This window comes from Xanthomonas campestris pv. campestris str. ATCC 33913 (assembly GCF_000007145.1).
Lineage (GTDB): Bacteria > Pseudomonadota > Gammaproteobacteria > Xanthomonadales > Xanthomonadaceae > Xanthomonas > Xanthomonas campestris.
In genome coordinates this window covers 3,854,471-3,969,813 of record NC_003902.1, presented here as the reverse complement: position 1 = coordinate 3,969,813, position 115,343 = coordinate 3,854,471, and the positions used below count along the sequence as shown (strand labels likewise).

90 protein-coding genes, 2 other RNA genes, 5 pseudogenes and 1 riboswitch (2 of these 98 running past the window's edge) are annotated in these 115,343 nt (G+C 64.1%); of the genes and pseudogenes, 41 read left to right on the top strand and 56 right to left on the bottom strand.

Features of this window, described 5'->3' with window-relative positions; genetic code table 11:
- Window positions 1-1,218, top strand: the 3' portion of a protein-coding gene (waaA, locus tag XCC_RS17300) for a lipid IV(A) 3-deoxy-D-manno-octulosonic acid transferase (RefSeq protein ID WP_011038436.1). 102 nt of this gene lie to the left of the window's left edge; the window shows 1,218 of its 1,320 coding nt (coding positions 103-1,320); its start codon lies beyond the left edge, outside the window; the stop codon is at window positions 1,216-1,218.
- A 411-nt stretch (window positions 1,219-1,629) separates the two neighbouring features.
- Here the strand turns inward: waaA and XCC_RS17295 are convergent, their stop codons facing one another.
- The 3 genes from XCC_RS17295 to XCC_RS17285 all read right to left on the bottom strand — a co-directional run bounded on the left by XCC_RS17295 (window position 1,630) and on the right by XCC_RS17285 (window position 4,462).
- Window positions 1,630-3,003, bottom strand: a complete 1,374-nt coding sequence (locus tag XCC_RS17295) for a TolC family outer membrane protein (protein ID WP_011038435.1) — start codon at window positions 3,001-3,003, stop codon at window positions 1,630-1,632.
- A 20-nt stretch (window positions 3,004-3,023) separates the two neighbouring features.
- Window positions 3,024-3,680: a protein-L-isoaspartate O-methyltransferase family protein gene (locus XCC_RS17290; protein WP_011038434.1), complete on the bottom strand. Its 657-nt coding sequence runs from the start codon at window positions 3,678-3,680 to the stop codon at window positions 3,024-3,026.
- A 128-nt stretch (window positions 3,681-3,808) separates the two neighbouring features.
- Window positions 3,809-4,462 carry a TetR/AcrR family transcriptional regulator gene (locus XCC_RS17285; RefSeq protein WP_011038433.1) on the bottom strand — a complete coding sequence of 218 codons (654 nt, stop codon included), beginning with the start codon at window positions 4,460-4,462 and terminating at the stop codon, window positions 3,809-3,811.
- A 206-nt stretch (window positions 4,463-4,668) separates the two neighbouring features.
- Here XCC_RS17285 and XCC_RS17280 point away from each other — a divergent pair, with 206 nt between their 5' ends.
- A complete protein-coding gene (locus XCC_RS17280; protein WP_011038432.1) occupies window positions 4,669-7,668 on the top strand; it encodes a ligand-binding sensor domain-containing diguanylate cyclase in 3,000 nt (999 codons plus the stop codon).
- A 19-nt stretch (window positions 7,669-7,687) separates the two neighbouring features.
- Here the strand turns inward: XCC_RS17280 and XCC_RS17275 are convergent, their stop codons facing one another.
- A complete protein-coding gene (locus XCC_RS17275) occupies window positions 7,688-8,590 on the bottom strand; it encodes a LysR family transcriptional regulator (protein ID WP_011038431.1) in 903 nt (300 codons plus the stop codon).
- Window positions 8,591-8,714: 124 nt separating this feature from the next.
- Here XCC_RS17275 and leuC point away from each other — a divergent pair, with 124 nt between their 5' ends.
- The 4 genes from leuC to leuB all read left to right on the top strand — a co-directional run bounded on the left by leuC (window position 8,715) and on the right by leuB (window position 12,759).
- Window positions 8,715-10,154 carry a 3-isopropylmalate dehydratase large subunit gene (gene leuC / locus XCC_RS17270; protein WP_011038430.1) on the top strand — a complete coding sequence of 480 codons (1,440 nt, stop codon included), beginning with the start codon at window positions 8,715-8,717 and terminating at the stop codon, window positions 10,152-10,154.
- Between the two features lie 64 nt (window positions 10,155-10,218).
- Window positions 10,219-10,866 carry a 3-isopropylmalate dehydratase small subunit gene (gene leuD / locus XCC_RS17265; RefSeq protein ID WP_011038429.1) on the top strand — a complete coding sequence of 216 codons (648 nt, stop codon included), beginning with the start codon at window positions 10,219-10,221 and terminating at the stop codon, window positions 10,864-10,866.
- 32 nt (window positions 10,867-10,898) lie between these two features.
- Window positions 10,899-11,648: a class I SAM-dependent methyltransferase gene (locus tag XCC_RS17260; protein WP_011038428.1), complete on the top strand. Its 750-nt coding sequence runs from the start codon at window positions 10,899-10,901 to the stop codon at window positions 11,646-11,648.
- Window positions 11,649-11,685: 37 nt separating this feature from the next.
- Window positions 11,686-12,759 (top strand): 3-isopropylmalate dehydrogenase, encoded by a 1,074-nt coding sequence (gene leuB, locus XCC_RS17255; RefSeq protein ID WP_011038427.1) that lies wholly within the window; start codon window positions 11,686-11,688, stop codon window positions 12,757-12,759.
- Window positions 12,760-13,838: 1,079 nt separating this feature from the next.
- On the opposite strand, the gene XCC_RS17250 is transcribed toward leuB, so the two are convergent.
- The 5 genes from XCC_RS17250 to ilvC form a co-directional block, all read right to left on the bottom strand.
- The gene (locus XCC_RS17250; RefSeq protein ID WP_011038426.1) at window positions 13,839-15,401 is read right to left on the bottom strand and encodes a 2-isopropylmalate synthase; all 1,563 of its coding nucleotides are present in this window, start codon (window positions 15,399-15,401) and stop codon (window positions 13,839-13,841) included.
- Entirely contained in the window at window positions 15,398-16,516 is a 1,119-nt protein-coding gene (locus XCC_RS17245; RefSeq protein WP_011038425.1) for a threonine dehydratase, read from the bottom strand. Before XCC_RS17245 ends, XCC_RS17250 begins: the two co-directional genes overlap by 4 nt.
- Before the next feature lie 75 nt (window positions 16,517-16,591).
- Window positions 16,592-16,849 (bottom strand): ACT domain-containing protein, encoded by a 258-nt coding sequence (locus tag XCC_RS17240; protein WP_011038424.1) that lies wholly within the window; start codon window positions 16,847-16,849, stop codon window positions 16,592-16,594.
- Window positions 16,833-18,554, bottom strand: a complete 1,722-nt coding sequence (gene ilvG, locus XCC_RS17235; protein ID WP_011038423.1) for an acetolactate synthase 2 catalytic subunit — start codon at window positions 18,552-18,554, stop codon at window positions 16,833-16,835. The genes XCC_RS17240 and ilvG overlap by 17 nt, the downstream gene beginning before the upstream one ends.
- 45 nt (window positions 18,555-18,599) lie before the next feature.
- The gene (gene ilvC / locus XCC_RS17230; protein ID WP_011038422.1) at window positions 18,600-19,601 is read right to left on the bottom strand and encodes a ketol-acid reductoisomerase; all 1,002 of its coding nucleotides are present in this window, start codon (window positions 19,599-19,601) and stop codon (window positions 18,600-18,602) included.
- Between the two features lie 639 nt (window positions 19,602-20,240).
- On the opposite strand from ilvC, the gene ggt reads away from it, so the two are divergent.
- Together ggt and XCC_RS17220 are read left to right on the top strand one after the other, a co-directional pair.
- Window positions 20,241-21,950, top strand: a complete 1,710-nt coding sequence (ggt, locus tag XCC_RS17225) for a gamma-glutamyltransferase (protein ID WP_011038421.1) — start codon at window positions 20,241-20,243, stop codon at window positions 21,948-21,950.
- A 78-nt stretch (window positions 21,951-22,028) separates the two neighbouring features.
- Window positions 22,029-23,867: a methyl-accepting chemotaxis protein gene (locus tag XCC_RS17220; RefSeq protein ID WP_012437447.1), complete on the top strand. Its 1,839-nt coding sequence runs from the start codon at window positions 22,029-22,031 to the stop codon at window positions 23,865-23,867.
- A 12-nt stretch (window positions 23,868-23,879) separates the two neighbouring features.
- On the opposite strand, the gene XCC_RS17215 is transcribed toward XCC_RS17220, so the two are convergent.
- Window positions 23,880-25,814 carry a S9 family peptidase gene (locus XCC_RS17215; protein WP_019237282.1) on the bottom strand — a complete coding sequence of 645 codons (1,935 nt, stop codon included), beginning with the start codon at window positions 25,812-25,814 and terminating at the stop codon, window positions 23,880-23,882.
- Window positions 25,815-26,411: 597 nt separating this feature from the next.
- Window positions 26,412-26,510: riboswitch (TPP riboswitch) on the top strand.
- A gap of 114 nt (window positions 26,511-26,624) precedes the next feature.
- Between XCC_RS17215 and thiC the strand changes: the two genes are divergently transcribed.
- The 4 genes from thiC (at window position 26,625) to XCC_RS17190 (ending at window position 35,201) form a co-directional block, all read left to right on the top strand.
- A complete protein-coding gene (gene thiC / locus XCC_RS17205) occupies window positions 26,625-28,502 on the top strand; it encodes a phosphomethylpyrimidine synthase ThiC (protein WP_011038418.1) in 1,878 nt (625 codons plus the stop codon).
- 394 nt (window positions 28,503-28,896) lie between these two features.
- Complete coding sequence (locus tag XCC_RS17200; protein ID WP_011038417.1) at window positions 28,897-31,251, top strand: winged helix-turn-helix domain-containing protein; 2,355 nt, start codon at window positions 28,897-28,899, stop codon at window positions 31,249-31,251.
- 119 nt (window positions 31,252-31,370) lie between these two features.
- Window positions 31,371-32,264 (top strand): helix-turn-helix domain-containing protein, encoded by an 894-nt coding sequence (locus XCC_RS17195; RefSeq protein ID WP_011038416.1) that lies wholly within the window; start codon window positions 31,371-31,373, stop codon window positions 32,262-32,264.
- A gap of 48 nt (window positions 32,265-32,312) precedes the next feature.
- Entirely contained in the window at window positions 32,313-35,201 is a 2,889-nt protein-coding gene (locus XCC_RS17190) for a TonB-dependent receptor plug domain-containing protein (protein WP_019237280.1), read from the top strand.
- Between the two features lie 629 nt (window positions 35,202-35,830).
- On the opposite strand, the gene XCC_RS17185 is transcribed toward XCC_RS17190, so the two are convergent.
- Both XCC_RS17185 and ppa read right to left on the bottom strand, forming a co-directional pair.
- Window positions 35,831-36,943, bottom strand: a complete 1,113-nt coding sequence (locus XCC_RS17185; RefSeq protein ID WP_011038414.1) for an HDOD domain-containing protein — start codon at window positions 36,941-36,943, stop codon at window positions 35,831-35,833.
- A gap of 146 nt (window positions 36,944-37,089) precedes the next feature.
- Entirely contained in the window at window positions 37,090-37,626 is a 537-nt protein-coding gene (gene ppa / locus XCC_RS17180) for an inorganic diphosphatase (RefSeq protein ID WP_002804918.1), read from the bottom strand.
- Between the two features lie 199 nt (window positions 37,627-37,825).
- Between ppa and XCC_RS17175 the strand changes: the two genes are divergently transcribed.
- Window positions 37,826-38,308, top strand: a complete 483-nt coding sequence (locus XCC_RS17175; RefSeq protein ID WP_011038413.1) for a hypothetical protein — start codon at window positions 37,826-37,828, stop codon at window positions 38,306-38,308.
- Between the two features lie 397 nt (window positions 38,309-38,705).
- Here XCC_RS17175 and XCC_RS17170 read toward each other — a convergent pair whose 3' ends face one another.
- Window positions 38,706-40,733 (bottom strand): sodium-translocating pyrophosphatase, encoded by a 2,028-nt coding sequence (locus tag XCC_RS17170; protein WP_011038412.1) that lies wholly within the window; start codon window positions 40,731-40,733, stop codon window positions 38,706-38,708.
- Between the two features lie 267 nt (window positions 40,734-41,000).
- Between XCC_RS17170 and XCC_RS17165 the strand changes: the two genes are divergently transcribed.
- Window positions 41,001-41,489, top strand: a complete 489-nt coding sequence (locus tag XCC_RS17165) for a hypothetical protein (protein WP_029216953.1) — start codon at window positions 41,001-41,003, stop codon at window positions 41,487-41,489.
- A 316-nt stretch (window positions 41,490-41,805) separates the two neighbouring features.
- Window positions 41,806-42,591 (top strand): hypothetical protein, encoded by a 786-nt coding sequence (locus tag XCC_RS17160; protein WP_011038410.1) that lies wholly within the window; start codon window positions 41,806-41,808, stop codon window positions 42,589-42,591.
- A 23-nt stretch (window positions 42,592-42,614) separates the two neighbouring features.
- Here XCC_RS17160 and XCC_RS17155 read toward each other — a convergent pair.
- The 20 genes and pseudogenes from XCC_RS17155 to XCC_RS17065 all read right to left on the bottom strand — a co-directional run.
- Window positions 42,615-42,932, bottom strand: a pseudogene (locus XCC_RS17155) (hypothetical protein); the annotation flags it as partial.
- Between the two features lie 25 nt (window positions 42,933-42,957).
- On the bottom strand, window positions 42,958-44,334 hold the full coding sequence (locus tag XCC_RS17150; protein ID WP_011038408.1) for a DUF6792 domain-containing protein: 1,377 nt from the start codon (window positions 44,332-44,334) through the stop codon (window positions 42,958-42,960).
- Window positions 44,331-44,555 (bottom strand): annotated as a pseudogene (locus XCC_RS22820) (hypothetical protein); the annotation flags it as partial. The pseudogene XCC_RS22820 and the gene XCC_RS17150, both read right to left, overlap by 4 nt.
- A 23-nt stretch (window positions 44,556-44,578) precedes the next feature.
- Window positions 44,579-45,711 (bottom strand): IS3-like element ISXca1 family transposase gene (locus XCC_RS17145; protein WP_087942911.1). Its coding sequence is split into 2 segments (ribosomal slippage): window positions 44,579-45,456 and window positions 45,456-45,711, totalling 1,134 coding nucleotides; the frame shifts between segments, so codons are not numbered across the junction.
- Window positions 45,712-45,775: 64 nt separating this feature from the next.
- Window positions 45,776-46,219, bottom strand: a pseudogene (locus tag XCC_RS17140) (hypothetical protein); the annotation flags it as partial.
- On the bottom strand, window positions 46,216-46,746 hold the full coding sequence (locus XCC_RS17135) for a hypothetical protein (RefSeq protein WP_011038405.1): 531 nt from the start codon (window positions 46,744-46,746) through the stop codon (window positions 46,216-46,218). The gene XCC_RS17135 and the pseudogene XCC_RS17140, both read right to left, overlap by 4 nt.
- A gap of 371 nt (window positions 46,747-47,117) precedes the next feature.
- The gene (locus XCC_RS17130; protein WP_011035385.1) at window positions 47,118-48,098 is read right to left on the bottom strand and encodes an IS5-like element IS1646 family transposase; all 981 of its coding nucleotides are present in this window, start codon (window positions 48,096-48,098) and stop codon (window positions 47,118-47,120) included.
- The gene (locus XCC_RS17125) at window positions 48,089-48,661 is read right to left on the bottom strand and encodes a DUF4189 domain-containing protein (protein ID WP_011038404.1); all 573 of its coding nucleotides are present in this window, start codon (window positions 48,659-48,661) and stop codon (window positions 48,089-48,091) included. Before XCC_RS17125 ends, XCC_RS17130 begins: the two co-directional genes overlap by 10 nt.
- A 33-nt stretch (window positions 48,662-48,694) precedes the next feature.
- On the bottom strand, window positions 48,695-49,801 hold the full coding sequence (locus XCC_RS17120) for a type IV secretion system protein (protein ID WP_011038403.1): 1,107 nt from the start codon (window positions 49,799-49,801) through the stop codon (window positions 48,695-48,697).
- Between the two features lie 85 nt (window positions 49,802-49,886).
- On the bottom strand, window positions 49,887-51,263 hold the full coding sequence (locus XCC_RS17115; protein ID WP_011038402.1) for a DUF6792 domain-containing protein: 1,377 nt from the start codon (window positions 51,261-51,263) through the stop codon (window positions 49,887-49,889).
- Window positions 51,263-51,919 carry a hypothetical protein gene (locus XCC_RS17110; protein WP_068574845.1) on the bottom strand — a complete coding sequence of 219 codons (657 nt, stop codon included), beginning with the start codon at window positions 51,917-51,919 and terminating at the stop codon, window positions 51,263-51,265. The genes XCC_RS17115 and XCC_RS17110 overlap by 1 nt, the downstream gene beginning before the upstream one ends.
- Window positions 51,916-52,446: a hypothetical protein gene (locus XCC_RS17105; protein WP_068574843.1), complete on the bottom strand. Its 531-nt coding sequence runs from the start codon at window positions 52,444-52,446 to the stop codon at window positions 51,916-51,918. The genes XCC_RS17110 and XCC_RS17105 overlap by 4 nt, the downstream gene beginning before the upstream one ends.
- A 237-nt stretch (window positions 52,447-52,683) precedes the next feature.
- A complete protein-coding gene (locus tag XCC_RS17100; RefSeq protein ID WP_011038400.1) occupies window positions 52,684-53,199 on the bottom strand; it encodes a DUF4189 domain-containing protein in 516 nt (171 codons plus the stop codon).
- A gap of 50 nt (window positions 53,200-53,249) precedes the next feature.
- Window positions 53,250-54,350 carry a type IV secretion system protein gene (locus XCC_RS17095; RefSeq protein WP_011038399.1) on the bottom strand — a complete coding sequence of 367 codons (1,101 nt, stop codon included), beginning with the start codon at window positions 54,348-54,350 and terminating at the stop codon, window positions 53,250-53,252.
- Window positions 54,351-54,438: 88 nt separating this feature from the next.
- Window positions 54,439-55,785 carry a DUF6792 domain-containing protein gene (locus XCC_RS17090; RefSeq protein ID WP_011038398.1) on the bottom strand — a complete coding sequence of 449 codons (1,347 nt, stop codon included), beginning with the start codon at window positions 55,783-55,785 and terminating at the stop codon, window positions 54,439-54,441.
- Entirely contained in the window at window positions 55,782-56,366 is a 585-nt protein-coding gene (locus XCC_RS17085; RefSeq protein ID WP_011038397.1) for a hypothetical protein, read from the bottom strand. The genes XCC_RS17090 and XCC_RS17085 overlap by 4 nt, the downstream gene beginning before the upstream one ends.
- A gap of 614 nt (window positions 56,367-56,980) precedes the next feature.
- Window positions 56,981-57,529 carry a DUF4189 domain-containing protein gene (locus XCC_RS17080; RefSeq protein ID WP_011269533.1) on the bottom strand — a complete coding sequence of 183 codons (549 nt, stop codon included), beginning with the start codon at window positions 57,527-57,529 and terminating at the stop codon, window positions 56,981-56,983.
- 69 nt (window positions 57,530-57,598) lie between these two features.
- Complete coding sequence (locus XCC_RS17075) at window positions 57,599-58,720, bottom strand: type IV secretion system protein (protein ID WP_011038396.1); 1,122 nt, start codon at window positions 58,718-58,720, stop codon at window positions 57,599-57,601.
- A gap of 47 nt (window positions 58,721-58,767) precedes the next feature.
- On the bottom strand, window positions 58,768-59,529 hold the full coding sequence (locus XCC_RS17070) for a hypothetical protein (RefSeq protein WP_019237313.1): 762 nt from the start codon (window positions 59,527-59,529) through the stop codon (window positions 58,768-58,770).
- Window positions 59,530-60,109: 580 nt separating this feature from the next.
- Window positions 60,110-61,366 (bottom strand): 6-phosphofructokinase, encoded by a 1,257-nt coding sequence (locus tag XCC_RS17065; protein WP_011038394.1) that lies wholly within the window; start codon window positions 61,364-61,366, stop codon window positions 60,110-60,112.
- A 159-nt stretch (window positions 61,367-61,525) separates the two neighbouring features.
- Here XCC_RS17065 and XCC_RS17060 point away from each other — a divergent pair, with 159 nt between their 5' ends.
- The 4 genes from XCC_RS17060 (at window position 61,526) to XCC_RS17045 (ending at window position 65,425) form a co-directional block, all read left to right on the top strand.
- The gene (locus XCC_RS17060; RefSeq protein ID WP_011038393.1) at window positions 61,526-62,089 is read left to right on the top strand and encodes an adenylate kinase; all 564 of its coding nucleotides are present in this window, start codon (window positions 61,526-61,528) and stop codon (window positions 62,087-62,089) included.
- Window positions 62,090-62,444: 355 nt separating this feature from the next.
- Entirely contained in the window at window positions 62,445-63,803 is a 1,359-nt protein-coding gene (gene mpl, locus XCC_RS17055) for a UDP-N-acetylmuramate:L-alanyl-gamma-D-glutamyl-meso-diaminopimelate ligase (RefSeq protein ID WP_011038392.1), read from the top strand.
- Complete coding sequence (locus XCC_RS17050; protein ID WP_016944428.1) at window positions 63,800-64,399, top strand: LON peptidase substrate-binding domain-containing protein; 600 nt, start codon at window positions 63,800-63,802, stop codon at window positions 64,397-64,399. The genes mpl and XCC_RS17050 overlap by 4 nt, the downstream gene beginning before the upstream one ends.
- A 141-nt stretch (window positions 64,400-64,540) precedes the next feature.
- Window positions 64,541-65,425 carry a bestrophin family protein gene (locus XCC_RS17045; RefSeq protein WP_011038390.1) on the top strand — a complete coding sequence of 295 codons (885 nt, stop codon included), beginning with the start codon at window positions 64,541-64,543 and terminating at the stop codon, window positions 65,423-65,425.
- Window positions 65,426-65,809: 384 nt separating this feature from the next.
- Here XCC_RS17045 and XCC_RS17040 read toward each other — a convergent pair whose 3' ends face one another.
- Window positions 65,810-67,891: a bifunctional DedA family/phosphatase PAP2 family protein gene (locus XCC_RS17040; RefSeq protein WP_011038389.1), complete on the bottom strand. Its 2,082-nt coding sequence runs from the start codon at window positions 67,889-67,891 to the stop codon at window positions 65,810-65,812.
- A 160-nt stretch (window positions 67,892-68,051) separates the two neighbouring features.
- Between XCC_RS17040 and XCC_RS17035 the strand changes: the two genes are divergently transcribed.
- The 3 genes from XCC_RS17035 (at window position 68,052) to XCC_RS17025 (ending at window position 71,232) form a co-directional block, all read left to right on the top strand.
- Window positions 68,052-68,711 carry a serine/threonine-protein kinase gene (locus XCC_RS17035; RefSeq protein ID WP_043877713.1) on the top strand — a complete coding sequence of 220 codons (660 nt, stop codon included), beginning with the start codon at window positions 68,052-68,054 and terminating at the stop codon, window positions 68,709-68,711.
- A 125-nt stretch (window positions 68,712-68,836) separates the two neighbouring features.
- The gene (locus tag XCC_RS17030; RefSeq protein WP_011038387.1) at window positions 68,837-69,652 is read left to right on the top strand and encodes an SDR family oxidoreductase; all 816 of its coding nucleotides are present in this window, start codon (window positions 68,837-68,839) and stop codon (window positions 69,650-69,652) included.
- A 632-nt stretch (window positions 69,653-70,284) separates the two neighbouring features.
- Window positions 70,285-71,232, top strand: coding sequence for a YiiG family protein (locus XCC_RS17025; protein WP_043877714.1), 948 nt, complete (start codon window positions 70,285-70,287; stop codon window positions 71,230-71,232).
- A gap of 226 nt (window positions 71,233-71,458) precedes the next feature.
- On the opposite strand, the gene XCC_RS17020 is transcribed toward XCC_RS17025, so the two are convergent.
- Window positions 71,459-72,331 carry an ion transporter gene (locus XCC_RS17020; protein WP_011038385.1) on the bottom strand — a complete coding sequence of 291 codons (873 nt, stop codon included), beginning with the start codon at window positions 72,329-72,331 and terminating at the stop codon, window positions 71,459-71,461.
- A 72-nt stretch (window positions 72,332-72,403) separates the two neighbouring features.
- On the opposite strand from XCC_RS17020, the gene XCC_RS17015 reads away from it, so the two are divergent.
- Window positions 72,404-73,630, top strand: a complete 1,227-nt coding sequence (locus XCC_RS17015) for an acetylornithine transaminase (RefSeq protein WP_011038384.1) — start codon at window positions 72,404-72,406, stop codon at window positions 73,628-73,630.
- 385 nt (window positions 73,631-74,015) lie between these two features.
- Here the strand turns inward: XCC_RS17015 and XCC_RS17010 are convergent.
- A pseudogene (locus tag XCC_RS17010) lies at window positions 74,016-74,634 on the bottom strand (HAD-IA family hydrolase).
- Between the two features lie 293 nt (window positions 74,635-74,927).
- Here XCC_RS17010 and XCC_RS17005 point away from each other — a divergent pair.
- The 6 genes from XCC_RS17005 (at window position 74,928) to azu (ending at window position 81,742) form a co-directional block, all read left to right on the top strand.
- Window positions 74,928-77,207, top strand: coding sequence for a TonB-dependent receptor (locus tag XCC_RS17005; protein WP_029216954.1), 2,280 nt, complete (start codon window positions 74,928-74,930; stop codon window positions 77,205-77,207).
- A 132-nt stretch (window positions 77,208-77,339) separates the two neighbouring features.
- The gene (locus XCC_RS17000) at window positions 77,340-78,947 is read left to right on the top strand and encodes an NAD(P)/FAD-dependent oxidoreductase (RefSeq protein WP_019237307.1); all 1,608 of its coding nucleotides are present in this window, start codon (window positions 77,340-77,342) and stop codon (window positions 78,945-78,947) included.
- Window positions 78,944-79,369, top strand: a complete 426-nt coding sequence (locus tag XCC_RS16995; RefSeq protein ID WP_011038379.1) for a c-type cytochrome — start codon at window positions 78,944-78,946, stop codon at window positions 79,367-79,369. Before XCC_RS17000 ends, XCC_RS16995 begins: the two co-directional genes overlap by 4 nt.
- 25 nt (window positions 79,370-79,394) lie before the next feature.
- Complete coding sequence (locus XCC_RS16990; RefSeq protein ID WP_011038378.1) at window positions 79,395-79,898, top strand: RidA family protein; 504 nt, start codon at window positions 79,395-79,397, stop codon at window positions 79,896-79,898.
- Window positions 79,899-79,930: 32 nt separating this feature from the next.
- Window positions 79,931-81,130 carry a pyridoxal phosphate-dependent aminotransferase gene (locus XCC_RS16985; protein WP_011038377.1) on the top strand — a complete coding sequence of 400 codons (1,200 nt, stop codon included), beginning with the start codon at window positions 79,931-79,933 and terminating at the stop codon, window positions 81,128-81,130.
- 162 nt (window positions 81,131-81,292) lie between these two features.
- Window positions 81,293-81,742, top strand: a complete 450-nt coding sequence (azu, locus tag XCC_RS16980; protein WP_011038376.1) for an azurin — start codon at window positions 81,293-81,295, stop codon at window positions 81,740-81,742.
- Between the two features lie 69 nt (window positions 81,743-81,811).
- Here azu and XCC_RS16975 read toward each other — a convergent pair whose 3' ends face one another.
- Entirely contained in the window at window positions 81,812-84,577 is a 2,766-nt protein-coding gene (locus tag XCC_RS16975) for a LuxR C-terminal-related transcriptional regulator (protein WP_011038375.1), read from the bottom strand.
- Between the two features lie 228 nt (window positions 84,578-84,805).
- The gene (gene hemL / locus XCC_RS16970) at window positions 84,806-86,095 is read right to left on the bottom strand and encodes a glutamate-1-semialdehyde 2,1-aminomutase (protein WP_011038374.1); all 1,290 of its coding nucleotides are present in this window, start codon (window positions 86,093-86,095) and stop codon (window positions 84,806-84,808) included.
- A 308-nt stretch (window positions 86,096-86,403) separates the two neighbouring features.
- On the opposite strand from hemL, the pseudogene XCC_RS16965 reads away from it, so the two are divergent.
- A pseudogene (locus XCC_RS16965) lies at window positions 86,404-89,576 on the top strand (TonB-dependent receptor plug domain-containing protein).
- A 776-nt stretch (window positions 89,577-90,352) separates the two neighbouring features.
- On the opposite strand, the gene thiE reads toward XCC_RS16965, so the two are convergent.
- A complete protein-coding gene (thiE, locus tag XCC_RS16960) occupies window positions 90,353-90,976 on the bottom strand; it encodes a thiamine phosphate synthase (RefSeq protein WP_011038371.1) in 624 nt (207 codons plus the stop codon).
- 23 nt (window positions 90,977-90,999) lie between these two features.
- Here thiE and XCC_RS16955 point away from each other — a divergent pair, with 23 nt between their 5' ends.
- On the top strand, window positions 91,000-91,239 hold the full coding sequence (locus XCC_RS16955; RefSeq protein WP_029216955.1) for a rubredoxin: 240 nt from the start codon (window positions 91,000-91,002) through the stop codon (window positions 91,237-91,239).
- Window positions 91,240-91,336: 97 nt separating this feature from the next.
- Here XCC_RS16955 and XCC_RS16950 read toward each other — a convergent pair whose 3' ends face one another.
- From XCC_RS16950 to XCC_RS16915, 8 genes are all read right to left on the bottom strand, one after another.
- Window positions 91,337-92,218, bottom strand: a complete 882-nt coding sequence (locus XCC_RS16950; protein WP_011038369.1) for a SirB1 family protein — start codon at window positions 92,216-92,218, stop codon at window positions 91,337-91,339.
- Between the two features lie 40 nt (window positions 92,219-92,258).
- Window positions 92,259-92,708, bottom strand: a complete 450-nt coding sequence (locus tag XCC_RS16945) for a DUF192 domain-containing protein (RefSeq protein ID WP_011038368.1) — start codon at window positions 92,706-92,708, stop codon at window positions 92,259-92,261.
- Window positions 92,709-92,840: 132 nt separating this feature from the next.
- On the bottom strand, window positions 92,841-93,488 hold the full coding sequence (gene rpiA, locus XCC_RS16940; protein WP_011038367.1) for a ribose-5-phosphate isomerase RpiA: 648 nt from the start codon (window positions 93,486-93,488) through the stop codon (window positions 92,841-92,843).
- A gap of 101 nt (window positions 93,489-93,589) precedes the next feature.
- Window positions 93,590-94,060 (bottom strand): EVE domain-containing protein, encoded by a 471-nt coding sequence (locus XCC_RS16935; RefSeq protein WP_012437476.1) that lies wholly within the window; start codon window positions 94,058-94,060, stop codon window positions 93,590-93,592.
- Window positions 94,057-94,647 carry a 5-formyltetrahydrofolate cyclo-ligase gene (locus tag XCC_RS16930; RefSeq protein WP_011038365.1) on the bottom strand — a complete coding sequence of 197 codons (591 nt, stop codon included), beginning with the start codon at window positions 94,645-94,647 and terminating at the stop codon, window positions 94,057-94,059. The genes XCC_RS16935 and XCC_RS16930 overlap by 4 nt, the downstream gene beginning before the upstream one ends.
- A gap of 282 nt (window positions 94,648-94,929) precedes the next feature.
- A non-coding RNA gene (gene ssrS, locus XCC_RS16925) (6S RNA) lies at window positions 94,930-95,113 on the bottom strand.
- Between the two features lie 97 nt (window positions 95,114-95,210).
- Window positions 95,211-95,507, bottom strand: a complete 297-nt coding sequence (locus tag XCC_RS16920; RefSeq protein WP_011038364.1) for a cell division protein ZapA — start codon at window positions 95,505-95,507, stop codon at window positions 95,211-95,213.
- The gene (locus tag XCC_RS16915) at window positions 95,504-95,725 is read right to left on the bottom strand and encodes a TIGR02449 family protein (RefSeq protein ID WP_011038363.1); all 222 of its coding nucleotides are present in this window, start codon (window positions 95,723-95,725) and stop codon (window positions 95,504-95,506) included. The genes XCC_RS16920 and XCC_RS16915 overlap by 4 nt, the downstream gene beginning before the upstream one ends.
- A gap of 235 nt (window positions 95,726-95,960) precedes the next feature.
- Between XCC_RS16915 and XCC_RS16910 the strand changes: the two genes are divergently transcribed.
- From XCC_RS16910 to xopG, 3 genes are all read left to right on the top strand, one after another.
- A complete protein-coding gene (locus tag XCC_RS16910) occupies window positions 95,961-96,503 on the top strand; it encodes a YecA family protein (protein WP_011038362.1) in 543 nt (180 codons plus the stop codon).
- Window positions 96,504-96,515: 12 nt separating this feature from the next.
- Window positions 96,516-97,850, top strand: coding sequence for an aminopeptidase P N-terminal domain-containing protein (locus tag XCC_RS16905; protein ID WP_011038361.1), 1,335 nt, complete (start codon window positions 96,516-96,518; stop codon window positions 97,848-97,850).
- 261 nt (window positions 97,851-98,111) lie between these two features.
- Entirely contained in the window at window positions 98,112-98,762 is a 651-nt protein-coding gene (gene xopG / locus XCC_RS16900; protein WP_164923347.1) for a XopG/HopH/AvrPtoH family type III secretion system effector, read from the top strand.
- A gap of 237 nt (window positions 98,763-98,999) precedes the next feature.
- Here xopG and pepQ read toward each other — a convergent pair whose 3' ends face one another.
- The 7 genes from pepQ to rph all read right to left on the bottom strand — a co-directional run bounded on the left by pepQ (window position 99,000) and on the right by rph (window position 106,254).
- Window positions 99,000-100,325 carry a Xaa-Pro dipeptidase gene (pepQ, locus tag XCC_RS16895; protein ID WP_011038359.1) on the bottom strand — a complete coding sequence of 442 codons (1,326 nt, stop codon included), beginning with the start codon at window positions 100,323-100,325 and terminating at the stop codon, window positions 99,000-99,002.
- 197 nt (window positions 100,326-100,522) lie between these two features.
- Window positions 100,523-100,867: a PilZ domain-containing protein gene (locus XCC_RS16890; protein ID WP_011038358.1), complete on the bottom strand. Its 345-nt coding sequence runs from the start codon at window positions 100,865-100,867 to the stop codon at window positions 100,523-100,525.
- Window positions 100,864-103,302, bottom strand: coding sequence for a DUF1631 domain-containing protein (locus tag XCC_RS16885; RefSeq protein WP_011038357.1), 2,439 nt, complete (start codon window positions 103,300-103,302; stop codon window positions 100,864-100,866). The genes XCC_RS16890 and XCC_RS16885 overlap by 4 nt, the downstream gene beginning before the upstream one ends.
- A 67-nt stretch (window positions 103,303-103,369) precedes the next feature.
- Window positions 103,370-104,527, bottom strand: coding sequence for a radical SAM family heme chaperone HemW (hemW, locus tag XCC_RS16880; protein WP_011038356.1), 1,158 nt, complete (start codon window positions 104,525-104,527; stop codon window positions 103,370-103,372).
- A 16-nt stretch (window positions 104,528-104,543) separates the two neighbouring features.
- Window positions 104,544-105,143: an RdgB/HAM1 family non-canonical purine NTP pyrophosphatase gene (gene rdgB / locus XCC_RS16875; RefSeq protein ID WP_043877719.1), complete on the bottom strand. Its 600-nt coding sequence runs from the start codon at window positions 105,141-105,143 to the stop codon at window positions 104,544-104,546.
- The gene (locus tag XCC_RS16870; RefSeq protein WP_011038354.1) at window positions 105,140-105,532 is read right to left on the bottom strand and encodes a VOC family protein; all 393 of its coding nucleotides are present in this window, start codon (window positions 105,530-105,532) and stop codon (window positions 105,140-105,142) included. Before XCC_RS16870 ends, rdgB begins: the two co-directional genes overlap by 4 nt.
- A complete protein-coding gene (rph, locus tag XCC_RS16865; RefSeq protein ID WP_011038353.1) occupies window positions 105,529-106,254 on the bottom strand; it encodes a ribonuclease PH in 726 nt (241 codons plus the stop codon). Before rph ends, XCC_RS16870 begins: the two co-directional genes overlap by 4 nt.
- A gap of 112 nt (window positions 106,255-106,366) precedes the next feature.
- On the opposite strand from rph, the gene XCC_RS16860 reads away from it, so the two are divergent.
- The 4 genes from XCC_RS16860 (at window position 106,367) to XCC_RS16845 (ending at window position 110,807) form a co-directional block, all read left to right on the top strand.
- Entirely contained in the window at window positions 106,367-107,227 is an 861-nt protein-coding gene (locus XCC_RS16860; RefSeq protein WP_011038352.1) for a YicC/YloC family endoribonuclease, read from the top strand.
- 111 nt (window positions 107,228-107,338) lie between these two features.
- A complete protein-coding gene (gene gmk / locus XCC_RS16855; RefSeq protein ID WP_011038351.1) occupies window positions 107,339-107,950 on the top strand; it encodes a guanylate kinase in 612 nt (203 codons plus the stop codon).
- Window positions 107,951-108,194: 244 nt separating this feature from the next.
- The gene (rpoZ, locus tag XCC_RS16850) at window positions 108,195-108,494 is read left to right on the top strand and encodes a DNA-directed RNA polymerase subunit omega (RefSeq protein WP_002812428.1); all 300 of its coding nucleotides are present in this window, start codon (window positions 108,195-108,197) and stop codon (window positions 108,492-108,494) included.
- A 141-nt stretch (window positions 108,495-108,635) separates the two neighbouring features.
- Entirely contained in the window at window positions 108,636-110,807 is a 2,172-nt protein-coding gene (locus XCC_RS16845) for a RelA/SpoT family protein (protein WP_011038350.1), read from the top strand.
- Between the two features lie 57 nt (window positions 110,808-110,864).
- Here XCC_RS16845 and XCC_RS16840 read toward each other — a convergent pair.
- Together XCC_RS16840 and XCC_RS16835 are read right to left on the bottom strand one after the other, a co-directional pair.
- Window positions 110,865-110,938, bottom strand: a non-coding RNA gene (locus tag XCC_RS16840) — sX9 sRNA.
- A 60-nt stretch (window positions 110,939-110,998) separates the two neighbouring features.
- Window positions 110,999-111,868: a LysR family transcriptional regulator gene (locus XCC_RS16835; protein ID WP_011038349.1), complete on the bottom strand. Its 870-nt coding sequence runs from the start codon at window positions 111,866-111,868 to the stop codon at window positions 110,999-111,001.
- Between the two features lie 297 nt (window positions 111,869-112,165).
- On the opposite strand from XCC_RS16835, the gene kdgD reads away from it, so the two are divergent.
- The 3 genes from kdgD to XCC_RS16820 all read left to right on the top strand — a co-directional run.
- Window positions 112,166-113,083 carry a 5-dehydro-4-deoxyglucarate dehydratase gene (gene kdgD / locus XCC_RS16830; protein ID WP_011038348.1) on the top strand — a complete coding sequence of 306 codons (918 nt, stop codon included), beginning with the start codon at window positions 112,166-112,168 and terminating at the stop codon, window positions 113,081-113,083.
- Window positions 113,083-114,663, top strand: a complete 1,581-nt coding sequence (locus XCC_RS16825; RefSeq protein ID WP_011038347.1) for an aldehyde dehydrogenase (NADP(+)) — start codon at window positions 113,083-113,085, stop codon at window positions 114,661-114,663. The genes kdgD and XCC_RS16825 overlap by 1 nt, the downstream gene beginning before the upstream one ends.
- Window positions 114,664-114,777: 114 nt before the next feature.
- Window positions 114,778-115,343, top strand: the start of a protein-coding gene (locus tag XCC_RS16820; protein WP_011038346.1) for an MFS transporter. It continues 799 nt past the right edge of the window; only the first 566 of its 1,365 coding nucleotides appear in the window; its start codon is at window positions 114,778-114,780; the stop codon falls past the right edge of the window.

Below are 115,343 nucleotides of genomic sequence, written 5' to 3'. Positions count from 1 at the left end.
CGCGTGCGCGAATATTTCAACCGATGGAACGAGCGCTACGCCTCCTACACGCATGCCTGCGGGCGCCCGCGCGTGTGGGTGCACGCGGTGTCGGTCGGCGAGGTCAATGCGGCGGCGCCACTGGTGAACGCCTTGCGTGCGCAACGGCCGGATATCCGCTGGGTCATCACCACCATCACCCCGACCGGCTCCGAGCGCGTGCGCGCGCTGTGGGGCGATGCGGTGGATCACGTCTATCTGCCCTACGACGTGCCCGGCAGCGTCGGGCGCTTCCTCGAACATTTCCGCCCGCGGCTGGCGCTGATCCTGGAAACCGAGTTGTGGCCGAACATGCTGTTCGGCTGCCGCGACCGTCAGATTCCGGTGTACATCCTCAATGCGCGGCTGTCGGCGCGCTCGCTGCGTGGCTACCGCGTGCTCGCACCGCTGATCAGCCGCGCCTTGCGCACCGTGACCTGCGTGGCAGCACAGTCGCAGGACGATGCCGGGCGCTTCATCACCCTGGGCGCGCGACCGGATCAAGTGGTTGCTTTGGGCAATCTCAAGTTCGATATCGCCGCACCGGCGCAGCTACAGGATTTGGTGGCGCAGTTCCGCAGGCAGGTGCCGGCAACCCGGCCGGTGTGGATTGCAGCCAGCACGCACGAAGGCGAAGAAGCGGCGGTGGCCGACATCCATGCGCAGCTGCTGAAACAGTTCCCGGACCTGTTGCTGCTGTGGGCGCCCCGGCATCCGGAGCGCTTTCCGAAGGTGGAGGCGCTGGCGCGTGACCGCGGCTGGACGGTGACTACCCGCAAAGCGCAGCAGTGGCCGCAGGCGCGCGACCAGGTATTCGTGGTCGATACCCTGGGCGAGTTGATGAGTTTCTACGCCTGCGCGCAGGTCGCCTTTGTCGGCGGCAGCCTCCAGCCGATCGGTGGCCACAATCTGCTCGAGCCGGCGGCGGTGGGTACACCGGCCGTCACCGGCCCGCACCTGCACAATTTCTCGGAAATTTCGCGGCGCATGCGCGAGGCCGATGCAGTGACCATTTGCGAGGACGCCGCGTGTGTGCAACGCGATCTGGCCCGCCTGCTCGGCGACCCCGCACAGCGCGAGGCCATGGCCGCGGCCGGGCTGGCGCTGGTGGCTAACGGCAAGGGCGCGGTGGCACGCACCCTGGTACAGATTGCGCCGCACCTGCCACCACTGGCGAGCGAGATCGCTTCGTCGCAGTGAGTTGCGGCGGCAGCGCGCCGCCCAGGTCGGCTTGCGCCCAGGTTGCGTGGGGTTCGGCTGTCGGTGTGCCAAGGCGCGCCCATGCGAGGCACGCGCTCCGCACGTGTGCCTCTCCGTTTCCTGCAGTTGAGCAGGCACTACGTAGCGTGCTCAGCAGGGTGGAGAGGTCGGCGCGACCTGCGTGCAAGCGCATCGTCAGTGAGGCGAAATCCGGACTGCTACTGATGATTGCAGACATCGCGGCATTGCCGCTGCGTCAGCCCTCACTCGGCAGCGCAGCGCACTGCCCAAGCGCACATCTGCACAAGCTCGTTGCCGTGATTCGAGACCGAAACATGACAACACCGGTTTTCACAGTGCAGACATGGAAAAGGCGGGCCATGCCCGCCTCTTCATTCACTGCGCACGTGCTTACTGCAACGAACCGCTGCCCTGCAGCTTGGCTTCTGCCTCTACTGACAGCAGGCGATTCACGTCCTGCAGTTCGGCGATATCGATCTTGCCGATGGCCTGAGCCAGGAGCAGGCGGTTCTGCAGGAAGGTGTAACGCGCCTGTGCATATAACTGCTGTGCCTGGAACAACGTGCGCTGGTTCTGCACCACGTCCAGCACGGTGCGCGTACCCACTTCCAGGCCGACCTGAGACGCGTCATAAGCCGCTTGAGCGGACACCACCGACAGGCGACGTGCTTCCACCTCGCTGATACCGGCTACTACGGTCTGATAGGCATTGCGCGTATTGCGATCCAGCGCGCGTTTCTGCTGTTCGTAGGTGTCCTGCTGAATATCACGCTGCGAAATTGCCTGACGTACTGCCGACTGCGTCGCGCCACCAGCAAAAATTGGAATCGACACACTGATGCCGATCGAGTCGGTGTCGATGTCACGTCCCTGAGTAGTGAAGACACCGCTTTCTGCGGCTCCGGTACCCCAGCTATTGCTGCGGCCCACACTGCCAGTCAAATTGACGGTGGGAAGGTGACCTGCCCTTGCCGCATTGATACTCGCTTCAGCTGCGCTGACCTGCAATTGTTGGGCCTTCAGCGCCGGATTGTCGGCGATAGCCGAGGCCACCAATTGGTCGACATTGCTGTAAGCGGCAGGAACTTCCGGTCGAAAGTTTTCTGGCAACGCGCGCAGGCCCACCACCGGCTGACCGGTGAGTTCGGTCAAGGCCTGGTAGTAATCCTTCAAGGTGTTGCGTGCATTGATGGTATCGGCGCGCGCCTGGTCGTACTGGGCACGGGCTTCGTGCACGTCGGTGATCGGCGCCAGACCCACTTCTAAACGCTTGTCGGCGTAGTCGAATTGCTTCTTGGCCGCTGCCTCGTTGGTCTCGGCCGCTGCCAGTGACTCGATGCCGACCAATACCTGAAAATATGCTGCCGAGGTACGGGTGATCAGGTCGTTGTTGGCAGACTCGAGCGTGAAGTCTGCTGCCTTGGCGACTTCACGCTGTGCACGTAGTGTGGAAAATTGCGACCAGTTAAAGATGGTTTGTGAGCCCTGGATCTGGCTGGAGCGTGACGAAGTTGTAATGCGCCCATCCTGACCCTCAATCTCGCGATGAGCTTTGCTGTAATCGAAAGCGCCGTTGAGCTGTGGCAACAACGCCGCACGCGCCTGCACTTGTCCTTCCCGATTCACCAACCGCGTGGACTCGGCAACAGCCAGCTGCGGATCGCCGTTGCGGGCCATTTCATAGACCTGCAGCAGGTCGGTGGCGTGCGCGGCCATCGGAAACAGGGCGGCGGCCAGCGCCAGGACGAGGGATCGGCGGATCATCGGGGAAGCTTCCTTGGGAATCAGAATTGGAATCGGGGCGTCGGTGCGGCGCCCTGGAGATAGGCGAGGTCGGTTTCGAACAACGATTCGATGCGCGGCGCGTTGACGTCACCACGGACCAGGACGGCCTCCATCACCGGATCGTGACCGCGCACCACAAACAGCCGGCCGTTCGGGCGCAGCCACTGCAGCCACTGGGTCGGCAGCGTATCGACCGCGCCGGTCACGCAGATGGCGTCGAAGCGACGCTCGCTCTGCCAGGCGAACACGTCGGCGGTTTCGATACGCACGTTGCTGCCCAGGCCGGTGGCGTCCAGGTTGGCACGCGCGGCGGCGGCCAGCGCGGGGTCGATCTCCAGGCTCACCACTTCGCGGGCCAGTGCGGCCAGGCAGGCGGTGGAGAAGCCGCTGCCGGTGCCCACTTCAAGCACGTCTTCGCCGGGCTGCAGATCCAGGGCCTGCAACATGCGGCCTTCGACCACCGGCTTCATCATCTTGTGGCCGGCCGACAGCGGAATTTCCACATCGACGTAGGCCAGGGTCTTGTAGGCCTCCGGCACGAAGGCTTCGCGCGGCATGCGCGCCAGCACGTCGAGCACGCGCAGGTCCAGCACATCCCACGGCCGGATCTGCTGTTCGACCATCTTTTCGCGGGCCTGGGTGAAATCGATCGTCATGGTGCGGTTATCCAACGCGGCGGGGCAGGCATTTTAGCGGGGCTTGGGGCAACTGGCGCATCTAGCATCGCCGGGCGCCGCCAAACCACGCAGTGCCGGAAGTCACCGCGACCAAAGGGCAGGCCCGATCAGCGCGGCACATAGGCTCTCAGGAAGAAATCCACGCTGGCGTGGATGTGCTCGTCCACCTGCGCGCGATCGGGCTGGCCGTGCAGGCCGCACATCATCAGCGCGTACAGCTCGCCCTTGAGCAGGCAGAAGAATTGCGCGGCGGCGCGGGCCACGTCGGGAATCTCCAGCTGCCCGTCGGCCACGCGCGCGCTGAGGAAATCCGCCAGCGCCTGTTGGGTCCGCTTGGGGCCAGCGTCCCAGAACATCTCCCGCACGTGCACGTCGCCGGTACCTGGCGCCATCATCATGCGGTGGGTGGCAATGGCCGAGTCGGAGCTGACCATGGCGAAGAAGGCGTCGGCGATCTCGATGAGCTGCTCGCGCAACGCGCCTTCGGGCGCATGGTCGAACAGGTCGTCGGGCATCATGTGCTGGCATTGTGCGCGGATCGCCTCGCCAAACAGGCTTTCCTTGTCGCCAAAGTGGCTGTAGACGGTCAGCTTGGAGACGCCCGCCAGGGCGGCGATGCCGTCCATGCTGACGCCCGCAAAACCTTGCTCCATGAACAGCGAGCGGGCGGCGCCCAGGATGGCGGCGCGTTTCCCAAGATCCTTGGGACGCCCAGGGCCGTTGCTCTTGGCCTTGGACTTGAGGGGGGGCGAGCTGGACATGCGCCAATACTAGACCATCGGGTTCTATATTTATATGGCGGCACCGCGCGGTCCATTAACCGTTGCGGTGAGTCGCTTGCGCTGTCGTGGTCTGCCCCGGCGCTGTGGGGAATCCACCTAGCGCGTCGCTGCTACCCCCGGTGATAAATTGCCGAACGGCCTGCAACACCCTGTTGACGGGCAGCCGAAGGGGCGAAGCAGGACGCGTGGACGGGGTCGGGGCGCATGCGCACACAGGCGAGCTCCGCAGTGCGCAGGCGCTGCGGAGTGCATCGCTGTGGCTGTGGCCGCTACTGTGCTGGGCGCTGCTGGCTGGCTGGCCGCTTGGCGCGCATCCGCTCAAGCACACCGCCTATCACACGGTCACCCGCTGGGACATGGATGACGGCCTGCCGCACAACCTGGTGCATGCGGTCGCCCAGGGCAGCGATGGGGTGATCTGGCTCGGCACCTGGGAAGGCGTGGCGCGCTTCAATGGGCGCGATTTCACCGTGTTCGACCGTCAGAACACCCCTGGCGTAGAGCTGGGCGGAGTGTTCGTGGTGGTACGCGATGGCGACGGCATGCTGTTCGGCACCGCCTTCGACGGTGTGTACCGTCATCAGGACGGCCGCTGGCAACAGCTGGGCGATGCCTCCGCTAGGCATCTGGCTGTCAGCGCGCTGCTACGGCGCGCCGATGGTGCGTTGTGGGTGGGCACGCCGCAGACGCTGTACCGGATCGAGCTGGATGGGCGGGTGGTGGATGTCGGGCGTCAGGCCGGCCTGCCACGCGCACGCATCACCGCCTTGTCGACGGACGCGCGTGGCGACCTGTGGATCGGGACCGACGTCGGCCTGTATCAGCTGCCGCTAGGCGCCAGCGCCGCAACTGCCTGGGGGCAGGCGCATGGCATGGCCGACACCCCCGTGCGTCGGCTGGCCAGCGATCGCCAGGGCGGCTTATTGGTGGCTGGCGACGACGGGGTGTGGTGGTGGAGCCGGGGCGGGGGCCTGCAGCGCTTCCGCCAGGGCCAGCGGGTCGACTCGCTGGTGATGGACCGCAGCGGTCACCTGTGGATGAGCCTTTCCGCCGGCACCTTGGTGGTGCACAGCGGGCCGGATGATCCAGACGAACAGATCGCCATTTCCGGCGTGGCCAGCCCGGCATTGCTGGAGGATGCCGAGGGCCTGATCTGGGTGGGCAGCACGCATGGGCTGTTCCGGGTCGCCGAAGGCGCTGCGCATGGCGTCACCATTGACGACGGCCTGGCCTCGGACTACGTGCGAAGCGTGTTGCAGACCGCCGATGGCACCGTGTGGGTGGGCAGCGCGGTGGGCCTGGACCGCTGGCGCGACGGGCAGATCGCACGCGTGCCGTTCTCGCGGGGCAGTGCCGGGCGGGTGCTGGAGCAATCGGTGCTGGCGCTGGCCGATGCGGGCGATGGCGGGGTCTGGGCCGGCACCTATAGCCAGGGTGTGCTGCGTCTGGATGCGCAGGGGGCGGTGGTCCAGCGCATCGGTGCGGCCGAGGGCCTGTCCTCGTTATCGGTGCGTGCGGTGTTGCCGGACGGCGATGCGTTGTGGATCGGCACCACTGCCGGGTTGGTGCGCTGGCACGACGGCCGCGCGCGTCGTTACACCGCCGCCGACGGGGTGCCGGATGGCTCGGTGCAGGTGCTCTATCGCGATGCCCAGGGCACCATCTGGAGCGGAACCGACCGTGGCATGACCGCACTGTCGCCCGATGGCGGCACCCGCGCCTGGCTGGGCGAGCAGGATTTTCCGGGCCAGAACGCCTTCGATTTCCTGCGCGATCCCAGTGGCGATCTGTGGATTGCCAGCGACCGCGGGCTGCTGCGGCTGCGCGGCGAGCGCTTCCAGGTGTATGACCATCGTGTGGGCCTGCCGCGCGACAAGGTGTTCCGCGTCATCGATGACGGCCGCGGCTACCTGTGGCTGTCGAGCAATCACGGCGTGTTCCGGATTGCGCGGCGCGACTTCGACCAGATCGACGCCGGCACCCGCGAGCAGCTCAGTGTGGAAGTGGTGGACCGCAGCGACGGCATGCCCGGCAACCAGGGCAACGGCAGCAGCGCGCCGGCCGGCTGGCTGACGCAAACCGGCCAGTTGCTGTTTCCCACCGCGGCCGGCCTGGGCGTGATCGACCCCGCCCGGGTCGGCACCCTGCAAGGCCACCGCGTGCCGATTGTGATCGAGCGCCTGGTGGTGGACGGCATGGTGCAGCCGCTGGACGGCCCGCATCGTCTGAGTGCAGATACCCGACGCATCGCCATTGGCTATGCCGGGCTCAATTTCCGCGGGCCGGACAAGGTGCGTTACCGCTACCGGCTCGACGGCTTCGACCCGGATTGGGTGGACGCCGACAGCGCGACCGAAGCGGTCTATACCAATCTGCCGCCGGGGCGGTTCCGTTTCCGCGTGCAGGCGATGTCGCTGCCGGTGGATTGGCGCCAGGCGGCGTTGCTCGGTGAAACCAGCGTGGTGCTGGAACTGGCGCCGCCGTGGTGGCGGCGTGGCGAAGTCATCGGCCTGGGCGTGTTGTGCCTGGCCAGTGTGATCTACGGGTTCTATCTGTGGCGCACCGCCAGTTATCGACGCCGCCAGCGCGAGCTCAACGTGGTGATCGACAAGCGCACCCGTGAATTGAGCGACAAGAACCTGGCCTTGCAGCAGGCCAGCCAGGAGCGTGAAGCCCTGATGCGCCAGCTCGAATACCGCGCCAGCCACGATGTGCTCACCGCTTTGCCAAACCGCCGCGAAGCCGAGCGCGTGCTGCAGCAATGGTTGGACGAGGCGCAGGCGGGCGGCGCGCCGCTGGCATTGGCGCTGGCCGACATCGACCACTTCAAGCGCATCAACGATGCGCACGGCCACGAAGTCGGCGATGCGGTGTTGCGTGCAGTGGGTGAGGTATTGGCCGACCAGGAACACGCGCACTGCTTTGCCGCGCGCCACGGCGGCGAAGAATTCCTGCTGGCCGTGACCGGCCTGGAGGCTGCGCACGCGCGTGCCTTGTTCGAACAACAGCGCCAACGCCTGGGCACCATCGCGATTGCCGCAGACGAGGCCACCGTGCAGTGCACTGCCAGCATGGGCATGGCGATGAGCAACGAGGCGCACAGCCGGCGCGAGTTGCTGGCGCTGGCCGACCGCAGGCTGTATCACGCCAAACGGCAGGGACGCGATCGGTTGATCGATCAGTAGCGTGAGGTCTTGCGCAGCGTCAGCGGGGCAGCCCCCGCAGCCCTGCCGCCTGATCCGCCTGCGTATGCAACAGCGCCACGAACGCCTGCGCCGCGCGCGACAAGGTGCGCCCGCCGTGGGTGACGCATCCCAACGCACGCGATAGCGCCACATCGGCCAACGGCAGCGCCATGATCTGGTGATCGATCATGCGCTCGGGCAGCACGCTCCAGGCCAGGCCAACCAACACCAGCATCTTGATCGTCTCCAGATAATTGGTGGTCATGCGCAGGCTCGGCGCCAGGCCGCGTTCGGCGAACAACCCGGCCACGATGCGATGGGTGAAGGTGCCCGGATCCGGCAGCACCGCTGGGTGGGCGACCACGTCATCGAGCGTGACCGTCTCCAACGCGGCCAACGGGTGATCCGGCGCCACCACGAACTGCAGGCGGTCTTGCCAGATCGGCTGCGCGCGCAACGGGGCGCGGGTGTCCGGTGCCAGTGTGGTCACCGCCAGTTCCACCTCGCCGCGCAACACCGCCGCGTAAGCCAGTTCCGAATCCAGGAACTGGATGTCCAGGGCCGCCTGCGGATGCTCTGCGGCGAAGCGTCGCAACAATGCCGGCAACCGGTGCAGCCCCACGTGGTGACTGGTGGCCAGGCTCAGCCGCCCGCCGACCGCCGCGCCCAGGTGCTCCAGCACGCGGCGCGTGTCGTCCAGTTCGGCCAGGATGCGCTGCGCGCGCGGCAGCAGCGCCAGCCCGGCCTCGGTCAACACCACCTGGCGGCCCAGGCGGTCGAACAGCCGTGCCGACAATTGCGCTTCCAGTAGGGCGATGCGCTTGCTCACCGCAGGTTGGGTCAGATGCAACGCTTCGGCCGCTGACGAGAAGCTGCCGTGGCCGGCAATCGCCACGAATGCGCTCAGATTGGCGAGGTCCATGCCATTCCTAAATTTCATTTGTTGAATAAACAATATGAATTTGCGTTATCGGACGCAAGCTCCTAGCATCGGACTCAGCCAGGCGGTGCATCCGCCGTCCGCCACCGCATCGGAATCTCAAGCGATGACTGCAAAGACCCTGTACGACAAGTTGTGGGAGATGCACGAGGTCACGCGCCGTGACGATGGCTCGTCGCTGATCTACATCGACCGCCACATCCTGCACGAAGTGACCTCGCCGCAAGCCTTCGAAGGCCTGCGTCTTGCCGGGCGCAAGCCGTGGCGCATCGATGCCAACATCGCCACGCCCGACCACAACGTGCCCACCACCCGTGCCGAGCGCCAGGGCGGGCTGGAGTCCATCTCCGATGAAGTCTCGCGTCTGCAGGTGCAGACACTGGACGAGAACTGCGACGACTTCGGCATCCTTGAGTTCAAGATGAACGACACGCGCCAGGGCATCGTGCACGTGGTCGGCCCCGAGCAGGGCGCCACGCTGCCGGGCATGACGGTGGTCTGCGGCGATTCGCACACTTCTACGCATGGCGCCTTCGGTGCGTTGGCGCATGGCATCGGTACTTCCGAGGTCGAGCATGTGCTGGCCACCCAATGCCTGATCGCCAAGAAGATGAAGAACCTGCAGGTGCGCGTGGAAGGCACGCTGCCGTTCGGAGTCACCGCCAAGGACATCGTGCTGGCAGTGATCGGCAAGATCGGCACGGCCGGTGGTAACGGGCATGCGCTGGAATTTGCCGGCAGTGCGATCCGCGCGCTGTCGATGGAAGGCCGCATGACCATCTGCAACATGTCCATCGAAGCCGGTGCGCGCGTGGGCATGGTGGCGGTGGACGAAAAGACCATCGCCTACGTCAAGGGTCGCCCGTTCGCGCCGAAGGGCGCGGATTGGGACGCGGCCGTGGCGCTGTGGCGCACGCTGGTGTCCGACGCCGATGCGTCCTTCGACACCGTGGTGGAACTGCGTGCCGAAGACATCAAGCCGCAGGTCAGCTGGGGTACCTCACCGGAGATGGTGGTGGCAATCGACCAGCAGGTGCCCGACCCGGCGGCCGAGCAGGACCCGACCAAACGCGATTCGATCCAGCGCGCACTCAAATACATGGGCTTGCGGGCAAACCAGCCGATCACCGAGATCCATCTGGACCGCGTGTTCATCGGCTCATGCACCAACTCGCGCATCGAAGACCTGCGCGCTGCCGCGGCGGTTGCCAAAGGCCGCAAGGTGGCCTCCACCATCAAGCAGGCCCTGGTGGTGCCGGGCTCGGGACTGGTCAAGGCACAGGCCGAGGCCGAAGGGCTGGACAAGATTTTTCTGGATGCCGGTTTCGAGTGGCGCGAGCCCGGGTGCTCGATGTGTCTGGCGATGAACCCGGACAAGTTGGGCAGCGGTGAACATTGCGCGTCCACGTCCAATCGCAACTTTGAAGGGCGCCAGGGCGCCGGTGGGCGCACGCATCTGGTCAGCCCGGCGATGGCTGCGGCTGCGGCGGTGAGCGGGCACTTTGTCGATGTGCGTGAGTTGCAGGGAATCGAGACTCGGGAATAGGGAATCGCCACCTCCCGCCTCCACCCTGCCACACCATTCTCTACTCCCAATTCCCGGTATTCCGATGACCCCTTTTACCCAACACACCGGACTGGTCGCGCCGCTGGATCGTGCCAACGTCGATACCGACCAGATCATTCCCAAGCAATTCCTCAAGTCGATCAAGCGCACCGGTTTCGGCCCAAATCTGTTCGATGAGTGGCGCTATTTGGACATCGGCGAGCCGGGCCGCGACAACAGCACGCGCCCGCTCAACCAGGAGTTCGTGCTCAATTTTCCGCGTTACCAGGGCGCCAGCGTGCTGCTGGCACGCGAGAACTTCGGCTGCGGCTCTTCGCGCGAACATGCGCCGTGGGCACTGGACGAATACGGCTTCCGCGCAGTGATTGCGCCGAGTTTTGCAGACATCTTCTACAACAACAGTTTCAAGAACGGCCTGCTGCCGATCGTGCTGGCAGAGGCGGAAATGGATGCCTTGTTCGAGCAGTGCCTGGGGAACGAAGGCTACCAACTCACCGTCGATCTGGCCGCGCAGCGCGTGCGCCGGCCCGATGGTGTGGAGTACGCGTTCGAGATCGATGCATTCCGCAAGCACTGCCTGCTCAATGGGCTCGACGATATCGGCCTGACCTTGCAGGACGCCGACGCGATTGGCCGCTTCGAGCAAGGGCATCGCGCGCAACAGCCGTGGTTGTTCGGCGCGCTGCAGTGAGTTCTACGTCGCCATCCAGCGGGATTGACGCGTTGAGCACGCACGTTGCGGCGCAGTTCGGGCCGCAGGCGCAGGCGTATCTGCAGAGCGAGGTGCATGCACAGGGCGCCGAATTCGCTGAACTTCGCGCGGGCCTGGCAGGTCATCGCAACGGGCGTTTGCTCGACCTGGGCTGTGGCGCCGGGCATGTGAGTTTTCAGCTGGCGCCGTTGATGGATGAGGTGGTCGCCTACGATCTATCCGCCGATATGCTTGAAGTCGTGGCGGCCACCGCCGCCGACCGCGGCCTGACCCAAATGCGTACCTTGCAGGGCGTCGCCGAGCGGCTGCCGTTCGAGTCCGGCAGTATGGACGTGGTGGTCAGCCGGTATTCGGCGCACCACTGGAGTGACCTGGGCCAGGCACTGCGTGAGGTGCGGCGGGTGCTGCGCCCCGGCGGAATCGCCGCACTGATCGACGTGGTGGCACCAGGGCTGCCGCTGCTCGATACGCATCTGCAGGCGATCGAGTTACTGCGCGACACCAGCCATGTGCGCGACTACAGCGTGGCGCAGTGGCTGCAGGTGGTGGGCGATGCTGGCCTGCACGTACAGCGTCATCATTGCCAACGCCTGCAGCTGGATTACCTGACCTGGGTCGATCGCATGCGTACGCCGGAGGTGCTGCGCGCAGCCATTCGCGCGCTGCAGGACACGGCGGTGGATGACGTGCGCGATTACTTCCAGATTGGCGCCGATGGTTCTTTCAGCACCGATGTGCTGGTGCTGTGGGCGACACGTTGATTTTCATGGCGCTGCGGCGCCAACTCACGAGGATTGCATGAGCAAGCAGATTCTGATTCTTCCCGGCGACGGCATCGGCCCGGAAATCATGGCCGAAGCGGTCAAGGTGCTGACGCGTATCGATACCCAGCACACTCTTGGCGTCACCCTGGTGTACGACGAACTGGGCGGCGCCGCATACGACAAATACGGCAGCCCGCTGGCCGACGAAACGCTGGAGCGTGCGCGCGCTGCCGATGCCGTGCTGTTGGGCGCGGTCGGTGGCCCGCAGTGGGACACCATCGATCCGGCACTGCGTCCGGAACGCGGCTTGCTGAAGATCCGTTCGCAACTCGGCCTGTTTGCCAACCTGCGCCCCGCGTTGCTGTATCCGCAGCTGGCCGATGCCTCCACGCTCAAGCCCGAGGTGGTGTCCGGATTGGATCTGCTGATCCTGCGCGAGCTTACCGGCGGCATTTACTTCGGCCAGCCACGCGGCACGCGCACGCTGGACAATGGCGAGCGCCAGGCCTACGACACGTTGCCTTACAGCGAAAGCGAAATCCGCCGCATCGCCAAGGCCGGTTTCGAGATGGCCCGCCTGCGCGGCAAGAAGTTGTGCTCGGTCGACAAGGCCAATGTGCTGGCGTCCAGCCAGCTGTGGCGCGCCGTCGTCGAAGAAGTGGCCAAGGACTATCCAGATATCGCGTTGTCGCATATGTACGTGGACAACGCGGCGATGCAGCTGGTGCGCGCGCCCAAGCAGTTCGATGTGATCGTCACCGACAACATGTTCGGCGACATCCTCTCCGACCAGGCCTCGATGCTTACCGGGTCCATCGGCATGCTGCCCTCGGCTTCGCTCGATGCCAACAGCAAGGGCATGTATGAGCCCTGCCACGGGTCAGCACCGGACATTGCCGGGCAGGGCATTGCCAACCCGTTGGCCACGATTCTGTCGGTCGCCATGATGTTGCGTTACACCTTTGCACAGGCGGCAGCGGCGGATGCGATTGAGGCAGCTGTTGGTAAGGTGCTCGATCAGGGACTGCGCACGGCCGACATCTGGTCGGAAGGCACCACCAAGGTGGGCACGGCTGCGATGGGTGATGCAGTGGTGGCTGCGCTGTAACGGCTTGCGGGCCAATTCGGCTTGGTCTTCAGTGTCCACGGCGAGCCGCCCTTGTTGGCTTTGCTGAGGGCTTTTGATTAGAGAGGCGGCCATCGTTCGTTGGGGCGGTGGCCGCTTTCTTGTCTGCGTCTCACGATACGAGTGCAAGTGCAAGTGCAAGTGCAAGTGCAAGTGCAAGTGCTTGCGTGTGTAGTTGTGTACGTATGGTGCACTTGCACTGCACGTTGGCCGTGTGCGCGGCGGTGGGTCCGGCCCCGGGACACGCCGTGAATCCGTCCATGGAGGCTCAGTGGCGGCATCCATGCCGCCACATGGTCCCGCCGCCAGACCCACCGCCGCTCTGTCGTTATCGCGCTGTCCGAGCGAAGAGCGAAGAGCGAGGAACGAAGAGCGAAGGGCTGCTTGTGTAGCTTCTGCTCAAGCTATTTCGAGGCAAAAATGCAGTGCGCCGCGTGCAGAGATGCACCTGTGCCGCTCGGCTGCGCAAATAATGACGAAGCCATGTCTACGTAGGAGCGCACTTGTGCGCGATGAAGCCTTCCCATCAATCCCATCGTGCACAAGTGCACTCCTGCAAAACGCTAGGTCCAGGTGCCCCATGCCGCATACGTGGATGGCCGATAGTGGCCTGTTCGCCTCTCCAGCAATCGTGGCAGGTCAGCACGTCGCGCTGCAGGCACGCCTTAATGATCAGCAACATTTCTCCGCCACGCTGACCGCGAAATGCACCACGGGGCTGCGAGCGCCTTTGCTGATCGGTTATGCACAGCCATGCAGAAACCATGACCTCGTAGGAGCGCACTTGTGCGCGATGAAGCCTTCCCATCAATCCCATCGCGCACAAGTGCGCTCCTACGAAACGCAAGGGAATGGCCCGTGATGGCCTTCTCCCACCGCAAGCAGGCGCGAACATGCTGGTTGCTGTGGCAAAGAATCCACTCGCCGCTGCGAGCTAGCGTCATCACCCTCCTTGAGCACCCAAAAACTAGCGGAAGCACAAACGCAAAACGGCCAGCGTATGACTCGCTGGCCGTTTTACTAACGTCATCGTGTCGCCGACGCTGTACCCAAACCGCGCGTTACGCCACCGCCGCCGTCTTCCCCGCCACCACGCCACGCTCGCGCTGACGCAGCAGGCGGTTGGCAACATCGAGCCAGGCCAGGGCACTGGCCTCGATGATGTCCTTGCTGGTGCCGGTGCCTTCGTATTCCACGCCGTCGTGGCGCACGCTCAGGCTGGCTTCGCCGCGGGCATCGGCGCCGATGCCTACGCTGTGTACCTGGTAGCTGTCCAATTCCAGCTTCACACCGGTGGCCGACGCCAGCGCGCCGAATAGCGCGTCTACCGGGCCATTGCCTTGCGCCGTTTCTGCAACGCGATTGCCGTCCGGGTCGGACAGCTCAACCAGTGCATTGGCGCGGCTGCCGACATCGCTGATGGTCATCGAGGCCAGGCGGTAGCCTTCCTGCACGGTGGCGTCCTGCATCAAGGCTTGCAGGTCGGCGTCGGTGACGACGCGCTGCTTTTCGCACAATGCCTTGAACTGTTCGAACACCAGCTTGGCCTCATCTTCCTCCAGCAGGTAACCCAGCGCGCGCAGGCGCTGTTCCACTGCCGCGCGGCCGCTGTGGCGGCCCAGCACCATCTGCGACGACTCCCAGCCCACATCTTCCGGGCGCATGATTTCGTAAGTGCCGCGGTGACGCAGCATGCCGTGCTGGTGGATGCCCGATTCATGCGCGAACGCGTTGCCGCCCACCACCGCCTTGTTGCGCTGCACCGGCATGCCAACCAAACGCTGCAGCAGCTGCGAAGTGGAGACGATGCGCGGCGTATTGATTGCGGTGTCCAGGTTGTAGAACGCACCACGCACCTTCAGGGCCATGGTGATTTCTTCCAGCGCGCAATTGCCGGCGCGTTCGCCGATGCCGTTGATGGTGCATTCCACCTGGCGCGCGCCGCCTTCGATTGCGGCCAGCGAGTTGGCAGCCGCCAGGCCCAGGTCGTTGTGGCAGTGCGTGCTGAAGATCACCTTCTCGGCACCTTCGACGCTGGCGATCAGCCGCGAGAACATGCCGCGGATTTCTTCCGGCGTGGTGAAACCCACCGTGTCCGGCAGGTTGATCGTGGTCGCACCTGCGGCGATGGCCACGCGTGTCACTTCGGCCAGGAAATCTTCTTCGGTGCGCGTGGCATCTTCGGCCGAGAACTCGATGTCGTCGATGTAGCCGCGCGCCAGCGTCACGTGCTTGTGCACCGATTCCAGCACCTGCTCGCGGCTCATGCGCAGCTTGTGCTCGCGGTGCAGCGGGCTGGTGGACAGGAACACATGCAGGCGCGGGTTGGCGGCCGCTTCCAGTGCACGGGCAGAGATCTCGATATCGGCCTGCAGGCAGCGCGACAGCACCGCCAGGGTGGGGCGGCGCAATTCGCGGCCCATCATCGCCACCGCTTCGCGGTCGGAATACGAGCTGGCCGGGAAACCGGTTTCGATGATGTCCACGCCAAGCGCGTCCAGCGCGCGCGCCATGACCAGCTTTTGTTGGGGCGTCATGCTGCAGCCGGGGGATTGCTCGCCGTCGCGCAGGGTGGTGTCGAAAATTCGGATATGCGGGGTCTGGTTGGATACGGTCGTGTTCACCAGGAAGACTCCTCTACTGCGATGGCGGTGACAGGCGTTGATGCGACTGCGGATGGGCGGGGAATAGCAATGGATGGCGGTGATGCTTTGGTGCTGCGTTCGTTGCGGAGCCGCTCGGTATTGCGACGGCGCGGCTTGCGTGGCGGACGCGGCCGCACCTCGGATAACAGGGTGGCCAGGACAGTCGCGTCGATATTACCGCCAGAGACCACCGCACATTTACGTTTGCCGGAAACACGGCGACCGGCGGCCAGCGCGAGTGCGCCGGCGCCTTCGGCAATGACGTGCTCTTCCAGTGCCAGACGCACCAGCGTCTCGCGCAATTCGGCCTCGCGCACGATCACCACGTCGTCGAGCAGGCTCGAGCACAGACGACGGGTCAGGAAGCCGGGAATCTTGACCTTCACGCCATCGGCCAGGGTGGCGACCGGGGTGATTTCGCGCAGGTCGCCGCGCACGGCGCGGGCCATGGAGTCCACGCCTTCCACCTGCGCGCCGACGATGCGTACGCCCTGCGACTTCAGCGCCAACGCCACGCCGGAGGCCAGGCCACCGCCGCCGATCGGCACGATCACCACATCCGGTGCATGCGCGGCCAACTCGATACCCACCGTGCCTTGTCCGGCGATCACATCCGGGTCGTCGAACGCAGACAGAAAGCGATAGCCGTTCTGGTCGGCCAGCTCGCGCGCAAAGGCGAAGGCTTCGTCGTAACTGTTGCCGTGCTGGCGCACCGTGGCGCCCCAGTGGGCCACGCCGGCGATCTTGGTCTGCGGCGCACCGTGCGGCATCACCGTGATGGCCTGCACGCCCAACCGATACGCCGACCACGCCACGCCCTGAGCATGGTTGCCGGCCGAGGCGCAGATGACCGGGCGCTCATCGCCGCGCTCCAGTCCGGCCAGCAGCGCATTCAATGCGCCACGTACCTTGTAGGAGCCGGTGCGCTGCAGATTTTCCAGCTTCAGCCACACGCCGAAGCGTTCGGCGTAATGCAGTGGTGTGGGCGATAGGTACTTGCGCAGGCGTGCCTGCGCGGCCAGCACGTCGGCCACGCTGACGGCGACCTCGCCTACGTCTGGCTCCTGCGTGGTCGGGCGGCCGGAATCAGGCATTGCGGCACGCGCGCGGCCGATCCGGAAGAAGACACCTCCGAACAGCCATCTGGTCATCCCGCGAGGTCTGCAGGCTCATGCGGCGGCCTCCACCGAGTCCAAGGCCGTGATCGCCACCGACTCGCAGTCGTACACTTTTTCCAACTGCAGGCGCAGCGTTTCCGGCGGGCGCGTGCTGTCCACGTCCAGTTGCAGATGCCAGCGGCCGGCATCGTCCGGCGCGGCGGCGCCCTGGATGGCGCACGGGCGGAAGCCACGCCGTTCGGTCATGCCGATCACGCGCACCAGCGCGCCTTCGGCCGGCTTCAGCACCAGATCAAGCCGGTAACGCATGAGGGGTCTCCTTGGCCGCATGTGCGGGATTGCTGTCCAGCATGGTGCTGTTGGCGTTGTTGGGCGGCACCAGCGGCCACACGTTGGCGCGTGCGTCGATGGCCACATGCAGCAGGCCCGGGCCGGGCTGCGCCAGCAACTCGGCCAGCGCGGCGTCCACATCGCCGCGCGCAATGATGCGCTTGGCCGGGATGCCGAATACCTGCGCCAATGCGGCGAAATCCGGGTTGTCGGAGAGGTCGATCTCGCTGTAGCGCTCGGCGAAGAACAGTTCCTGCCACTGCCGCACCATGCCCAGCGAGCTGTTATCCAGCAGCACGATCTTCACCGGCAACTTGCAACGCGCAATCGTCACCAGTTCCTGCACATTCATCATGAAGCTGCCATCGCCGGAGACCAGCACCACGGTGCGGTCCGGGCAGGCGAACTGCGCGCCCATCGCCGCCGGCAGGCCGAAGCCCATGGTGCCGAGCGCGCCGCTGGTGAGATGGTTGCGTGGGTGGTTGAAGCGGCAATGCTGGGCAACCCACATCTGATGCTGGCCGACATCGCAGGCAATGATGGTGTCGGCCGGGGCCACTTCGCTCAGGCGCTTCAGCAGTGCCGGTGCGTAGATATCGGTGCCCGGTGCGTCATAGCGCGCGCCGAACTTTTCACGGTTGGCAAAACACCGCGTGCGCCAGGCCTGGCAATTGGCACGTGCCGCGCTCAACGCCTTCAGGCTGGTGGCTACATCGCCGGGCACCGCCACATCGGCGGTGCGCAGCTTGGAAATTTCATACGCGTCGGCATCCAGGTGGATGACGCGCGCAAATGGTGCAAATTCGCTCAGTTTGCCGGTGGCGCGGTCGTCGAACCGGGCGCCGACCACCACCAGCAGATCGCATTCCTGGATGGCCATGTTCGCCGCGCGCGTGCCATGCATGCCCAACATGCCCAGGTAGTCCGGATGGGCGTGCGGCAAGGCGCCCAGGCCGCGCAAGGTCAGCGCGGTCGGCATGCCGGTGGCTTCCACGAAGCGGCGGAAAGCCTCCACCGCACCCGCCAGCGCAATGCCGCCACCGCCGTAGACCACCGGGCGTTCGGCGCTGGCGATCGCCGCCAACGCTTCGGCCAATTTGGCGTCCTGCGGCGCCGGCGGAGGCAGCACCTGCGCCGGCACGTGGTCGGGCAGATGCGAGGCATCGGCAATCTGCACGTCCTTTGGCAGGTCGATCAGCACCGGCCCGGGACGCCCTTCGCGTGCAATCCGAAACGCCTCGCGCACCATCTCCGGCAACTCATCCACGCTGCGCACCAGAAAGCTGTGCTTGACGATCGGCATGGTCATGCCGAACACGTCCAGTTCCTGGAACGCATCGGTGCCCAGCAACGGCGTGGCGACCTGGCCGGTCAGGCACACCATCGGCACCGAGTCGAGCATGGCGTCGGCAATGCCGGTGACCAGGTTGGACGCGCCCGGGCCGGAGGTGGCCACGCACACGCCGACACGGCCACTGGCACGGGCGAACCCGTTGGCCGCCAATGCGGCACCTTGTTCGTGACGCACCAGGATGTGCTTGAGCTTGGAATCCACCAGGGCGTCGTAGAACGGCATGATGGTGCCGCCCGGATAGCCGAACAGCGTTTCCACGCCCTCGGCTTCCAGGGCCTGCGTCAGCCAGCGCGCGCCATTGCGGGGCTTGCTGTGTGCGGAGGTGTTCATGCGTTGTGCGGACCTTTCGGTTAAACGGTGGGGGAGGCGGCGGCGTTACGCCGCCTGTTGCTTGGCAGGTGTAGCGGCGGCCTGCTGCTCACCATTGAGCCATACCATCTTGGCGCGCAATTTCTTGCCCACTTCTTCGATCGGGTGCTCCAGATCGGCCTGCTTGAACTTGGTGTAGTTCGGCAGGCCGGCTTCGTATTCGGCCACCCAGTTCTTGGTGAAGGTGCCGTTCTGGATGTCGGTCAGCACATCTTTCATGCGTGCCTTGGTGCTGGCATCGATGACGCGCGGGCCGCTGACGTAGTCGCCGTACTGCGCGGTTTCGGAGACGAACTCCAGCATGCGGGTGATGCCGCCTTCGTAGAACAGGTCCACGATCAGCTTCAGTTCGTGCAGCACTTCGTAATAGGCGATTTCCGGCTGATAACCAGCTTCCACCAGCACTTCGAAACCGGCCTGCACCAGCGAGGACGCACCACCGCACAGCACCGCCTGCTCGCCGAACAGATCGGTTTCGGTCTCTTCCTTGAAGGTGGTCTTGATGATGTTGGCGCGCGCGCCGCCCAGGCCGCCGGCGTATGTGAGCGCGAACTGCTCGGCCTTGCCACTGGTGTCCTGGTAGACCGCATAGATGCACGGCACGCCGCGGCCGATTTCATATTCGCGACGCACCAGTGCGCCCGGGCCCTTCGGCGCGACCAACACCACGTCCAGATCCGCGCGCGGCTTGATCATGTCGAAATGCACGTTCAACCCGTGCGCGAACAGCAGGCAGGCGCCCTGCTTCATGTTCGGCGCAATGACCTCTTCGTAGAGCTTCTTCTGCACCATGTCCGGGGTCAGCACCGCGACCAGATCAGCGGTCTTTACCGCTTCGGCCGGCGCAACGACGGTGAAGCCATCGGCCTGGGCCTTGGCTTCGGTCGGGCCACCGGGGCGCAGGCCAACGGTGACGTCGAAGCCGGAATCGCGCAGGTTCAGCGCATGCGCGCGGCCCTGGCTGCCGTAGCCGATGATCGCGATGGTCGGTTGGGTGTCGTTGCTCATTGAAAATCCTTGCGGTGTGGGCAGTGGGAAAGGAATCAGCCGGCAGTGGAGATACGTACTGGCCGAACAAAGCGGGGAATCACAACGGCGTCGTCCATGCAGGGATGCACCTCGCCGCGTGTTGCGGCGTTGCTGAAGCACTCTGCGGTGGTGGAGATGGCGTTGTTCATGTCATTCGAAACTTTTGGTGGTCCCTGAAACGCGAAACCCCGCGCCGTTGCCGGTGCGGGGTCTGATCGAAGCCTTGTGTGTCTGTTGCCTACACGAAGCCGCGTCCCGCACCGGTTGGCGAGGTAATAAGTACGAGCACGAGAAGCGACGCCGGCACGCCGATGGGCGCGGGCAGTGAAGCGTTCAAGGTGGCGGTGCGGTGCGGCATGGACCTGAGATAACCACCGCCGCTGCGGGGGTGTCAACCCTTGCGGCTGAAACTTCGGTCATCGTACGAAGTGGCGCGCGCAAAGCCCCGCCACAGCAGCATGGTTACCGCTGAAACCGCAGCGACGCGCGGTGCGTGGCTGCAACCGGCGTCACCAATTGCGCGACTTCTGCGATCGGTTGCGGCGGTTTGGACGTGGCGCGCTGGTGCACTGGTATCGTTGGCAACTCATCATTGATGTGCTCCTGGGGGCTCCTGCCATGCGTTGCGTACCTGCCTTGTTGGTGTCTGCTCTGGTGCTGCTCGCGCCACCGTCTGGTGCGGCCGACCGCATCACCGGGCAACCTTTCGCCACCCGCTCGGAAGTGATCGCCCCGCATGCCATGGCCGCGACCTCGCAGCCGCTGGCCACGCAGATCGCACTGGATGTGATGAAGGACGGCGGCTCGGCGGTGGATGCGGCGATCGCTGCCAATGCCGCACTGGGCCTGATGGAGCCGACCGGCAACGGGGTGGGCGGGGATCTGTTCGCGATCGTGTGGGACCCCAAGACCAACAAGCTCTACGGCTACAACGGGTCGGGCCGCTCGCCGAAGTCGCTCACCCTGGCCGAGTTACAGCGCCGGGGGTTGAAGGACATTCCGCCGACCGGGCCGCTGCCGGTGTCGGTGCCGGGCGCGGTGGACGGCTGGTTCGCGTTGCACGGGCGTTTTGGCCGCAAGCCGATGGCGCAGGACCTGGCGCCGGCGATCCGCTACGCGCGTGAGGGACACCCGGTTGCCGAAACGATCGCCTATTACTGGGACCGCTCCGTGCCGCGGTTGTCGCAGTACCCCGGCTTCAAGGAGCAGTTCACCCTCGACGGGCATGCCCCGCGCAAGGGCGAACTGTGGAAGAACCCGAACCTGGCCAATACCTTGCAGCAGATCGCCGATGGCGGGCGCGACGCGTTCTATAAGGGCGAGATCGCGCGCACCATCGGTGCCTACTTCAAGGCCAATGGCGGCTTTCTGAGCTACGAAGACCTCGCCAGCCACCAGGGCGAATGGGTCGAGCCGGTCAGCACCAATTACCGTGGCTATGACGTGTGGGAACTGCCGCCCAACAGCCAGGGCATCGCGGCGTTGCAGATGCTCAATATCCTGGAAGGCTACGATTTTTCCAAGATCGGCTTCGGCTCGACCGAGCATGTGCACCTGTTCACCGAGGCCAAGAAGCTGGCCTTTGCCGACCGCGCACGCTTCTATGCCGACCCGGCCTTCCAGCCGGCGCCGCTGGCCAAGCTGATTTCCAAAGACTATGCCGCGCAGCGCCGCGCGTTGATCTCGATGGACAAGGCCTTGAAGGAAGTGCAGCCGGGCACGCCCAAGCAGCTGGAGGAGGGCGACACCATCTACATGACCGTGGCCGATGCCGACGGAATGATGGTGTCGCTGATCCAGTCCAACTACCGTGGCATGGGCAGCGGCATGGCGCCGCCGGGACTGGGCTTCATCCTGCAGGATCGCGGCGAGATGTTCGTGCTGAAGAAGGACCACCCCAACGGCTACGCCCCAGGCAAGCGCCCGTTCCAGACCATCATCCCGGCGTTCGTCACCAAAGACGGCAAGCCGTGGCTGAGCTTTGGCGTGATGGGCGGGGCGATGCAGCCACAGGGGCATGTGCAGATCGTGATGAACCTGGTGGACTTCCATATGAATCTGCAGGAAGCCGGCGATGCACCGCGCATCCAGCATGAAGGCTCCACCGAGCCCACCGGCCAGGCCACGGCGATGAGCGATGGCGGCGAAGTCAATCTGGAGACTGGCTTCTCCTACGACACCATCCGCGGGCTGATGCGCAAAGGTCACCGGGTGATCTTTGCCGACGGACCTTATGGCGGCTACCAGGCGATTGCGCGTGATCCGGCCAGCGGCGTCTATTACGGCGCCTCGGAGAGCCGCAAGGACGGGCAGGCCGCCGGTTACTGAGCGGCTGCACGCGAAGATGCACGCTCAATTCCACGCCGCGCGCGCCGCTAACGTGTTCGATGGATTCGGAGGAATCCCATGAATTCGATGCAACAGTCCGATCTGCCGGCGCATGCGCAGGCAGCACTGCTTCCCGATGCACCGGTCGCCTTGTTGCGGCTTTCGGCCGAGGCATGCCTGGTGGCCTGCAATCGCGCCGGGCTCGACGTGCTGGGCATCACCGCCGCCGCGCTGCAGGGCGCGCCCGCCACGCTGCTGTGGGGCTTGAACGCAGCCGATCTGGTCGGCGAAGAAGGCGTGTGGGCCGCTCCGGGCGATGACCCGGCGCGCCGCGTGCGCTACACGCGCGACCGCGTGCATGGCGGGTGGCTGCTGTCCTTGCCGCACGTGGAAACCGCCACCTTGCTGCGCGAGGCCATACGTCTGGCCGAAGACAGCCGCCCGGTGCCGATCTCGCCACTGCTGCAACCGCTGGTGGCCCGCCTGCAGGCCGAGCACGAGGACCGCACGGTGCTCGAACGCACCGCGCAGGCGCTGGCCGGCTGCGAGCTTGAACTGCTGCTCCCTGCTGGCCTGGCCGAGACCGAGATGGGCCGCCGGCTACAGGCGGGTTTCGGCAATCTGGCCGAAGCGATCCGCCAGGCGGTGGCCTTGTCGGTACAGATCGCCGCCGAAGTGCCGCCGCTGGTGGCCGAGAACGACGAAATGGTGCGCCAGTCGCAGGCGCAGACCGAAGCGCTCGATGGTGCGCGCATCGCAGTGGAACGGCTGGCGACCAACCTGCATGACGTCAACGCCGAGCTGGCGCAGGTGATCACGCTGGCCGGTAGCGCGGATGAAAGCGCGCGCCAGGGCATGGCCGCGGCGCGTGCGCTGGGCCAGGCGATGCAGGAAGTGGAACGGCGCGCCGCACGCGCGGGCGAGGTCATCGAAGTCATCGACTCGGTCGCCTTCCAGACCAATATCCTTTCCATCAACGCGAGCATCGAAGCCGCACACGCCGGCGATGCCGGACGCGGCTTTGCGGTGGTCGCCACCGAAATCCGCCGCCTGGCCGAACGCGCTGCGGCGGCTGCGCGCGATGTGCGCGCAATCCTGGCCGAAACCAGCGCGGCCATCGGTGAAGGCGCCGCTTCCGCGCGCGGCACCGAAGCCGTGCTCGACGGCATCACCGGCCTGCTCGGGCGTGCCAGTGGCGCGATGACCGCAGTGGCCGGTCGCATCCAGGCGCAGGATGGCGAGATCCGCGGCATCGAAAGCGCCGTGGATGGCGTGGTGGCACTAGGGCGCAGCAATCTGCAGCATGCCGCGCATGTGGCCGAACGCAGCGAAGCGCTGGAGCGCGGCACCGAAACGCTGCGTGACTGCGTGGGCCTGTTCCGGCTGCCGGCCGATCCGTTGCAGGTGCCACGGCATGCGCGGGTCAAGGAACTGGCGGTGGCCACCGCCGGGCGCATCGGCACCGCGTTGGCGCAGGCCATCGCGCGCGGCCAGATCGACGAAGCGGCCTTGTTTGCGCGTACCTACACGCCTATTCCCGGCGTGGAGCCGGCCAAGTTCAGTACGGCGTTCGATGGCGTCTGTGATCAGATTCTGCCTGCCTTGCAGGAACCGTTACTGGATGCGCACGCGTGGATCGTCTTTGCGATCTGTGCCAATCCCGACGGCTATGTGCCCACCCACAACCTGCGCTTCACCCAGCCGCTGACCGGCGATGCCAAACGCGACCTGGTCGGTAACCGCACCAAGCGCAAGTTCACCGACCGTGTCGGCCGCAGTGTCGGCGCGCATACCGACCCGTACCGCCTGCAGGTCTATCGCCGCGACACCGGGCAGATCATGTTCGACCTGTCTGCGCCGATCTTCGTCGGCCGCAAGCATTGGGGCGGCCTGCGCGTGGGCTACACGCTGGAGTAACCGCAGCCGCGCTTACTGCGGCGCGCTAGAGGCCGTGCTGGCGGGCGATGCAGGCACGGCGTTGCCCAACTGCTCGGCAAGGAAACGTTCCAGCGTGCGATAGAACGCAATTTGATTGGCGTCCTTGTAGAAACCGTGCCCTTCTTTTGGGACGGCCATCCACTGCGGTGCATTGCCACTGCGCGTCAACGCTGCACGCAAGCTCTTGGCCTGCGCGAATGGCGCACGCTCGTCTTCTTCGCCGTGTACCAGCAACACCGGGACCTTGATGCGGTCGGCCAGGCTCACCGGCGAATGCGCCGCAAGATCGGCGGCGTCACGGCCGATGGCGCGCTCCAGATAATTGATGCCGTAGTCGCTGCGGTTGATGTCGCCCTTGCTGTACATCATCTGCAAATCGTAGATGCCGGCCAGGCCAACTGCGCAGCGGAACAACTCTGGCGCCTTGACCTGCACCATCATCGCTGCATACGCACCAAAGCTGGCGCCATAGCTGCAGATGCGTGACTGATCGGCCAGCCCTTGCGCAACCGCCCAGCGCACGCCGTCGACCAGATCGTCCTGGATGCGTTCGCCCCACTGCCGGTAGCCGGCGCGCTCGAAGTTGTGGCCGCGGCCGTGGCCGCCACGGTAGTTGACCTGCAACACCAGATAGCCGCGGCTGGCCAGGAACTGCGCGTCGGTATCGAACGCCCAGCCATCGCCGTCGGCATGCGGGCCGCCGTGCGGCAGCAGGATCATCGGCAACCGCGTGCCCTTGGCGGCAGTGTTCGGCACGGTCAGCACACCATCCAGGGTCAAACCATCGCGTGCCTGGAAGGTCACCATGCGCCGTTCGCTCATCTGCGCCGGCTGCAGCGCGTTGCGCGCCTTGACGACCAATTTGAGGGTATTGCTCGTGCGGTTGAAGATGTACCAGTCTCCGGCATTGCGATCGCTATAGGCGTGCAGCAAGAGGCCGTTGCCGTCTTCGGTGAAATTGATGAAATCCACGTACTGGCCGGCCAGCGTTTCACTCAGGCTGCGGTGCAGTCGCGCTTCGGCGCTGTCGTCGAGGTACTGCAGTTTCGGCTTTCCCGGCCCGAGCCTGGCCGCAAACGGCGGTTGCGGCATTGGCCCCCACTGCAAGTCGTCCACGGTGTAGAACGGGTCCGCTGCAAGCACGCTGCGTTGCTGGCCATCGAGCGTGCTGGACACCAGCGCTGCAGGCCCACCGGCGTCGTTGTACCAGCCGTACACGCGGCCCGGCTGGCTGGCAAATGCGAATGGGCGCCAGCTTGCCTGCACCTGTTGCAGGGCTGCCCAACCGTTGCCGTTACGGCGGTACAACAGTGAATTGTCGTTGTCATCGGTGCCGTAGGCGTACTGCGCGACACCGGCATTGTCGAGCACGAAGCGCAGGCCGGGCACGTCGATGTCGGCCATCAGCCGATGCGTGGTGGTCGTGGTGTCGACGTCGTAGAGCATCGAGTGGCGCGAATCCAGCGACAGGCGACGCATGTAGAAGTGGCCGTTGGGATGGGCCGGCAACCCTTCGATATAGCCGAAGCCGCGCTCCAGGCCGGCATTGCGGGTGCTCTGCAGGTAGCCGTAGACATAGCGCTGGTTGCTGCCATCCAGATCGGTGGCAATGATTTCGCCCATCGGCAGCGGTTCTTCCAGCGAGCCGAGCTTGCGGCCCTTGCCGATGACCAGCCGCCTGTCACTGACCCAGGCAATCCGCACCGGCAGCTCATAACGCGGCAGGCGCAGCATGGTGGTGGATTGCATGTCCGCAATCCGGTAGACCACCAAGGCGTAGCTGCCTTCGCCGAGATCGGCGCTCACCGCCAGATGTTTCCCGTCCGGCGACATCGATGGCGAGGAAATCGGGCCGGACTCGACGAAGGCCTCCGCCGGCGGCACGGGCTCGGCCCACGCCTGACCGCCCATCCACATCAACAGCATTGCTGCCGCCCAGGCACACCTCTGCGTTCCTTGCATTTGCGTCATCCATCCCCTGTTTGCTGAACGATAGCTAAGCGAGCCGGGTGGTGACAAGTAGGACGGCAAAAAAAAGCCACCGAAGATCGGCGGCAGGGAGAGAGAGCTGGTTTCTTGTTGTAATGCGGGCAAGCTAGTGCTATGGCGTGCCGTGCAAATGCCGGTGGATGCCGACGATTGCGTGTTGCATTGCAGGATGCGCGTCGCTTGTCGGCCGTGGCATGAACGCGGCGGCTTTGCGAGAGACACGCAGCGTTCCAGCTGCGTCATGCGGCCCGTCCGATCAGAAGCGCTGGGTGTAGTGGGGCAGCGTTAACGGCCGGGAAGGCGGACGCCGAGTCGAGCGAGTTGGCAACGGCGCTGAGCACCGCCGGCGAGTCGCGATCGAACAGGTTGTTGACGTCCACGCCCGCGGTGGTGTTCCACGGCACTGGCAGGACCTGCATGGCATTGAAGCTGATGGGGCGACGTGGTGATAGTTGCCGGTGTCATCCAGCAGCAGAGCCGCGCGTGATGATCGCCGCAGACACATGTCGCCCGCGCGGCGATGTGGTTTAATCGCCGCCGAAGTGGGGGTACCACAGCACTGCTGCGGTTGAGATAGTCCCTTCGAACCTGATCCGGCTCATACCGGCGTAGGGAAGCTTCGTTAGATGCGCTGCTCCGTGCCTGCACGGGCCTGCGCCATTGAGCGCCGCCGCTTCGTCCGCACTGCGACCCCTCGCAGCGCCAGCACCCTTGGTGCTGGCTTCTCAGCACACAGGACGAACGCCAATGAATGCCGCGCCCACCGTTTTGCTGCAACAGACCCAGACGCTCTCGGCAGCTGTGACCCAGCCGATTCCCGGTTCCCGCAAGATCTTCGTGCAAGGTTCGCGTGCAGATCTTCAGGTGCCGATGCGCGAGATCGTGCTGACCCGCACGCCGACGCTGTTCGGTGGGCAGGACAACCCGCCGCTGAGTGTCTACGACACTTCCGGCCCCTACACCGATCCGCAGGCGGCGATCGATCTTGCTGCCGGCCTTGCGCCGTTGCGTGCCGACTGGATTGCCGAACGTGGCGACACGCTGCCATTGGAGGCACTGAGTTCCAGCTTCGGTCGTGGTCGCGAGCATGATGCGCGGCTGGATGCAGTGCGCTTCCCGTCGCGACGGTTGCCACGCGTGGCGCGCAGCGGTGCCAATGTGACGCAGATGCATTACGCGCGCCGCGGCATCATCACCCCGGAGATGGAGTTCGTTGCCATTCGCGAAAACCAGCGGCTGGAAGCGGTCACCGATGCGGTGTTGCGCAAGCAGCACCCGGGCGAAGCCTTCGGTGCGGCAATCCAGCAGCGCATCACCCCGGAGTTCGTACGCGAGGAGATCGCGCGCGGCCGTGCAATTTTGCCCAATAACATCAACCATCCGGAAAGCGAGCCGATGATCATCGGCCGCAACTTCCTGACCAAGATCAACGCCAACATCGGCAACAGTGCGGTGTCGTCTGGCATTGCCGAAGAGGTGGAAAAACTGGTGTGGTCGATCCGTTGGGGCGGCGACACGGTGATGGACCTGTCGACCGGCAAGCACATCCATGAAACGCGTGATTGGATCATCCGCAATTCGCCGGTACCGATCGGCACCGTGCCGATCTACCAGGCACTGGAAAAGGTCGACGGCCGTGCGGAAGAGCTCACCTGGGAGATTTTCCGCGACACCTTGATCGAGCAGGCCGAGCAGGGCGTGGACTACTTCACCATCCACGCGGGCGTGCTGCTGCGTTATGTCCCGCTCACGGCCCGGCGTGTCACCGGCATCGTGTCGCGTGGCGGTTCGATCCTGGCGAAGTGGTGTCTGGCACATCACAAGGAAAACTTTCTCTACACGCACTTCGAAGACATCTGCGAAATCATGAAGGCCTACGACGTGGCGTTTTCGCTGGGCGATGGCTTGCGCCCCGGCTGCATTGCCGATGCCAACGACGCGGCCCAGTTCGGTGAACTGGAGACGCTTGGCGAGTTGACCAAGCTCGCCTGGAAGCACGACGTGCAGACCATGATCGAAGGGCCAGGCCATGTGCCGATGCAGCTGATCAAGGAGAACATGGACAAGCAGCTGCGCGAGTGCGGCGAGGCGCCGTTCTATACGCTGGGCCCGCTCACCACCGATATCGCACCTGGCTACGATCACATCACCAGCGCCATCGGTGCGGCGATGATCGGCTGGTTCGGCACTGCCATGCTTTGCTATGTCACCCCCAAGGAACACTTGGGCCTGCCCAACCGCCAGGATGTGCGCGACGGGATCATGGCCTACAAGATCGCCGCGCATGCGGCCGACCTTGCCAAGGGCCATCCCGGTGTGCAGGTGCGTGACAACGCACTGAGTAAGGCCCGCTTCGAGTTCCGCTGGGATGACCAGTTCCATCTCGGTCTGGATCCTGAGAAAGCCAAGGAGTTCCACGACGAAACCCTGCCCAAGGACGCGCACAAACTGGCGCACTTCTGCTCGATGTGCGGCCCGCACTTCTGTTCGATGAAAATCACCCAGGATGTGCGCGACTACGCGGCTGAGCACGGCATCAGCGAGGACCATGCGCTAGAGGCGGGCATGCAGGAGAAGTCTGGAGAATTTGTGGCACAGGGCGCACAGGTGTATCGGGCGTCGTAGCCGCGGGGCAGCATGCGGCTGCAGCGGATCGCTGTGGCCGCTTAAGAAAAGTTCAGTTTTGAATGGTGCAGATTGGCGCTTGCATCGCAAGTGCCGTCTGAAAAATTTTCGCGTCGAGGCAGCAATTCCAAGCAAATTCGGCGCGTCTAGCTGAATTGCAGATAAAAAAATCGCGCCAGAGGCGCGAAGGGTACGTCGTAATTGTTTGAATTCTTCGGCGAGAGAGAGAGCCTGACGTCGCCGCCTGTCATAGGAAGCAACGGTGCATAGCGTAAAATTTGCGCCAATTAGATGCATGACACAGTTGGTTGTCGTGCTTTGCTGAATTTGGCGTCTCGCGCAGTGTGCGTGATTGGTCTTGTTGTCCTTGCCGGCGTGTGTGTCCTTGTTGCCCATGAGTTCTTCCTCCATCCCTTCATCGTCCATGGGCCGGCTGCGCGTCGGTGTCTGCACGGTCGATGTGGCCTCGCGCGAAGTGCATGTTCCTGGTGCAAAGCGCACCCCGCGACTGGCGCCCAAGGCGTTGGCAGTGTTGCTGGCGCTTGCCCGGCAGCCGGGGCAGGTGGTGACGCGCGAGCAGCTGCTGGCCGAGGTCTGGCCGGACACGCTGCCGACCAACGATGTGGTGACACAGGCCATTACCCAGGTGCGCAAGGCGCTCGCCAGCGATGGCAGCGAACGCTCCGCGCATATCGAAACCATTGCAAAGACCGGGTACCGCTTGCTGGCGCCGGTGACGTGGGAGACGCCGGAGACCGTTGACAGTGCTGGTGCAAAGGCGGCGCCCCTGGACCCTGCGCAGTCACAGACAGATGCGAACGGCAACGCGCAGAGGGAAGACAGCGCCAGCGCACACGTGCTGATCGGTAGCGCTATTGATGCGAGCCCGGCACAGCCCGCTGCAATCGCTCAGCTGCCACGTGCCCGGCGCCGTGGCTTGGCGCTGGCATTAGCCTGCGTCGCCTTGCTGGTGGCGTTGGGGTTGGCGGCAAAAACCTTGTGGCAGCATGCATCCAGCACCGACGCAGTGTCGGTCGGCACGGTGGTGGGCAGTCCCAAGCGCCCGTACCAGGTGATCACCGCCGGTGGTGGCTTCGACCTGACGCCCAGTCTGTCGCCTGACGGGGCCATGGTGGCGTACGCGTCCCTGGTCAACGACCGCCCCGGGACCTCGATCCTGGTCAAGACCACCAATAACGCGTATCCGCGCGTGCTCGACACTCCGGGCCCCGGGGCGGCCGACCGGCTTCCGGCGTGGTCGCCGGATGGCCGTGCGATCGCATTCGAGCGCGATGGCGCAGATGGCAGCTGCCGCATCATGATTGCCGCCGCCAACGGCCAGGCCGCGGCCCACGAGGTTGTGCGGTGCGATGGCGCGGACATGCTGAGTTTCAGCTGGTCGCCGGACGGGCGCGCCTTGTTGTTCGGCACCATGACCGGTGCCCATGGCGCGCGGCGCATCCGTCGTCTGGAGCTTGAAACCGGGCAATGGCAGACGTTGGCGTACAGCGCGCACCCGGACGACTTCGATTACATGCCGCGGTATTCACCCGACGGTGCGTGGATCGTGTTCATGCGTAACCCGCAGATGGGCGACTTGTGGCGCATGCCTGCGCAGGGTGGTACCCCGGAACGGTTGACCGACGACATTGCCGAGATTCGCGGCTGGAGCTGGCTGCCGGACAGCAGTGGGGTGATCTTCGGGCGGCGCGTGGACAGCGAGGCGCGCCTGTACCGGCTGGAGTTGCACGACCGTAGCCTGCACGATCTTGGTGTGGACGACGCACAGGCACCGGATGTGGCTGGTACGCATGCCGTGTTCGTGCAGCGCAAGCCACAGTTTGGTCTGTATCAGGTGGTCCGCGACCCCATGAACGGCGGTTACCTGCGACGTCGTCTGTTTCCGTCCAATGGGCGCGACGATCAACCGATGATTGCGCCGGATGGCCAGCAACTGCTGTTCACCTCCAATCGTTCCGGCGCCTATGGCCTGTGGTGGGGCGATGTCACCAAGCCCGGCTCGGTACGCTTGCTCGAAGGATTGCGCCCGGACAGCCGGCAGGCCGCGGACTGGTCGGCCGATTCGCAGCACGCGTTGGTGACCGGCACCGATGCCACCGGCCGCCGTGGCATCTACGAAGTCACCCCTAGCAACGGCAAGGTCACGCGGCTGGCGGTGCCGCAGACGCGACCTTTGCAGGCGATCTACCTGCCAGACCCCAATCAACTGCTGGTGGTTGCGGCTTCGGACGACGGGCGAACCTCCGCCACCGTCTATGACCGCCGCACGCAACCCTGGCGCATGCTGAGCGTCTTGCCTGATGTATCGCAGCTGCGTCTGGACCGCGCCTCAGGCGAGGTGTTGTTCACGCGCTTGTCCACTGGCGGACTGTGGCGCATCGCGCCGTCGCTGGCCGCCGACACCTTGCAGCCGATCGATCGCACGCAGCCTTCGCGCTGGCGTTACCGCAGTTGGGCGCCGGGTGCGCATGCGCAGGTGCATTACCTGTCTTCCACAGACGCGTGCTCCACGCATGACAGTGAACTGCGCAGTGGGCAGCAGGGCCAGTGCATGGATGTTGCCAAGTACACCGCCATCAACGGCTTCAGCATCGATCAGCGCAGTGGCGCGATGTATGTGTCGCTGGCTGAGGAGGATGGCAGCGCCATTGCCTTCATGCCGCTACTCGCAACACCTGCCACCTCGCTCGGCATCGTCTCCAACCTGTTGTTCAAATTGAAGAAATAGGCTTCGTAAGTTCTTCGGAATCTCTTCGTGGCGATTTCGGGACACCTTCGGCAAAACATCCTGACTGCCGCCAGATTCGGCAAAACACTGTGCGCTCTTTTGTACAGCGAGCTGCCAGCATGCAACAGGTCATCACTGCCGATCGTGGCGTTGCACTCTCCATCGACGGTGCTGGCGAGCACACGCCGACCACCTGTCTGGCAGTTGCGCGGCTCGGCAGCCTGCGCACGGTGGCGGCGACCTTTACGTTGTGGGTGCAGTTGCGCGGGCGTTCCTGGGTAGAAGCCAAGGAGGGCCGTTTCCGCCTGCATGCAGGTGACTGGATCGCATTTGACAAGGATTCCCATCCCACGGTGCAGGCGGACCGCAGTGCCGTCTGCGTCGGCGTCAGCCTGGATGGCGACAGCCTGCAGTCGTTGGCCGAGCTGACCGACGCCACGTTGTATCCCGGCCGCAGCCATCTTGCGCGCAGCGACTTGCGTATCGCATTGCGGCTGTGGCGCAATGCCGCCGCGCAAAGCGGTAGCGCTTCGGCCCGGCCGCTGCTGCTGCATCTGGCCGGGATGCAGCGCGAATTCGTCGAACAGGAACAGCGCTGCCCGGGCCGCTCGCGTAGCCGTCGCCGTCAGGTGTTCGGGCGGATGCAGCGGGCACGTTTGTATCTGGAAGGCAACAGCGACCGCGTGGTGCGCATCAGCGAACTGGCGCAACTGACCAACTTCTCCAGTTGGTATGTCTCCAAGACCTTCCAGAGCCTGTATGAGGAAAGTCCGCAGGCGTTGTCGGCACGCTTGCGTCTGGAACGCGCATCGGACCTGCTGCGCGATACCTCGATGATGATCGGTGAGGTTGCGGCCGCCAGCGGCTTCGACAACTGCTGCAGTTTCGCGCGTGCATTTCGTGCGCGATTCGGCGTTTCCGCTTCGCATTACCGCGACCAAGCAGCAAATCCGCCAGATTCGGCAAAGCCACGGAACGTGACGCGCAAAGCGACGGCGTTCACGCAAACGTAATTTGCACAGGGGCGCTTAACGCGCCACTAACGAACCCTGGAGAGATTGATGAACCTTCGCACCTCCGCAGTGCGGCTGGGCCTGTTGCCCGCCGGTATTGCGATCGCGTTGACGCCGGCATTTGCCGCCAATGCACAAGAGCAGTCCGCCCCGTCGACCACGACGCTGGACCGCATCGAAATTACCGGCTCGCGCATCCGCTCGGTCGATGTGGAAACCGCACAGCCGGTTTTCACCGTGACGCAGCAAGACATTCAGAAGTCGGGCCTGGTCAGCGTTGGTGACATCCTCCAGAACCTGTCGATCGCCGGTACGCAGACCTACAGCAAGGCTGCGGTGCTGACATCCGATCCGGAGCAGGGTGGCCAGTACGTCAACCTGTACAACCTGGGTGAGAACCGTACCCTGGTGCTCGTGAACGGCAAGCGTTGGACCAGCAGCTTGTCTGGTCTGACCGACATGTCCACGATCCCGAGCTCGCTGATCGAGCGCATCGAAGTCCTGAAGGACGGCGCCTCGGCAATCTACGGCTCCGACGCCGTGGCCGGTGTGGTGAACATCATCCTGCGTCAGAACTACGACGGTGCAGAAGCCTCGGCGTACTTCGGCCAGAATGGTCGTGGCGACGGTTCCAAGGAGCAGTATTCCTTCACCGCCGGCACCACCACCGACCGCTCCTCGCTGGTGTTTGGCGCCAACTACACCAACGAAGATCCGGTGTGGGCGAAGGATCGCGCGCTGACCCGTTATTCGGCCGGCCCGAACCACATCGAAGACAGTCTGAGCGCGACCGGCCCGTGGGGCCGCTTCACTTCTAACGACCAGACCTACATCCTCAACCATACCGGTTCGTTCGACGGCCGTGGCGTGGGCGCCGATTCGCGCAACATCGCCAACTACCACAACGAAATCACCACCGACGACTACTACAACTCCGTCGATCAGATGATGTTGCAGCAGTCCAGCCGTAACAAGTCGATCTTCACCACCGGCAGCTACAACCTGACCGACAGCCTGACCTTCAAGTCGACCGCGATGTACTCCGAGCGCGACTCGAACCGTCAGATCGCCGGTTACCCGCTGCAGGCCTCGTCGCAGCCGCAGTTCCCGGTGGCGATTAGCGGTACCAGCTACTACAACCCGGTCGGCCAGGACATCAACAGCTGGTTCCGTCGCACAGTTGAATTGCCGCGCACCACCGAAAGCAACGTCAAGACCCTGCATTTCGATGCAGCGCTGGAAGGCGTGTTCGACGTCGGCAGCCACGGCTGGAACTGGGACGTGGGCTTCAACTACAACAAGTACGATGTGACGCAAGTGTCGCGCGGCAACATCAACTTGCTGGCGCTGCAGAAGGCGCTGGGCCCGTCGTTCCTCAATGCACAGGGTCAGGTCCAGTGCGGCACCGCAGCCAGCCCGCTGCCGCTGGGCACCAGCAATGCGCTGGGCCAGTGCACCCCGTTCAACATCCTGGGTGGCCCGTCGGCTTCCACGCCGAACGCGCTGCAATACATCAATGCGCTGGGTCAGGCCACGCAGCAGAGCCTGAGCAAGCAGTGGACTGCCAACATCACCGGTGGCCTGTTCGATTTGCCGGCCGGTGAGCTGGGCTTGGCCGCAGGCGTCGAACACCGCGAAATCAGCGGTTACGACTATCCGGACCAGCTGTCCAGCGCCGGTTACACCACCGACCTGGCTGCACAGGCCACCGAAGGTCGCTACCAGACCAACGAAGCCTATCTGGAGCTGTTGATTCCGGTGCTGAAGGACCTGCCGGGCGCCAAGGAACTGTCGTTCGACGTGGCCGCGCGTTACAGCAACTACAGCCGCTTCGGCGACACCACCAACAGCAAGTTCAGCTTCACCTGGAAGCCGATCGACGACCTGCTGGTGCGTGGTACCTACGGCACCGGTTTCCGTGCGCCGACGCTGTCGGACACCTTCGGTGGCGGCTCGCAGACGTTCGATACCTTCACTGATCCCTGCGATGCGACCTTCGGTTCGCTGGGCAATGCGGGTGTGGCAGCACGCTGCGCTGGCGAAGGCCTGCCGGCTGGTTTCCGTCAGACCGATACTGCAGGCAACGCGGTAACGCGTCGCGACGTGCAGGGCAATGCACCGTTTAATTCGGGCGTGGGTAATGCCGAACTTGAGCCGGAATACAGCATCACCCGCACCGTGGGCATGGTGTACAGCCCGCATTGGGTGCAGGGCCTGGACTTCTCGCTGGATTGGTACCGCATTTCGATCTCCAACATCATCACGTCACTGACGGCCAATGATGTGCTGAACAACTGCTACCTCAACAGCCTGGCCAGCTACTGCGCCGACTACGGTCGCGACGCGGTCACCGGGCAGGTCACCACGCTGAGCCGCGGCAACGTCAACCTGGGTCGCCTGGAAACCGAAGGCTACAACTTCGGTGTGCGTTATCGCATGCCGGAAACTGCGTACGGCAAGTTCGCTGTCAACCTGGACACCAACTACCTGGCGACCTATAAGTCGCAGGCAGAAGCTGGTGCCGAGTGGGCAAATGCTGCCGGCTACTGGAACTTCCCGCGCGTGCGTGCCACCTTGGGTCTGGACTGGTCGCTGGGCGCGTTGTCGGCCAACTGGAACCTGCGTTACTACGGCGGTTTCCGCGATTACTGCTGGGATGCAGCGGCAGGCATCGAGTGCAACGACCCGAACTACCAGACCCCGAATCCGGGCTGGGGTGGCGGCACCGGTTCCAATAAGAAGGGCTCGATCTCCTATCAGGACGTCTCTGTCACTTGGCAGGCTCCGTGGGATGGCAGCGTGACCGTGGGTGCCCGCAACATCTGGAACAAGCAGCCGCCGGTCACCTACTCGATCACCAACAGCAGCACCGCGGCGATCGACCCGATGCTCGACTACGACCGCTTCCTGTTCGTGCAGTACAACCAGCGCTTCTGATCACCGAAACGTTGTAGAACGTGTTACGAAAGAGCGGGCCGAAAGGCCCGCTTTTTTGCGTTAGCACGTGATTGGTATGCGTAGGCGTTTCTGTGGTTAGCGCTTTTTCGCAGGCGAAGAGTGGCTCCCGAAATAGCAGGCATGGCATTTGGTTTAGAAACTTGCTGCCGGAGCGTGATTCAACCTCGCTGTGGCGCTCCATTGGCGTCGTCTTACGCGAAGACGCATGTATTGCTAATGCTGCGTTCCGTTGGTCCAAATGGCTGAATGTCGTGGCAACGCAATGCCTTGTGAGCCGCGAATGCATCCTCTGAGGGCAATGGTCCGAGCGTGTTTCTACTCCGCATGCATACTCTGACGGCTTGCAATAGCGGCCAGGCCAAGCCTCCAGGCTGCATCGCTATCTGCTACCAATAAGCAGCAATCGCGGCAATCCAATGCGACAAATGCGTCGGTCCATGCCGTCTGATATGGCAATTGGAAGAGTGCGTGACGTCGCTTTCTGGGCCGCGACGGGCCAGCGCAATGGCGTAGCTTTTGAAACGAATATCTGTAGGCGCGTCCGATGCAAGAAAAAGGGCGCAACTTACGTCGCGCCCTTCAGCCTGCATCACTCCATGTGCAGAGACTTACGCCTCAGCAAGCCCCATCAAGGTATCGGCCTGCTCGCGCCAATTTGGCAGGCGGTTGATGACGCCAACCTTGGTCAGGTATTCCTCGTCCACGGTCTCGCCGCTGGCCAATGCAGTCGCCACGTGCACGGCGCCGGTCACCCAGAAGCTGCGCAGGCTGGAGCGTTGCGGGTGGCGATGGAAGGCCACTGCTTCGATGATCGGCATCGGCAGGCCCCACAGGCCCAGCAGGTAGGCGCCGGCTTCGGTATGGCCCAGACGCTCGTCGCCTTCCACGGGCGGTTCGCGTTCATCACGCACGCCGGGCAGCAACAGGCCGATGTCGGCCAGCAGCGCGGCGGTGGAGCCCAGTTCGGCGCTGGTCGGTGGCAACACCTTGGCCGCCAGGCGCGAAGACAGCAGCGCGCGGCGCTGCATCGCGGCGCGCTCGGCCGGGCTCAGGGTCTGCACCGAGAATACTTCGCTGGCCAGCACCAGGTCGCGCAGCGTGGCCACGCCCAGGCGCGTTACCGCGGTGCGCAGATCGGTGATGCTGCGGCCGCCAGAGAAGAACGCAGAGTTGCACAGCTGCAGCACCTTGGCCGCGATCGCCGGGTCGCCGGCGATCAGCTTGGCGATGTCGGCCGCGTCGGCGCCATCGTCCTCTTCCAGCGCGTGCATCAGGCTCAAATACAGGTGGGGCGGGGAGGGCAGCTTTTCGATCCGCCCAATGGCCGCGCGCAGGCGCGGATTGCTGAGCAGGTCGCGCAACTCCTCCAGGCTGGTCACGGCTTCCAGCAGCACTTCCGGTGCCAGCGGCATCGGCAGGAAACGGTGCGCCACCCCGATGATGCGCGCCGGTGGCGTGCGCTGCCCGTCCTGGGCATCGATCAGGGCAATGCGGATGGTGTCGGGCCGCAGGGTGCGGATTTGCCCGAGCAAGGTCGCGGCGGTCAAGTCCGGCAGGACCGGGGCAACGATGACGGCATCGAAGGGCGACAGCGCGGCGGCTTCGATGGCAGAGTTCCCGTCCGGGACCTGCTGCGCCTGCCAGTTGTCGCCGAGTTCGGCAATGTAGTCGACAAGGTCGGACGGAAGACTGGCTTCGTCCCCAACAAACAAAATACGCAAGGCACTTCCCCAAGAGTCACCGGCGATAGGCGCCGGCCAAACGCTGTCGGCAATGTACCCAATCTGCCGACAGCGGTCACCGGCATCACGCCAAAAGCGTGATGCCGATCGCCCCGCGCGTGCGGGGCAGCGTCACGGTCGACGGCTCAGGGCGCGTCGGAATTATAGCGTTCCACCGACTCCACCAGGATGCGCTTGGCTTCCGCCGCGCCGCCCCAGCCGTCCAGCTTGACCCACTTGCCTTTCTCCAAGTCCTTGTAATGCTCGAAGAAATGGCCGATGCGCTCCATCCAGTGGCTGGAGACCTGATCGATATCTTCGATGTGGGCGTAGCCGGAGAAGATCTTCTCGATCGGCACTGCCAGGATCTTCTCGTCGCTGCCGGCCTCATCGCTCATGCGCAGCACGCCGACCGGGCGGCAACGCACCACCGAACCGGGCACCAGCGGCAGCGGCAGCACCACCAGCACGTCGGCCGGGTCGCCGTCGCCGCACAGGGTGTTGGGCACGTAGCCGTAGTTGCAGGGGTAGCGCATCGGGGTCGACAGGATGCGGTCGACGAAGATCGCGCCGCTGGCCTTGTCCACTTCGTACTTGACCGGCTCCGAGTCCTTGGGGATCTCGATGACGACGTTGATTTCTTCCGGCAGGTTCTTGCCGGAGGTGACCAGTTCCAGGCCCATGCGCGTAGCTCCGAGGCTTCAGCTGTGTGTGGAGGCCGATTCTACGCGTTCGGCTGTTGCGGTGCAGCGACACTGAATAGGCCTCCGTCTGACAGCAGCGCGAGGCATAGTCCGCGTTCATCACGAGCCGCTCCCCGATGCTGCTAAGCATGCCCGGGCGTCACGCTGCAGGCTCATCCACAGCCACGGAGTTGGCCCCATGTCCAGGTACCTGCGCGTCATCGTTCTCTTGATGTCATCCATCCTCGCCCCGGCGGCGCTGGCTGCGGATCCGCCGCCAGCGTTCGTGGATGCGGTGGACTGGCCGGCCAACGGCGAAGGTTGGGAGGCCTTTGTCGATCTGGAGCAACGGCTGGACCGTGATTTCGACAATATCTGTGGCGATACGTTCTGTGGCGGCGAGTTCAGCGATTACCAGCCACTGCGGTTCCGCTGCTCGGTCAATCGGGTGAGCGGGGTGGTGCGCAGCTGCATCTGGACCTTTGGCGCGAGCGAGGTGAGCGTGGATCCGCGCAGCGGTCATTTGCGCTCGGACAGCCGGGTCTGGCGCTGCACCGCGCCTCTGAAGGCCGGAACGCGCCTGGACGAGATGTATCGCGTGCTTGCAGTCACCAATCCGCTGTTCGAGCCGCTGCCCGGTGGTGCGCCGCCGATCTATAACGGGCTGATCGGCTGTCTGTGAGGCGCTGACGGCGTCTTGCTCATGTTGTTGGTCGAGCGATCATCCATGACGACCTAGCAGATTCTGGTGCAGCGCCTTCGGTGCTTGCGCGGCTTACCTCCAAGACGCGTTTGATGCACCAAGTAACGAGCAACCTACGCAACCTGATGGCTTGTAGCGTGATCATTGCTGATTTGTTGCATGCGGAGATGCGCTGCGCCACTGGCCCGTAGTGATCAAACGGGCCAGTGGCGTCTTTCCGGTCTCCGCAGTGGTCTTTGCAGCAGCACGCATCGCCATGCTTGCAGCCTCAGGAGCCTTAGAGGCCAGGCGCCGTCGCCAGCCGACAAAGGCCCGGGCCCGGAGTCACGCATCACTCCGGGCCCACGAGGTCCGCAGATCGCCTCAAGCACAGCGCTTAAAGCAGCGGCACCAACAGCAACGCGACGATATTGATGATCTTGATCAGCGGGTTGATGGCAGGCCCTGCGGTGTCCTTGTAGGGGTCGCCCACGGTGTCGCCGGTGATCGCGGCCTTATGTGCTTCGCTGCCCTTGCCGCCGAAATGACCATCTTCGATGTACTTCTTGGCGTTGTCCCAGGCACCTCCCCCGGTCGTCATCGAAATCGCAACGAAGAGCCCGGTCACGATGGTGCCGATCAACAATCCGCCCAGCGCACGCGGCCCAAGCAACAGCCCGACGATCACCGGGACCACCACCGGCAACAACGAGGGCACGATCATTTCGCGGATTGCCGAGCGCGTGAGCATGTCCACCGCGCGGTCGTATTGCGGCTTGGCGGTGCCGGTCATGATGCCGGGGATGTCGCGGAACTGGCGGCGTACTTCTTCGACCACCGCACCGGCAGCGCGCCCCACGGCTTCCATCGCCATTGCGCCGAACAGGTAGGGAATCAGTCCGCCAATCAGCAAGCCAATGATCACCGTGTGGTCAGACAGATCGAACGCGAATACTTCGTTCGGATTGGCGGCCTGCAGGTTGTGGGTGTAGTCGGCAAACAGCACCAGCGCGGCCAGTGCAGCCGAGCCGATCGCATAGCCCTTGGTTACCGCTTTGGTGGTATTGCCGACTGCATCCAGCGGGTCGGTGACGTTGCGGACTTCTGGCGGCAATTCGGCCATTTCGGCAATGCCGCCGGCGTTGTCCGTGATGGGGCCATAGGCGTCCAATGCCACGATCATGCCGGCCATCGACAGCATCGCCGTAGCCGCGATCGCAATCCCGTACAGCCCGCCAAAATGGAATGCGCCCCAGATCGCCGCGCACACCGCAATGACCGGGAGTGCGGTGGATTTCATCGAGATGCCCAGGCCGGCAATGATGTTGGTGCCATGACCGGTCGTGCTCGCGGCGGCCACATGCTGCACCGGCCCATACTGCGTGCCGGTGTAGTACTCGGTGATCCACACGATCAGCCCGGTCAGGACCAGGCCGATCAATGCGCAGGCATACAATGACATCGCGCCGTGCGCGTTTTCGCGCATCAATGCCTGCGTGATCGGCAAGTACGCAATCGCCGCCAACACACCGGACACGATCACGCCTTTATAGAGCGCACCCATGATCGAGCCGCCCGGCTTTACCTTCACGAATGCTGCGCCAATGATCGATGCGACGATGGACACGCCGCCCAGCACCAGTGGATACAACACCGCATGCGGTCCGGTTTCGGCCAGGGTCAGGCTGCCGAGCAGCATCGTGGCAATGACGGTGACCGCATAGGTCTCGAACAGGTCCGCCGCCATGCCTGCACAGTCGCCGACGTTGTCACCGACGTTGTCTGCAATCACGGCCGGATTGCGCGGGTCATCTTCGGGGATGCCGGCCTCGACCTTGCCCACCAAGTCGGCGCCCACATCGGCACCCTTGGTGAAAATGCCGCCACCCAGGCGCGCAAAAATCGAAATCAGCGATGAACCGAACGCCAGGCCGACCAAGGCGTGCAGGTTCTGCTCAAGCGGCAGGCCCATGGCCTGCAGGATGGCGAAGTAGCCGGCAACACCCAGCAAGCCCAGGCCGACCACCAGCATGCCGGTGATGGCGCCGCCGCGAAAGGCAACGTCCATGGCCTTGCTGATCCCGTGCCGGGCTGCTTGTGCGGTGCGCACGTTGGCGCGTACCGACACGTTCATGCCGATGTAGCCGGCCAACCCCGACAGCACCGCACCGATCGCAAAGCCGATCGCGGTGTACCAACTCAGAAACAGCCCGACCAGCACGAACAACACCACGCCTGCGATGGAAATGGTCAGGTATTGCCGGTTGAGGTAGGCGCGTGCGCCCTCCTGGATGGCAGCGGCGATTTCCTGCATGCGTGCATTGCCGCTCGGCTGCGCGACCACCCAGCGCGCCGACAACATGCCATAGACAATGGCCAGGACCGCACAACCCAGCGCGAGCATCAATCCGTAGTGTTCCAGCATGACCCCTCCCAAAAGAATGGATGTCGTCCGGTCGGGACGAACGAAGGGCGGTGCGCGACGAGTGGAACGGCGAAGACGGACTCGACGGCCTGACAAGGCCTGCTGCGCGTCGCGATGTTCATGTGGCCGGATTGCAGCCGAGTATGCGCCGCGTACTGCATGCCTGCCAGCACCACGCTTTGGCGCCGCGTTCAGTGATGGCATGACAGCCTGCCGCCACCGTGATCGACCCGATCCAGGAGCCTATGTATGTTGAAATCCGCCTTGATGATGACCGGCCTGCTGCTGAGCGCTCCTGTGTTTGCCGCCGAGCCCGCACCGGAAATGCAGCGTGCCCCTGGCACGGCGCAGGCGATTGGTGCAGCGCACACCTTGCGCCAGATTCCCGAAGCCTGTGCCCGTCTGGAAGGCGTTTTCACCGGCAATGCGGCGCAGCCATACACGTTTTCGGTGACGCGCAGCAGTCCTACCTGTCAGCCGCGCGCCCGCTTCGTCGACTACGCCAAAGCTGCACCCAGCGTGGCCTCCGGTTGGATCTTCAATGATGTGATCCGCGTACCGAGCGCGTCCTGCCCGTCACAGCAGGCGGTTGTGCGGGTATGGCGCAAGCCGGCCGCGGCCAAACCGCAGCTGGATGGACAAGGGCAGTCACGCATCTATCTGGAGGAGGCCAAGCAGCAGGCCGCGGCCGGCAAGATCCCGCAGGTCCCCATGTTTACCGCGCAGCAGACGATGGAAGGCAGGGCCTGCCAGTAAGAGCGGCTAATGCGGCCGCGCATGCCTAGGGTGTGAGTTCGGTCTGCGTGCCCAACTTTGTGGCGCTACATGCATGCATGTAACGCGCGGCGCCGGTGGTGCAGTGGGTCAAGCATCAATGCCTGCTTCCGTGTTGCATAGCATGCATCAGCGACAGGTCAGGTAGTGGCGCGTCGTTCACCAGTGCGCCGCCGTCGTGGTTGCCAGCGAGCCGAAGGCCGATTGGGCTTGATACCGACGCTTTGCTGAGAACAAGTCGTGCCAACGAAGTCGCGTCAGCCACATCGATCGCATCGGCGCATGCGCTGCATCTTCGATGCACGGCGCTAACGTGGCGCAGCGTGGTTTGCCGCCTGCGTGCCATGCGGCGTTCTCGGGCCTTAAAATGGTGTTCAACGCCAACGGCGCTGGCGCTTTTCTTGAGAAGCCTATGAAGGTATTGCGTCACTCCCCGGGACTGCTGGCCGTGTTCGCGTTATGGCACCCGGTGCCCGCGCGTGCAGCAGCCAGCATGGTGGTCGACGATGCTGGCGTGACGCCACGCGGCCAGTGCCAGCTCGAAGCGTGGTGGCGTGCGACGCCCGGCGGTGCATCGGCCACGGCAGTGCCTGCCTGCAACCTCTGGGGCACCGAATTCGCGTTGGGAATGACCGACGTCCGGCACGGATCGGCTGCGCTCGACATCGGCGCAAAACGCATGCTGCGCGATCCGGAGCAACACGCATGGGGGCTGGCGGTGTCAGTGGGCCTGCAACGCGCCTGGCAGGAGCCTCAGCAACGCGCCAGTTACATCGCCGTGCCGCTGACGTGGTCGCTAGGAACGGCAGCGAACACGCGGATTCACGTCAATTTCGGCGCGCTCGTCACGCACGCTGGCCCGGACACCACGACTGCAGGTGTCGGCCTGGAGCACGTGCTCACCCCCGCCTGGACGGTCCTGGCCGAAGCATCGGGAGACGATCGCGACGGTCACGGTGCGCAACTCGGACTGCGCAGACTGGTGGGCAAGGCCTCCAGCATCGATCTCGTAGTTGGACGTGATCACGCGACCGCACCGCGTGGGTGGATCACGGTCGGGATCAATATCGCGATGGCGCCGTAATCTTAAGATCTACAACTCTCACACGAAATGCTGATGATGATGGCGACCTTGCCGGCCTTGATCATCGTGGCCATGGCGCTCTCGCGCGACTGCCCAGTGGCGATGCGGTAGCCCAGGATCATCACCCACAGCGTGGTGACGGTCAATGCGATGGTGCTGACCCAGCGCATGGCTCGCTCCATCAACGCCATACCGAAGTCCTGGATTTCCCGGTTGAAGTAGTCGTTGACCAGCTTGAAGAAAACGAAGTCGCCGAGGTTGGCGTCCGCCAGCGGCTGCAACCGGCTTGTCGCACGCGGCGGACACCGGGCTGCCGTGACAGTCGGCACTGGGGCAGTCATGGGTGCGACCCGCTCGATCATGGCCTTACATTACACGTGCAGGCGATTGCTGGGTCACTTCCGGCTGCGACCGCTGCGTATCGAGTGCTTGCGACTGACGGATGCTCTCCTGCAGGGGAGGCACGCTGTCTGATAGATCCACCTTGACCCGGAAGCCAGGTGTCTGCCCGACGATCCAGACATTGTCTTGATGCGACGTCACGCTTTGCAGCTGATCGGCGCGCAGGATGCCTGCACGCTTGGCCTCGACTGTGGCGTACATCGCCTCTGCCGGCGAAGTGCCTGCGGGGAGCTTGCTGTGGATGGCCTGGTAAAGCGGGTCGTTGGGAACCGATGCGGATGCAGGCTCGCCAAACCGGCCAGGCGGTGCCATCGGTGCAGCAACTTCGCTGCCAGATGTGACTATCGGCATTTTCCAGCCTGGCGCGACATACGTCGGTGCGTGATCGTTTTGTATGCGCTGCTGTACCTCTTGCCAGCGTGCCGCCGCCATCTCTGCACTTCCGGCGCCGGGTGCTAGGGTGCCACGCAAGGCATCGATTCCATCGTCCGCCAGGCCATAATTACCGCGTACACCCAAGGTCACGCTGCCGCGCAACACCTCCACGTCATCACGGTACTTGTCGATCATCGGCGCAAACTTGTGCGCCAACTGTTGCGCCTTGGGGTCTTCCAGGACCGAGCGGTCTGGTTTGCCGTTGGCATCCTCCGGCAGGAAGTTGTGCATGCGGTGCGAGTCGCCCAACTTTTTTGCAACGATAGGATTACGTACGTCCAGCACACTGCGCGTGTTGTCGTAACCAGCCTTTTCCAGTGTAGCAATCTCCTGCTGGGTGGCGTAGAGCTTGACCTGGCCGTAATGCTTGCTGGCAGCACTGACCGCATCGCCAGCCATCACATGATTGATGACATCGGTGCCGCCCTCGGGAATACGGCGGTCCAAGCTAACCGCGCCGTATGCATTGAAGGTCTCGCCCTTGAGACTAAAGTGGTGTGCAGTGACCTGGGCCAGATTGCCGCTGAGGGAATGGCCGGTGACGGCGACGTCGAGCGTTTCGCCGTCCTTGCCGAGTTTCTGTGCATAAACCAACGCATGCTTGGTCAACTCAATTGCTTCGGCGGCCTGGCGATTGTGACGTGCTGCGACCATGCCGCCATCGGTGTAGACACCATCCTGCTTGAGCTCACGCTCAGTCTCGGTGCCGCGATGGGCGACGATGATCTCGTTGGTGTCGATCCGCTGATAGATAATGCCCTGATAGCCTGAAGGACTGTCTACATACTCAAGTCGTTTATAGGTAATGCCACCGATATCGACAGGGCGACTGCTCGCTCCAGTTTCAGGCGGTTCATCGTAGGCATCTTTCGCAAGGGCTGCATATTGTTGGCTCGTCAGGCTCATGGCATTACCTCTTCCGTGATTAGCGTAACTTTAAATATGTTTCCTCGGGCATCATTGTTGAACTGGTCCAGTCTGACTTTTCCGCTGTCTGGGAAGTTGTCAATATCTTCTTTGGGATAACGGCCTTTCCAGAAATAAGTGACTTTAGGAGCTCTGCTATGAATCTCATTTTTGAATAGAGCTGGCTCAAACCTCGTGTCTTCATGCTTTCCGGTTGACCTGCCCCCACCGGCCATACCAGTGATTACTGATAAAGCCCGGGGTTGAAGGGTACTGCGTTGTTGCCGGTTTGTGCTCGGTGGTTGGAGGCAAACTGCGCTGGCGGGATGCGACCACAGCTGCTGTGCGGACGTACCTCGTTGAAGTCACGCCGCCAATCGGCGATGACCTCGCGAGCCTGGATCAGCGACGTGAACCAGTGTTCGTTGAGACATTCGTCGCGGAACTTGCCGTTGAAGCTCTCGATGTAGCCGTTCTGCATGGGTTTGCCGGGTTCGATCAGGATGTGTTCGATGCCACGCTGCTGTGCCCAAGCGATGAAGGCGCGGCTGGTGAACTCCGGGCCGTTGTCCGTGCGCACCGCGCGGGGATAGCCGCGGAAGCAGGCGATCTGCTCCAGCACACGCACCACGTAAGCCCCGCTGATGCCATGGTCCACCGCGATGTCCACGCATTCATGGGTGAAGTCGTCGGCGACGGTCAGGCATTTGATGCGGCGGCCACTGGCCAACTGATCAAAGACGAAGTCCATGCTGATTACCTCGTTGGGATGCCGCGCTGGCCGTAACGGCTGCCGCTGTGCCGCCGGGAACTTGGCCTTCTTGCGCCGGCGCACGCTCAGCTTCGCCTCGCGGTACAGACGGTAGATCTTCTTATGGTTCACCTGCGGAAACTCCGGGCGCAGCAGGTCGTGCAGGCGGCGATAGCCGAAGCGGCGACGCGCCTGCGCCAGTTCCACCAGTCTGGCCGACAGGGTTTGCGTCGCCGGCGTGGGTGTCGGCGCGTGGCGGAAAGCATCGCGGGAGATCCCCGCAAGGCGACAAGCCCGGCGCTCGCTGATCGACGTCAGCTCGCACATGCGCCGGATTGCCTCGCGCTTGCGTTGCGGGGCTAGCGTTTTACCCCGAACCCGACCTTCAGCGCCTCGATGTCCAGGTGCGCCTCGGCCAGCAACCGCTTCAGGCGGTTGTTCTCCTGCTCCAGCTCCTTCAGGCGCTTCGCGTCTTCGGCCTCCATGCCGCCGTACTTGGCCCGCCACTGGTAGAAGCTGGCCGGGCTGAAACCGTGCTGGCGGCACAGCTCAGCCACCGCCATCCCGGCATCCGCCTGCTTGATGAATCCGATGATCTGCTCGGTGGTGAAACGACTCTTCTTCATGTCCGTCCTCGTGGTTGACGGACTTTACAGCTTCACGTGGTACGGCTCAGCGGGGGCAGGTCACGGTCGCCTTGAGCGAAATGCCGACACCATCCAGCTCGAAATTACAGGTGCCTTTCCCGTAATAATCTGCATCGACCATTCCGTCGGCATAAATCTTCGCCACGTATGTTGTGTCGTTGAGTTTTTCGAAAGTGATGGGAATTCCATCTTCTTTCTGCTTTGTCGACATGCCTAATGATCGATCAATTGGCGTGCATGTATCTCGGTTAGTCATTTCATAAAATGCGGTCCCCGACACCCCCTCGAACGGCCCAGGCGCATCTTCGATTGTCATCGTGATCCGGTACGCCTGCGTCGGATGTGGATTCTTGCGGTAAACCGGATCGCCCTCGGCGATAGTCTCGCTGGTGTCGTGTCTTTCAGAATCAGCATTCATGGGGTTGCATCCTGCTAAGAGAACCAGGAAAAAACAGCCAACAATCTTGATGTTCAGATAACCGTTCATGCTGCCATCGTGCGTTGTGCAGCCTGCTGCGCGGCCGTGATGGCAGCGGTCAGTCGTTTGCAGATACGGTTGATGTTCACGTTATGAAGCAACAAGGACATGAGCATCAGCGCGAACACCATCCCGAATTCGGGAATCTGCTTCATTATCTTCATTAATGGTGGGATGCAAGCTGCAATGACGGCGAGAAAAAACATCAGCAGCGTCATAGCGGCTCCGCTGATGATGACCCGCTGCAACTGTTTCAGTTCGCTCGTCTGTTTTCCTTCTGCGTGCAGCCTTCTCCAGACAGTCAGGGCTCGTGCAACAAACCCCACAAGCACTGCGACGATGGCGAAGTGCAGGGCGGCTCCGATAATGGCAGCACACTGTGCAAATTCCATTAGGACACCAAGCGAAGTGCGATAGGCCAAGACGACCAAACTAGCGGTGAGTAAGGTTGTCAGCAAGAGCATGGTCAGCATGTTGCGTACGCCGGCGGTTGACCGGCACCCATCTGCGTCATGCGGGGACAGCACTCTATGCATTACGCAACTCCGGCGCGCTTTACTCAACTAACGGCGAATGTGGTCAGGGGTTCGGGACGCACTATTTAGGATTGCCGGTAGGAAATGCCTTTGACAGATGCGTGCAAACACCTGTGCCGAGACCCCTTTGAAGCAGTATAGTTTGGTGACCGTAAAGGCGCCGGTCGCCGGATTTACTGGCAACTAACAAACTGAGAGAGCGCCAACCATCTTGTAGTACATCAAAACTTTTTAAAAATTTGATCAGAACAATTAGGGATGGTCTGATCAACGGCGTCGGAGGATGAGCCCAACTACATCGGCCAGGCTGACGGCGCTCAGATCCTCGATTTTTTTGCCGTTTCCGGCGCGTTTGCAGGGTGTTGCCTGCGTTACAGGCGCACGCTCCCCATAGCAGGCAATAACTGCTTTCGCTTCATCCACAGGTTTGACAGCGCAAACAGCGTCAGCACCTGCGCGGTGTTCTTCGCCAGGCCGCGATAGCGGACCTTGGTGTAACCGAACTGGCGCTTGATCACCCGGAACGGATGCTCCACCTTCGCACGCACGCTGGCCTTGAAGTGTTCCCAGCGCTGTTCCCGAGCACGCTCCCGCTTGTTGCCGATGGCTTGAAGCACCGAACGCTTGGCAGCAATGAAAAATGCAGCCTCGCAGTCCTGCAGTTCTTCGCGCTTATCCGCACCGGTGTAGCCGCTGTCGCCAAACACGCTGTCTTCTTTGCCATGCAGCAATGCGTGCGTCACCGTGACATCGGCGACGTTGGCGGCTGTGCAATGGACGTGGTGCACCAACCCGGAAAATTCATCCACGCCGATGTGCGCCTTCATCCCGAAATACCACTGATTGCCCTTCTTGGTCTGATGCATCTCAGGGTCGCGCGCATGGTCGGCGTTCTTGGTCGAACTGGGCGCCGCGATCAGCGTCGCATCGACGATCGTGCCCGACCGCAGGCTCTGGCCCTTGCGCGCCAGATGCGCGTTGACCGCTTCCAGCATCCGCGCGGCAAGGCCATGGGTCTCCAGCAGGCGGCGAAAGTTGAGAATCGTGGTCTCGTCCGGAACGTTGTCCAAGCCACCGAGCTGGGCAAAGCGCCGCAAGGTCGGGATCTCGTGCAGTGCTTCTTCCATCGCCGGATCGCTCAACGCATACCACTGCTGCAGCAGATGAATCCGCAACATCGTCGCCAGTGCGTACGGCTGCCGACCTGGCCGCCCCGAGACCGGATAGTGCGGCGCGACCAGCCCGAGCAGTTGCTGCCACGGGACGACCTGCTCCATCTCGGCCAGAAAGATCTCCCGGCGCGTCTGCTTGCGCTTGCCCAGGCCCTCAGCGTCACCGAACGTCAGTTGCATGGATCACCCCTCAACATCAGGCGGGTAGTGTCGCGTATCTGTGGTGCGTTGTTCAGAGGTTCCTTAGAGTAAATTACTCGGCATGAGCTATTATTTGCGACAGTGCATTTCTTCTCTGCATCAGCTTTGGCTTGTTCAAGTGCCGCGCCTCCAACGAATTGTAATTTTCCACCAATGGATTTTCCATCTTTGTAAGGTTCTGCAACAGCTGCGCACTGGTTATAATAGGTAGCCCAGTCATGACACTTTTCGCCACCAGCCTCGACACAACTGGAAATAGCACCTTGCTGTGCTTCACGCTTAGAAAGTTTACCGTAGGCAACTCCTACAGTACCCGAGCCATCAAGTGAAACAGCTCCCCAGGTCTTAATCCATTTTCCAATCGGCCGAGGGGCGGCAGAGCCCTGTTGCTCGTAATAACCGGAGGGAATTGGACCGCAGGAGGTGATATTGCCGTTTGCCTGCGCAGGAATTTGTCCAGGTGGACAGCCCTGCTCGGCCATTGACGGAAGCCCAATGATCAAAAGAAGAAGCAAAAAAAATCGATTAGATGTCATATTCATACAACCTCGTGTATGGCTCAAAACCAAGCAATCTTAGGCATTGCCACTTTCATTTCTTCCGGCATTGCCGCGAGAACCTGGCACAGGAATAGAATCAGAGCTTCCCGGTTGACCGACTGCGCGGGATACTGTTCTGGGTGTGTCGTTCGCAACCTCAGTAGGCCGATCTGTAGACCTAGACGACTGCTGCGGCACATACGACCCGGCCGGCTGCCCCTGCGGTCCTGGGCTCGATGCGGTGGCGCCCCCAAATGCCGAGAAGTGCATGAAGTTGCCCATGTTGCCCTCCCATACGGCCGCAACCATTGTGGGGACGCTGATGATCAGCACGGTCATGAGCAACCCGATACCGCCCTGCTGCAGGGCCTGGGTCGACAGGCCTTCGGCATTGCCGAGCATGATGATTTCTGCCGCCCAGTAGGCCTTGGCCACCTTGGCGGTGAACTCGAGCACCATGGCTGTCACCACCGAGAGCATGGCCATCGAGAACAGTGTGCCGATGATGTAGAACAGCCACTTCTTGAACAGGTCCTTGGTCTGGTCGAAGATCAGCGCCAGGATGAAGATCGGCCCGATCCCGATCAAGAAGGCCATGGTGAACTTGAACAGCAGCAGCATCGCCCCGGCGGCCATCGGCGGGCTGGCGGTGCCGAAGCTGGCCATGAAGATGGCCCGGCTCTTCTTTTCCAGCACTTCGGTGTCATTGGGTTCGATACGGACCGCATCCAGCGCGGTCAGCGCCAACTGTGTATAGGCCAGATTTTCGTCGATGGCATCGGCGGCAGTGCTGCCTTCCTTGCCGGTGAACAGCCCATGGATTTGCTTGTCCAGGTTCTCGGTCAGTGTCTGGTGCAGCATGGCGCCATTGGCCCCGAGTGCCGAGGCAATGCTGATGATGATGGCGACCTTGCCGGCCTTGATCATCGTGGCCATGGCGCTCTCGCGCGACTGCCCGGTGGCGATGCGGTAGCCCAGGATCATCACCCACAGCGTGGTGACCGCCAGTGCGATGGTGCTGACCCAGCGCATGCTGTTGCGCATCAGCTCCAGCCCGAACTTCTGGATCTCGTTGCTGAAGTAATCGTTGACCAGTTTGAAGAAAATGAAGTCACCGAGGCCGATATCGGCCAAGGGCTGCAACCAGCTTGCCGCACGTGGCGCACACCGGGCTGCCGTGGCAGTGGGCATCGGGGTAGTCATCGGTGCGATCCGCTCGATCATGGCCTTACATTACACGTGCGGGCGGTTGCTGAGTCATGTCCGGCTGCGACCGCTGCGTATCCAGTGCCTGCGACTGACGGATACTTTCTTGCAGGGGAGGCACGGTCTCGGACAAATCCACCTTGATCCGGAAGCCGGGTGTCTGTCCGACGATCCAGACACTGTCTTGATGCGATGTCACGCTTTGCAACTGATCGGGACGAACGATGCCTGCACGTTTGGCCTCGACCGTAGCGTGCATGGCCTCGGCCGGCGAAGTGCCTGCAGGGAGTTTGCTGTGGATGGCCTGATAAAGCGGATCGCTGGGAACCGACGCGGATGCAGGCTCGCCAAACCGACCACGCGGCGTTGCCGGTGCATCCACTTCGCTGCCGGATGCGCCCAATGGTATCTTCCAGCCGGGTGGCACGTACTGCTGCTGATGCTCTGCCTCCATGCGCTGCCGCACCTCCTGCCAGCGCGCCGCTGCCATCTCTTTCGTTCCGGCGCCGGGTGCTAGGGTGCCACGCAAGGCATCGATTCCATCGTCCGCCAGGCCATAATTACCGCGTACACCCAAGGCCACGCTGCCGCGCAACACCTCCACGTCATCACGGTACTCGTCGATCATCGGCGCAAACTTGTGCGCCAACTGCTGCGCCTTGGGGTTTTCCAGAACGGAGCGATCCGGCGCGCCGTTGGCATCCACCGGCAGGAAGTTGTGCATGCGGTGCGAGTCGCCCAACTCCTTTGCAACGATAGGATTACGTACGTCCAGAACACCGCGTGTGTTGTCGTAACCGGCCTTTTCCAGCGTAGCAATCTCCTGCGGCGCGGCATAGAGCTTCACTTGGCCGTAGTGCTTGCTCGCAGCACTGACCGCATCGCCTGCCATCACATGATTGATGACATCGACACCGCCCTCGGGAATGCGCCGATCCAGGCTGACTGCGCCATAGGCATTGAAAGTCTCGCCCTTGAGGCCGTAGTGGTGGGCGGTGACCTGGGCCAAGTTGCCGCCGAGGGAATGGCCGGTGACGGTGACGTCGAGTGCTTCGCCGTCCTTGCCTAGTTTTTGTGCATAGACCAACGCATGCTTGGTCAACTCAATGGCTTCGGCGGCCTGGCGATTGTGACGTGCTGCGACCATGCCGCCATCGGTGTAGACACCATCCTGCTTGAGCTCACGCTCAGTCTCGGTGCCGCGATGAGCGACGATGATCTCGTTGGTGTCGATCCGCTGGTAGATGATGCCCTGATAGCCTGAAGGACTGTCTACATACTCAAGGCGCTTGTAAGTAATGCCGCCAATATCTGCAGGGCGACTATCCAGGCCCGTCTCTCGCGGCTCTTTATACGCATCGTCAGAGAGCGCCGCGTACTGTTGGCTCGTAAGGCTCATTAAATCACCTTTTCAGTAGTCAGAGTGACTTTAAAGATGTCATTGCGGGCATTGTCATTGAATTGGTCGATTCTTGATCTGCCGCTATCAGGGAAGTTGTCTATATCCTCTTTTGGGTAGCGTCCTTTCCAAAAGTAAGTAACCTTTGGGGCCGGGCTGTAAATCTCATTTTTAAACAGGGCCGGCTGAAAGCGTGTGTCTTCATGCTTTTCGGTCGCTTTCAGGGAAATTCCAACTCCGTCCAACTCAAAATAACATGCTCCCTTGCCGTAATAATCCGCATCAACCATTCCATCTGCGTAGATCGTCGCCACATAGGTGGTGTCATTGATTTTATTAAAGTGGATGGGGATCCCGTCTTCACTGGATTTATTCCAGACACCTGCAATTGGTTCGATTGGCGTGCATTGCTTGTGGTTGGTCATTTCATAGAATGCTGTCCCCGACACCCACTCAAACGGCCCGGGCGCATCCTCGATGGTCATCGTGATCCGGTATGCCTGCGTCGGACGCGGGTTCTTGCGGTAGACCGGATCGCCGTCAGCAGTAGTGTCGCTAGCGTCGTGTCTTTCAGAAGCAGCATTCATGGGGTTGCATCCTGCTAAGAGAACCAGGAAAAGACAGTCAAAAATCTTGATTTTCAGATAACCGATCATGCTGCCATCGTACGTTGTGCCGCCTGCTGCGCGGCTGTGATGGCATCGGTCAGTAGTCTGCATATGCGATTGATGTTGACGTTATGAAGCAACAATGCCACGAGCATCAGAGCGAAGACCACTCCGAATTCTGGGACCTGCGTCATTATCTTCATCAATGGGGGAACGCAAGCTGCAATGACAGCGAGAAGAAACATCAGTAACGTCATAGTAGTTCCACTGACGATGACTCGCTGCAACTGTTTCAGTTCGCTCGTCTGTTTTCCTTCTGCGTGCAGCTTTCTCCAGACAGCCAGGGCTCGTGCAACAAACCCCACAAGCAGTATGACGATGGCGAAGTGCAGGGCGGCTCCGATGATGGCTGCACACTGTGCAAGTTCCATTAGGCCGCCGATCGAAGTGCGATAGGCCAAGACTACCAAACTAGCGGTGAGTAAGGTTATCAGCAAGAGAATGGTCAGCATGTTGCGTACCCCGGCGGCTGACCGGTACCCACCTGCTTTATGCGGGGGCAGCACTCTATGCATTACTCAGCTCCGACGCGCTTTACTCAACTAACAGCGAACGTTGTCAGGGGTTAGAAATGCGTTCGGGCAGATACGTGTAAACATCTGTGCCGAGACCGTGTTGAAGCGGTATGGGGCGATGACCGTCAATGCCCCGGTCGCCGGATTCACTGGCAACCAGCAATCTGGGACCAGTGGCAGTCCTAATAGACCCATACTTTCCCATGAAAACTTACTTTTTAAAAATCGATATCGATTTTAGAAGGATTTAAAGATCTGTTTAGTGCAGTTTTCGTAGATTATGCTGCATTTGCTGCCACTGTTCTCTTTCTGGCAGTCTGCCAGTACGTCCTTACTTGTATTTTCAGCAGAGGGGCCGCGAGTAAAGGTGATAGTTCCGCTGCCATCAGGCCTGGCAACTGAAATACACTGATTTTCATACGACATAACGACCTTGCATTTTTTTCGGCTTTCTCCCTCGCACTGTTTAACCGCTTCCTTCTCGGCCTGTTTTCTTTTTAAATTGTCTGTCGATACGCCGAGATTCCCGCCTTCATTGTCACTAGCAATCGCCCCCCAGGTTTTTATCCATTTGCCAAGAGGGCGTGGTGAGGAAGCCGGCTGCTCTTGGTTATATCCGGCAGGAATCGGCCCGCACGAAGTAATGCTCCCGTTCGATTGAGCAGGGATTTGTCCTGGGGGACATCCCTGCTCTGCCCTTGCGCAAGCAGAGATAAGGAAAATTGGTAAAGCCAGGAGAGCTAAGTGCTTCATGAATATCTAACCTATACGGCGACATAGTTAATTAGTTTGGATCAAACTTATCAAACATCTTGCGTGCCACCTCGTCCCGCTTGCCCGCGCGAACCGATCGGCTGGGTTACTTGGGTTGTTGGCGCGCCTGTTACCTTGGTTGCTGTTGCCTGCGAAACCTGCTTTTCCGACTCGCCATCCCTATTTGCCGCAATCTGCTGCGGCACATACGACCCAGCCGGCTGCCCCTGCGGTCCTGGGCTCGATGCGGTGGCGCCCCCAAATGCCGAGAAGTGCATGAAGTTGCCCATGTTGCCCTGCCATACGGCCGCAACCATTGTGGGGACGCTGATGATCAGCACCGTCATGAGCAACCCGATACCGCCCTGCTGCAGGGCCTGGGTCGACAGGCCTTCGGCATTGCCGAGCATGATGATTTCTGCCGCCCAGTAGGCCTTGGCCACCTTGGCGGTGAACTCGAGCACCATGGCCGTCACCACCGAGAGCATGGCCATCGAGAACAGTGTGCCGATGATGTAGAACAGCCACTTCTTGAACAGGTCCTTGGTCTGGTCGAAGATCAGCGCCAGGATGAAGATCGGCCCGATCCCGATCAAGAAGGCCATGGTGAACTTGAACAGCAGCAGCATCGCCCCGGCGGCCATCGGCGGGCTGGCGGTGCCGAAGCTGGCCATGAAGATGGCCCGGCTCTTCTTTTCCAGCACTTCGGTGTCATTGGGTTCGATACGGACCGCATCCAGCGCGGTCAGCGCCAACTGTGTATAGGCCAGATTTTCGTCGATGGCATCGGCGGCAGTGCTGCCTTCCTTGCCGGTGAACAGCCCATGGATTTGCTTGTCCAGGTTCTCGGTCAGTGTCTGGTGCAGCATGGCGCCATTGGCCCCGAGTGCCGAGGCAATGCTGATGATGATGGCGACCTTGCCGGCCTTGATCATCGTGGCCATGGCGCTCTCGCGCGACTGCCCGGTGGCGATGCGGTAGCCCAGGATCATCACCCACAGCGTGGTGACCGTCAGTGCGATGGTGCTGACCCAGCGCATGCTGTTGCGCATCAGCTCCAGCCCGAACTTCTGGATCTCGTTGCTGAAGTAATCGTTGACAAGTTTGAAGAAAATGAAGTCACCGAAGCCGATATCGGCCAAGGGCCCCAACCAGCTTGTCCCGCGCGGCGCACACCGGCCTGCAGCAGTGGCAGTCGGTATCGGGGCAGTCATCGGTGCGATCCGCTTGATCATGGCCTTACATTACACGCGTCGGCGACGGCTGGGCCATCTCCTGCGATCGCTGCGTCTCCAAAGCCTGTGACTGGCGCAAACTTTCCTGCACGGGCGGTGCTTCCGCCGCCAGATCGACCTTGGCCCGGAAGCCCGGCGTGTTGCCGACGATCCAGGCGTTGCCGTCTTGCACGGTCACGCTGCGCAGCTGGTTAATGTCGACGATGCCAGCGCGTTTGGCCTCGACGGTGGCATGCATGGCCACGGCATCGGAGGTGCCTTGGGGCAGTTTGCTGTGGATGGAGCGGTACAGCGGATCATTAGACATGGCCGCCGCGCCTGGATCTACGCAGCGCTCGGGGGTATTGCCCAGGGGCAGCTTCCAGCCAGGGGTCACATAGACCGGCGCGTCTTCGCGCTGCATGCGCTGTTGGGTTTCCTTCCAGCGCTCTGCCGCTATCTCGGCCGCGCCGGCACCCGGAGCTAGAGGGCCGCGCAGATGATCGATGCCATCGACCACATCCATGGACTGGAGCCTGCGCGATGCCAGGGTCAGGCCGCCCCGTAGCAGCGCCACATCGTCGCGGTACTTGTCGATCATCGGCGCGTACTGCTGCGCCAGCTGCTGTGATTTGGGGTCTTCCAGCACCGAGCGATCCGGCTTGCCGTCGCCATCGACAGGGAGGAAGTTATGCATCCTATGCGAGTCGCCAAGCGGTTTGGCGACCGCCGGATTGCGGTCATCCAACAGGCTGCGGTCATTGGCGTAACCGGCCTTCTGCAAGGTGGCGACTTCTTGTGGCGTGGCGTAGATCTTGACTTGACCATAATGCTTGCTGGCAGCACTGACCGCATCACCAGCCATCACGTGATTGATCACATCCGAGCCACCTTCGGGAATACGGCGATCCAGGCTAACCGCGCCGTACGCATTGAAGGTCTCGCCTTTAAGGCCATAGTGATGCGCCGTGACCTGTGCCAGATCGCCCCCGAGCGAGTGGCCAGTGACGGTGACCTGAGGAGACTTACCGCCCTTGCCCAATTCGTGGGCATAGTTCAGCGCATAGCGGGTCAACTCAAGTGCCTCGGCAGCTTGGTTGTTGTAGCGTGCCGTGACCATGCCGCCATCGGTGTACAGACCATCTTCTTTGAGCTGCCGCTCAGTCTCTGTGCCACGGTGAGCGACGATGATCTCTTTTGTATCAACTCGCTGATAGACGATGCCTTGATAGCCCGATGGGCTATCTACATATTTGAGCCGCTTATAAAACTCACCGCCAATGTTTGCAGGGTCGCTATTCTCTCCCACCTTTTTCGGCTCGTCGTATACGTCTCTCGAAAGGACTGCATACTGTTGGCTAGTGAGGCTCATGGATTCACCTTAGCAGTAGTCAGGGTCACCTTGAAAATGTTTTTCCGCGCGTCATCATTGAATTGGTCAAGCCTAGCTTCGCCACCGTCAGGAAAATCATCCATACCTGCTTGTGGGTAACGCTCTTTCCAAAAATAGGTAACCTTGGGTGCTGAGCTATAAATCTCGTTCTTGAACAGTGCAGGCTGGAATCGGGTCTCTTCTTTTTTTCCAGTCGCTCTCAATGAGATTCCAACTCCATTGAGTACGAAGGTGCAAAGGCCCTTGCCGTAATAGTCAGCATCGACCATGCCATCGGCATAGATGGTTGCCACATACGTCGTGTCACTGGTTTTGTCGAAATGGATGGGGATTGCATCCTCTTTTTGCTTTGTCGACATTCCCAGCGAACGATCAAAAGGCGTGCACGCATCGCGGTTGGTCATCTCGTAAAACGCTGTGCCGGAGATCCATTCGAACGGCCCAGGCGCGTCTTCAATCGTCATGGCGATGCGATATGCCTGTTCCGGATGCGGGTTCTTCCGATAGACCGGATCGGTGTCGACGTTGTAGGGAGACGAAGGTTCGCTGGGGGCATTCATGGGCTTGCATCCTGCAAGGAAGAAGGGCACGAGGAGGAAAGCGAAACGGCCGAAAATCTTGGGATTCATTGGAGATGCTTTTGCTGCCTGCGCGCATTGCGCAATGAAGATGCGCAGTTTAGCCGCGCATGGAGCGATCCGCGCTACTCTTGACAACGCGCTAGTGCAACAACGCGAATTGTCAGGGTCAGCATAAATTTAGGAGCCAACGTATCAGTTAACACGCCCAGGTGAACCAGCGTTGCCTGGGAAGCTGCACGCCATGGATGCAGTAGAAGCCAATTACTGCCCGGTACCGCACGCTCGGACTTTGGGGGCTGCCACGTGGGTACGCGATAGGGAAGACGCGCGCAAACACCTGGGCGGATACTGCGTTGAAGCGTTGCGGATTGTTCACTGTAAATGTGTCCGTGGCTGGATCAATAGGAAGCCAGCAATCTGTGGACACGCCTAGTTTACAGAAGATGAAGGGTTAGTTATTTTAGCAGGGGATTACCTGGTACTGTCACGACCTGCAATCTGTGCAATCTATGTTGCGGTGATGCCAAAAAACCTAGGAGAGCACGATTTTTCATGGCATTTCCCTGGCTATTAATGCTGTTTTTCAATTGGAACTAGAATTTTTGAAAAATTTGCTTCGAGCAATTTTTGTAGATCACTTTGCATGTCACAGGAAAATCTTTGTTCCGATTTTTACACTCTTCTTTTGCCTTGCTCGATGCCCCATCTATTGATGCATTCCCAGTAAAAATTGTTACGCTACCATCTGGTATCAGGTTTTCAGCCGTTTGCGGCTCGGCTATGGCAGCGCATTGATTGAAATAGGTAAGTTTAATTGCGCAATCTTTGGGGCCCTTTTTCGAGCAACGCGCCAGCGCCTCTGTCTCAGCCTCAGTTTCGGAAAGCATTCCCGTAGGTACTGCGTAGTATGGAACAGGTCCCATCCATCCCATCGCAATTGCTCCCCAAGTTTTTATCCATTTTCCGAGAGGTCGGGCAGGCTGCTGAGTTAAGTTGCCGTCCTGAGGAATGGGTGCACACGCTACGGCGCCTTGTCCGCCAATAGGATACTGCCCTGGGGGGCAATTACCTTCTGCGAAAGAACTCGGCGAAAAAAAGCTTAAGAAGCTTAAAAGGATTAAAGTTACGATTTTCTTATTCATTTATAATTCGTAAATATATTTTTGCTTGTGATAATGATGGCGTAAATGTTGTTAGTTCCATATATTCTGCTACAGAAGACGGCCGTCATTATTCTTTATAGCGTTACCAACGTAACTGGGTGCTACTTGCTGAGAATCAGCGGGGGTGCCTGTAGCTGCCCTAGTAGTGTTTATATTGGAGCTAGCTTTGCTGTCTCCATTCGGCGCATCTTGCCTAGGCATATACGACCCAGCCGGCTGCCCCTGTGGTCCTGGGCTTGCTGCAGCCCCAAACGCCGAGTAGGCCATGAACGTGCCCATATTGCCCTGCCATAGTGCGGCGGCGATGGTGGGTACGGTGACGATGAGCATGGTCATGATCAGGCCGATGCCACCCTGCTGCAGCGCCTGGCTGGAGAGGCCTTCGGCGCTGGCCAGGGGGATGAACTTGACCGCCCAGTAGGCGGCGGCCACCTTGGCAGTGAACTTGAGCACCATGGCCGTCACCACCGACAGCATGGACATCGAGAACAAGGTGCCGATGACGTAGAACAGCCACTTCTTGAACAGGTCCTTGGTCTGGTCGAAGACCAGCGCCAGGATGAAGATCGGCCCGATGCCGATCAAGAAGGCCATGGTGAACTTGAACAGCAACAGCATCGCGCCTGCGGCCATCGGTGGGCTGGCGGTACCGAAGCCTGCCATGAGCATGGCGCGACCTTTTTTCTCCAGCACTTCCGGCTGGGCCGGATCTACGCGCACCGCATCCAGTGTGGCCATTGCGACCTGTGTGTAGGCCAGGTTCTCGTCGATGGCATCGGCGGCGGTGCCCTCATCGCCTGTGAACAGGCGATGGATTTCCTTGTCCAGGTTCTCGGTCATGGTCTGGTGCAGCATGGCGCCGTTGACCCCGAGGGCCGAGGCCAGGCTGATGATGATTGCAACCTTGGCGGCCTTGATCATGGTGGCCATCGCGCTCTCGCGCGACTGCCCGGTGGCGATGCGGTAACCCAAGATCAGCACCCACAGCGTGGTGACCGTCAGCGCGATCGCGCTGACCCACTTCATGGCCCGCTTCATCAGCTCAAGGCCAAATTCCTGGATTTCCCGGTTGAAGTAATCGTTGACCAGCTTGAAGAAAACGAAGTCGCCGAGATTGGCGTCCGCAAGCGGCTGCAGCCAGCTTGCCGCGCCATGAAAAAAAACGTCCATTGCTGTTTGCCTGTGCGTCGTGATCTGGGCTTTGGTTGCCCGCTAATTCATTTGGACAGCGCAATCTTCAATGCTGCTGCTTGCACGACCTGTCCCAGCAAATTGCCCTTGTCGCCTTCAAGCGCGCGCTTGGCCAGCAGGGTCTGGTCATCCTTGAGTCCCGCAATATAGACATCGTAGGCTTTCATCTTGGCTTCCCAATGACTCATTTCCAGCGCATTACGTGCCGTGAAACGCTTTACTTCGTTATCGTTGGCTGCCAATGCGCCTTGTTTAGTACCCACTCTACCGCGCTGGCGCTCAATGGCCTCAAATTCGGTGTTACGTTGCACCAAGCGCTTGAGCATGGTGACCGATTCGTTGTATTGGGAGTTTTGCGCCATGACAATGCGGGCGCAGACCTTCAGCTGCTCCTCCGCCATATTCCCGTTCATCGTGGGTGCGATGGACTTGATCTGCTCGAGAATGCCCGCGATGCCGCTGGCTTGTGCTCCTGGACAGGTAAACTCAAGGCCATAGCCTGGTTCCCGCAAGACGAACTTATCGTCCAAGGGGGGGCGCAGAAAGTTCAAGCTCGTCAAATTGATGAGTTGCTGCTTGTAATGATCCAGCTCCTGCTGGTACTGCTTGATCGTCTCGGTCCAGCGCTTGGCCTGTTCCGCATACTCCGCAATATCCTTTCCCTCTCCCGTCGGGTTAACGATGACCACTTGCGCGTTGGCGGAGCCTGCGCACAGGCCGATGGTTAGCAGCAGGCCGGCGGCAAGGCGGAAAATCGGATGGCGGAGGCGGCGGGAGCGTACGGTCATGGCGAGTCTCGTCGATCTTTTCGGGTAAAGAGGGGTGGCAGGAACAACGACAGCAGAAACAGCAATGAATGCCAGATGCGCGTTCAGCGGCACGGTGCGGCTTTATAAATCATGCGCTTGTCGCGAGTGAGTGAGGCCGTTTGTGCGGACACAGCGTCCCTGGCGGCACTGGCTGACCACCGGGGAAGACTGGAGATGATTGCCTGCTGGGCCATGATCCTTATGCGCGATGAGGCAGGTTTGGTGCGAACTTTGGCACACACTTAACCAAATTTCTACTAATGAGGTAGGGCTGTATTCCCGAGGGAAGTCGCCCAGGCGCGGCCTGGCTTGTTTTGCCAGTTATTGTAAGAAAATCCCTACAGTCGATCGCGGCATTTGCCGGCCTGGCACTCTCCTTGCCAGGCGCGGTTACGGTCAATAGAGAGCGGGCGCGGCAAGGCGCCAGCCGGAACCAGAAGGCATTGCGGTACAGGCATTCCCTGGCCTGGGTAGCCGGAATTGGCTGCATCCCTGCGCAGCTCAAGCCGAGCGCCGGCGCTGTAACAATTGCACAGGCTGGCGGCCGTCCTCCCCCTGTTCAGCCCTCCCAAGCCGGCAATTTCTTCGCCACCGCCACATTCTTCAACGTCACATACTTCGGCAGGCCATCGCTGCCGTAGGCCAGCGGGGCCTCGCCCTTGATCAGTGGGGCGAAGTAGCGGCGGGCGCGTTCGGTGAGGCCGAAGCCGTCCTTGCGCAGGAAGCTAGGTGGCATCTTCTTTTCGTGGTTGGCCACCTTGTGCAGCGGGGCGGGCACGATCTTCCAGCGATAGGGGGCGTCGCTGACGCGCTCGATCACCGGGATCACCGCGTTCATGCCCTTGAGTGCGTACTGCACGGCGGCCTTGCCCACAGCCTGGGCTTGTTCCCAGTCGGTCTTGGAGGCGAGGTGGCGTGCGGAACGCTGTAGGTAATCGGGCAGCGTCCAGTGCACCTTGTAGCCGAGTTCCTGTTTGACCTGTGCTGCGAGGAACGAGGCCACACCGCCCAGTTGCGCGTGGCCGAACGAGTCGGTCGCGCCACCGGCATCGGCGACGAATTTGCCCTGTGCGTCCTGGATGCCCTCGCTGGCCACCACCACGCACCAGCCGACCCGTTCCACCACCTGGCGCACCTTGGCCAGGAACGCGGGCTGATCAAAGGCGCGCTCGGGCAGCAGGATGATCTGCGGCGCGTCGTCCGGGCCTTGGCCGGCCAGGCCTGCGGCGGCGGCCAGCCAGCCGGCGTGGCGGCCCATCGCTTCGTAGATGAAGACCTTGGTGGAGGTGTCGGCCATGGCGGCCACGTCCAGCGCCGCTTCGCGCACCGAGACCGCGGTGTACTTGGCGGCCGAGCCGAAGCCGGGGCAGGTGTCGGTCACCGCCAGGTCGTTGTCGATGGTCTTGGGCACGCCGATGCAGTGCAGCGGGTAGCCGAACGCCTTGGCCAGCTGCGAGACCTTCAGTGCGGTATCGGCCGAGTCGTTGCCGCCGTTGTAGAGGAACCAGCGCACGTCGTGCGCGCGCAGCACCTCCAGCAGGCGCTCGTATTTGGCGCGGTCCTGCTCCAGCGATTTGAGCTTGTAGCGGCAGGAGCCGAACGCGCCGCCGGGGGTCTGCGCCAGCGCGGCGATCGCCGCGGCCGATTCCTTGGAGGTGTCGATCAATTCCTCGCGCAGTGCGCCCAGGATGCCGTTGCGTGCGGCCAGCACCTTGATCTTGCGTGCGCGCGCTTCGCCGATCACCCCGGCAGCGGTGGCGTTGATGACGGCAGTGACACCGCCGGACTGGGCATACAACAGGTTGCCGTTGGTCATAGGGGGACACACTCCTCAGATGGCGACATGGCGCGGGGGACATTGCGGGGACATTCCCCGGATGCGGTAAGCTGCACGACCATACGGTCAGCGCTGGCGAAGGCTTGAGTCTAACGCCGCCCACCGCAACGCGTTTTTATTCGAAAGTGGAGTCCACTGATGCGATTGGTTCTGTTGGGACCGCCCGGTTCGGGCAAGGGCACCCAGGCGGCACGGCTCAAAGACACGTTTCAGATCCCGCACATTTCCACCGGCGACCTGCTGCGTGCCGAAGTGGCCGCCGGTTCACCGCTTGGCCTGAAGGCCAAGGAAGTGATGGCACGTGGCGATCTGGTGTCCGACGAGATCCTGCTCGGCATGCTGGAAGCGCGGTTGGGCCAGGCAGATGTGGCCAACGGCTTCATCCTGGATGGCTACCCGCGCAATGTGGCCCAAGCCAATGCACTGGACAGCTTGCTCAGCAAGATCGGCCAGCCGCTGGATGCGGTGGTGCAGCTGGATGTGGCCAGCGAATTGCTGGTTGAGCGGATCGCTGGGCGCGCCAAGGCCGAGGGCCGCGAAGACGACAATCCGGAATCGGTGCGCAAGCGTCTGCAGGTCTATACCGATTCCACCGCACCGGTGATCGGCTTCTACGAGCAGCGTGGCAAGTTGGCGCGCGTGGATGGCGTCGGTTCGCTGGACGAAGTGCTCGAGCGTATCGGCCAGGCCCTGGGCCGCTGAGCCGTCGGGCCGGGCTGCAGCGCCCGGTCCTTCCTGCCAGTGGAACAGTCGCTGGCGGGGCACGTGGTCGGTACAGAACCGTGCAAAAGAAAAACCCCGGTCGTACATGACGACCGGGGCGGTAATGGCGCCAGTAATGAGCTTGCTCAAAGCCCCACAGCATGAGCTCCCTGGGGATTTGGCCTCTTGGGGAGTAGGACCAAAGGGGTGCTGCGACTGGCGTTCAGCATAGTGACGGATGCAGCTACCCGCGTGTATCGGGAAGTTCCCGACAGCCCGGTAGGGGTTTCCTGACGTTTGGGTGCGGTGCGGATTCGAATATCCCGCAACTCCGGCGATCGGCGACAATGAGGCCATGAGCAAACTCCACATCCTCGGCATTGCCGGGACCTTCATGGGCGGCGTTGCCGCGCTGGCGCGCGAACTGGGTTGGCAGGTGGAAGGCAGTGACCAGGCCATCTACCCGCCGATGTCCACGCAGCTGGAAACCCTGGGCATTCGGCTGGCGCAGGGCTATCTGCCCGCCAACATCTCCGCCGATGCGCAGGACGTGGTCATTGGCAATGCGCTTTCGCGCGGCAATGCGGCGGTGGAAGCGGTGCTCGATGCAGGCCGCCGCTACAGTTCGGGCGCGCAATGGCTGGCTGAGCAGGTGCTGCCCGGGCGCGACACCCTGGCCGTGGCCGGCACGCACGGCAAGACCACCACCACCACCATCCTCAGTTATCTGCTGGAGGCCGCCGGGCGGGCGCCGGGCTTTCTGATTGGTGGCGTGGCCGAGGACTTTGGCGTCTCGGCGCGGCTCGGGCAGGGCCGGGAATTTGTGGTGGAAGCGGACGAGTACGACACCGCGTTCTTCGACAAGCGCAGCAAGTTCGTGCACTACCGCCCGTTGGTGGCGATCCTCAACAATCTTGAGTACGACCACGCCGACATCTTTCCGGACGTGGCCGCGATCCAGCGCCAATTCCATCACCTGGTGCGGACGGTGCCGGCGCGCGGGCGGCTGATCGTCAACGGCGAGGATGCGCGGCTGGCCGAGGTGCTGGCGATGGGCTGCTGGACGCCGGTGGAGCGCTTTGGATTCGATCCGGCGCTGGACTGGAGCGCGCAGCTGTTGGCCGACGATGGCAGCCGCTTCGCCGTGCTGCACCGGGGTGAGGAGATCGGCCAGGTGCAGTGGCCATTGCTGGGGCGCCACAACGTGCTCAACGGGTTGGCGGCGCTGGCCGCGGTGCAGGCGGTGGGCGTGGACCCGGTAACGGTGATGCCCGCGCTGGCGCGCTTTCAGAGTGTGAAGCGGCGGCTGGAAGTTTTGGGGCAGGCGCAGGGCATCACCGTCTATGACGATTTCGCCCATCACCCCACGGCGATCGCCACCACGCTGCAGGGGCTGCGCGCCAAGGTCGGCACTGCGCGCGTGCTGGTGGCGATGGAGCCGCGCAGCAATTCGATGCGCCTGGGTGCGCATGCACAGGCACTGGCACCGTCGTTGCACGATGCCGATGCTGTGGTGTTCCTGCATCGGCCGGAACTGGCCTGGGACGCGGCGCCGATCATTGCGCAGGTGCGGGGTCAGGCGCATGTCGCGCAGGATGTGGATACGTTGTTGCGCATGCTGGGGGAGATCGCGCAGCCGGGCGACCATGTGGTGTTCATGTCCAATGGCGGCTTCGATGGTGCACCGCGCCGCTTCCTGGCAGGCCTGGCATGACCGTGCAGCCCACGATGCCGGCCGAGATCACCTCGTTGCCGCTTTTCCCGCTGCACAGCGTGTTGCTGCCCGGTGCGACGATCGGCTTGCGCGTGTTCGAGCGCCGCTATCTGGATCTGGTGCGCGATTGCGGGCGGACCGGCAGCAGTTTCGGCGTGTGTTTGATCCTGGATGGCAGCGATGTGGGGGCGCCGGCGGTTCCTGCGGCGTACGGCACCGAGGTGCGCATCGAGGATTTCGATGTGGGCAACGATGGCGTGCTGGTCTTGCGCCTGCGTGGTACCCGGCGCTTTCGCGTGCAGCGCTCGCGCGTGCGAGACAACGGCCTGGTGGTGGGGGAGGTGAGTTGGTGTGAGCCGGACAGCGACGACGAGCTGCGCCCCGAGCATGGTCTGCTCGCCACCGTGCTCGAACGCATGCTGGAGCAGGTGGGTGGCGAATTTGCATCCGCTGGCCCCGGCCTGCTCGATCAAGCTGCCTGGGTGGGCTGGCGCCTGGCCGAGCTGCTGCCGTTGAGCGAAGGCCAGCGGTTGTCGTTGTTGCAGGAGGACGACCCGCATCGCCGCCTGGAGCAACTGCTGGCCTGGATGCCATAACCGCTGCGGAGTGTGATGTGTGCGCGTGATTCCTCACCGCACTTGCACCGCTGCAACGGCAGACTCCGCACGCTTGAGTGCGCCAGTGTGCATCCCGCAGGGAATGCGCTTGGCGCGGTTGGTTAACGACCGGGGTGTGCCGTGATCATCGATGTAAAACCGCGTGTGACCGATGTCTTCCTGCAGGTGTGGCGAACGCTGGCGGTGCTGTTCGTGTGGGACGTGCTGGTCACCATCATTTATTACGTGTTGCCGTTCCGCGCGCCGGCGCTGCCGCTGACGATCTTCGGTTCGGCGTTGGCGTTATTCCTGGGGTTTCGCGCCAATTCCACCTACCAACGCTGGTGGGAAGGCCGCGTGCTGTGGGGGCAGATGATCAATGCTTCGCGCAATCTGGTGCGCCTGTGCGTGAGCGTGTTGTCGGCGCCAGACGCCGCAGCGGTGGGGCGCAGCATCGCGCTGTGCCAGGTGGCCTATGTGCACGCGCTGCGCTGTCAGTTGCGGCGGCTGCCGGTGGGCGTGGAGCTGGAGCCACGCCTGGGTGCGGACGAAGTGGCTGCCGTGGTGACGCGCACCAATGTGGCCAACGGATTGCTCGACACCACCGGGCGCGCAGTGGAACAGGCGCGGCGCGATGGCTGGATCGACAGCATCCAGCAGGCCAGTGTGGAACGCATCCTGGTGGACATTGCCAATGCGCAGGGCGGCATGGAACGCTTGAAGAACACGCCGCTGCCGTATCAATACCGGTTCTACCCGAACCTGTTCACCCGCGTGTTCTGCATCCTGTTGCCGATCGGGCTGGTGGAAACCCTGCAATACGCCACGCCGGTGGGCTCCACCGTGGCCGGGCTGATGTTCCTGGCGGTGCTGAAGATCGGCGACGAGCTGGTCGATCCGTTCGCCAACACCATCCACGACCTGCCGTTGGACAGTATGTGCCGCACGGTGGAAATCGATGCGTTGCAAGCCATCGGCGAGCGCGCACCGGAGCCGCTGCAGCCGGTGGATGGAGTGTTGTGGTGAGGCGAGGGCACCGGTCACGTCGCTGCGTACGGTGGTGCGTTGTCTTTGGTGGTGCGGCAAATCGCTGAGCGGATGCGTGGTGTCTGCATGCCGAGCATGCCGCACGCGTGCGGATGCCAACTACACGTGCACTGCCAAATGGCTTCGCGGAGATAGACGCGATCGCTCGGCAGCAAACATTGGGTGTCACCAAGAGCGCGACGCGGATGCTTTAGCCCGGCTCTACTTTCGCTCCGTCGCCGCGCTCAACCTGCGCAGTGCAATGCGCACCTCTTACCAAACTGGTGTGCGAGAAAAATCCACACACAGTGGCTCTACGGTGCAGCCATCAACGTGGCGCGGCTGCTCACCGCCTCCGCCTGCTTCCCACGCGTCAGCCACGCATCAGCGCGGTGACCCATCGCGCTGTGCAGCAGTCTGTTCGGACTGAGCGGCGGTGGCGGGGTGCGCTGCAGAGGGCTCACGCCGCGGGCCGCCGTGCGGTGTTGCGTCGATCAGCATCACCGGCACCTGCGAGCGCCGACGTTGTTCCACCCGATATGGCAGCGGCCCCAGTGCATCGCGCAGGGCGCTCAGTGCCGGGTCCACACCACGCAGCGGGTACCACAGCCCGACCAGGCTGAAATGCCGGCTGTAACGCAGCGTCTGGGTGCTGCCGACCCACAGCGGTTGCGCGTCTGGCAGCAGTCGTGCGGTGGCCGGCCAGAGCCGCAACACATGCACATGGCCGGGTGCGGCCGGGCGCACCATCAGCAGGGCTTCGACCTGCGTATCCAGCGTGGCCGGCAGGATCGGCACTTCATCCGGGCGCCCGCTCACATCCAGCAGATGCAGCGCCTGCTCCCAGCCGGCTTGCGGTTGCGCCCGCCAGCCGCGCGCTTCGAGCTGACGCTGCAGCGGTGCCAGCGGGCCGGCGAGTTGCACATCCAGCGGCCAGCGCTGGTCGTCGTCGAACTCATTACGGCGGGCCGGCAGCAGACGCCACTGGCCGCTCCACCAATCGCTGACCTGCAATTCCATCAACAGCGGCGGTGGTGGTTCGAACTTGGCGAGTTTGGCCACCAGATTGCGCGGCGCGAACGCGATCGCACAGGCCAGGAACACGCCGTAGAACAGCCACGACACCGGCTTGACCCAGAACGCGCGGGTGGCACGGCGGCGATAGGCGATGCCCAGCACCAGCAGCCAGAAAATGCCGAACAACATGCCGCCGACCACGTCACTGAGCCAGTGCGCGCCCAGGTACAACCGCGCGAACCCGATCAGCGACACGATCGCGCCGCTGACCAGGTACGGCCACACGCGCCGCCGCCCGGGCAGCTCACGCGCGATCAGTAGCGCGAAGAAGCCGAACCCGATCGTGGCCATGGTCACCGCCACCGACGGGAAGCCGAAGCCGCTGCTCGCTGCCGGTGGGCGCACCACCTGCACGGTGGCGCCCAGCAGCTGGGTCAAGGCGAGCCCGAACGCCAGCGCGATCACCCAGTGGGTCACGGCCATCCAGCGCCCACGCCAGGCCAGGTAGCCCATCGCCGCGGCGATCGCCGGCAGCAGCACCTGCCAATCGCCCAGCGAGGCCAGCGCCACCATCGGGTAGTCGGCCAGCGGGTTGCGCAGGGCCAGCATCAGATCGTGCACGGCCAGGTCCACGCGCAGCGGCTCGCCGTGTGCCAGCACCACCATCAACAGCACGAACCAGCCCCAGCCCAGCAACAGCAGCATCAGCGCCATCATCGCCAGCGGCACCGACTCGCGGCGGCGCGGGTCGAACACGCTCACCGACCAGTTGCCCAGCACCGGGTGACGGTGCGACCACTCCAGCAGCCGTGCCAGCAGCGCGTCGAGATGGCCGGCCGACCAGCGGTACGAATACAGCACCACCGCCCAGGCCAGGCCGATCACCGCTGCCAGCAGCGCCACCACCACGAACAACCGGCCGGCCACCGCGGCCACCGCGTCATACGCAGTGCCCAACACCCAGCCGGGTACCAGGAACAGCAACGCCCACGAGATGCAGGCCAGCCCACTGGCGATCAGATAGCGTTTGAACGGCATGTGCGACATGCCGGCGATGGCCGGCACGAACGGACGCACCGCCCCCACGTAGCGCGCGATCACGATGCTCTTGAACGCATTGCGCCGGAACAACAATTCGCCGCGCTCCAGCAATTGCGGGTAGCGGCGGAACGGCCAATAGGTGTGCAGTTGGTGGCCCCAGCGATGGCCCACCCAGAAGCTCAGCGCGTCACCGATGAAGGCGCCCAACGTGGCGCAGATCACCGCATAGGGCCCGTTGATCTGGCCAAGCCCGATCAACACGCCAATGGCGAACAACAGCGGCAACGCGGGCACGATGGCGCCCAGCACGATGACCGCATCGCAGAAGGCAATCGCAAAGATCACCACGCCAGCCAAGGTGGGGTGGTGTCCGATCCACTCCAGCGTGGCGTCGATCCATGAGTTCATCCCCGAATTATAGGTGGGCCTGGCGGCGGCTGACTTGCGTGGTCCTCACATCGGCCGGCGCGCTTCACCTGCGGTTGCGACGCTGCGCGTGAAGGCGCGCGTGCTGCGCGCAGGTGCGAGGGCGTCGCTGTGATGCTGCGAGCGCCGCCTACAATGGGGGATGCATCCAGACCCTTCCGGCGAGCTGCCACTCAAGTCCGACACTTTCGGCCGCATCCTGCTGGTGCGCGAGGGCGAGCGCATGTTCGTGCGTCGCGATCTGAGCGCTGCGCCCTGGCTGCTGCGCGGCGTGGCCTGGTGGCTGGCGCGGCGCGAGGCACTGGCCTTGCGGCAACTGGACGGAATGGCGCGCACGCCACGGCTGCTGGGCTGGAACGGCCGCCAACTGGATCGCAGCTATCTGGCCGGCGATGCGATGTACCAACGCCCGCCGCGTGGCGACCTGGCGTATTTCCGCGCCGCCCGCCGCCTGTTGCAGCAACTGCATCGGCGCGGGGTGGCCCACAACGATCTGGCCAAGGAAGCCAATTGGCTGGTGCAGGACGATGGCCGCCCGGCAGTGATCGATTTTCAGCTGGCGGTGCGTGGCCCGCCGCGCGCGCGCTGGATGCGTCTGCTTGCACGCGAGGACCTACGCCACCTGCTCAAGCACAAGCGCATGTACTGCCCGGCGGCCATCACACCGGTGGAGCGCCGCGTGCTCAAGCGCCGCTCCTGGATCCGCGAGCTATGGTTCGCCACCGGCAAGCCGGTCTATCGCTTCGTGACCCGCCGCGTGCTGCACTGGGAAGACAACGAAGGGCAGGGGCCCAAGCCCTGAGGGGCTGGGAATCGAGAGTGGGGAATCGGGAATGGGCATGGCAGAGCGTGGGCTCTGATGATGACTTGCGCACAGGGCCGAGGCGCTAAGCTCTTGCCATTCCCGATTCTCGACTCCCTAATCCCATGACGTTATCCGGCAAAACCCTGTTCATCACCGGTGCTTCGCGCGGGATTGGCCTGGCGATTGCGTTGCGTGCGGCGCGCGATGGCGCGAACGTGGCCATTGCGGCCAAGTCGGCGGTGGCCAATCCCAAGTTGCCGGGCACCATCCACAGTGCGGCGGCGGCGGTCAACGCGGCGGGTGGGCAGGGGCTGGCGCTCAAGTGCGACATCCGCGAAGAAGACCAGGTGCGCGCGGCGGTGGCCGCAACCGTGGACACCTTTGGCGGCATCGACATCCTGGTCAACAACGCCAGCGCGATCTGGTTGCGCGGGACCCTGGACACGCCGATGAAGCGCTTCGACCTGATGCAACAGGTGAACGCGCGCGGCAGCTTCGTCTGCGCGCAGGCGTGTCTGCCGCATCTGTTGCAGGCACCCAACCCGCACATCCTCACGCTGGCGCCGCCGCCGTCGTTGAATCCGGCATGGTGGGGCGCGCATACCGGCTACACGCTGGCCAAGATGGGGATGAGCCTGGTCACCCTGGGGCTGGCCGCCGAGTTCGGGCCGCAGGGCGTGGCCATCAACGCACTATGGCCGCGCACGGTGATTGCCACCGATGCGATCAACATGCTCCCCGGCGTGGACGCGGCCGCCTGCCGCCGGCCCGAGATCATGGCCGATGCCGCGCATGCGGTGCTGACGCGAGAGGCGGCCGGGTTTCATGGTCAGTTCCTGATCGATGACGAAGTGCTGGCACAGGCCGGCATTACCGATCTTTCCGGCTACGCCGTGGACCCGCAGCGTGCGCTGCTACCGGATCTGTTTCTGGAGTGACCACGGCGGGTTCACGGCCGCGTTTGCTATCGTGCGCGGCTGAAATCGTTTTCAACAAGGATGTGTGCCGGTGTGCGTGCGTGGGAAAGGAGCCGTCGTTGAGGTGTCCGTGGGCGTCATGGCTGCGGCGCAGACAGTGCAGCGGCAGGTCCGCCCGATGGTCTCTCCGTTCGGTAGCGCAACGCAGCACCGTTGCGTTTGCGAGCGCACGGTTGTAGCTGACGCAGCCGGTGCATTCTCCGGTAAGGCTGCGGCGCGCCGAGCTGCTGCGCGAGACGTGCGCGCGGACGGGATGCCTCAGTTGACTGCACACATTCACGGCAGATCTCGCCGCGGTCGGCCCATCAAGGACGCTGGCGTTTACCTTTTGGCCGCGTCGGCCCTGACTACCGGTGGACCGGCATGCGCTCGGCAGCCTGGGCCTGCAGCGAATTTTCAGCGCTCCCCTTTCGGCAACCCACCGGTCGGGCGCGCATGGCACTGCCGCACCGGCAATCCACATGCTCGCGCTAAACGCGTGCACGCCATGAAGCATGCACCGCCATCCAATCACGGCTCATCGGTGGGGACGCTACGTCCGCCCACTGCGGCCGTCGCATCGCGCATTCCTACACCAACCCCATGGAGCCCTCATGACCCAGCATTCCCGCCTTGCGCCACTCGCCACGGCAATTGCATTTGCCGCACTGCTCGCCGGTTGCCACAAGGGCGACACCGCCGCCGCTGCCGTGGAAGGCGCCGACAAGATCAATGCCTACATCGCGTGTTTCAACGCGGTGGAGCAGCCACTGCACGAGAGCTACCAGCAATACATTGGCTGGATGAAAGACCCGGAGGCGGGCCCGACTGGCAAGGAATCGCAGATCCGCGGCCCGGGCACGGTGTTGTCGCATCGGGTCGAAGCCTGCGGCGCGCCAATGACCGCCGCGCTGGCGCAGCAGCCGGCCAACGTGCAGCTGGATCCGGCGGCCAAGACCTACCAGCAGCGCTTCACCGCGCTCAACGAGCGCATCGAAGAAGCCGCGCGTTATTACGACCGCGAGGACTATCGGCGTGACGACGCCAAAGGTATGCAATCGCTACACGCACCGCTGATGCAGGCCTATAGCGCGTTCTTCGAGGCTGGCGAGGCCATGGACGCAGCGCTGGAGCGCAACGAAGACCAGCGCCGCAAGCAGCAGCTCGATGCAATTGAAAAGGACGAAGGCCGCAGCGCCGCCTGGTACCACCTGAAGATCATCGGCGAAGGCAAGCAACTGGTGACCACGCTCAATAGCGACACGCCGGACCTGGCCGCCGCGCAAACGCAGCTGACCAGTTACCAGGGCATCCTGGAAGAGGCGCAGAAGGCCAAGATCGGCGACGGCGACCCGATGTGGGGCCATATGGAACGCTCCGCCGACAAGCTGGTCAGCGTGGCGGCGCGCCGCATCGAACGCGTGCGCAACAACGAGCCGTTGAGCCGCAGCGACCAGATGTTGCTGGAGAGCAACAGCTCGCTGCCGCCGGCCGGCACGCGGCAGGCGCTGCTGGCGAGTTACAACGACCTGATCGACATGAGCAACCGCATGACGCGCTAAGTTGGGCGAGGACGCGCCTGATGAAATGGGCGCGTTCTTCTTGTTACAGGCATGTCCACTTTGCCTGACAGCGGCCGTCATGTATGACGGCCTAGCCGCGCTTCCTCACAGGAAGTGGCGCGGCAATTGCGCTGGAGGAACAGCACACGCTGCCGCCAGTACAGCAGGCGCGCGCACGCAGATGTCGCCGCACGCGACGGCACACCTCACCGCGTGCGCGTTTGCCTCAGTGAGTGAACGCAGCAGGGAGTGGCCCGGCACATTGCCGGCAGAACCGTGCGTCGGGCTCGTGGCCTTCCAGCCCGCAGGCCGGGCAGCCGCGCGCATCGTGGTGCTGGGCGTCGTCCTTGCGCCGCAGATTGCTGGCCAGTTCGGCGGTGTAGATGCCGGTCGGCACGGCGATGATGCTGTAGCCGATCAGGATCAGCGCCGAGGTCACGAAGCGGCCGAGCGTGGTCTGCGGAACGAGGTCGCCAAAGCCCACCGTGGCCATGGTGACGATGGCCCAGTACATGCTGGTCGGGATGCTGGTGAAGCCGTGCTGCGGGCCTTCAATCACATACATCGTGGCGCCGGCGATCACGGTGATGGTGAGTACCGTGAACAGGAACACCAGCACCTTGCGCCGGCTGCGCCACAGCGCATCGAGCAACTGGCCGCTTTCTTCCACGTAGCGGGTGAGCTTGAGGATGCGGAACAGCCGCAGGATGCGCAGCACGCGCACCACCAGCAGCGTCTGCGCGCCGGGCACGAAGAACGACAGGTAGCTGGGCAGGATCGAGAGCAGGTCGATCACGCCCCAGATGCTCAGCGCATAGCGCGGCGGGCGCCGTACTACTGCCAGGCGCAGCGCGTATTCGATGGTGAACACCACCGTAAACGCCCACTCCAGCGGCACCAGCCAGTGCGCGGACTGCGCGTGGATGCGCGGCACGCTGTCGATCATGATCACCACCACGCTGGTGAGGATGGTGACCACCAGCAGCAGGTCGAAATTGCGCGACGGGCGGGTGTCGTGGCGGTAGATGATGTCGAACCACTGGCGACGCCAACCGTCGGTGGTGGCGGGATTGAGCTGGGGATCGGAAAGCGGTCGCATGCGTGCATTGTGCCGCAGGCTGGCGAATGCGCGAGAATGCCGGTCTCCCTCCGCTTCCGCGACCCCGCCATCATGAGCACCGCTGCCGATTCGCCCCTGTCCCTCGCGCATTACTACCTGCCGGTGTACCGCCCGCGCCAGGTGGTGCTGGAGCGTGGCCAGGGCAGTCGCGTGTGGGACGACCAGGGCCGCGAATATCTGGATCTGTCCTCCGGCATCGCGGTCAGCGGGCTGGGGCACAACGATCCGGACCTGATGGCCGCGCTCACCGAGCAGGCCGGCAAGCTGTGGCACACCAGCAACGTGTTCTTCAGCGCGCCGCCGCTGAAGCTGGCCGAAGAACTGGTCACTGCCTCGCGCTTTGCGCAGAAGGTGTTCCTGTGCAACTCCGGCACCGAGGCCAACGAGGCGGCGATCAAGCTGGTGCGCAAGTGGGCCAGCAGCCAGGGCCGGCCGGCCGACAAGCGGGTGATCGTCACCTTCCGCGGCAGTTTCCACGGCCGCACGCTGGCCTCGGTCACCGCCACCGCGCAGCCCAAATACCAGGAAGGCTACGAACCGTTGCCGGGCGGATTCCGCTACGTGGATTTCAACGATGTGCCGGCGCTGGAAAGCGCCATGGCCAGCGGCGATGTGGCGGCGGTGATGCTGGAGCCGATCCAGGGCGAGGGCGGGGTGATGCCGGCCGCACCGGGCTTTTTGGCGCGCGTGCGCGCGCTGTGCGACCAGCACGACGCACTGCTGGTGCTGGACGAGATCCAGTGCGGCATGGGCCGCACCGGCAGCCTGTTCGCGCATTGGCAGGAGCAGGTCACCCCGGACATCGTCACCCTGGCCAAGGCGCTGGGTGGCGGCTTCCCGATCGGCGCGATGCTGGCCGGGCCGAAAGTGGCCGAGACCATGCAGTTCGGCGCGCACGGCACCACCTTCGGCGGCAATCCGCTGGCGGCGGCGGTGGCGCGGGTCGCGTTGCGCAAGCTGGCCTCGCCGCAGATTGCCGAGAATGTGGCGCGTCAGTCGGCCGCCTTGCGCGCTGGCCTGGAAGCGCTGAATGCCGAGTTCGGTGTGTTTGCGCAGATCCGTGGACGTGGCCTGATGCTGGGCGCGGTGCTGGCACCGGCGCATGCCGGCCAGGCGGGCGCGATCCTGGACCTGGCGGCCGCGCACGGCCTGCTGTTGCTGCAGGCCGGCCCGGACGTGCTGCGCTTTGTGCCGGCGTTGAATCTCACCGATGCCGAGCTGGCCGACGGGTTGGCACGCCTGCGCCTGGCGATCGCCGCGTACGTTGCGCAGCACTGACAGCACTGACAGCACTGACAGCAGCGACTGCGCGTTCTGCACCATCGTGGCCGGCACCGCGCCGGCCAGCGTGGGGTACTGGCTCGCGTTTTTATCGCGGTGCGAGAGAGTTATCTAGATGCGAGCCCTCAGCAGCAGCTGAGGCGGTGCCTGTTGATTGCACCGCGTCGTATGTGCAATCCGTCATGCATCTGTTCTGGCGGCTGATGTCAAAACCGATGCGGCGCAATGACTGGCCGCTGCCGCTGCGATCGGTTTGCGGCGATCAGCTCTGGTTGCAGTGAGTGGGAAAGCTGCAGCGTGTCTGGGCAAGTTGCGACGCGGCCTAGCAGACACATTCAGAAGCGCTAGGTAGCACGATGACGCAGAGATACACCAACCGCGCCTACGCCAGCCCATACCGCTTCAACACCCGGCGCAGTCCGCGTGCATCACGCACAGTGTCCGCTTCCAGGCCGGCCGCGCGTGCGCCGCGCACGTTGACGAACAAATCATCCACAAACAGCGTGTGTGCAGCGCGTGCGCCCAGCTGCGCGAGTGCGCGTGCATAGACGCGTGCATCGGGCTTGCGGCCGCCCAGGGCACCGCTGCACAGCACCCGGCCGCGCAGCAGCGGGAACAGCGCCGGCACGATCTGCTCGATCGCCTCTGACCATCAGCGGGCCGTTGTTCGTGAGCACGGCGACCGGGGTGTGTGCAGACACGGCAAGCACCTGCGCCAACACCGATGTATCGGCGCGGCAGGCGGCCACGCGTGCCGCCACCCAGGCCGCAGGATCGATGCGCTGGCCTACTGCATCGCTCAAACGGGCCAAGTACGTGGGCGTATCGATGTCGCCGCTGTCGTAGCTGCGCTCCAGCCCCTGCGCGAACAACACGGCGTGCACCTGCGCCGGCGTGCACTTGGCCATCGCAGCCAGCGCCGCCATGCGTTTGGGCCGCGCATAGCTGGCGAGCACGCCATCGAAATCGAGCAATAACAGGGAGGGACGCGGAGCGGGCATGGCCGTGTTCGATGTGCAACGCAGCAGCGTCGTCGATCCGTGCATGCGCTGGCAAGTCATCACCACCGCAGCGCACCTCCCCGCACACGGGTAGGCACATTCCAGCTTCATCTAGTTGAATTCGATAGCAGCCTACCCACCTGCGCCGCCCCTACCCTCCGCGCGCGGCATGCGCTGCGGTAGTGCTGGGTATGGTCGAGCTGTACCGCACAGCGCGGTGTCAACCGGGTTGGGGAGCTCCCGGTCATCCAGCACGTCACACGACTCCAGGGGTGGATTGCATGCGCAAGCGCTTGAAGACCGACCATCTGGCGACCTCGGTCGCCGCCGCTCTCACCACGCTCACCCGCCGCCCTGCCGCGGCCTCCATGGCACTGTTACTGGGTGCTTCCAGCCTGCCAGCGATTGCACAGGAAGCACGCACGCTCGATGCCGTCAGTGTGGTGGGCACCGGCTCCACCCGCACCACCGCGTCCATCTCCGTGGCGGAAATCCAGGCGCAGGTGCCCGGTGTGGCCCCGCAGCAATTGCTGGCCAGCCTGCCGGGCGTGAATGTGCAGACCACCGACCCGTTCGGTCTGTACGAGTTCGGTGATTCGATGACCATCCGCGGGTTTTCTGCCAACCAGATCGGCGTGACCCTGGATGGGATTCCGATCGAAACCTTCGACACCCGCGAAGGCGGGCCGATCACCCGCTATGTGTCCAGCGAAAACCTGCTCGATGTCACCGTATCTGCTGGCTCGGGCGATGTCACCCAGCCCTCTTACCACGCTCTCGGCGGGGCGATCCGCTACACCAGCCTGCCACCGAAGGGCGGCGATACCTGGAGTGGCAACCTCACCCAGACCATTGGCTCGGACGATCTGGTGCGCAGCTTCGTGCGGCTGGATACGCCGCAGTGGTGGGACGGTGGCCCGAGTGCCTACGTCTCGGCCTCGCGCACGCAGGGCGGGGTGTGGGACATGGAGCCGGCCACGCAGAAGAGCGATCACTTCGAAGCCAAGATCCGCCAGGCCTGGGACGCGGGCAGCCTGACGCTGGGCTGGATCTACAACAACCGCAAGGACTACGACGTGCAGTCGTACAACTCCGATGGCTCGGTGTCGTGGGACCTGCACGAACGCATCACCGGCAATCCCGAAGTGGACGCCGAGCACTACAGCGAGTGGCAGAACGGCCGCCGCGATTCCTTGCTCAGCCTGCACGGCGATTTCCTGTTCAACGATGCGATCGGCTTCACCTTCACCGGCTACTACGAGAACAAGCACGGCTATGGCGTTGGCGGAACTCCGCCGAGCACGGCGACGGGCCTGTACAACGACGCCATCGCCGGCACGCCAGGGCGCACCGATATCGCCATCAACGACCCACAGATTGTGGATGCCGCCGGCAACGTGACCCGCGTTGGTGCGATGACCCGGCGCGAGGAAATCATGGGCGGCGACCGCTATGGCGCGACCACCGCGGTGTCGTGGGAAACCGAGCACAACAAACTCGAAGTCGGTGCCTGGTATGAGAACTACGATTTCGATCAGGTGCGCCCGCTGTACAACCTGGACCCGGCCACCGGTGCGTTGCTGAAAAGCGCCTTGCCGATCGTCATCTACTACGACAACCACTTCTCCACCGAAGTGAAGCAGCTCTACATCAAGGACACACTGCGCCTGCTCGATGACCGGCTCACGCTGGAACTCGGCGCCAAGGGGCTGGATGTCAAACGCGACTACAACGGCATCGCTAATCTCGACGATTTCAATGTCGGCGTGCGTCGCGATGTCACCATCAAGAACAGCGACTGGTTCCAGCCGCAGGTGGGTGCCAGTTTCCAGCTGGCCGATGGCGTGCAGGTGTTCGCCAACTATGCGGAGAACTTCAGCTCCGCACCGCGGCTGGCACTGACCTCGGGCGCGTTCAATCCGGATATCGCACCGGAAGAATCCACCAATATCGACATCGGCATTCGCGCCGAATCCAGCCAGTGGAGCGGTTACATCGCCGCCTACAAGATCGATTACGAAAACCGCATCATCGCGTTGACCGACCCGGACCCGTTGGTGGTGGCGCCCACGGTGTATGCCAACGTCGGCGACGTGCAGACCTATGGCGCAGAAGTCTCCGGCATGTGGAAGCCGGCGCCGGGCTGGCGGCTGGGTGCCTCGCTGACCTGGAACAAATCCGAATTCCAGGACAACTATTTCGGACCGGTCAGCGGCAGCCTGGTGCAGGTGGAAGGCAACGAGGTGCCGGATTCGCCGAAGGTGATGTTCAGCGTCAATGGCGGCTGGGAGGGCGAGAACTTCTTCGCCAACCTGGATACCAAATATACCGGCAAGCGCTACGGCGACACGCTCAATACCGATCAGGTGGATGCCACCTTCATTGTCAATGGCAGTGTCGGCTATCAGGGCGGCAGTGACGGGTTTCTGGCCGGCGGCCGGCTGCAACTGTCGGTCTACAACCTGTTCGACAAGGACGACGCGATCGGCGCGGTGTTCCCGAATGAAAGTTCCGGCTCGTATCAGCTGATTGCACCGCGGCAGGTGTTTGCGAGTCTTTCGTACAAATTTTGACGGCGCCAACGCGGCCGGCCGTGTTGCCGGCCGCGTGTGTGAGTGGCGCTGCAGGGTGCGCGCGGTTGCCGCAGGCACAGCGCACGGTAGTTGGTCGGGTCCGGTCCATGACATGCAGGGGTACACGCGTTGATGCAAGGCAAACACACTGGGGCAATGACACGCCGGCAGCTGCTGGCACGGATCGGCATGACCGCGGGCGGCGCGATGATGTATCAGGCGATGAGCAGCCTGGGCATGGCGGCCGAATCCACCTTTACCGGGCCGCTGCAACTCGATGGCGACGCCAAGGGGGCATCGGTGCTGATTCTCGGTGCCGGCCTGGCGGGCATGACGGCGGCGTTCGAATTGCGCAAGGCGGGGTACCGCGTACAGGTGCTGGAATACAACGACCGCCCGGGCGGCCGGAACTGGACACTGCGCGGCGGCGACCGTTACACCGAACTCGGTGGCGCGGCGCAGCACTGCCAGTTCGATGAGGGCCATTACCTCAATCCCGGTCCGTGGCGCATCCCGCATCACCACCGCGCGGTGCTGAGTTACTGCAAGCAGTTCGGCGTGGCGCTGGAGGCATTCAATCAGGTCAACTACAACGCCTTGCTGCACAGCCAGCACGGCTTCGATGGCAAGCCGCAGCGCTTCCGCGCCATCGATGCGGACTACAAGGGCCATGTCTCCGAACTGCTGGCCAAGTGCACCCAGCAACACGCACTGGACAGCCTGGTGAGCACTGAGGATCAGCAGATCCTGCTCGAATCGCTGCGCACCTGGGGCGCGCTCGACAAACGCTTTGGCTACGTCAAGGGCAAGGACAGCAGCGAGCGCCGCGGCTTTGCGCGCTACCCGGGTGGCGGTTTGTCCGGCAAACCGGAGTTTTCCGATCCCTTCAGCGTGCAGGACGTGCTGCGGTCACGGCTGTGGACCACGCTGGCGGCTGGTAACAACTACGAAATGCAGACCACCATGTTCCAGCCGGTGGGCGGCATGGACCAGATCGGCAAGGCGTTTGCCCGCCAGCTCGGCAATGCCATCACCTATAACGCCAAGGTCACCAGGATTGATCAGGACGGCAGCGGCGTGCGCGTGTCCTGGCAGGATGCCGCGCGCGGTGGCGCCGAACAGGTGGCCAGTGCCGACTGGTGCATCTGCACGATCCCCCTCTCGGTCTTGAGCCGCATCCCGGCCACTGCCAGCGATGCGATGACCACGGCGATCGGCAAGGTGCCGTATGCGGCGTCGGTGAAGGTGGGGCTGCAGTTCAAGCGCCGCTTCTGGGAAGAGGACGAGGTGATCTACGGCGGCATCAGCTACACGGATCTGCCGATCACGCTGATCAGCTATCCCAGTACCGGCTATCACAGCCCCGGCAAGGGTGTGTTGCTGGGCGCCTACGTCTGGGGTTTGGACGCCTACCAGTTCACCTCGATGTCCCCGGAGCAGCGTGTGCGCAAGGCGGTCGAATACGGCACGCAATTGCATCCGCAATATCCACGCGAATTCGAAACCGGCATTGCAGTGGGCTGGCATCGTGTGCCGTTTACGCATGGGTGCTTTGGCATGTGGAGCGAGGCCGCGCGCGCCGAGCATTACGCGCCGCTGTGCCAGATCGATGGCCGCCTGGCGCTGGCCGGCGAGCACGTGTCTTACATCCCGGCCTGGCAGGAGGGCGCGATCTTGTCCGCGCACGACGTGGTCGGCCGCCTGCATCGCAAGGTGCTTGCCCAAGGAGCTCGCGCATGACGCTGTTCCCCCGTGTGTTCGCTGCGGCAGCGGTGCTGTGCATCGGTGCATTGCTGCTGCCGCCTGGCCTGCACGATGCACAGGCGCAGAGTTCCGATGCCACCGCGCTGTATCCGCAGAAAGGCTTTGCCACCGCCTCCGGCCAGCATGTCTACCAGGCCGTGTGCCAGGGCTGTCACATGCCCAGCGGCACTGGGGTGCAGGGGGCGGGCGAATATCCGGCGCTGGCCGGCAACCCCAAACTCGCCGCCGCGCCGTACGTCACCATGATGGTGCTCGACGGCCACGCCGGCATGCCGGGTTTCGGTGACATGCTCACCGACCGCCAGGTGGCCGAAGTGGTGAGCTATGTGCGAACTCATTTCGGTAATGACCACGCCGAAGTGGTTACTGTCGACGACGTCAAACTGCTGCGCCACTGACCGTTTCCTCATGCAAGGAGTTGCCATGTTCCGTCCCGCCGTGATTGCCGCCACCGCCGCCGTGCTGTGGTGTGGAAGTGTTGCCGCCGCACAGGCCGCCGAGGTGATCCGCCACAAGATTCCCAATAGCGATTTCCCGATTGCCGCGGCCGTGGAGGTACCGGCCGGCAAGGCCACCGTGTATGTCAGCGGCAAGGTGCCGGCGGTGGTGGATACCACAGCGCCGAAGGGCTCGGCCGCCGCCTACGGCGATACCAATGCGCAGACCATCAGCGTGCTTGCGCAGATCAAGCAGCAGCTGGAATCGCTGGGCCTGGGGATGGGCGATGTGGTGAAGATGCAGGTGTTCCTGGTCGGCGATCCGGCCATGGACGGCAAGATGGATTTCAACGGATTCATGGAGGGCTACCGGCAGTATTTCGGCACCAAGGAGCAACCCAATCTGCCGGCGCGCTCGGCGTTTCAGATCGCCGCGCTGGGCAACCCGTTGTACCGGGTAGAGATCGAAGTGGTTGCCGTGCGTCCTTGAGTTCGTCTTCGTCATCTTGCTGGAGGTTCACCATGCATACCGCTCTGTCGCGCCGCAGGTTCCTGCGTGATTCCGCCCTGTTTGCCGGTGCCGCCGGGGGCGCCCTGCCGCTGCTGGCCAGCGCCGCCGAACGCTCGGCCGCCATCGCGCCTGCCGCAGCGGGCGCAATGGCGCCGGTGATGATCGGCTCCAACGAGTTTCCCGATGGCCCGTGTGCTGCGGCGATCAAGGCAATCACCCAGATTGCGCCGCAGGGTGGGCGATATCTGCGTGAGCTGCAGATGGAACTGATGACCACCCTGGCCGCTGAGCTCAAGCTGCCGGTGAACCACCTGATGGCCTATGCCGGTTCTACCGAGCCGCTGGACTACACGATGCTGGCCTTCACCTCGCCCAGTGCCGCGCTGGTCAGCGCCGACCCCACCTACGAATCCGGCTGGCGCGCTGCGTCCCGCAATGGCGCCAAGCTGGTCAAGGTGCCGTTGCGCAAGGACTTCTCGCACGACGTGCAGGCGATGTGCGCAGCCGATGCCAACGCTGGCGTGATCTACATCTGCAATCCCAATAATCCCACTGGCTCAGTGACCGCACGCAAGGATCTGGACTACGCGCTGGCGCACAAGCCCAAGGACAGCATTTTGGTGGTGGACGAGGCCTACATCCATTTCGCGCAGAGCACCCGCAGCGTGGTGGACATGGTGGCCGCGGGAGAAGACGTGGTGGTACTGCGCACCTTCTCCAAGCTCTACGGCATGGCCGGCATCCGCCTGGGCTATGCGGCAGCACGCCCGGACCTGCTGGCCAAGCTGATGTTCTACAGCGTCAACAGCCTGCCGGTGACCGCGGCCGCGGCGGGCCTGGCCAGCCTGCGCGATGCCACGCTGGTGCCGCAACGGCGCGCACGCACTGCGGCCACCCGCGCCGATGTCATCGACTTCCTCACCAAGCAGGGCTATGCCTGCACCGCTTCGGAAAGCAACTGCTTCATGGTCGATGTAAAACAGCCTGCGGCCGGCTTCAAGGACGCCATGGCCACCTTCGGTGTATTTATCGGCCGCAGCTGGCCGGTGTGGCCCACCTGGTCGCGGATCACGGTGGGCACGCCCGAGGAGATGGCGCGCTTCAAGCAGGCCTTCGTGCAGGTCATGGCCGGCAAACGTGGCCCGTTGCCGCTGCCCGACGCCACCGCAAGCGTACAGACGCCGATGGATGCCTTCTTCCGCTACGCCTAGCGCAGGGCGCCGCGTGCGACAAAAAACATCGGGCAGGGGTTGCCTGCCGCGTGCCTGCTCGCGGTACTCTGACGGCGCCGACGCATGCGCGCCGCGTCAGGCATCCGGCACCGGCATCTACGTGGCCGGGCAGCGCGCAACCCTTTTTGCAGGAGTGTGTCCTTGAAGCTGCTTTCGACCATTGCCGTGCTTGCGCTGGTGTCATTGGCACCATCAGCGTGGGCGAAGACCTGTGCGGTGACCATCACCGGTACCGACCAGATGAAATTCGACCAGAGCGCGATCACGATCGCTCCCGATTGCACCGAAGTCGCCGTGACGCTCAAGCACTCCGGCAAACTTGCCGCCACGGTGATGGGGCACAACTGGGTGCTGACCAAGAGCGACGATTTCCAGGCCGTGGCCAACGCCGGCGTGCGCTCCACCATCGCCGACAGCTACCTGCCCAAGGCCGACCCGCGCGTGATCGCGCACACCAAGGTGATCGGCGCTGGCGAAACCGCCACGGTGACCTTCCCGACCAGCAAGTTGAGCAAGGGTGGCGCGTATACGTTTTTCTGCTCGTTCCCCGGCCACTGGGCCATGATGAAGGGTACGCTGCGCTTCGGGTGATGCAGCGCACGCGCTGCATCGCTCTACGCCTGTCGCGCATCCAGCCACGGCTGTGATGCGCGGCTGAACTCAGAGTGTGGTTGGCCCTGTTGGTGGGTCCATCTCGCGCAACAAGCCGCGCTGCAAGGCCTGCGCCAGTGCACCTTCGCGGCTGCGTGCATCGAGCTTGCGGTACACGTTCTTCAAGTGAAATTTGACGGTGTTTTCCGACAGGTGCAGGCAGCGTGCGATCTGCTTGTTGGAATAGCCGCGCGCCAGTTGCGCAAGCACTTCCAGTTCGCGTTCGCTAAACAGATCGTTGGCCGGATCGTCGTCGCCACTGAGCCTGTCCAGCAAGGCCTGGATGGTGAGCGCGCGGGTGGTGCCGGCCACGGTCTGCGGGTCGTGCTGGCGTAGCGAGCGCAGCATCGCTTTTGCCGGCAGCCCCAGTTCTGCAATGGCTTGCCAGCTGCGGGTCAGCGCAACGTGGTCCAGCGCGCTGTACAGATACGGCAATGCCGCAGCCAGTTCACCACGCTGTTGCAGTACCAGGGCGATGCGTGCGCGGGTGCGTGCCAGGTGGCAGAGGTTGTCGCTGGCAAGGCAGGCCTGTTCGATCTGGCCCAGGATGGTCAGCGCCGCGCTGCTGCGGCCGGCCAGGCGATGCCAGCGCGCTAGCGCGAACCCCATCGCTGCTCGGTCGCGCCAGCGGTGCGGCGAGCGCAGGGTATGCGCCAGCCCGGATTCGCCGCCGGTGCGTGCAATCAGCACATCGATGGCGGCGTTGCCCGGGTGCTCCAGCATCACCATCAAGCGCCAGGCGGCGGCCAGTTCGGACAGGCGCGCGAGCTTGCGCCCGTGTGCAATCTGCTCCACGTGTTCCAGCAAAGCGGCCGCGCTGCGGCCACTGTGATCGCGCAGGCGCTCCAGCCCCAGCGCGGTGTCGTAGCCGGCGGCCAGCACGTCGGTGCTGCCGTCGTGCTGCTCCAGGATGTCCAGCGCCGGATGCAGCAGGTCGGCGGCATCGTCGTGGTGCCCGCGTTCGTAATGCAATTGCGCCAGCAGGCAGTGTGCGGTGGCCTGCAGGACGCGGTCTGGCTGCGGCGCACGCAGGCAGCCGTTGAGTGCGTGCTGATAGCACGCCTCGGCATCGCCCAGCCGGCCGCGATAGAAAAAACTCTGCCCCAGCACCAGCAGTGCATGACCGGTGCCGAGCTCGCTGCCGCCGCGTCCCATGGCCTCGCGCCCGCCATGCGCATAGCGCTCGGCCAGCGCGAAGCCACCTTGCGCGAGTGCGGTGGCGGCGCAGATGCACAGCAGCATGCCGCGGCCAAGATGGTCGTCTTCGTCCAGCGCGGCCGCCTGGCCCGCGATCTGGGTCAGGCCATGCGGGTTGCCGCAGATTTCATCCAGCCGCTCGCGCAGTGCTGCCACCACCACGGTGTAGTCGCGTTGCAACGGCTCGCGCAGCGCGGCGGGAAAATCGCGAAAGCGCTCCAGCAGCAGACGGGCATGACTGAACTCGCCCAGCTTCATGTGCAGATGCGCCTGGGTGAGATTCAACGCAGGCGTGTCGCGGATGGTGCGGTGGTCGAAGTGGCGCAGCAGCGCGCGCACCTGATGGGTGCCATGGGTGAGCAGCAACTGCCAGGTGCCGGCGCGTGCCACGTAGCTGGCGGCCAGGTCGCCGCATTCGCCGCGCGAGGCGTGACGGACCGCGTCGGACAGGTACTGGTGTTCGCCGAACCAGCGCGCGGCACGCTGGTGAATCTGCAGCGCGCCGGCGGGATGTTCGCGATCGAGCAACTGCTGCAGGAAATCTGCGAACAACGGGTGGTAACGGAACCATTCGCGCTCGCCATCCAGCGGGATCAGCAAGCCATGGAAATGTTCCAGCCCGGCCAACAGCCGGCCACTGTCGTCGCGCTGGCGTACCGCATCGGCCAGCGCCGCGTTGACCCGCTCCAGCGGGCTGGTGCGCAGCAACAGGTCGCGCGTGTCCGCATCCAGGTCGTTGACCACCTGTTCGGCCAGATACGCAGCAATCTGTGCGTTGCGCCCGGAAAACCGCGTGGCCACTTCCTGCTGGCGTTGTGCGCCGCCTTCCAGCCACAGCCGGGCCAGATGCAGGGCGACCGGCCAGCCTTCGGTATAGCGGCGTAGTTCGTCCACCACCGGGGCCGCCACCTGCGCACCCAGCAGCGCCTGTGCTTCGTCCTCGTCCAGCGCCAGTTCGCCGCTGCCGACGCGCGTGAGCTGGGCCTGCAATTCCAGCCGCGCCAGTGGCAGGCCAGGGACGCGGCGGGTGGACAACAGCAGGTGCAGGCGGCCACCAGCGTGTTCGATCAGCCGCAACACCAGCTCGTCGATCGCGCTGCCGCCGGGGCGGTCGTAGTCGTCCAGGATCACGCTGATGCGGCGCGGTGCCGCGCGCAGGGCGCGGATCAGCGCATTGAGTGCGTCGCGCGGATCGTGGTCGCGGCCGTGCAGGGCTGGCGCGCACAGGGCAGGGTCCGCACCGGCGCCTTGCAGGGCAAGCGCGAGATGGCCGAGAAAGCGCGCGGGCTCGGCGTCTTCTTCATCCAGCGACAGCCATGCCACGGCGACCGGCTCGCGCGCCAGCAGCTGCGCATGCCACTGCGTCAGCAGCGTGCTCTTGCCGAAGCCGGGCGGTGCCAGCAGCAGGGTCAGCGGCCGCGCCTGCGCCTGATCCAGCACGGCCAGCAGGCCGCCACGCACAACCGCGCCGACACGCGGCAACGGCGGCTCCAGCTTGCTGGCGAGCAGCCAATCGGGAAGGGGGAGGTCGCGCGACGGTGACGGGCGCGGGGTGAGCAACGCAACAGGCTTGAGCATGAGGCGAGGGCGGCCGTGGCAAAGCGTTGGCCGCGTGCCAACCGACACGCCGCGCAACACGATGAAGCAGCGGCGACGGCGCCGGAATCACCGCGAACGGTGAGATCGGCTGCACTGCGCTGCTTCGTGGGTCCCCACCCATGCCCATCCCTTGGCACCTGTCAGCAAGGTATGACAGCCACAAGACAAAAGCAAAGGTGGGACCAGGTCACAGCCGCGCGCATGAGCTCAGCGCATGACGTCGGCAAAGGCTTCGCGTGCGGCGGCCAGGGTGGCCTCGATGACGGCCTCGTCGTGGGCGCTGGATACGAAGCCCGCCTCGTAGGCCGATGGCGCCAGGTACACGCCCTGCTGCAGCATCGCGTGGAAGAAGCGGTTGAAGGTGGTTACGTCGCAGGCGGTGGCCTGGGCGTAGTTCTCCACGATCTGGTCGGTGAAGAACAGCCCGAACATGCCGCCCACCTGGTTGGTGGTCACCGCTACCCCGGCGGCGCGGGCGGCGTCTTCCAGGCCTTCGCACAGCAGGCTGGTGGTCTCGCTGAGGCGGGCGTGGAAGCCCGGTTCCTGCACCAGTTGCAGCATCGCCAGGCCCGCGGCCATTGCCACCGGGTTGCCAGACAAAGTGCCGGCCTGGTAGATCGGGCCGGCCGGGGAGATCTGTTCCATCAGGTCGCGGCCGCCGCCGTAGGCGCCCACCGGCATGCCGCCGCCGATGATCTTGCCGAAGGTGGTCAGGTCCGGGGTCACGCCGTAGTGCGCCTGCGCGCCGCCCAGCGCCACGCGGAAGCCGGTCATCACTTCGTCGAAGATCAGCAGCGCGCCGTGGCGGGTGCACAGCGTGCGCAGGTGCTGCAGATAGCCGGCCTGCGGCGGAATGCAGTTGGCATTGCCGACCACCGGCTCGATGATCACCGCCGCCACTTCGGCGCCGATCTCGTCGAACAACGCGGTGGCGCCTTCGAAATCATTGAAGCTGAGCGTGGCGGTGAGCTCGCTCAGGCCTGCCGGCACGCCTGGCGAGGTGGGCACACCCAGGGTCAGCATGCCGCTGCCGGCCTTGACCAGGAACGAGTCGCCGTGGCCGTGGTAGCAGCCCTCGAACTTGACGATGCGGTTGCGCCCGGTGGCGCCGCGTGCCAGGCGGATCGCCGACAGCGTGGCTTCGGTGCCGGAATTGACCATCCGCACCATTTCGCAGGATGGCACCAGCCGGGTGATGGTTTCGGCCATGGTCACCTCGGCCTCGCAGGGCGCGCCGAACGACAGGCCATCGCGGATGGCGCGTTCCACCGCTTCGCGCACGGCCGGGTGGTTGTGGCCGGCAATCATCGGCCCCCACGAACCCACGTAGTCGATATAGCGGTTGCCATCCACGTCGAACAGGTACGCGCCGTCGGCACGCGCGACGAAGAACGGCTCGCCGCCCACCGACTTGAACGCACGCACCGGCGAGTTGACGCCGCCGGGCATCAGGTTCTGCGCCTGGGAAAACAGGGCGTGGGAGCGGGAGTGGTTCATGAGCGCAGATCCTTGAGTGGTGCCGGTGGGGGCGTCGGCACCCGGAGCGGGGCGACGCGCCGGCCATTGTCAGGCTTCGGCCGCCCGCCGCCTACCCACCAAGGCCATCCCTACCCGTTGCGGCCAAATTTCCGGGCAGGTGCGCTGCCTATTATCGAATGCGACAGCGGCCGCGACGTTTGGGCATGAGCTGATGGCGGCAGGTCATTGGCGAGCGGTCCACGTCTTCACACAGTGTTTCTGGCAACGCCGCGTCCGGCGTTGCCACGTGGTCGCCTTGCGACCGTTTCAGACCCCGGGGAGAGAGCATGAACCGTAGTATCCAGAGACGTGCCTTGGCAGTGGCACTGCTCGTTGCACTGGGCGCCGCGCAAGCGCAGTCCACCACCGGCAGCATCGTCGGCAGTGTCGGCGAAGGTGTCGGCACCACCGTACTGGTCGAAAACAACAGCGGCTTCAGCCGCGAAGTGCCGGTAGACGCGCGCGGCCGCTACGCCGCCGGCAACCTGCCGCTGGGCACCTACAAGGTCACCGTCAAGCGCGATGGCGCGGTGGTGGAAACGCGCGAGAACGTGGGCATCACGGTGGGCGCCAATACCGATGTGTCGTTTGCTGCCGCGGGGAGCGGCGTGCAGACGCTGGATAGCGTCACCGTCAACGCCGCCAGCCTGGCCACCATCGACGTCAGCAGCGTGGACACCCGCACCGTGGTCACTTCCGAACAGCTGGCGCAGCTGCCGCTGGGGCGCACCGCCGAAGCGATCGCGCTGCTGGCGCCGGGTGTGGTGGTCAACAGCGGCGGCTTCGACAACGGCCCGCTCGGCGGCTCGCTGCCCAGCTTCGGTGGCTCGGCCGCCAGCGAGAACGCCTATTACCTCAACGGCTTCAACACCACCGCCATCAGCAACAACCTGGGCGGCCTGACCCTGCCTTACGGCGCCATCGACCAGCAGGAAATCTTCACCGGCGGCTACGGCGCGCAGTTCGGCCGCTCCAACGGCGGCGTGATCAACCAGATCGGCAAGCGCGGCACCAACGAGTGGAAGTTCGGCGCCGCGGTGATCTGGGAACCCAACGGCCTGCGCACCAACCAGCGCGACATCTATTGGCGCCCGGATGCACAGGCCGGCACCGTCAACAATGCCGCATACCGTTATGCGCGTGCAGCCAACGGCCTGTACCAGCCCTCCAGCGAAGCCGAAGCCAACCAGACCACCTACAGCGCCTATGTCGGTGGCCCGATCATCCAGGACAAGCTGTTCTTCTTCCTGGCCGCCGAGCAGGTGGATTCCGACGGCACCCGCACCGCGACCAACCGCGACTCGGACAACGGCCGCACCGGCGGCCTGACCGACTACGACTACAAGCAGAAGCGCTGGTACGCCAAGGTGGACTGGAACATCACCGACAACCACCTGATCGAGGTGACCGGTGCCAGCGACGAAGCCGAAACCAACGGCGCCATCTATCGGTACGACTATCTGGCGCGCGAACGCGGCAGCTACTTCACCAACGAATCCACCTGGAAGACCGGTCCGACGCTGTTCACCGGCAAGTACACCGGCTATATCGGCGACAACCTCACCGTGACCGCGCTGTACGGCAAGATGCGCACGCCCGATGAGCTGACCGCTTTCAACTACGACCCGGCCGGCGGCCCGGTGATCAATAGCGCCGCGCTGCAGAATCCGGCCTACACCGGTGGCACGCCGCGCATCGGCAACCAGCTGGTGACCTCGGTCAGCTCGCCCGACCGCGAGGACAAAAAAGACAACCAACGCCTGAATCTGGAATGGCGCGTGGGCCACCACACGCTCAACTTCGGTATCGACAACCAAAAATCCGAAGGCATCGACGTCGGCTCGGTACTGTCCGGCCCCGGCTACGCGTGGACTTATGGGCAGACCAACGATCCGAACGGCCTGGCGACTGGCGGCCTGGTCAGCCAATCGGCAACGAAGCCGGCGGCATCGGCGCGCCCAGCCCCGGCCTGGTGGATCCGGTCAACGGTTCCAGTGGCTATTACGTGGTACGCAACATCAACACCAGCCTGTATTCGTACGAGGCCAAGCAGCGCGCCTACTACATCGAAGACAAGTGGCAGGTCACCGACAACCTGTTGCTGAGCCTGGGCCTGCGCAAGGACGAGTTCACCAACTACACCCCGTTCGGCGACCCCTATATCGAAGTCGACAACGCCTGGGCGCCGCGGCTGGGTTTCAGCTGGGACGTCAACGGCGATTCCAGCCTGAAGGTGTTCGGCAACATCGGCCGTTACTACCTGGGTCTGCCGTTGTCGGCGGTGAGCCTGTTCACGCCGGCCACCACCACCGACACCTACTACACCTACAGCGGCATCAACGCCGATGGCACGCCGGTGCTGGCGCAGCAACTGGGGTCGGCGGTCTCGGCCAATTCGCGTTTCGGCCGCATCGCCGATGTGCGCACCGCCGTGGTCAAGGACATCGAGGGCGAAAACCAGGACGAAATCATCCTGGGCCTGACCAAGCAGCTGGACAGTGGTTGGGTGTTCGGCGTGCGCGGCACGCACCGCCACCTCAATGCCGGCATCGACGACCAGAACTACGACGTCTCCAACACCGCGCTGATCGACGCCGCCGCCGCACAGGGCGTGACCATCGATTTCTCGCAGGTGGCCGGCGCCTCGCTGATCAACCCGGGCCAGACCAACAAGTGGGGCGTGATCGGCACCGATGGCCAGTTCCATGAAATCTCGGTCAGCCGCGAAGCAGCCGGGTTCCCGAAGTTCAAGCGCAACTATTCGGCCGTGGAGTTCAACCTGGAGCGCCCGTTCGACGGCAAGTGGTACGCCAAGGTCAACTACGTGTGGTCGCATAGCTACGGCACCACCGAAGGCCAGGTGCGTTCGGACCTGTGGCGCACCGGCGGCGCGTTGGGCAGCTACCAGGGCCAGGCCTCGGTCTCGACCACGCAGAGCTGGGACCACGCAGCGCTGATGGAGCACTTCAATGGCGATCAATCCAACGATCACCGCCACCAGTTGAAGCTGTTCGGCTTCTATCAGTTCACTCCGCAATGGGGCGCGTCGGCTAACTTCAGCCTGATCTCGGGCGCACCGCACAACTGCCTGGGCAATTACTACGGCACCGAATACAGCGGTCGCGATCCGGCCGGTTACGGCGGCAGCGCGATCACCGGTGGGCCGTACCACTACTGCTACAACCCGGAAACAGGCACCGGCAGTGCATCGCCGCCGGGCTCGCAGGGCCGCCTGGGCTGGATCGCCCAGCTCGACATGGGCGTGACTTACAAGCCGGCCTTCGCCGACGGCAAGCTGGCGCTGCGCTTCGATGTGTTCAACATCACCAACGAGCAGACCGCGACCAACATCTACCCGTTCTCGCAGTTGCCCGACAACACCACCAATCCCCTGTGGGACCAGGTCGTCGCCTACCAGGCGCCGCGCTCGGGCCGGGTGACGCTGAGCTACGACTTCTAATTGCGTTAGGCGACGGAGGCAAAACCAGCAGCGACGCGTAATGGCACGCGTCGCTGCTTTTTTTTGCGGTATGGGCTCTGACCAGCGTCAATCGTCTGAATAAGACACGCGACGCGCGTGAATTTTTTACCGGGTCATGACCAAAGTTCTGGGTCGGCGAGGCAGCGCGTCCTCGGCCCACTGCGCTATTGCCTGCATCTATCCGACGCGACGACTCGATCATTCGGTTGTCTCGAGTGGGGTGGATGATGCGGATAGATCACTTGCAGAGCGGTTGATCTGCGGTTTGGCTGCAGGGCCCTTGCCCGCCTACCATCGCGGGACACGGCGCAAGTACGTCCATGTAGCCTCTTACGCGGCATCCATGCCGCGTAAGGTCCCGCGACGGTAGGCGGGGCAAGGACCAGTCGAGATGGACGGTATGCATGGTTGCAAGCAGGGCATGACGCGCTTTTAATTCGTTAGCTAGCGTGTGCTGCGAACCATGCCAGCAAGCCTGCGCAACTTACGCAACTTGCGAGGCAGCCAGCTTTTGATCCGGCTACCGACCAACGTCCTGGTGCGGTGTCCTTGCCGATTGCGGGACTGTGTGGCGGCATGGATGCCGCTACGTAGCCTCCATGGACGGATTTACGGCGTGTCCCGCCAGCGGCGAGGGCACCGCGCACGCGACGCATCTGGCGTTTCAAGCCAAGCACTGCGGCGAAAGAGATCTTGCTGTCTTGAAACAGATGACACCGCTGAGATAAAAATCTCAGCGCTTCACACTCGTTGCGCTACTGCGTAAATCCTGCGCGATACGCCTGCACTGCGGCGACCGGGTCCGCCGCCGCATACACGCCGCTGACCACCGCAATCAAGTCGGCGCCCGCGGTCACCAGCTCGGGCACCTGCGAAGGCGTGATGCCGCCGATCGCCACACGTGGCAGTCCCAACGCAGCGGCCTCGTGCAGCAATGCAGGCGTGGCACGGCGCGTGGTCACCTTGGTGGCGGTGGGGAAGAACGCCCCAAAGGCCACATAGTTCGCACCGGCCGCCGCCGCTGCGCGCGCGCGTTCGATCTCGTCGTAGCACGACACCCCAATGATGGCCGAGGCACCCAGCAACGCGCGCGCTGCCGCCACCTCGCCATCGTCTTCACCCAGGTGCACACCGTCCGCGCCCACCTGCTGCGCAAGCGCCGCGTCGTCGTTGATGATCAATGGCACGCCATGCGCGGTGCATGCCGCGCGCAGTGCGGTGGCCTGGGCCAGGCGCAGTGCTGCATCGGCCTGCTTGTTGCGGTATTGCAACCAGGTGATGTGCGGCAGCAGCGGCAACGTGCACGCAAGCAACTGCGCGGTGTCGCGGGTGTCGGGGGTAATCAGGTAGACGCCGCGGGCGTTTTGGAGGGTCGGCATGGCAGCGCTTCCGAAAGCGGTGGGTGGGATGGGACAATGCAGCCCCACCGTTGCGTGACCGCGATTATCCGATGAGCGAGACATCCACGACCACCTACCGCACCTGGATGTGCGTCGTCTGCGGGTTTCTCTACCACGAGGCCGACGGCATTCCCGAAGAAGGCATCGCACCGGGCACCCGCTGGGAAGACGTGCCCGACAGCTGGACCTGCCCGGACTGCGGCGTGACCAAGGACGATTTCGAAATGGTGGAGATCGACTGAGCCTGCATGCGCAGCGCCGCAAGGCGTCTGCGCAACCGGCCTGATGCTGCCTGCGGTGCCCTGCAGCGCTGAGCAGTGCGTAGTGCGCAGTGAGTACCTAGTGCGCGCGTGAGCGCTGGCTGTTCAATTCAACCAGGTGCTCATGCAGGCTTGCGGCGTCCTGCGCGCTGGGGTGCAGCTGCAGGTAACGCGCCAGGTCGTGGCGGGCGCCGCTGCGGTGCCCGAGGTGCAGATACGCCATGCCGCGATCGCGCAGCGCTTCGGGCTGGTCCGGCACCAGCTTGAGAATGCGGTCGGCGCTGCGGGCGGCGCGGTCCCAATGCTCGGCATCGGCGTAGACGCCATACAGGTTGCGCAGGATGCGGATCAGGATCGCCCGGTGCGGCGCCGGGTCCAGGATCTGCGCCAATGCGCGGTCGTCGGGGATTTCCCCGCCCAGATGCGGGCGCGCGCGTTCACGCAGCTCGTCCACGCCCAGCGGGCGGCCGCCGTTGAACGGATCCATCACCAGCACCCCGTCGTCTACCGGCAGGCGTACCAGGAAGTGCCCTGGGAACGACACCCCGGCCAACGGAATGCCCAGCCGGCGCGCGACTTCGATCTGCACCATCGCCAGCGAAATCGGGTTGCCCAGCCGGCGCTCGAACACTTCGTTGAGGTAGCTGTTGCGCGGGTCGTAGTACTCGTCGTGGTTACCCGAGTAGCCCAGCTCGTCGAACAGGTAGCGGTTCACCGCGGCCATCTTCAGCGGCCACAGATCGATTGCGTCGACCTCGCGTCGCAAGTGCTCCACATGGCTTTGCACGAGCGTGTCATACAGCTCGGCGTCCAGCTGCGGATACTCGTCGCGCGCGATCAGTAGCGCGGTGGACATCAGCGGCACCGCGTCGTCGTCCAGGCTGGCGAGCGCGGTCCAATGGGGAAGTGGGAGCATGTCGACCATGACGACAAGAGTGTCGGCAAGCGGCGCGGGGTTCAAGTCCGGCACTTCCTGACAGGAGACACCGCATCGCTGTGAATCACTTCAGCTTGGGAATATCCGGGCTGAAAGTAAGCTCGGCCCCGTCACGCAGGTCGAGCTTGGCGGCCTGGCCGGCGTTGAGCTCGAGCACGTAGCGCGCCGGTTGCTTGCTGGGGTAGGGCGGGCAGGCATCGCCGGCCGAGCACGGCGGCACGTCGCGCTGTTGCGACACCAGCCGGCGCTGGTTGTCGAAATACAGGATGTCCAGCGCGATCTTGGTGTTCTTCATCCAGTACGCCTGCGGCGTCTGGCTGTCGTGGATGAACAGCATGCCGTGGTCTTCCGGCATGGCATCGCGAAACATCAGCCCCTGCGCCCGGTCGGCATCGTTTTGCGCCAGCTCCACGCTGTAGCGGGTGCCGGCCAGCTCCACCCAGGAACTGCCGGCACTGGCGCAACCGCTGAGCGCCAACAACAGGGCCAGGCCAAACAGATGGAAAACACGCATGGGCGATGCACCGCTGGAGGGGGGAGCGCGCACCTTCTGCCAAGCGCCAGCGTGCGTCAAGCCGGTTCGGCCATCGCACGGCTGTGGCCGCAGCCTGTGGTGTGCCCAGGCTGCGGCCGCATGCGGGCGTGCTTACAGCACGCGCGGTGTCTCGCCGCCGACGATCACCACGTCGGCCGGGCGGCGCGCGAACAGACCCACGCAGACCACGCCGGGAATCTGATTCAAGTTACGCTCCAGCGCCACCGGGTCGGTGATGTGCAGGTTGTGCACATCCAGCACCACGTTGCCGTTGTCGGTGACCACGCCGTCACGCCAGACCGGCTGCCCGCCCGTGAGCGCCAGGATCTGCCGGGCCACCAGGCTGCGCGCCATCGGGATCACCTCCACCGGCAGCGGGAAGTTGCCCAGCACCGGCACCTGCTTGCTCGGGTCGACGATGCAGATGAAGCGCTCGCTCGCTTCGGCAATGATCTTCTCGCGCGTGAGCGCCGCGCCGCCGCCCTTGATCAGGCAGCGGTTCGGGTCGCACTCGTCGGCGCCATCCACATACAGCGACAGCGTGCCGGTGTGGTTGAGGTCCAGCACCTCGATGCCGTGCTGGCGCAGCCGCGCGGTGCTCTGTTCCGAGCTGGACACCGCACCCTTGATGCGATGGCCGATGCGGCCGAGTGCGTCGATGAAATACGCCACCGTCGAGCCGGTGCCGACCCCGACGATCATGCCGTCTTCCACGTAATCGATCGCCTTCTCGGCGGCCAGGCGTTTTGCTTCGGACATGGGTAAGAGCTCGGGATTAGGGAATCGGGATTGGGGAATCGCAAGAGCGGCTGGGCTGAGCCGGGATTTGCAAATCTCAAATCCCGAATCTCTACTCCCGGCTACTCCATCGCCAGCAGCAACTTCCACTGTGCGGCGGTCACCGGCAGGATGGAGAGGCGATTGCCGCGTGCGATCAGCGGGAAGCCCTCGCCCAGGGCATCGGCGTGCTGCTTGATCTCGTCCAGCGCGATGGTGCGTTTGAGTTTGCGCTCGAACGCCACGTCCACCAGCATCCAGCGCGGGTCTTCGCGCTTGGCTTTGGGGTCGTGATAGTCGGATGTCCGATCGAACTGGGTCTCGTCCGGGTAGGCGGTGCTGGCCACCTTGGCGATGCCGACAATGCCCGGCACCTTGCAATTGGAGTGGTAGAAGAACACTCCATCGCCGACCTGCATGCCATCGCGCATGAAGTTGCGCGCCTGGTAGTTGCGCACGCCGTTCCACGGCTCGGTGCCAACGCGCTCCAGGTCATCGATGGAAAACGTGTCCGGCTCGGACTTCATCAGCCAATAGCGCTTGCGGGCAGTCATGCGGGAGCGGTGTCGTCTTTCAGGAAGGTGGCGTGTTCGGTGCAGATGGCATCCACCGGCACGTCCCAGGCGGCGACGGGCAAGGCGGGAACCTGCTGCGCGGCAAAGCCCACGCCGACCAGCCAGGGCGGCGGCGCCTGGCGATGCCGGAACGCGAAGCTGCGATCATACCAGCCGCCTCCCATGCCCAAGCGCCCGCAGGCGGCGTCGAAGCCGGTCAACGGCGTCACCACCAGGTCCATGTCTTCCGGGCCCAGCGTGTCGGCGCGGTCCACGTCTGGCTCGGGGATGCCATAGCGATTGCTGACCAGGCCCTGGCCCGGCTTCCACGGTGCAAAGCGCAGCACGCGCCCGTCCAGCACCGGCAGGCAATAGCGCACGCCCTGCGGCAGGCTCAGTTGCCAGCGGTGCAGCGCGATCTCACCATCCATCGCCCAGTAGCCGGCCACCGCGCCCTGCTGCGGTGCAAACGGCAGCGCCAGCAGACGCTCGGCCAGCGCGTCGGCGGCGGCGAGGCGTTGCGCAGCGGGCAGGCTGCGCCGCGCGGCACGTAATTGCTGACGCAGCGCATCTCGGTCGTCGGACATCGGGATCTCGGCGCAAAGGGAAGCGGCATTGTCGGCCGCGGGCGCGCGCATGCCTAGCTGCGCGGTGTTGATGCGTGGATGACTGATCGCAACCTGCCGCGTGGAGGGTGCGGTCGGCGTTCGCACCCGGTTGCGGGAGTGCGAGGCGGCGCACGCCACGTGATTCGCCGGAGCGCATTGAACACCAGTGAGTGCTTTACCACATCGCGAAGCGCGTGCGCATATGACATTGGACAACGCACAAAAAGAAACGGCGCCCTAGGGCGCCGTTTCAGAAAAATTGCATTCTCCGCCATGACGATGTGTGCGAAACGACCTTGAACCCGGGGTTCAAGTGGGGACGTTGTTAGGCCGTCGGGCTTCCCGCTACAAGGCGGACTTGCACTCCCGGCTTCGTCGCGCCCCCGTGGTCGTAATTAAGGGACAAGGCGAATGTTTTGCACACCGTCGTTCACAGCAGAGAACGCAGGTGAATTATAGACCTCCGCGCCCCGATGGCTAGCCCATTCGTCGGTAATGCGTTCCTGGAGATTCATATTTGCGATGACAGTGCGTATTGCACTTCAACGCGGTGTATCGATCACGCCATCTAGACGCCGATTCATGCTTTCCAGCGTGTTGGCGAGCTCGCGTTCGTACATGGCCTGCTGCTCGCGCAGCTGCTGCAACTCATGCGCCAGATTCAACGCGGCCAGCACCGCGACCCGATCCACCGCCGCCATGCGGTTGCTGCCGCGGATCTCGCGCATGCGCAGATCCAGCAGGCGCGCGGCGGCGGTGAGGCTCTCGCGTTCCTCGGCGGTGACGCCCACCGTGTATTCACGATCCAGAATACGGACGCTGACCGGCTCATTGCTCACGTGTGCTGCTCCAGTGACTTCAATCGCACGATCATGGCTTCCACGCGCGAGCGTGCCTGTTCGTTCTTGGTCAGCAGCTGCGCGCGCTCGCCGATCAACTGTTCCTGTTGGTGGCGCAGGCTGCGGTTTTCGTCGGTGAGCCGCTGGGTGCGCTCCACCAACGCCTCCACACGGGCGGCGAGTGCGCGGAGCTGGGCGAGGGCGGCGGCGTTGTCCATCCGCCCACGATAGGGGCGCGTGCGCGCGCCGGTCAAGCGCCTGCACGCGCTGGCCGTAAACGCCGCAAGCGCAGCCGCCGCAAGGGCTGGCGCAGCGTTGACGGCCCACCCGGCGCACCGCGTGGAACGCTGCATGGAACATGGTAGTGGGGCGAGCGGCGGGTGCCTTGGTACACTGGGTAGTCATATCGCCGGCCCCGGGCCGGCATCTTTTCGACTCAGCCTGGATGACCTGATGGATCTGCCCGATGTAGCCGCTGTGCAACACGAAAGTCGCCAGTTGGACCTGGCTTCCTCCGCGGCGGAACTGCATGGCGGCCTGTGCGGCTGGCTGTCCGGCGGCGGCGCCGACAGTGCCGACTGGCTGGCGCGCATCCTGGCCGACACCGCGCAGGTGGCCCCCGCGCAGGGCGGCGCCCTGGATCAGATGCGGCAGGCCACCGTGGCGCAGCTGGAAGACCGCGACTTTGCCTTCGAGCTGCTGCTGACCGAGGACGGCGCACCGCTGCCGGCCCGCACCGATGCGCTGTTCGACTGGTGCCGCGCGTTTCTGGGCGGGTTTGGCCTGGCTGCGCAGCAGCGCCCGGCACTGTCCGAAGAAGGCGAAGAAGCGCTGCAGGATCTGGCCCGGCTCGCGCAGGCGTCCAGCGACGACTTCGATACCGCCGAGGAAGACGACACCGCCCTGGCCGAGATCGAGGAATTCGTGCGCGTGGCGGTGCTGTTGCTGCATGGCGACTGCGTGATGGGGCCGCGCTTTCGCCAACGCCTGAACTGACCGCCGCACGATATGAAGAAGCTCACCGGCATTGGCGCGGCCGAGTACGCGCGCCGACGCAAGCAGCTCATGCAGATGGCCGGCGAGCAGGCCATCCTGATCCTGCCGGCGGCACCGGAGCGGGTGCGCAGCCACGACACCCATTACCCGTACCGGCAGGATTCGGATTTCTGGTACCTGAGCGGGTTTCCGGAACCGGAGGCGGTGCTGGTGCTGGTGCCAGGGCGCAAGCACGGTGAGGCAATCCTGTTCTGCCGCGAGCGCGATGCCGAGCGCGAAGCCTGGGACGGCCCGCGCGCGGGCCAGGAAGGCGCGGTGGCGCAGTACGGCATGGACGATGCGTACCCCATCGACGATGTCGACGAGATCCTGCCCGGCCTGCTGGAAGGACGCAGCCGCGTCTACTACCACTTCGGCCGCGATGTGGATTTCGATCTCAAGCTGATCGGCTGGCTCAAGCGGGTGCGCGAGCAGGTGCGCCATGGCGCGCAACCGCCGCATGAGTTCCTGGAGTTGGGCCATCTGCTGCACGAGCAGCGCCTGTTCAAGTCGCGCGACGAGATCGCATTGATGCAGCAGGCCGCCGACATCAGCGTGCGTGCGCATCGCGCGGCGATGCAGTTGGCACGCCCGGGCGTGCACGAGTATCAACTGCAGGCCGAGATCGAACGCGAATTCCGCGCCGCCGATGCGTGGCCGGCGTACGGCAGCATCGTCGGCACCGGCAGCAATGCCTGCGTGCTGCATTACCGCGCCAACAACGCGCGCAGCCGCGATGGCGAGCTGGTGCTGGTGGACGCCGGCGCCGAATACCGCGGCTATGCGGCCGACATCACCCGCACATTTCCGGTCAACGGCCGCTTCAGCGCGGCGCAACGTGCCCTGCACGATCTGGTCGGCGCCGCGCAGGCGGCCGCCCTGGCGCAGGCACAACCTGGCATTGCCTACGAGGCCGGTCACCTGGCGGCGGTGCAGACACTGACCGAAGGGTTGCTGCGCCTGGGGCTGCTCAAAGGCACGCTGGAGCGCAACCTCGCCGAAGGGCACTACAAGCGGTTTTATCGGCACAAGACCGGCCACTGGCTTGGCCTGGATGTGCATGACGTTGGCGAGTATCGCCTCGCGGGCGAGTCACGCCTTCTGGAGCCCGGCATGGTGTTCACCATCGAGCCTGGGTTGTATGTCTCGGCCGACGATACGAGCGTGGACGCCAAGTGGCGCGGCATCGGTATCCGCACCGAAGACAACGTGCTGATCACCGCCGACGGCCACCGCGTGCTGACCGATGCCTTGGCGCGCAGCGCCGACGAAATCCAGGGGGCGATGGCTGGAGGAAACCGGGAATAGGAAATGCCAATGGAGAGCGGTGGTTGTGCTAGACGCACGTGACTGCAGACAAACTCTCAATCGATGAAAGTTGTTTTCAATGTCTGAAAGCAGTGTCGTGCTGATCGGCTGATTTCTGGCGATAGGTTGACCGATCGAGACATGAGTGTATCGAGATTTTCACCAATCGTTTTGCGCTTGAAGTAACAAGTCGAGATTTTTCGCATTTTAGTTTCAATCTTCGCCTGCCGGGATGAGGTGCTTTCCGACGTCGGATATTGTTTGAATCTCCCGAAGGTTGAATTGACTATGACAATATCGACGCGGCATCCGACTATTGAAATAAATCGCTATCGCAGCGCGGATTACCCGGATCGGGTGGATGCTGCCTTGGCCAAGATTGAAAGTACTCCCTCAGGGAATCACTTGCTTGAAGGTTTGAAGCCTTTGGCTGCGCATGGAAAAAAGGTCTTGCTCAATGAGTCGCCTCCCTGGAATCCTGCTCCAAGCGCAGGTGCGGTGTTTACCGATAAACAAAGAAGAAAATACGGAGAGCGTGAATCGGAAGGTGAGGCTGCTGTAGAACTTGGCCTCATCACAAAAGGTCGCTTCTGTAAGGGCGAAGGTACCAACGCAACAGTGAACTGGAGCCCTGGTGTTGGTTTGATGGTCGATAGTGAAGGCCGTCCCCAGGGGCAAAGTTCCGAATATGCAGAACAGGCATTTGTGGGGCTTGCGCACGAGTTGATTCATGCAAAGCACATCATGTCAGGAGACTTCAAGCACGGTGGTGACCGTCTTGATCCGAAAAGTAAGTCTGGCAAAGAAGAGCTGCGTGCAACTGGGCTCGGAAAGTATGCTTCAGAGCGTGTTTCCGAAAACAGTATTCGTGCGGAGAATGGTCTCCCGATAAGAAAGCATTATGCCGGTTAAGGATAGCCCGCCTGCGCCCGCAACCTCCGTTGCGGGCGCAGGCGGGTTGCAAAAGCTGATCGTCTGGCACGAACTGGCAGGGGTTGGACGATGTGCTGTGGGTGTTACCGGCATGTAGCGGCCGCTGCCCACACAAGATTCAGCGCGATCTGGCTATCGCGCTATTGAATGGGAGCATCGTAATCGATGCTGTCGGAATATCAGGCACCGACTCGCGTACGGACTGATCCTTGATGGTCACGGCGCCGCAAACACCGGGCGGGTCAGGTTTTCCGGATCGCCGTCGGTGCAGACCACTTCGTCTTCGATGCGGATGCCGCCGTACGGCGCGAACTGCGCCACGCGGTCCCAGTTCACGCTGGCGGCATGGCCGTTTTTCTTGACCTCGTCCAGCAGCATGTCGATGAAGTACACGCCGGGCTCGATGGTGACCACCATGCCTGGTTCGAGCACGCGGGTCAGGCGCAGATACGGGTGGCCGTCCGGGCGCTCGATGCGCCCGCCGCGATCGCTGGCTGCAAACCCGGCCACGTCATGCACCTGCAGGCCGATCAAGTGGCCGAGGCCATGCGGGAAGAATGCGGCGCTGACGCCGGTGGCCAGCGCGGCTTCAGGCGAAACCGTAATGATGCCGAAGTCGTGCAGGATGCCCATCAGCGACAGGTGCGCGTCCACATGCAGTTGCTTGTAATCCATGCCGGCACGCACCGCATTGCCCATGCGCAGCTGCGCGGCATCCACCGCATCGATCAGCGCCTGGAACTCGCTGCCGGCATCGGCGGCGTAGGTGCGGGTGATGTCGCTGGCATAGCCATGTGCCGAGGCGCCGGCATCGATCAGAAAGCTGCGCAGTGGCTGCGGCGCCTGCCGGCCGAGTTCGGTGTAGTGCAGCACCGCACCGTGCTCGTTGAGCGCGATGATGTTGCCGTACGGCAATTCGTTGGCGTCCTGGCCGACTGCGCTGCAATACGCCATGTGGATGCCGAACTCGCTCTGGCCCGCGCGGAACGCAGCCTCGGCGGCGCGGTGGCCACGCACCGCCAACTGCTGCGCCAGCCGCATCACCGCCAGTTCGTACGGTGTCTTGAAGGCGCGTTGATAGTCCAGGAAGTCGAGCACCGCGGCCGGGTTGTTGGGCACGCACGCGCCCAGCGCACTGGCGGCCTCGCCCAGGATGGCGCAGCGCTCGGTGCGGGCGGGCAGCAGCGGCAATGCGGCCTCCGGCGTGCGGATGATGTGGATGTCGCAGTGCTCCACCCACCAGCCGCTGGGCGCATCGGGCACCACGTGCCAGTAGTCGAACGGCTGATAGAAAATCACCGTCGGCCGCTTGCCGGGCGTGTAGACCAGCCAGCTGTGCGGCATGCGGGTAAGCGGCACCCAGGCCTTGAACTGCGGATTGACCGCAAACGGGTAGTCGCGGTCGTCGAACAGCTGGTAATGCGTGGTGCCGCTGGGAATGACCAGATGATCGAAGCCGCCACGCTGCAGCGCCTGGTCGGCGCGCGCGGTGAGCGTGCGCAGGTGGTCGGAATACAGGACGCTCAGGGATGGCTGGGTCATACGGGCTCGATCGCGTTGCAAGGCAATGCGCAATTTTGCCGCAATCGTTGTGAGGCTGTCCTGGTGCGGCGAGCGTGAGCTGCGCTGGGGAAGTTGGTTGCGTGCTGCCGCCAGCGTGGATCTGCCTGCCGCGACCCGCTCACCTGCGGCGTTGCAATTCTGCGCGAACGCGGCGGGCGTCGTCACGCCCCTGGGCGCTAGACCAGATGCTCTTCCGCAATCCAGGCGCGCAGGCGTTGGCGGTGCGGCTCGGACATGGTCAGGAAACGGAAGCCAGCCCAGGCCTGGCCTGGTGCGTGGGCCGCCTCGGACCACAGCAGGTGCACGCCGACATCGATTTCGGTGGCGCGGCCGGCGCGCTCGGGTAGGGCGAACCGCAGCTGATACAGCGCATCGTCGTGCAGCGGTACCGAAGCCAGCAGCAGCATGCCGGTTTCCGAGACATTGCCCAGCCGGCCGATCTGCGCCTCGCTGAGCATGTCGGTAACCGGCACCAGGTCGGTCGGCTGGCGGCGTGGGGCGCGGCGGGTGTCCTGGATCATGCGCGCGCCTCTGTGTCCGCTGCAGTGGATTGGCCGGCCAGCGTGCGCAGCGTGCGCACAGTGGCGTGCCAGGCGCGATCGATCAGCCGCGATTTTTCTTCGACCAGCAAACGCACCTGGCCGGCGGCCATTAGCCGTGCCAGGCCGTCGAGCGAATGGTCGGCCACTTTCTGCCCGCGTTGATTGACGAACAGCGCGTGGTCGGTCATCGGGCTGTACCAGGACAGCCGCTGCCGGCGCAGATCGCCTTGCTGGTTGACCACGAACTCGAACCAGATGCCGAACGGCAGGCTGCGCAGCTGCGTGTAGCAGGCTTCTTCTTCCGGGGAACGCGGCACTGCATTTTGCTTGCGCGCCGCGCTGTCACCTTGATCGCCCAGGCGCGTGCGTGCCTTGAGCTTGGCGGTCAGCTCGGTGCGCGAGGTCAGCGCGTCCTCGCCGCCGGGCGTGGAAAGGCGGCGCGCAATCGCCGCCGCTTCATCGCCGTGGTAGCCCACCTGCAACAGCGCGGCTTCCACCTCACTGCCCAGCGCGGTATCGGTGGGGTGATCCTTGGTGCGGCAGGTGACCTCGGCGATCCGGGCGGTCAGCGCCTGGCGCTCGTCCCATTCCGGCGACTGTTCGCCCTGGCGCAGCAGGGTGAGCGTGAGCACATCCGACCAGGCCTGGCGCAGTAGCGATTGCACAAAGCGCGGAGGCGGCGCCGCGTCCTCGCAGACCTGTTCGATACGCGCCTGCGCTTGCTGCTTGGCCGATTCCAGCCGTTCCTTGCCGCGTGCGGCGTCCACATGGCGCCGCTCGGCCACCTCGGCCTTGCGAGCCAGCGTGCGCAGATGGCTCTGGATGTCCTCGTTGGCGGCGGCGAACACCGCTTCATCGCCCTGGTAGGTATGCACGATGCTGTCGACCGCGGTGGCCAGCTTCTGCAGTAGCTGCGGGTCGACGTCATCTTCGCCCAGCCACACGGCGCCGGACTCGGCCACGGTGTTGAGCAACTCGCGCACCGGGTGCTGGTCGCGCACGAAGAAATGCGCATCGGCCAACGCGGCGCGCACGACCGGTACCTGCAACTTGGCCAACAACGCCTGCGCCGGGGTCTGCTCACGCACCTCGCGCTGCATCTGCGCGTAGAGCAGGCCGAGCAGGTCGAAGGTGTCGGTCTCCTGCGCCGACAGCGCAGCCTGCGGCCCGTGCTGGGTACGCAGTACGTCCAACAGCTGGCGCTGGATTGCCTCGATGCCGGCCGGTGCAGCGGTCGACGCGGCGGCAGGCGCAGCCATGGCGCCTTGCAGGCTGGCCAGTGCCGCGTTGAGCGCGGCCTTGGGCACGGCGGTAGCAGGCGGCTGCGCGCTGGCGGAGTGTCCGGCGGCCGCCGCTGCGGCGGTCATGGCGCCTGGCTGCGCGAGCGACGACGAGGGCGTTTGCCTATTGCCTGCCTGCGCTGCACCCGCCTGGCCCTGGCGCGCGGACGACATCAGCCCGCCGAGCGCCTGCGCCGCATCGGCCAGCGCCGGTGGGGTCGCTTGATCCTGCGCTGCAGTCGATGCCGGCGACGGCGCTGCGGACGGTTCAATCAAGGCGCTCTGCCAGGCGGTCGGCGCGGCCTGGCCGCTCCACCCGGTGGCTGGCCGTGACGCCGGTGCACGCTTGCCCGCGCCCGCGCCCACGTCCTTGGTCATGCCCTGCGCTGCAGGAGCAGGCCGCCGGTTTTGCACCTGCGTTGGCTTGACCAGATAGGGGTGATAGATCAGCCCCGGCAGGATGCCTTCGTGGGCCAGCGTGGCGTTGATGCGCTCGAACAGATCGCCCAGGCGCTCGATCACCTGGCGTTCGAACACGCGATACAACGTGAGCTGGCCGTCCAGGCTCAGGCCCAGCGTCTCACCGCACTGGCGCAACACCCGGCACAACGCCCAGGGGCCTAGCGGCACGGCTTCCAGTTCGAATTCGGGCACCGCGCCGACCACCGCCAAGCGCTGCGCCAGCAACTGCAACACACCGGCACGTCGCGCGGTTTCGCGGCGCGCGATGTCGTTGAGCACGATGTCGCGATCGATGTCGGTGTCTTCCACCAGCGTCAACATCTGCGGATGCGTAGGCGCGTCGGCCGATGGCGCAGCGGCCTTGGGCGCGCGCAGTTCGGCCAGCGCCTGCGCCAGGTGGTGCAGGAACGCCTGCGGAAACCGCTCCACGTGCTCGCGCAACCCGCGCATCTGCGCATACGCCTCGGCCTGCTGCTGGCTGTTACGGGCGAATTCGGCCTGGTGCAGCAGTTCGCGCTCCAGCTCGACAATGGTCAGTCGCAGCGGGCCGCCCAGGGTTTGCGCGCATTGCGCATGCACGGTGGCCAGCAGGCGGCGGCCACGCGCAGACACCGCGGCGTCGGCAATCGGGCCGGTGAGGGCGTGCGGCAGGGAAGAAGCGGGCGTGGACATCCGTGCAGGGCTCGTTTCGAAGCGTGAGCTATGTAGCACGTTTCGCCAGCGGCCGCCCGCGTCCGGCTCAGGGCAGGAACAGCTCCACCACGTCGTTGGTGAAGCGCCGGCCCAGCTCGGTCGGCACGATGCGGCCATGCTGTTCGACCAGCCAGCCCTGCGCCATTGCGCGTGCCAGCGGTGCCTGCAGCACCTGCGCCGGCAGACCGGTGCAGGCTTCGAAATCGCTCAGCCGGAAGCCTTCATGCAAGCGCAGCAGGTTGAGCATGTATTCGAACGGCAGCCGCGCGGCAGGCACGTGCTCATCGCCGCCGATCGCTGCCGCGCTGCCGGCACTGGCCAGATAACTCTGCGGATGCTTGTGCTTCCAGCGCCGCAACACCTGTTGCTCGGCACCGGAACTGATCTTGCCGTGCGCGCCGGCACCAATGCCCAGATAGTCGCCAAACCGCCAGTAATTGAGGTTGTGCGCGCACTGCCGCCCGGGCCGGGCGTAGGCGCTGACTTCGTACTGCGCATAGCCGGCCGCAGCGAGCAGGCGCTGGCAGTGCTCCTGCATGTCCCAGGCGTCGTCGTCGTCGGGAATGCCTTGCGGCGGGCGCGCGAAGAACACCGTGTTGGGTTCCAGCGTGAGCTGGTAATGCGACAGGTGCGTAGGTTGCAGGGCGAAGGCGCGTTCCAGATCGTGCTCGGCCTGCGCCAGCGTCTGCTCGGGCAGCGCGTACATCAGGTCGATGTTGAAGTTGTCGTAGCCGGCGTCCTGCGCCAGCTTGATCGCGCGCTCGGCTTCGGCGCTGTCATGGATGCGCCCCAGGCGCTGCAAGGCGGCGTCGTCGAAACTCTGCACGCCGAAGCTCAACCGGTTGACCCCGGCCGCACGGTACCCGTCGAAACGCCCGTGCTCGGCGGTCCCGGGATTGGTTTCCAGGGTGATTTCCAGATTGGGCGCAAAGCGCAGGCGCGCGGCGGCGGCCTGCAGGAAGCGATCGATCGCTTCGGGCGGAAACAGGCTGGGCGTGCCGCCGCCAAAGAACACCGAGTGCACCACGCGGCCCCACACCAGCGGCAGGTCCGCATCCAGGTCGCGGATCAGCGCATCCACGTAGTCGTCGAACGGCGGCGCGCCCTTGGCCGCATGCGAATTGAAATCGCAGTACGGGCATTTGCGCACGCACCAGGGCAGGTGCACGTACAGCGCGAGCGGCGGCGGGATCAGGTCGGGCACAGCGGCGTGTTGTGGATCAAAGTGACAGGGCGTGCAGCTTGTGCTGCAGCGTGGCCAGCGCTACTGCGCGGTGGCTCAGGCGGTTCTTCAGCGCGGTGTCCATCTCGGCGGCGGTCAGGCCGTGCACCGGGTCCAGGAACACCGGGTTGTAGCCGAAGCCGCCGGTGCCGCGCGGTGCGGTGGTGATCACGCCTTCCCAGCTGCCTTCGGCGATCAGCGGTTGCGGATCTTCCGGGTGGCGCAGCAGCACGATCACCGCGTAGAAGCGCGCGCTGCGGCGCTCGGCCGGGATCTCGCGCATGGCCTCGAGCAGCTTTGCGTTGTTGGCGTTGGCATCGGTCGGGCTGCCCGCGTAGCGCGCGCTGTACAAACCGGGCGCACCGCCGAGTGCATCGACGATCAACCCGGAGTCGTCGGCCAGTGCCGGCAGACCGGTCACCGTGCTGGCGTGGCGTGCCTTGATCAGGGCGTTCTCGACGAAGGTGAGCCCGGTTTCGGGCACATCGTCCACGCCGAGCTCGCCCTGCGCCACGATCTGCAATGGCAGATCGGCGAGCATGGCGCGCAGTTCTTCCAGCTTGCCGGCGTTGCCGCTGGCCAGGACCAGGTGTTTCATTGCTTGGGCTCCAGTAGATCCCACTTGGTGCCGTACAGGTCGCGGAACACGGCCACGGTGCCATACGGTTCTTCGCGCGGGGTTTCCAGAAATTCCACGCCAAACGCCTGCATCGCAGCGTGGTCGCGCCAGAAGTCGTCGGTGTAGAGGAAATGATCCACACGCCCGCCGGTCTGGTCGCCGATCCGCGCTTGCTGCGCGGCGTCGGCCGGCTGCGCGAGCAGCAAGCCGGCGTCCTGCGTGCTGCCCGGGCCGATCACCACCCAACGTTTGCCCTCGCCGAGCGCGCGGTCTTCCAGCACCTGGAAGCCCAGTGCGCCGGTGTACCAGGCAATCGCCGCGTCGTAATCGGCAACCAGCAAGGTGGTCAGGGCAATGCGGCGCTTCATCCGGCGAGTGCGGCGCGTTGCAGTTCGAACAATTCGCCCACGCCCTTTTCGGCGAGTGCGAGCAGGGCGTTGAGTTCGTCGCGGCGGAAGGCATGGCCTTCGGCCGTGCCCTGCAACTCGATGAAGCCGCCACCGTCGTTCATCACCACGTTCATGTCGGTATCGCAGTCGCTGTCTTCCGGGTAATCCAGATCCAGCACCGGCTCGCCGCGGTAGATACCCACCGACACCGCAGCCACTGCGCCGATCAGCGGATGCTTCTTGATGTCGCCACGCTTGAGCAGCAGGTTCACCGCGTCGGCCAGCGCCACGTAAGCACCGGTGATGGCGGCGGTACGGGTGCCGCCGTCGGCCTGCAGCACGTCGCAGTCCAGGGTGATGGTGCGTTCGCCCAGTGCATTGCGGTCGACGCAGGCGCGCAGTGCGCGGCCGATCAGGCGCTGGATTTCCAGCGTGCGTCCGCCCTGCTTGCCGCGCGCGGCTTCGCGGTCGGAGCGGGTGTGGGTTGACCGCGGCAGCATGCCGTATTCGGCAGTGACCCAGCCTTCGCCCTTGCCGCGCAGGAAGTTCGGCACGCGGTTCTCCACACTGGCGGTGCACAGCACGCGGGTATCGCCGAAGCTGACCAGCACCGAGCCTTCGGCGTGACGGGTGAAGGCGCGTTCGATGCGCACGGGGCGCAGCTGGTCGGCCGTGCGGCCGCTGGGACGGGAGAAGGACATGCGTTGGATCCGGAAGTCGGGAGGTGGTCGTCAGGCCAGTACGCGGCGGGCTGCTGCCGGCCGGCATGGCCTGCTAGGGTACCATTCGCGCTTTGCAGGCACTGGACTCACGATGATCCGAAGCATGACCGCGTTCGCCGGCGGCGAACGCATCACGCCATGGGGCACGCTCGGTTGCGAGCTGCGCTCGGTCAACCACCGTTTTCTGGAAGTGGGCGTGCGCCTGCCCGAAGAATTGCGTGCGCTGGAGCCGCTGTTGCGCGAGCGCGTGGCGGCCCGCAACAGCCGCGGCAAGCTGGACCTGGCGCTGCGCCTGCGCGCGCCGGACAGCGGCCAGACCCTGGCCGTCAATGAGGCGCTGCTGCAGGAACTGGGCGCACTCGCCACGCGGCTGGATGCAAGCATGCCCAAGCTGCAGGTGAGCTTCACCGATCTGCTGCAATTGCCCGGCGTGTTGCAGGTGCAGGATGTCGATGCACCGGCGCTGCAGGCGCAGGCGCTGGCGTTGCTGGATGATGTGGTGTCCGGGTTTGTGGCCGCCCGTGAGCGCGAAGGCGCCAAGCTGGCCGAGGCGATCAGCGAGCGCGTGGATGCCATCGAGCGTATTGCTGGTGAGGTGCGCACGCTGATTCCGGTGATCCGCGAAGGCCAACGCGCCAAATTGGCGGCCCGCCTGGCCGATCTGCCGCATCCGGTGGACCCGGGCCGCGCCGAGCAGGAACTGGTGCTATGGCTGCAAAAACTCGATGTGGATGAAGAGCTGGACCGCCTGTCCAGCCACATCGGCGAGATCCGGCGCGTGCTCAAGCAGTCCGAGCCGGTCGGGCGGCGCCTGGATTTCCTGCTGCAGGAGTTCAACCGCGAAGCCAACACCCTGGGCTCCAAATCGGTGGACAGCCGCACCTCCAACGCGGCGGTGGACCTGAAGGTGCTGATCGACCAGATCCGCGAACAGGTGCAGAACATCGAGTAGCCGGAAATAGGCAATCGGGAATGGGGAATCGTCAAAGCAGGTACGATTCCCCACGGCCTGCATGCCTGGCGCGGCGCCCCATTCCCTATTCCCGACTCTCGATTCCCTAAAATGCGCGGCACCCTCTATATCGTTGCGGCCCCTTCCGGCGCCGGCAAGAGCAGCATCGTCAACGCCACCCTGGCGCGTGACCCCAAGATCGCCTTGTCGATCTCCTTCACCTCGCGCGCGCCGCGCCCGGGTGAGCGGCATGCCGAGCACTACCATTTCGTCTCTGCCGAGGAATTCCAGGGCATGATCGAAGCCGGTGACTTCTTCGAGTACGCGCTGGTGCATGGCGACTGGAAAGGCACCGCGCGGCAGTCGGTGGAGCCGCAGCTGGCCGCCGGGCACGACGTGCTGCTGGAGATCGATTGGCAGGGCGCGCGCCAGGTGCGGCAGAAGGTGCCGGACGCGGTCAGCGTGTTCATCCTGCCGCCGTCGCGCCAGGCTTTGGACGAGCGCATGCGCAAGCGCGGGCAGGACAGCGAGGACGTGATGGCGCAACGCCTGGCCGCCGCCCGCGAGGAAATGCTGCATTTCGAGGAATTCGACTACGTGATCATCAACGAGACCTTCGACACCGCGGTGTCGGAAATGTGCGCCATCTTCACCGCCAGCCGGCTGCGTCGGCAGGCGCAGCAGCAACGCCATGCCGGGCTGATCCAGGCGTTGCTGGACTGAATCTGCCAGCTAGCGGGCAGGGCACCGCATGGTGCCGGGCCGCTGCTCGCCGCATCGAACTGGGCGCAGCAGGCAGCGCCAACGCGCGCCGCAGCGTCATGCGCCAGCGGCCGCAAGCCGCCCCAAGCGGCTGATTCCAAAGGAAACTGAATAAGCGCCGGTTGCCGCCACCGCGGCCCGGGCGTACACTCCGCCCCCTTTCCCTCATTCGATGCGCGGCCGTTGCTGGTCGCCGGGAGCCCGCATGGCCCGCATTACCGTAGAAGATTGCCTGGAAGTCGTGAACAACCGTTTTGAGCTGGTCATGATGGCCTCCAAGCGTGCGCGTCAGCTCGCCAACGGCGTGCAGCCGCTGATCGAGAACGCCGACGCCAGCGACAAGCCCACCGTGATGGCGCTGCGCGAAATCGCCGCACGCCGGATCGACAACGCACTGATCGATGAAGTCGAAAAGGCCGAGCGCGAGCGCGCCGAGCGCGAAGCCCTGGAATGGGCTGCCGCCGAAGTGGTCGCCGACGAAGACATGTCCAAGAACGACGACTGATCCAGGCGCGCGATCGCCTGCATCGTTGCGATCGATCCAAGCAGCCCGCCTTCGCGGGCTGTTTTCGTTTTGAGCGTGTGTGCAGTGAGTAAGTGCATGCAACCGTTTGCCGTCACTGCCGCGCTGGCATAGTCTTCCGGCATGAACCCAGGCCCCACTGCCCAGGCGACCGTTGCGACCGCTGCGTCTACCGACGCGGCCATTCCCGACTACGTCCTGCACCTCGAACGCGCCGCCAGCTACCTTCCCAAGGAGCAGCTGCCGATCCTGCGCCGTGCGTGGGAAGTTGGCGCCAGCGCGCATGCCGGCCAGACCCGCAAGTCGGGCGAGCCCTACATCACCCATCCGGTTGCCGTGGCCGGTGTGCTGGCCGAGCTCGGCCTGGACATGGAATCGCTGATTGCCGCGATCCTGCACGACACCATTGAAGACACGCCGCTGACGCGCGAAGAACTGGCGTCGGAATTTGGCGAGGCGGTGGCCGAGCTGGTCGATGGCGTCACCAAGCTGGACAAGCTCAAGTTCCGCGACCGCCAGGAAGCGGCGGCGGAAAGTTTCCGCAAGATGTTGCTGGCGATGTCGCGCGACCTGCGCGTGATCATGATCAAGCTGGCTGATCGTCTGCACAATATGCGTACGCTGGGCGCGCAGAGCACCGAAGCGCGCGGACGCATCGCACGTGAAACGCTGGAAATCTACGCGCCCATCGCCCAGCGACTGGGCATGAGCCTGATCAAGTCCGAGCTGCAGAACCTGGGCTTCCGCGCGCTGTATCCGTGGCGCCACGCCATCATCGAAAAACACATCCGCAGCCAGCCGGTGGTGCGGCGCGAATCGATGGCGCAGGTGGAGGTGCAGCTGTCGCAGCGGTTGGCCAAGGAAGGGCTGGAGCATCGCCTGGTCAGCCGCATCAAGACGCCCTGGAGCATCTATTCCAAGATGCACGAAGAGAACAAATCCTTCGACCAGGTGATGGATGTGTTCGGCTTTCGCCTGGTGGTGCGCTCGGTGGCCGATTGCTACCACGCACTCGGCGCGGTGCATGCCACCTTCAAACCGCTGGACGGGCGCTTCCGCGATTTCATCGCCATTCCCAAGGCCAACGGGTATCAATCGCTGCACACGGTGCTGTTCGGGCCGTACGGCTCACCGATCGAAGTGCAGATCCGTACCGAAGAGATGGACCTGATCGCCGAGCGCGGCGTGGCTGCGCATTGGACCTACAAGGTTGGCTCGGCGGCGCCCAATAGCTCGCAGAGCCGTGCGCACGACTGGATTGTGGAGCTGATCGATTCGCAACGCGCGGCCGGCTCGTCGCTGGAATTTCTGGACAACGTCAAGGTCGATCTGTTCCCGGACGAGGTCTATCTGTTCACGCCCAAGGGCAAGATCCTGGCGTTGCCGCGCAATTCCACTGCGCTGGATTTTGCCTACGCGGTGCACACCGACGTGGGCAACCGCGCGGTCGCCTCGCGCGTGGACAAGAAGCTGGTGCCGCTGCGCACCAAGCTGGTCAGCGGGCAGGCGGTGGAGATCATCACCGCGCGCTCGGCCACGCCCAAGCCGCAGTGGCTGGAATTCGTGGTCAGCAGCAAGGCGCGTACGGCGATCCGCCACCAGCTCAAGCAGCTCGAACACGAAGACGCAGTGCAGCTCGGCCATCGCATGCTCGACCGCGCGCTGGAAGCGATGGACAGTTCGCTGGAGCGGCTGCCGAAGGGCCGGCTGGATGCGTTTCTCAGCGAGCACCGCTACCCGCGACTGGAGGCCTTGCTGGCCGATGTGGCGCTGGGCAACTGGATGCCCACCCAGGCAGCGCAGGCGTTGATGGCTTACGCCGAGTTGCGCGGCGGCGGGCATTCCAAGCATTCGCACGAAAAGATCCTGATCGATGGCAGCGAGCGTGGCGTGATCAGCTTCGCCAATTGCTGCCAGCCGATTCCCGGCGACGAGATCATGGGCTACCACACCGCCGGCAAGGGCATCGTGGTGCACCGGCTGGATTGCCCCAACCTGGCCGAGCTGCGCAAGTCGCCCGAGCGCTGGGTGCCGATCGACTGGGACTCCAACGTCACCGGCGACTACGACACCGCGCTGGTGGTGGAAGTGGAAAACCGCACGGGCGTGCTCGCGCAGTTGGCTGCGGCGATCGCGCAGAGCCAGTCCAACATCGAGCGGGTGGATTACCTGGACCGCGATTTCAATGCGGCGGTGCTGCGCTTCAACATCCAGGTGCGCGACCGCCGCCATTTGGCCGAAGTGATGCGCCGCCTGCGTCGCCTGCACGTGGTGCAGAGCGTGGGCCGGCAGTAGCCGCGCGCATCACTGCGGCGCATGTCGGCGCAGGCCGGCGATGCGCCACGCTTAAGCGGCTAAAAAACGTTGCGAGCAGTCGTCAGGTAGGTGCGGACGGCGCGGAGAAACCGGCGTCTACGTAGGTACATGCCGATTCGAGCACCGGCCGCGCCCGCCTGGCGGCTGCGCAGTCGTTTTGATAGCTGCTCTTAGTGGACGAAGTTGCGCAAGGCCGGGTTGTCGTTGTCCTGCTTCCAGACCAGATGCAGTTCCACTGGCGTTGCCGGCGCGTCGTCCTGCAGCGGCAGATAGACGATGCCCGCATAGCGCAGGCCACTGGCACCTTCCGGCACCAGCGCCATGCCCATGCCGCCGCGCACCAGTGCCAGCACCGAATGGATCTGGCTGACGTATTGGACCGAACGTGGCGCGATGCCGCGCGCGCCGAATAATTGCGCAAGCAGGTCGTAGAAATACCGCGCTTCGTCGGGCGCGTAATTGACCAGCGGTTGCTGGTCGAAGTCCTGCAGACGCAGGCTGCCGCGCTGCGCGAGCGGCGAATCCTCGGCCAGCGCGGCAATTAGCGGCTCGCGCGCCACGCACCGGCTGCGCAGGCCCGGCCGCTGGATCGGTGGACGCAGCAGGCCGATGTCCAGCCGGCCGGCATCCAGCGCATCGAGTTGCGCCAGGCTGACCATCTCCTTGAGTTGCAGATCCACATCCGGCGCCTCGCTGCGCCAGCGTGCGATCGCCTCCGGCAAGAAGCGATAGCTGGCCCCGGCAGTGAAGCCCACCGACACGCTGCCGGCGTCGCCTGTACCAATGCGGCGCGCCCGCAGCCCGGCGTTCTCGGCCAGGCGCAGGATCGCGCGCGCTTCGGCCAGCAGGCTGCGCCCGGCCTGGGTCAGCCGCACATGGCGGCTGTTGCGCTCCAGCAGCGGCGTGCCGACGTTGTGTTCCAGCAGCTGGATCTGCCGGCTAAGCGGCGGCTGGGTCATGTTCAAACGCTCGGCCGCGCGCCGGAAATGCAGCTCGTCGGCGACCGCGACAAAGCAGCGCAACTGTTGCAGATCGAACATGGCGCTATGACCTCTCGACGCTCGCTGGCGGGCAATTCGATGCTGCAACTGCAACATCGGCGGGCCCGGCATGCAGATGAATACGGCGCGGCTGACACCGACAGCCGTACTGAAAAGCGGCTCACGTAATTACAGTGCCGCCAAAAACCGTTGGAAAAGCAGGCATTTGCGATGGAATAGCACCACTCGTGGCTCGATCGATTCAATTTATGTATCAAACAATACGTCCTTTGGTTTGGACCGGCAACGATGCGTCTTCCTAGCATCACTCCACCCCCGCCTAGGACCGTTCGCCTCATGAGCAGCAGATACACACCTTCGGAAATGGCCCAAGCGCTTGGTGCCGGGCTCCTGTCATTCCCGGTGACGCACTTCGATGCGGACATGGCTTTCGACGAGCCCGCCTACCGCAGCAATCTGGACTGGCTGTCCTCGCACCCGGCCGCCGGGTTGTTTGCTGCCGGCGGCACCGGCGAGCTGTTTTCGCTGACCCTGGACGAAGTGGACCGCGCAGTGCGCGCGGCCGTGACCCAGACCGCCGGGCGCATGCCGGTGATTGCGCCGGCCGGCTACGGCACCGCGATTGCCGTGGCCATGGCGCAGGCGGCAGAGCGTAACGACGCCGATGGCATCTTGCTGTTTCCGCCGTATCTCACCGAATGCGATGCCGACGGCGTGGCCGAGCATGTCGAGCGCGTCTGCAAGGCGACCTCGCTGGGCGTGATTGTCTACGGCCGCGCCAATGCCCGGCTCGATGACGTGGCGCTGGCGCGGGTGGCCGAGCGCTGCCCCAACCTGGTGGGCTACAAGGACGGCATCGGCGATGTGGAGCGCATGACGCGTATCTACGCGCGGCTGGGCGATCGCCTGCTCTACGTCGGCGGCCTGCCGACGGCCGAAACCTTTGCGCTGCCGTACCTGGAAATGGGGGTGACCACGTATTCGTCGGCCATCTTCAATTTCCTGCCGGAATGGGCGCTGTCGTTCTATGCGGCAGTGCGCGCGCGCGATCACGCAACCATCTACCGCGAGCTCAACGACTTCGTGCTGCCGTACACCGTGCTGCGCAATCGCCGCGCCGGCTATGCGGTGTCGATCGTCAAGGCCGGCATGCGTGCCGTGGGTCGCCCGGCCGGCCCGGTACGTACGCCGCTGGCCGATCTGACCGAAGACGAATTCGCCCAGCTCACGCAGCTCATCGGAGGGCGCCGCTGATGCACACGATCCTGGGTGAATCGTTGATCGGCCAGCGCAGCGTGCAGGGTGCCGGCGTTGCCTTGCAGGGCGTGGATGCGACCACGGGCGAGGCGCTGCAACCGGTGTTCGGCTCGGCTACCGCGCCGGATGTGGAGCAGGCCTGCGCGCTGGCGCAAGCGGCCTTCGATCCTTACCGCGAGACCACGCTGGAGGCACGTGCGCAGTTTCTGGAGACCATCGCCGAGCAGATCCTGGCGTTGGGCGATGGCCTGATCGAACGGGCCATGCGCGAAAGCGGCCTGCCGCGTGCACGCCTGGAAGGCGAGCGTGGGCGCACCGTGGGCCAGCTACGCCTGTTCGCCAGCGTGGTCCGCGAAGGCAGCTGGCTGCAGGCGCGCATCGACCCGGCACTGCCGCAGCGTACGCCGTTGCCGCGTGCGGACCTGCGCCAGCGGCACATCGCGCTGGGGCCGGTGGCAGTGTTCGGCGCCAGCAATTTCCCGCTTGCGTTTTCGGTCGCCGGCGGCGACACCGCTTCGGCGTTGGCGGCCGGCTGCCCAGTGGTGGTCAAGGCGCATAGCGCGCATCCGGGCACCTCCGAACTGGTGGGCCGCGCGATCCAGGCGGCGGTGGCGCAATGCGGCTTGCCCGAAGGCGTGTTATCGCTGCTGTTCGACGCCGGCATCGAGATCGGCGCGCAACTGGTCGCCGACGCGCGGATCAAGGCGGTGGGGTTCACTGGCTCACGCGCCGGAGGCATGGCGCTGGTCAAGATTGCCGCCGCACGCCGCGAGCCGATTCCGGTGTATGCGGAAATGAGTGCGATCAACCCGGTGTATCTGCTGCCGCAGGCGTTGCAGGCACGCGCACCGGATCTGGGCAAAGCGTTTGTCGGCTCGCTGACCTTGGGCGCCGGCCAGTTCTGCACCAATCCCGGTCTGCTGCTGGCGATCGATTCGCCGGCGCTGGATGCGTTTATCGCATCGGCAACGCAAACGCTGCAGGCGGTTTCGCCGGCAGCAATGCTCACCGCAGGCATCGGTCAGGCCTATGCGCAGGGCGTGCAGCGTCTGGCCGCGCATCCGAAGGTCAGCACACTGGCACGTGGTGCAGCACCGGAAGCCGGGCGCTGCCCGGCGGCATTGTTCGGCACCGATGCCGACGCATTTTTGGCCGATGAAGCGCTGCAGGCCGAAGTGTTCGGCGCATCCTCGCTGCTGGTGCGCTGCAAGGACGGCGCGCAGTTGCGTGCCCTGAGCGAACACCTGGAGGGGCAACTCACCGCCACCGTGCACATGGAGGCGGATGACATGGCGTTGGCCGCATCCCTGCTGCCGGTGCTGGAGCGCAAGGCCGGCCGCGTCCTGTTCAACGATTGGCCCACCGGCGTGGAAGTCTGCCATGCCATGGTGCACGGCGGCCCGTTCCCGGCCACCTCCGACAGCCGCAGCACCTCGGTGGGCACGCTGGCGATCGACCGCTTCCTGCGCCCGGTCTGCTACCAAGACCTCCCGGCCGAACTGCTGCCCGCGGCCGTGGCAGATGGCAATCCACTCAAGTTATGGCGACGCGTCGATGGCGCGCTGGGACACGACTGAGCACGCTGCACACGCCCATGCCTGAGGCATGCCGGAGGAGGGTCCGGCACGCCATCCCCAGGCGCCCTGAAGTATCGAAGCGCATTGCGCTTCCATCGTCATAGGTGAGGAAAGATGATGGCTCCCGATTCGAAGACAGTTCCGCGCAGGCGTTATCTGATCTTGCTGATGTTGTTCGTGGTGACCACGATCAACTATGCGGACCGCGCCACCTTGTCCATTGCCGGCTCCGCCGTGCAGGACTCGCTGGGCATCGATGCACTGCAGATGGGTTTCATTTTCTCGGCATTCGGCTGGGCATACGTGGCCGGGCAGATTCCGGGAGGCTGGTTGCTCGACCGCTTCGGCTCACGGCGCGTGTATGGCCTGTCCCTGCTGACCTGGTCGCTGTTCACCGTGCTGCAGGGATTCATCGGCTGGGTGCCGGTGGCCTGGGCGGTCACCACCTTGTTCGTGCTGCGCTTTCTGGTGGGCATCGCCGAAGCGCCCTCGTTCCCCGGTAATAGCCGCATCGTGGCGGCATGGTTTCCCACGGCCGAACGCGGCTTGGCCGCCTCGATCTTCAACTCCGCACAGTACTTCGCCACCGTGGCCTTCGCGCCGCTGATGGGCTGGCTGGTGCATGCCTGGGGCTGGGAGCACGTGTTCCTGGTGATGGGCGCGGCCGGCGTGCTGCTGGC

Bases quoted from the DNA above. Each gene is read 5' to 3' on its own strand.
- XCC_RS17295 (WP_011038435.1), bottom strand. From the start codon at position 3,003: ATGATCCGCCGATCCCTCGTCCTGGCGCTGGCCGCCGCCCTGTTTCCG.
- XCC_RS17290 (WP_011038434.1), bottom strand. From the start codon at position 3,680: ATGACGATCGATTTCACCCAGGCCCGCGAAAAGATGGTCGAACAGCAG.
- XCC_RS17285 (WP_011038433.1), bottom strand. From the start codon at position 4,462: ATGTCCAGCTCGCCCCCCCTCAAGTCCAAGGCCAAGAGCAACGGCCCT.
- XCC_RS17275 (WP_011038431.1), bottom strand. From the start codon at position 8,590: ATGGACCTCGCCAATCTGAGCGCATTCGTGGCGATTGCCGGCCACGGC.
- leuC (WP_011038430.1), top strand. From the start codon at position 8,715: ATGACTGCAAAGACCCTGTACGACAAGTTGTGGGAGATGCACGAGGTC.
- leuD (WP_011038429.1), top strand. From the start codon at position 10,219: ATGACCCCTTTTACCCAACACACCGGACTGGTCGCGCCGCTGGATCGT.
- leuB (WP_011038427.1), top strand. From the start codon at position 11,686: ATGAGCAAGCAGATTCTGATTCTTCCCGGCGACGGCATCGGCCCGGAA.
- XCC_RS17245 (WP_011038425.1), bottom strand. From the start codon at position 16,516: ATGCCTGATTCCGGCCGCCCGACCACGCAGGAGCCAGACGTAGGCGAG.
- XCC_RS17240 (WP_011038424.1), bottom strand. From the start codon at position 16,849: ATGCGTTACCGGCTTGATCTGGTGCTGAAGCCGGCCGAAGGCGCGCTG.
- ilvG (WP_011038423.1), bottom strand. From the start codon at position 18,554: ATGAACACCTCCGCACACAGCAAGCCCCGCAATGGCGCGCGCTGGCTG.
- ilvC (WP_011038422.1), bottom strand. From the start codon at position 19,601: ATGAGCAACGACACCCAACCGACCATCGCGATCATCGGCTACGGCAGC.
- ggt (WP_011038421.1), top strand. From the start codon at position 20,241: ATGCGTTGCGTACCTGCCTTGTTGGTGTCTGCTCTGGTGCTGCTCGCG.
- XCC_RS17220 (WP_012437447.1), top strand. From the start codon at position 22,029: ATGAATTCGATGCAACAGTCCGATCTGCCGGCGCATGCGCAGGCAGCA.
- XCC_RS17215 (WP_019237282.1), bottom strand. From the start codon at position 25,814: ATGCTGTTGATGTGGATGGGCGGTCAGGCGTGGGCCGAGCCCGTGCCG.
- thiC (WP_011038418.1), top strand. From the start codon at position 26,625: ATGAATGCCGCGCCCACCGTTTTGCTGCAACAGACCCAGACGCTCTCG.
- XCC_RS17200 (WP_011038417.1), top strand. From the start codon at position 28,897: ATGAGTTCTTCCTCCATCCCTTCATCGTCCATGGGCCGGCTGCGCGTC.
- XCC_RS17195 (WP_011038416.1), top strand. From the start codon at position 31,371: ATGCAACAGGTCATCACTGCCGATCGTGGCGTTGCACTCTCCATCGAC.
- XCC_RS17190 (WP_019237280.1), top strand. From the start codon at position 32,313: ATGAACCTTCGCACCTCCGCAGTGCGGCTGGGCCTGTTGCCCGCCGGT.
- ppa (WP_002804918.1), bottom strand. From the start codon at position 37,626: ATGGGCCTGGAACTGGTCACCTCCGGCAAGAACCTGCCGGAAGAAATC.
- XCC_RS17175 (WP_011038413.1), top strand. From the start codon at position 37,826: ATGTCCAGGTACCTGCGCGTCATCGTTCTCTTGATGTCATCCATCCTC.
- XCC_RS17170 (WP_011038412.1), bottom strand. From the start codon at position 40,733: ATGCTGGAACACTACGGATTGATGCTCGCGCTGGGTTGTGCGGTCCTG.
- XCC_RS17165 (WP_029216953.1), top strand. From the start codon at position 41,001: ATGATGACCGGCCTGCTGCTGAGCGCTCCTGTGTTTGCCGCCGAGCCC.
- XCC_RS17160 (WP_011038410.1), top strand. From the start codon at position 41,806: ATGCACGGCGCTAACGTGGCGCAGCGTGGTTTGCCGCCTGCGTGCCAT.
- XCC_RS17150 (WP_011038408.1), bottom strand. From the start codon at position 44,334: ATGAGCCTGACGAGCCAACAATATGCAGCCCTTGCGAAAGATGCCTAC.
- XCC_RS17135 (WP_011038405.1), bottom strand. From the start codon at position 46,746: ATGCATAGAGTGCTGTCCCCGCATGACGCAGATGGGTGCCGGTCAACC.
- XCC_RS17130 (WP_011035385.1), bottom strand. From the start codon at position 48,098: ATGCAACTGACGTTCGGTGACGCTGAGGGCCTGGGCAAGCGCAAGCAG.
- XCC_RS17125 (WP_011038404.1), bottom strand. From the start codon at position 48,661: ATGAATATGACATCTAATCGATTTTTTTTGCTTCTTCTTTTGATCATT.
- XCC_RS17115 (WP_011038402.1), bottom strand. From the start codon at position 51,263: ATGAGCCTTACGAGCCAACAGTACGCGGCGCTCTCTGACGATGCGTAT.
- XCC_RS17110 (WP_068574845.1), bottom strand. From the start codon at position 51,919: ATGATCGGTTATCTGAAAATCAAGATTTTTGACTGTCTTTTCCTGGTT.
- XCC_RS17105 (WP_068574843.1), bottom strand. From the start codon at position 52,446: ATGCATAGAGTGCTGCCCCCGCATAAAGCAGGTGGGTACCGGTCAGCC.
- XCC_RS17100 (WP_011038400.1), bottom strand. From the start codon at position 53,199: ATGAAGCACTTAGCTCTCCTGGCTTTACCAATTTTCCTTATCTCTGCT.
- XCC_RS17090 (WP_011038398.1), bottom strand. From the start codon at position 55,785: ATGAGCCTCACTAGCCAACAGTATGCAGTCCTTTCGAGAGACGTATAC.
- XCC_RS17085 (WP_011038397.1), bottom strand. From the start codon at position 56,366: ATGAATGCCCCCAGCGAACCTTCGTCTCCCTACAACGTCGACACCGAT.
- XCC_RS17080 (WP_011269533.1), bottom strand. From the start codon at position 57,529: ATGAATAAGAAAATCGTAACTTTAATCCTTTTAAGCTTCTTAAGCTTT.
- XCC_RS17075 (WP_011038396.1), bottom strand. From the start codon at position 58,720: ATGGACGTTTTTTTTCATGGCGCGGCAAGCTGGCTGCAGCCGCTTGCG.
- XCC_RS17070 (WP_019237313.1), bottom strand. From the start codon at position 59,529: ATGACCGTACGCTCCCGCCGCCTCCGCCATCCGATTTTCCGCCTTGCC.
- XCC_RS17065 (WP_011038394.1), bottom strand. From the start codon at position 61,366: ATGACCAACGGCAACCTGTTGTATGCCCAGTCCGGCGGTGTCACTGCC.
- XCC_RS17060 (WP_011038393.1), top strand. From the start codon at position 61,526: ATGCGATTGGTTCTGTTGGGACCGCCCGGTTCGGGCAAGGGCACCCAG.
- mpl (WP_011038392.1), top strand. From the start codon at position 62,445: ATGAGCAAACTCCACATCCTCGGCATTGCCGGGACCTTCATGGGCGGC.
- XCC_RS17050 (WP_016944428.1), top strand. From the start codon at position 63,800: ATGACCGTGCAGCCCACGATGCCGGCCGAGATCACCTCGTTGCCGCTT.
- XCC_RS17040 (WP_011038389.1), bottom strand. From the start codon at position 67,891: ATGAACTCATGGATCGACGCCACGCTGGAGTGGATCGGACACCACCCC.
- XCC_RS17035 (WP_043877713.1), top strand. From the start codon at position 68,052: ATGCATCCAGACCCTTCCGGCGAGCTGCCACTCAAGTCCGACACTTTC.
- XCC_RS17030 (WP_011038387.1), top strand. From the start codon at position 68,837: ATGACGTTATCCGGCAAAACCCTGTTCATCACCGGTGCTTCGCGCGGG.
- XCC_RS17025 (WP_043877714.1), top strand. From the start codon at position 70,285: ATGACCCAGCATTCCCGCCTTGCGCCACTCGCCACGGCAATTGCATTT.
- XCC_RS17020 (WP_011038385.1), bottom strand. From the start codon at position 72,331: ATGCGACCGCTTTCCGATCCCCAGCTCAATCCCGCCACCACCGACGGT.
- XCC_RS17015 (WP_011038384.1), top strand. From the start codon at position 72,404: ATGAGCACCGCTGCCGATTCGCCCCTGTCCCTCGCGCATTACTACCTG.
- XCC_RS17000 (WP_019237307.1), top strand. From the start codon at position 77,340: ATGCAAGGCAAACACACTGGGGCAATGACACGCCGGCAGCTGCTGGCA.
- XCC_RS16995 (WP_011038379.1), top strand. From the start codon at position 78,944: ATGACGCTGTTCCCCCGTGTGTTCGCTGCGGCAGCGGTGCTGTGCATC.
- XCC_RS16990 (WP_011038378.1), top strand. From the start codon at position 79,395: ATGTTCCGTCCCGCCGTGATTGCCGCCACCGCCGCCGTGCTGTGGTGT.
- XCC_RS16985 (WP_011038377.1), top strand. From the start codon at position 79,931: ATGCATACCGCTCTGTCGCGCCGCAGGTTCCTGCGTGATTCCGCCCTG.
- XCC_RS16975 (WP_011038375.1), bottom strand. From the start codon at position 84,577: ATGCTCAAGCCTGTTGCGTTGCTCACCCCGCGCCCGTCACCGTCGCGC.
- hemL (WP_011038374.1), bottom strand. From the start codon at position 86,095: ATGAACCACTCCCGCTCCCACGCCCTGTTTTCCCAGGCGCAGAACCTG.
- thiE (WP_011038371.1), bottom strand. From the start codon at position 90,976: ATGCCGACCCTCCAAAACGCCCGCGGCGTCTACCTGATTACCCCCGAC.
- XCC_RS16945 (WP_011038368.1), bottom strand. From the start codon at position 92,708: ATGCGTGTTTTCCATCTGTTTGGCCTGGCCCTGTTGTTGGCGCTCAGC.
- rpiA (WP_011038367.1), bottom strand. From the start codon at position 93,488: ATGTCCGAAGCAAAACGCCTGGCCGCCGAGAAGGCGATCGATTACGTG.
- XCC_RS16935 (WP_012437476.1), bottom strand. From the start codon at position 94,060: ATGACTGCCCGCAAGCGCTATTGGCTGATGAAGTCCGAGCCGGACACG.
- XCC_RS16930 (WP_011038365.1), bottom strand. From the start codon at position 94,647: ATGTCCGACGACCGAGATGCGCTGCGTCAGCAATTACGTGCCGCGCGG.
- XCC_RS16915 (WP_011038363.1), bottom strand. From the start codon at position 95,725: ATGGACAACGCCGCCGCCCTCGCCCAGCTCCGCGCACTCGCCGCCCGT.
- XCC_RS16910 (WP_011038362.1), top strand. From the start codon at position 95,961: ATGGATCTGCCCGATGTAGCCGCTGTGCAACACGAAAGTCGCCAGTTG.
- XCC_RS16905 (WP_011038361.1), top strand. From the start codon at position 96,516: ATGAAGAAGCTCACCGGCATTGGCGCGGCCGAGTACGCGCGCCGACGC.
- pepQ (WP_011038359.1), bottom strand. From the start codon at position 100,325: ATGACCCAGCCATCCCTGAGCGTCCTGTATTCCGACCACCTGCGCACG.
- XCC_RS16890 (WP_011038358.1), bottom strand. From the start codon at position 100,867: ATGATCCAGGACACCCGCCGCGCCCCACGCCGCCAGCCGACCGACCTG.
- XCC_RS16885 (WP_011038357.1), bottom strand. From the start codon at position 103,302: ATGTCCACGCCCGCTTCTTCCCTGCCGCACGCCCTCACCGGCCCGATT.
- rdgB (WP_043877719.1), bottom strand. From the start codon at position 105,143: ATGAAACACCTGGTCCTGGCCAGCGGCAACGCCGGCAAGCTGGAAGAA.
- XCC_RS16870 (WP_011038354.1), bottom strand. From the start codon at position 105,532: ATGAAGCGCCGCATTGCCCTGACCACCTTGCTGGTTGCCGATTACGAC.
- rph (WP_011038353.1), bottom strand. From the start codon at position 106,254: ATGTCCTTCTCCCGTCCCAGCGGCCGCACGGCCGACCAGCTGCGCCCC.
- XCC_RS16860 (WP_011038352.1), top strand. From the start codon at position 106,367: ATGATCCGAAGCATGACCGCGTTCGCCGGCGGCGAACGCATCACGCCA.
- gmk (WP_011038351.1), top strand. From the start codon at position 107,339: ATGCGCGGCACCCTCTATATCGTTGCGGCCCCTTCCGGCGCCGGCAAG.
- rpoZ (WP_002812428.1), top strand. From the start codon at position 108,195: ATGGCCCGCATTACCGTAGAAGATTGCCTGGAAGTCGTGAACAACCGT.
- XCC_RS16845 (WP_011038350.1), top strand. From the start codon at position 108,636: ATGAACCCAGGCCCCACTGCCCAGGCGACCGTTGCGACCGCTGCGTCT.
- XCC_RS16835 (WP_011038349.1), bottom strand. From the start codon at position 111,868: ATGTTCGATCTGCAACAGTTGCGCTGCTTTGTCGCGGTCGCCGACGAG.
- kdgD (WP_011038348.1), top strand. From the start codon at position 112,166: ATGAGCAGCAGATACACACCTTCGGAAATGGCCCAAGCGCTTGGTGCC.
- XCC_RS16825 (WP_011038347.1), top strand. From the start codon at position 113,083: ATGCACACGATCCTGGGTGAATCGTTGATCGGCCAGCGCAGCGTGCAG.